105 protein-coding genes and 1 pseudogene (2 of these 106 only partly in view) are annotated in these 115,343 nt (G+C 47.0%); 45 read left to right on the top strand and 61 right to left on the bottom strand.

The annotated features are described in order from the left end of the window. The 4 genes and pseudogenes from ACHZCY_RS06230 to ACHZCY_RS06215 form a co-directional block, all read right to left on the bottom strand. Positions 1-31, bottom strand: partial view of an efflux RND transporter periplasmic adaptor subunit gene (locus tag ACHZCY_RS06230; protein ID WP_205224901.1) — the 5' end (the start) only. 1,124 nt of this gene lie to the left of the window's left edge; 31 of the gene's 1,155 nt are visible here — the first part of the coding sequence; the start codon lies at positions 29-31; its stop codon lies off the left edge, out of view. A 445-nt stretch (positions 32-476) separates the two neighbouring features. Further along, complete coding sequence (locus ACHZCY_RS06225; RefSeq protein WP_319548206.1) at positions 477-1,475, bottom strand: hypothetical protein; 999 nt, start codon at positions 1,473-1,475, stop codon at positions 477-479. Between the two features lie 84 nt (positions 1,476-1,559). Then, positions 1,560-2,946: pseudogene (locus ACHZCY_RS06220) on the bottom strand (IS4 family transposase). 317 nt (positions 2,947-3,263) lie between these two features. Beyond that, positions 3,264-3,806 carry an ester cyclase gene (locus tag ACHZCY_RS06215; RefSeq protein ID WP_205224903.1) on the bottom strand — a complete coding sequence of 181 codons (543 nt, stop codon included), beginning with the start codon at positions 3,804-3,806 and terminating at the stop codon, positions 3,264-3,266. Positions 3,807-4,959: 1,153 nt separating this feature from the next. Here ACHZCY_RS06215 and ACHZCY_RS06210 point away from each other — a divergent pair. Beyond that, positions 4,960-6,630, top strand: a complete 1,671-nt coding sequence (locus ACHZCY_RS06210; protein WP_205224941.1) for a hypothetical protein — start codon at positions 4,960-4,962, stop codon at positions 6,628-6,630. Between the two features lie 242 nt (positions 6,631-6,872). On the opposite strand, the gene ACHZCY_RS06205 is transcribed toward ACHZCY_RS06210, so the two are convergent. The 6 genes from ACHZCY_RS06205 to ACHZCY_RS06180 all read right to left on the bottom strand — a co-directional run bounded on the left by ACHZCY_RS06205 (position 6,873) and on the right by ACHZCY_RS06180 (position 12,093). Then, a complete protein-coding gene (locus tag ACHZCY_RS06205; RefSeq protein WP_319548205.1) occupies positions 6,873-7,469 on the bottom strand; it encodes a DNA-3-methyladenine glycosylase I in 597 nt (198 codons plus the stop codon). Positions 7,470-7,878: 409 nt separating this feature from the next. Further along, entirely contained in the window at positions 7,879-8,220 is a 342-nt protein-coding gene (locus ACHZCY_RS06200; RefSeq protein ID WP_319548204.1) for a hypothetical protein, read from the bottom strand. A gap of 329 nt (positions 8,221-8,549) precedes the next feature. Continuing rightward, complete coding sequence (locus ACHZCY_RS06195) at positions 8,550-9,218, bottom strand: hypothetical protein (RefSeq protein ID WP_205224944.1); 669 nt, start codon at positions 9,216-9,218, stop codon at positions 8,550-8,552. A 382-nt stretch (positions 9,219-9,600) separates the two neighbouring features. Further along, positions 9,601-10,179 carry a peroxidase-related enzyme gene (locus tag ACHZCY_RS06190; RefSeq protein WP_205224945.1) on the bottom strand — a complete coding sequence of 193 codons (579 nt, stop codon included), beginning with the start codon at positions 10,177-10,179 and terminating at the stop codon, positions 9,601-9,603. A 210-nt stretch (positions 10,180-10,389) separates the two neighbouring features. Beyond that, positions 10,390-11,265, bottom strand: a complete 876-nt coding sequence (locus ACHZCY_RS06185) for a radical SAM protein (RefSeq protein WP_319548203.1) — start codon at positions 11,263-11,265, stop codon at positions 10,390-10,392. An 18-nt stretch (positions 11,266-11,283) separates the two neighbouring features. Next, positions 11,284-12,093, bottom strand: a complete 810-nt coding sequence (locus tag ACHZCY_RS06180; RefSeq protein WP_319548202.1) for an SDR family NAD(P)-dependent oxidoreductase — start codon at positions 12,091-12,093, stop codon at positions 11,284-11,286. 314 nt (positions 12,094-12,407) lie between these two features. Between ACHZCY_RS06180 and ACHZCY_RS06175 the strand changes: the two genes are divergently transcribed. From ACHZCY_RS06175 to ACHZCY_RS06160, 4 genes are all read left to right on the top strand, one after another. After that, a complete protein-coding gene (locus ACHZCY_RS06175; protein ID WP_394713367.1) occupies positions 12,408-13,319 on the top strand; it encodes a LysR family transcriptional regulator in 912 nt (303 codons plus the stop codon). 206 nt (positions 13,320-13,525) lie between these two features. Then, the gene (locus tag ACHZCY_RS06170) at positions 13,526-14,404 is read left to right on the top strand and encodes an ATP-grasp domain-containing protein (protein WP_319548200.1); all 879 of its coding nucleotides are present in this window, start codon (positions 13,526-13,528) and stop codon (positions 14,402-14,404) included. Between the two features lie 10 nt (positions 14,405-14,414). Then, positions 14,415-15,326, top strand: a complete 912-nt coding sequence (locus ACHZCY_RS06165; protein ID WP_319548199.1) for an ABC transporter ATP-binding protein — start codon at positions 14,415-14,417, stop codon at positions 15,324-15,326. Next, positions 15,323-16,090, top strand: a complete 768-nt coding sequence (locus tag ACHZCY_RS06160) for an ABC transporter permease (RefSeq protein WP_205224080.1) — start codon at positions 15,323-15,325, stop codon at positions 16,088-16,090. The genes ACHZCY_RS06165 and ACHZCY_RS06160 overlap by 4 nt, the downstream gene beginning before the upstream one ends. 168 nt (positions 16,091-16,258) lie before the next feature. Here ACHZCY_RS06160 and dbpA read toward each other — a convergent pair whose 3' ends face one another. Beyond that, positions 16,259-17,635 (bottom strand): ATP-dependent RNA helicase DbpA, encoded by a 1,377-nt coding sequence (dbpA, locus tag ACHZCY_RS06155; protein ID WP_319548198.1) that lies wholly within the window; start codon positions 17,633-17,635, stop codon positions 16,259-16,261. A 348-nt stretch (positions 17,636-17,983) separates the two neighbouring features. Between dbpA and ACHZCY_RS06150 the strand changes: the two genes are divergently transcribed. Beyond that, positions 17,984-18,154: a hypothetical protein gene (locus ACHZCY_RS06150; protein ID WP_319548197.1), complete on the top strand. Its 171-nt coding sequence runs from the start codon at positions 17,984-17,986 to the stop codon at positions 18,152-18,154. Positions 18,155-18,518: 364 nt separating this feature from the next. Here ACHZCY_RS06150 and ACHZCY_RS06145 read toward each other — a convergent pair whose 3' ends face one another. Next, positions 18,519-19,625 carry a glycerol dehydrogenase gene (locus tag ACHZCY_RS06145; protein ID WP_319548196.1) on the bottom strand — a complete coding sequence of 369 codons (1,107 nt, stop codon included), beginning with the start codon at positions 19,623-19,625 and terminating at the stop codon, positions 18,519-18,521. A 390-nt stretch (positions 19,626-20,015) separates the two neighbouring features. Continuing rightward, on the bottom strand, positions 20,016-22,295 hold the full coding sequence (locus tag ACHZCY_RS06140) for an ATP-dependent helicase (RefSeq protein WP_319548195.1): 2,280 nt from the start codon (positions 22,293-22,295) through the stop codon (positions 20,016-20,018). Between the two features lie 513 nt (positions 22,296-22,808). Between ACHZCY_RS06140 and ACHZCY_RS06135 the strand changes: the two genes are divergently transcribed. The 4 genes from ACHZCY_RS06135 to ACHZCY_RS06120 all read left to right on the top strand — a co-directional run bounded on the left by ACHZCY_RS06135 (position 22,809) and on the right by ACHZCY_RS06120 (position 26,041). Beyond that, positions 22,809-23,078: a hypothetical protein gene (locus ACHZCY_RS06135; protein WP_319548194.1), complete on the top strand. Its 270-nt coding sequence runs from the start codon at positions 22,809-22,811 to the stop codon at positions 23,076-23,078. A gap of 354 nt (positions 23,079-23,432) precedes the next feature. After that, positions 23,433-23,648 carry a 4Fe-4S dicluster domain-containing protein gene (locus ACHZCY_RS06130; protein ID WP_205224076.1) on the top strand — a complete coding sequence of 72 codons (216 nt, stop codon included), beginning with the start codon at positions 23,433-23,435 and terminating at the stop codon, positions 23,646-23,648. An 80-nt stretch (positions 23,649-23,728) separates the two neighbouring features. Continuing rightward, positions 23,729-24,286, top strand: coding sequence for a ferric reductase-like transmembrane domain-containing protein (locus tag ACHZCY_RS06125; protein WP_319548325.1), 558 nt, complete (start codon positions 23,729-23,731; stop codon positions 24,284-24,286). Continuing rightward, the gene (locus ACHZCY_RS06120) at positions 24,287-26,041 is read left to right on the top strand and encodes an FAD-binding protein (protein ID WP_319548193.1); all 1,755 of its coding nucleotides are present in this window, start codon (positions 24,287-24,289) and stop codon (positions 26,039-26,041) included. It abuts the gene before it with no gap. Between the two features lie 57 nt (positions 26,042-26,098). On the opposite strand, the gene ACHZCY_RS06115 is transcribed toward ACHZCY_RS06120, so the two are convergent. Beyond that, positions 26,099-27,079 carry a YheT family hydrolase gene (locus ACHZCY_RS06115; RefSeq protein ID WP_319548192.1) on the bottom strand — a complete coding sequence of 327 codons (981 nt, stop codon included), beginning with the start codon at positions 27,077-27,079 and terminating at the stop codon, positions 26,099-26,101. Positions 27,080-27,684: 605 nt separating this feature from the next. Here ACHZCY_RS06115 and ACHZCY_RS06110 point away from each other — a divergent pair. Then, positions 27,685-29,070, top strand: a complete 1,386-nt coding sequence (locus ACHZCY_RS06110) for a sigma-54 interaction domain-containing protein (protein WP_205224073.1) — start codon at positions 27,685-27,687, stop codon at positions 29,068-29,070. Positions 29,071-29,148: 78 nt separating this feature from the next. Here the strand turns inward: ACHZCY_RS06110 and ACHZCY_RS06105 are convergent, their stop codons facing one another. After that, on the bottom strand, positions 29,149-29,583 hold the full coding sequence (locus ACHZCY_RS06105) for a hypothetical protein (protein ID WP_205224072.1): 435 nt from the start codon (positions 29,581-29,583) through the stop codon (positions 29,149-29,151). Between the two features lie 482 nt (positions 29,584-30,065). On the opposite strand from ACHZCY_RS06105, the gene ACHZCY_RS06100 reads away from it, so the two are divergent. The 8 genes from ACHZCY_RS06100 (at position 30,066) to ACHZCY_RS06065 (ending at position 34,568) form a co-directional block, all read left to right on the top strand. Then, the gene (locus ACHZCY_RS06100; protein ID WP_319548191.1) at positions 30,066-30,497 is read left to right on the top strand and encodes a NifB/NifX family molybdenum-iron cluster-binding protein; all 432 of its coding nucleotides are present in this window, start codon (positions 30,066-30,068) and stop codon (positions 30,495-30,497) included. Between the two features lie 23 nt (positions 30,498-30,520). Then, entirely contained in the window at positions 30,521-30,823 is a 303-nt protein-coding gene (locus tag ACHZCY_RS06095) for a hypothetical protein (RefSeq protein WP_319548190.1), read from the top strand. Between the two features lie 166 nt (positions 30,824-30,989). After that, a complete protein-coding gene (locus ACHZCY_RS06090) occupies positions 30,990-31,361 on the top strand; it encodes a hypothetical protein (protein ID WP_319548189.1) in 372 nt (123 codons plus the stop codon). Positions 31,362-31,379: 18 nt separating this feature from the next. Then, positions 31,380-32,219: an ATP-binding protein gene (locus tag ACHZCY_RS06085; protein WP_205224069.1), complete on the top strand. Its 840-nt coding sequence runs from the start codon at positions 31,380-31,382 to the stop codon at positions 32,217-32,219. Between the two features lie 14 nt (positions 32,220-32,233). Beyond that, complete coding sequence (locus ACHZCY_RS06080; RefSeq protein ID WP_319548188.1) at positions 32,234-33,139, top strand: ATP-binding protein; 906 nt, start codon at positions 32,234-32,236, stop codon at positions 33,137-33,139. A 32-nt stretch (positions 33,140-33,171) separates the two neighbouring features. Further along, on the top strand, positions 33,172-33,546 hold the full coding sequence (locus tag ACHZCY_RS06075; RefSeq protein WP_319548187.1) for a NifB/NifX family molybdenum-iron cluster-binding protein: 375 nt from the start codon (positions 33,172-33,174) through the stop codon (positions 33,544-33,546). A gap of 134 nt (positions 33,547-33,680) precedes the next feature. Beyond that, the gene (locus tag ACHZCY_RS06070; RefSeq protein WP_205224066.1) at positions 33,681-34,040 is read left to right on the top strand and encodes a NifB/NifX family molybdenum-iron cluster-binding protein; all 360 of its coding nucleotides are present in this window, start codon (positions 33,681-33,683) and stop codon (positions 34,038-34,040) included. A gap of 84 nt (positions 34,041-34,124) precedes the next feature. Continuing rightward, positions 34,125-34,568: an iron-sulfur cluster assembly scaffold protein gene (locus ACHZCY_RS06065; RefSeq protein WP_205224065.1), complete on the top strand. Its 444-nt coding sequence runs from the start codon at positions 34,125-34,127 to the stop codon at positions 34,566-34,568. A gap of 362 nt (positions 34,569-34,930) precedes the next feature. Here the strand turns inward: ACHZCY_RS06065 and ACHZCY_RS06060 are convergent, their stop codons facing one another. The 3 genes from ACHZCY_RS06060 to ACHZCY_RS06050 all read right to left on the bottom strand — a co-directional run bounded on the left by ACHZCY_RS06060 (position 34,931) and on the right by ACHZCY_RS06050 (position 39,527). Then, positions 34,931-36,856, bottom strand: coding sequence for a molybdopterin biosynthesis protein (locus ACHZCY_RS06060; protein ID WP_205224064.1), 1,926 nt, complete (start codon positions 36,854-36,856; stop codon positions 34,931-34,933). Between the two features lie 258 nt (positions 36,857-37,114). Next, entirely contained in the window at positions 37,115-38,353 is a 1,239-nt protein-coding gene (locus ACHZCY_RS06055; protein ID WP_205224063.1) for a molybdopterin molybdotransferase MoeA, read from the bottom strand. 472 nt (positions 38,354-38,825) lie between these two features. Further along, positions 38,826-39,527, bottom strand: a complete 702-nt coding sequence (locus ACHZCY_RS06050; RefSeq protein ID WP_319548186.1) for a HesA/MoeB/ThiF family protein — start codon at positions 39,525-39,527, stop codon at positions 38,826-38,828. 275 nt (positions 39,528-39,802) lie between these two features. On the opposite strand from ACHZCY_RS06050, the gene ACHZCY_RS06045 reads away from it, so the two are divergent. From ACHZCY_RS06045 to ACHZCY_RS06020, 6 genes are all read left to right on the top strand, one after another. Beyond that, on the top strand, positions 39,803-40,714 hold the full coding sequence (locus ACHZCY_RS06045) for a helix-turn-helix transcriptional regulator (protein WP_205224061.1): 912 nt from the start codon (positions 39,803-39,805) through the stop codon (positions 40,712-40,714). Between the two features lie 46 nt (positions 40,715-40,760). Next, positions 40,761-41,651: an ABC transporter substrate-binding protein gene (locus tag ACHZCY_RS06040; RefSeq protein ID WP_205224060.1), complete on the top strand. Its 891-nt coding sequence runs from the start codon at positions 40,761-40,763 to the stop codon at positions 41,649-41,651. A gap of 275 nt (positions 41,652-41,926) precedes the next feature. Further along, positions 41,927-42,622 carry an ABC transporter permease gene (locus ACHZCY_RS06035; RefSeq protein ID WP_205224059.1) on the top strand — a complete coding sequence of 232 codons (696 nt, stop codon included), beginning with the start codon at positions 41,927-41,929 and terminating at the stop codon, positions 42,620-42,622. After that, on the top strand, positions 42,619-43,644 hold the full coding sequence (locus ACHZCY_RS06030; RefSeq protein ID WP_205224058.1) for an energy-coupling factor ABC transporter ATP-binding protein: 1,026 nt from the start codon (positions 42,619-42,621) through the stop codon (positions 43,642-43,644). Before ACHZCY_RS06035 ends, ACHZCY_RS06030 begins: the two co-directional genes overlap by 4 nt. Positions 43,645-44,692: 1,048 nt before the next feature. Continuing rightward, complete coding sequence (locus ACHZCY_RS06025; RefSeq protein WP_319548185.1) at positions 44,693-46,078, top strand: leukocidin family pore-forming toxin; 1,386 nt, start codon at positions 44,693-44,695, stop codon at positions 46,076-46,078. Positions 46,079-46,708: 630 nt separating this feature from the next. Next, complete coding sequence (locus ACHZCY_RS06020) at positions 46,709-47,311, top strand: DUF2284 domain-containing protein (protein WP_319548184.1); 603 nt, start codon at positions 46,709-46,711, stop codon at positions 47,309-47,311. Between the two features lie 58 nt (positions 47,312-47,369). Here ACHZCY_RS06020 and hypB read toward each other — a convergent pair whose 3' ends face one another. The 16 genes from hypB to ACHZCY_RS05940 all read right to left on the bottom strand — a co-directional run bounded on the left by hypB (position 47,370) and on the right by ACHZCY_RS05940 (position 65,092). Beyond that, entirely contained in the window at positions 47,370-48,080 is a 711-nt protein-coding gene (gene hypB / locus ACHZCY_RS06015) for a hydrogenase nickel incorporation protein HypB (protein ID WP_319548183.1), read from the bottom strand. 5 nt (positions 48,081-48,085) lie between these two features. Continuing rightward, on the bottom strand, positions 48,086-48,472 hold the full coding sequence (locus ACHZCY_RS06010) for a hydrogenase maturation nickel metallochaperone HypA/HybF (protein ID WP_205224054.1): 387 nt from the start codon (positions 48,470-48,472) through the stop codon (positions 48,086-48,088). Between the two features lie 33 nt (positions 48,473-48,505). Further along, entirely contained in the window at positions 48,506-49,525 is a 1,020-nt protein-coding gene (gene hypE, locus ACHZCY_RS06005) for a hydrogenase expression/formation protein HypE (protein WP_205224053.1), read from the bottom strand. A gap of 19 nt (positions 49,526-49,544) precedes the next feature. Beyond that, positions 49,545-50,633, bottom strand: a complete 1,089-nt coding sequence (hypD, locus tag ACHZCY_RS06000) for a hydrogenase formation protein HypD (RefSeq protein WP_205224052.1) — start codon at positions 50,631-50,633, stop codon at positions 49,545-49,547. Then, complete coding sequence (locus ACHZCY_RS05995) at positions 50,630-50,908, bottom strand: HypC/HybG/HupF family hydrogenase formation chaperone (RefSeq protein WP_205224051.1); 279 nt, start codon at positions 50,906-50,908, stop codon at positions 50,630-50,632. Before ACHZCY_RS05995 ends, hypD begins: the two co-directional genes overlap by 4 nt. A gap of 119 nt (positions 50,909-51,027) precedes the next feature. After that, entirely contained in the window at positions 51,028-53,349 is a 2,322-nt protein-coding gene (gene hypF, locus ACHZCY_RS05990) for a carbamoyltransferase HypF (RefSeq protein WP_319548182.1), read from the bottom strand. Between the two features lie 82 nt (positions 53,350-53,431). Further along, complete coding sequence (locus ACHZCY_RS05985) at positions 53,432-53,689, bottom strand: hypothetical protein (protein WP_205224049.1); 258 nt, start codon at positions 53,687-53,689, stop codon at positions 53,432-53,434. Between the two features lie 202 nt (positions 53,690-53,891). Beyond that, the gene (locus ACHZCY_RS05980; RefSeq protein WP_205224048.1) at positions 53,892-54,296 is read right to left on the bottom strand and encodes a hydrogenase iron-sulfur subunit; all 405 of its coding nucleotides are present in this window, start codon (positions 54,294-54,296) and stop codon (positions 53,892-53,894) included. Further along, positions 54,289-57,396, bottom strand: a complete 3,108-nt coding sequence (locus ACHZCY_RS05975; RefSeq protein ID WP_319548181.1) for an FAD-dependent oxidoreductase — start codon at positions 57,394-57,396, stop codon at positions 54,289-54,291. The genes ACHZCY_RS05980 and ACHZCY_RS05975 overlap by 8 nt, the downstream gene beginning before the upstream one ends. Positions 57,397-57,484: 88 nt before the next feature. After that, positions 57,485-58,942 carry a 4Fe-4S dicluster domain-containing protein gene (locus ACHZCY_RS05970; protein ID WP_319548180.1) on the bottom strand — a complete coding sequence of 486 codons (1,458 nt, stop codon included), beginning with the start codon at positions 58,940-58,942 and terminating at the stop codon, positions 57,485-57,487. Between the two features lie 377 nt (positions 58,943-59,319). Further along, on the bottom strand, positions 59,320-60,600 hold the full coding sequence (locus ACHZCY_RS05965; protein ID WP_205224045.1) for a TRAP transporter large permease: 1,281 nt from the start codon (positions 60,598-60,600) through the stop codon (positions 59,320-59,322). Continuing rightward, positions 60,597-61,067: a TRAP transporter small permease gene (locus ACHZCY_RS05960; protein ID WP_205224044.1), complete on the bottom strand. Its 471-nt coding sequence runs from the start codon at positions 61,065-61,067 to the stop codon at positions 60,597-60,599. Before ACHZCY_RS05960 ends, ACHZCY_RS05965 begins: the two co-directional genes overlap by 4 nt. Positions 61,068-61,164: 97 nt before the next feature. Next, on the bottom strand, positions 61,165-62,142 hold the full coding sequence (locus ACHZCY_RS05955) for a TRAP transporter substrate-binding protein (protein WP_205224043.1): 978 nt from the start codon (positions 62,140-62,142) through the stop codon (positions 61,165-61,167). Positions 62,143-62,211: 69 nt separating this feature from the next. Then, the gene (locus tag ACHZCY_RS05950; protein WP_205224042.1) at positions 62,212-62,436 is read right to left on the bottom strand and encodes a MoaD/ThiS family protein; all 225 of its coding nucleotides are present in this window, start codon (positions 62,434-62,436) and stop codon (positions 62,212-62,214) included. A 367-nt stretch (positions 62,437-62,803) separates the two neighbouring features. Continuing rightward, the gene (locus ACHZCY_RS05945; protein WP_319548179.1) at positions 62,804-64,531 is read right to left on the bottom strand and encodes an aldehyde ferredoxin oxidoreductase family protein; all 1,728 of its coding nucleotides are present in this window, start codon (positions 64,529-64,531) and stop codon (positions 62,804-62,806) included. Positions 64,532-64,750: 219 nt separating this feature from the next. Beyond that, positions 64,751-65,092, bottom strand: a complete 342-nt coding sequence (locus ACHZCY_RS05940) for a hypothetical protein (protein ID WP_205222863.1) — start codon at positions 65,090-65,092, stop codon at positions 64,751-64,753. Between the two features lie 303 nt (positions 65,093-65,395). On the opposite strand from ACHZCY_RS05940, the gene ACHZCY_RS05935 reads away from it, so the two are divergent. The 6 genes from ACHZCY_RS05935 to secA all read left to right on the top strand — a co-directional run bounded on the left by ACHZCY_RS05935 (position 65,396) and on the right by secA (position 72,775). Continuing rightward, on the top strand, positions 65,396-65,581 hold the full coding sequence (locus tag ACHZCY_RS05935; RefSeq protein ID WP_205222864.1) for an ATP-binding protein: 186 nt from the start codon (positions 65,396-65,398) through the stop codon (positions 65,579-65,581). A 264-nt stretch (positions 65,582-65,845) separates the two neighbouring features. Then, a complete protein-coding gene (locus ACHZCY_RS05930; RefSeq protein WP_232371060.1) occupies positions 65,846-66,262 on the top strand; it encodes a hypothetical protein in 417 nt (138 codons plus the stop codon). Next, positions 66,262-67,386: an alanine racemase gene (alr, locus tag ACHZCY_RS05925; RefSeq protein ID WP_319548178.1), complete on the top strand. Its 1,125-nt coding sequence runs from the start codon at positions 66,262-66,264 to the stop codon at positions 67,384-67,386. The genes ACHZCY_RS05930 and alr overlap by 1 nt, the downstream gene beginning before the upstream one ends. A gap of 250 nt (positions 67,387-67,636) precedes the next feature. Next, a complete protein-coding gene (argS, locus tag ACHZCY_RS05920; RefSeq protein ID WP_205222867.1) occupies positions 67,637-69,292 on the top strand; it encodes an arginine--tRNA ligase in 1,656 nt (551 codons plus the stop codon). Positions 69,293-69,304: 12 nt separating this feature from the next. Then, positions 69,305-69,583: a hypothetical protein gene (locus ACHZCY_RS05915; RefSeq protein ID WP_205222868.1), complete on the top strand. Its 279-nt coding sequence runs from the start codon at positions 69,305-69,307 to the stop codon at positions 69,581-69,583. A gap of 642 nt (positions 69,584-70,225) precedes the next feature. After that, positions 70,226-72,775: a preprotein translocase subunit SecA gene (gene secA / locus ACHZCY_RS05910; protein WP_205222869.1), complete on the top strand. Its 2,550-nt coding sequence runs from the start codon at positions 70,226-70,228 to the stop codon at positions 72,773-72,775. A 198-nt stretch (positions 72,776-72,973) separates the two neighbouring features. Here secA and ppk2 read toward each other — a convergent pair whose 3' ends face one another. Next, the gene (gene ppk2 / locus ACHZCY_RS05905) at positions 72,974-73,879 is read right to left on the bottom strand and encodes a polyphosphate kinase 2 (RefSeq protein ID WP_205222870.1); all 906 of its coding nucleotides are present in this window, start codon (positions 73,877-73,879) and stop codon (positions 72,974-72,976) included. Positions 73,880-74,132: 253 nt separating this feature from the next. Here ppk2 and ACHZCY_RS05900 point away from each other — a divergent pair, with 253 nt between their 5' ends. Beyond that, complete coding sequence (locus tag ACHZCY_RS05900; RefSeq protein ID WP_319548177.1) at positions 74,133-74,546, top strand: hypothetical protein; 414 nt, start codon at positions 74,133-74,135, stop codon at positions 74,544-74,546. A gap of 23 nt (positions 74,547-74,569) precedes the next feature. Here ACHZCY_RS05900 and ACHZCY_RS05895 read toward each other — a convergent pair whose 3' ends face one another. Beyond that, positions 74,570-75,286, bottom strand: coding sequence for a metallophosphoesterase family protein (locus ACHZCY_RS05895; protein WP_319548176.1), 717 nt, complete (start codon positions 75,284-75,286; stop codon positions 74,570-74,572). A gap of 367 nt (positions 75,287-75,653) precedes the next feature. After that, a complete protein-coding gene (gene cls, locus ACHZCY_RS05890) occupies positions 75,654-77,114 on the bottom strand; it encodes a cardiolipin synthase (protein ID WP_394713359.1) in 1,461 nt (486 codons plus the stop codon). 167 nt (positions 77,115-77,281) lie between these two features. On the opposite strand from cls, the gene argJ reads away from it, so the two are divergent. From argJ to ACHZCY_RS05825, 13 genes are all read left to right on the top strand, one after another. Continuing rightward, the gene (gene argJ / locus ACHZCY_RS05885) at positions 77,282-78,466 is read left to right on the top strand and encodes a bifunctional glutamate N-acetyltransferase/amino-acid acetyltransferase ArgJ (protein ID WP_205222873.1); all 1,185 of its coding nucleotides are present in this window, start codon (positions 77,282-77,284) and stop codon (positions 78,464-78,466) included. 12 nt (positions 78,467-78,478) lie between these two features. Further along, positions 78,479-80,032 (top strand): CHAD domain-containing protein, encoded by a 1,554-nt coding sequence (locus tag ACHZCY_RS05880; protein ID WP_319548175.1) that lies wholly within the window; start codon positions 78,479-78,481, stop codon positions 80,030-80,032. After that, positions 80,029-80,769 (top strand): ParA family protein, encoded by a 741-nt coding sequence (locus ACHZCY_RS05875; RefSeq protein WP_319548174.1) that lies wholly within the window; start codon positions 80,029-80,031, stop codon positions 80,767-80,769. The genes ACHZCY_RS05880 and ACHZCY_RS05875 overlap by 4 nt, the downstream gene beginning before the upstream one ends. Before the next feature lie 3 nt (positions 80,770-80,772). Further along, on the top strand, positions 80,773-81,273 hold the full coding sequence (locus tag ACHZCY_RS05870) for a SixA phosphatase family protein (RefSeq protein WP_319548173.1): 501 nt from the start codon (positions 80,773-80,775) through the stop codon (positions 81,271-81,273). Between the two features lie 13 nt (positions 81,274-81,286). Then, positions 81,287-83,380: a chloride channel protein gene (locus ACHZCY_RS05865; RefSeq protein WP_319548172.1), complete on the top strand. Its 2,094-nt coding sequence runs from the start codon at positions 81,287-81,289 to the stop codon at positions 83,378-83,380. A gap of 514 nt (positions 83,381-83,894) precedes the next feature. Next, entirely contained in the window at positions 83,895-85,151 is a 1,257-nt protein-coding gene (locus ACHZCY_RS05860) for a valine--pyruvate transaminase (protein WP_205222878.1), read from the top strand. Positions 85,152-85,176: 25 nt separating this feature from the next. After that, positions 85,177-86,844 carry an MORN repeat-containing protein gene (locus tag ACHZCY_RS05855; protein ID WP_319548171.1) on the top strand — a complete coding sequence of 556 codons (1,668 nt, stop codon included), beginning with the start codon at positions 85,177-85,179 and terminating at the stop codon, positions 86,842-86,844. Positions 86,845-87,277: 433 nt separating this feature from the next. Further along, the gene (locus tag ACHZCY_RS05850) at positions 87,278-87,664 is read left to right on the top strand and encodes a DUF4177 domain-containing protein (protein WP_319548170.1); all 387 of its coding nucleotides are present in this window, start codon (positions 87,278-87,280) and stop codon (positions 87,662-87,664) included. Between the two features lie 37 nt (positions 87,665-87,701). Beyond that, positions 87,702-88,883: a M20 metallopeptidase family protein gene (locus ACHZCY_RS05845; protein WP_319548169.1), complete on the top strand. Its 1,182-nt coding sequence runs from the start codon at positions 87,702-87,704 to the stop codon at positions 88,881-88,883. Positions 88,884-88,930: 47 nt separating this feature from the next. Beyond that, positions 88,931-90,046, top strand: a complete 1,116-nt coding sequence (locus ACHZCY_RS05840; RefSeq protein WP_319548168.1) for a carboxylate-amine ligase — start codon at positions 88,931-88,933, stop codon at positions 90,044-90,046. Continuing rightward, positions 90,043-91,578, top strand: a complete 1,536-nt coding sequence (locus tag ACHZCY_RS05835) for a gamma-glutamyltransferase (RefSeq protein WP_319548167.1) — start codon at positions 90,043-90,045, stop codon at positions 91,576-91,578. Before ACHZCY_RS05840 ends, ACHZCY_RS05835 begins: the two co-directional genes overlap by 4 nt. After that, positions 91,575-92,621, top strand: coding sequence for a microcin C ABC transporter permease YejB (locus ACHZCY_RS05830; protein WP_319548166.1), 1,047 nt, complete (start codon positions 91,575-91,577; stop codon positions 92,619-92,621). Before ACHZCY_RS05835 ends, ACHZCY_RS05830 begins: the two co-directional genes overlap by 4 nt. Before the next feature lies 1 nt (position 92,622). After that, the gene (locus ACHZCY_RS05825) at positions 92,623-93,660 is read left to right on the top strand and encodes an ABC transporter permease (RefSeq protein WP_205222885.1); all 1,038 of its coding nucleotides are present in this window, start codon (positions 92,623-92,625) and stop codon (positions 93,658-93,660) included. 102 nt (positions 93,661-93,762) lie between these two features. Here the strand turns inward: ACHZCY_RS05825 and ACHZCY_RS05820 are convergent, their stop codons facing one another. The 24 genes from ACHZCY_RS05820 to ACHZCY_RS05705 form a co-directional block, all read right to left on the bottom strand. Beyond that, positions 93,763-96,324: a hypothetical protein gene (locus ACHZCY_RS05820; protein ID WP_319548165.1), complete on the bottom strand. Its 2,562-nt coding sequence runs from the start codon at positions 96,322-96,324 to the stop codon at positions 93,763-93,765. 195 nt (positions 96,325-96,519) lie between these two features. Next, positions 96,520-97,125 (bottom strand): GTP-binding protein, encoded by a 606-nt coding sequence (locus tag ACHZCY_RS05815; RefSeq protein WP_205222887.1) that lies wholly within the window; start codon positions 97,123-97,125, stop codon positions 96,520-96,522. A gap of 87 nt (positions 97,126-97,212) precedes the next feature. Further along, positions 97,213-97,605: a roadblock/LC7 domain-containing protein gene (locus tag ACHZCY_RS05810; RefSeq protein ID WP_205222888.1), complete on the bottom strand. Its 393-nt coding sequence runs from the start codon at positions 97,603-97,605 to the stop codon at positions 97,213-97,215. A gap of 248 nt (positions 97,606-97,853) precedes the next feature. After that, positions 97,854-98,168, bottom strand: coding sequence for an EscU/YscU/HrcU family type III secretion system export apparatus switch protein (locus tag ACHZCY_RS05805; RefSeq protein WP_319548164.1), 315 nt, complete (start codon positions 98,166-98,168; stop codon positions 97,854-97,856). Between the two features lie 142 nt (positions 98,169-98,310). Then, on the bottom strand, positions 98,311-99,780 hold the full coding sequence (locus ACHZCY_RS05800) for a hypothetical protein (RefSeq protein ID WP_319548163.1): 1,470 nt from the start codon (positions 99,778-99,780) through the stop codon (positions 98,311-98,313). A 282-nt stretch (positions 99,781-100,062) separates the two neighbouring features. Continuing rightward, complete coding sequence (locus tag ACHZCY_RS05795) at positions 100,063-100,740, bottom strand: PilZ domain-containing protein (protein WP_319548162.1); 678 nt, start codon at positions 100,738-100,740, stop codon at positions 100,063-100,065. Between the two features lie 129 nt (positions 100,741-100,869). Further along, positions 100,870-101,559, bottom strand: coding sequence for a flagellar brake protein (locus ACHZCY_RS05790; protein ID WP_319548161.1), 690 nt, complete (start codon positions 101,557-101,559; stop codon positions 100,870-100,872). 146 nt (positions 101,560-101,705) lie between these two features. Further along, positions 101,706-102,095, bottom strand: a complete 390-nt coding sequence (locus ACHZCY_RS05785; RefSeq protein ID WP_319548160.1) for a hypothetical protein — start codon at positions 102,093-102,095, stop codon at positions 101,706-101,708. Positions 102,096-102,103: 8 nt separating this feature from the next. Continuing rightward, positions 102,104-102,565, bottom strand: coding sequence for a flagellar export chaperone FliS (fliS, locus tag ACHZCY_RS05780; protein ID WP_319548159.1), 462 nt, complete (start codon positions 102,563-102,565; stop codon positions 102,104-102,106). A gap of 8 nt (positions 102,566-102,573) precedes the next feature. Further along, positions 102,574-103,971: a flagellar filament capping protein FliD gene (gene fliD / locus ACHZCY_RS05775; RefSeq protein ID WP_319548158.1), complete on the bottom strand. Its 1,398-nt coding sequence runs from the start codon at positions 103,969-103,971 to the stop codon at positions 102,574-102,576. A gap of 23 nt (positions 103,972-103,994) precedes the next feature. Next, positions 103,995-104,339 (bottom strand): flagellar protein FlaG, encoded by a 345-nt coding sequence (locus ACHZCY_RS05770; protein ID WP_319548157.1) that lies wholly within the window; start codon positions 104,337-104,339, stop codon positions 103,995-103,997. Between the two features lie 76 nt (positions 104,340-104,415). Then, positions 104,416-105,840: a flagellin N-terminal helical domain-containing protein gene (locus tag ACHZCY_RS05765; RefSeq protein WP_319548156.1), complete on the bottom strand. Its 1,425-nt coding sequence runs from the start codon at positions 105,838-105,840 to the stop codon at positions 104,416-104,418. A gap of 237 nt (positions 105,841-106,077) precedes the next feature. Further along, positions 106,078-106,284: a hypothetical protein gene (locus ACHZCY_RS05760; RefSeq protein WP_319548155.1), complete on the bottom strand. Its 207-nt coding sequence runs from the start codon at positions 106,282-106,284 to the stop codon at positions 106,078-106,080. An 88-nt stretch (positions 106,285-106,372) separates the two neighbouring features. Next, positions 106,373-107,803: a flagellin N-terminal helical domain-containing protein gene (locus ACHZCY_RS05755; RefSeq protein ID WP_319548154.1), complete on the bottom strand. Its 1,431-nt coding sequence runs from the start codon at positions 107,801-107,803 to the stop codon at positions 106,373-106,375. A 266-nt stretch (positions 107,804-108,069) separates the two neighbouring features. Then, positions 108,070-108,504, bottom strand: a complete 435-nt coding sequence (locus tag ACHZCY_RS05750; protein WP_319548153.1) for a flagellar assembly protein FliW — start codon at positions 108,502-108,504, stop codon at positions 108,070-108,072. Beyond that, a complete protein-coding gene (csrA, locus tag ACHZCY_RS05745; RefSeq protein WP_319548152.1) occupies positions 108,501-108,743 on the bottom strand; it encodes a carbon storage regulator CsrA in 243 nt (80 codons plus the stop codon). The genes ACHZCY_RS05750 and csrA overlap by 4 nt, the downstream gene beginning before the upstream one ends. A gap of 447 nt (positions 108,744-109,190) precedes the next feature. Further along, complete coding sequence (gene flgL / locus ACHZCY_RS05740) at positions 109,191-110,168, bottom strand: flagellar hook-associated protein FlgL (protein ID WP_319548151.1); 978 nt, start codon at positions 110,166-110,168, stop codon at positions 109,191-109,193. Then, entirely contained in the window at positions 110,168-111,580 is a 1,413-nt protein-coding gene (gene flgK / locus ACHZCY_RS05735) for a flagellar hook-associated protein FlgK (RefSeq protein ID WP_319548150.1), read from the bottom strand. The genes flgL and flgK overlap by 1 nt, the downstream gene beginning before the upstream one ends. Positions 111,581-111,907: 327 nt before the next feature. Further along, the gene (locus ACHZCY_RS05730; protein ID WP_205222903.1) at positions 111,908-112,261 is read right to left on the bottom strand and encodes a flagellar protein FlgN; all 354 of its coding nucleotides are present in this window, start codon (positions 112,259-112,261) and stop codon (positions 111,908-111,910) included. Further along, entirely contained in the window at positions 112,261-112,551 is a 291-nt protein-coding gene (gene flgM / locus ACHZCY_RS05725) for a flagellar biosynthesis anti-sigma factor FlgM (protein WP_319548149.1), read from the bottom strand. Before flgM ends, ACHZCY_RS05730 begins: the two co-directional genes overlap by 1 nt. A 15-nt stretch (positions 112,552-112,566) precedes the next feature. After that, entirely contained in the window at positions 112,567-113,139 is a 573-nt protein-coding gene (locus ACHZCY_RS05720; RefSeq protein WP_319548148.1) for a hypothetical protein, read from the bottom strand. 253 nt (positions 113,140-113,392) lie between these two features. Then, positions 113,393-113,716 carry a rod-binding protein gene (locus ACHZCY_RS05715; protein WP_205222906.1) on the bottom strand — a complete coding sequence of 108 codons (324 nt, stop codon included), beginning with the start codon at positions 113,714-113,716 and terminating at the stop codon, positions 113,393-113,395. A 14-nt stretch (positions 113,717-113,730) separates the two neighbouring features. Continuing rightward, positions 113,731-114,846 carry a flagellar basal body P-ring protein FlgI gene (locus ACHZCY_RS05710; protein WP_319548147.1) on the bottom strand — a complete coding sequence of 372 codons (1,116 nt, stop codon included), beginning with the start codon at positions 114,844-114,846 and terminating at the stop codon, positions 113,731-113,733. Positions 114,847-114,858: 12 nt separating this feature from the next. Beyond that, positions 114,859-115,343 carry the 3' portion of a flagellar basal body L-ring protein FlgH gene (locus tag ACHZCY_RS05705; RefSeq protein ID WP_205222908.1) on the bottom strand. 238 nt of this gene lie beyond the right edge of the window, so 485 of the gene's 723 nt are visible here — the last part of the coding sequence; its start codon lies off the right edge, out of view — the gene reads right to left on this strand; its stop codon occupies positions 114,859-114,861.

Genomic DNA, 115,343 nt, shown 5'->3' with positions numbered 1-115,343 from the left:
TCGAAATGCTGAGCAAATAGGCTTTTTTCATGAGTTTGAGATGGTGCTTTCCTCTTGAATTCTGGCAATGGCGAGGGCCTTTTAATGGGGGACCCTTTTTTTCTTTTTGTTATTTGCCCTTCACCTCCATTTAGATAAGTAGTGGATAAACCTCAAAGGTTTAATGTAATTATAAATCCTACAATTACCCACAATTTTAATGCCATTACATTTAATATGTTGTGATTTTTTTCGTCTAATCGCGGTGCTGACCCGCGCCGTGGGCAGCGCAAGCAAGTGTAGCTTGGTTGTGATGTTTACTATGTCGGGTCCAGTTTTTTGTGTACGCCCGGCATGGGCGTGAACTTATGGGGTGCAAATTCCCTGTATGTAAGCCCTGTTACTGCCGCGATGCCAGGAACTTAAATACTAGTCGAAAGCAAGGTTGAGCTTATAAGAAAATATACCTGTCCCCTTTTTGCTCGTTCGACTGTGTCCTATTGCAAAGTCCGCAAATCATTAAAGTTGAACGTCCATTTTGGCTTTTCCGGCGAGCGGGTTAAAGTGTCATTCTGTTTTGCGGGGAATCCCTCTAAAATAGAATAATCCGGAAAGGTGGCTCGCTGTTTCACAAGGGTTCCTGCCTTAACAATGGAATGTTTACCAACCTTGCTGGAATCACAAACGATGCTTCCAGGTTCTACCACCGTGCACTCTCCAATTTCACAACCATGAATCATACAACCGGGACCAATAATGACATGGTCCTCAAGAATCAATTGATTATCAGGTAAAAGATGTAGAACGGTATTTTCTAAAATTTGAACGTGATTGCCTATTCGAACGGGACCATGAGAATCCCCAATGATTTTCACCCCTGCTCCAATAACGCAATGTTCTCCAATAATCACATCGCCGGTGATCTCTGAAGAATCAAAAAGGAATGTTGTGTCTGCGATTTGAGGTGATTTGTTTTTATACGAATATACTTTTCCCATAGGTTTTCCTTCCGTTAATACCAACTGAACAATTTGGTCCGCTCTCTCGGACAAGGAAATATCGCCTCCTCGCATTCGCGAGATCATGGCCTGGTCCTCCTCTGTTAACGACCGAATGATTCGCCCGGGTCGCCCCACCACCACTGAATGCTCAGGAACGACCATGCCCTCTGGAATAAGAGTTCCCTCGCCCAAGATACAACAACTTCCAAGGGTGGAACCTGGCATCAAAACACAACCATTGCCAATTTCACACAAATCGCCAACCGTAGCGCCAATGATAAGGGTTCGGTGTCCAAAAACGACTTTGCGGCCCACCGCTGTTTTCAATTCAGGGTGTCCCACAAGGACACAATTTTCCAATACAGCACTGTTATGGCCAATAGCGATCCCTTCAGCCACTGATCGTAGGATTGCTCCTTGAGCAAGGTACGTTTGATGTCCCAAATGAACAGAGCCATATAGGGATGCTGAGTCTGCTTTTGTAAAATTGTTCATTTTTTAATTTCAAAAATGGCTTATGGACTATTTTATCAAGTCGTGACAGGTTGTATCTTTATAAACTCAACTTTCGGGGTTGCCTCATTTTGCTGTTTTACCATTTAAAACAGCGGTGCACGCCTGGTGTGAATTCAGGATATCAACAGCCGTCCCCATGATTACATCGATCATTGATGAAATTATTTGCTCCGAGAATTCTCCTGTAGATCGTATTGCATCCATGACCAGGGCCAACAGGCGCTTCATCGATTCCAGCAGGCTGATATCGGCCACCTCATCACAACAGGCATGGAACAGGCTGCCTAGCGTCCGCGGGTCGTCATAATGCCTCTGTTCAAAAGCCAGGAAAATATATCGAGTCATGACAATGGTTGTATGTCCAATGAGGCCATCGTAGTCACGGAGTTGGACCTCACGCTCAAGGTTCAGGTGCTGCTTCGCCATTTTAAAAAACACTTCTATGTCCCAGCGTTTTCCGTATATCCTGACTATTTCCTCATCGGTAAGCTCGAGGTCAGTGCTGAGCAAGGCCAGCCATTTCCTTGTATTGCGATGACGAACAAAAACGACCTTAACCGCTGTTCCCCCTTTCATTTCTACTACAGTGCTGGCAAGGACTTTTGCCAGTCCCGGTTTTTTACGCAAACGCTTGTATAGTTCACTCAGCCGGACATGGACATTTTTGTGACAATAAAGAACGCTTTTGAGATCCTTAGCCATGCAGATTACCGGTATGTCTTTGCTCAGTCTGGCAATCAAGCCGGAAAAGCAGAACCAGCTGTCCAGCAGGAGGTAATCAGCTCGTACTCCTCTAGCCAGAACACGCTTGACCATTTCTTCCAGCAGCGCTGGTGTTTTTGTCGTAGCTTCCTTCCGGCGCTTGGAGCCACAGCATCTTTTGTCTAGCTCTTTGGTGGATTCTTGAAGCCGGTTCTTTTTTGCCACTGAGGAGCGAAGGGCGAAATCCAACGGGACAAAGCTCGCTCCATCCGACCAGCCTAACTGCAAGAGTTTAAACCCATTAAGGTAGCGCCTGCTGTTATGGTCAAAAATTCTTGCCAGGAGTTCCACCTTTTTGGAACGGCCGCGATCGTAGACGCTGTCATCAGCAATCAGAACTTTTACCCGGTCATCATTAGTCAATGCATCGTAATATCGACAAACCAATGCACTTAATTTGAGCATGAAGGCTCGCCAATTGTACTTGGGTGATGCCAACAGCTCATAGGCAGCGTCTTTGCCAAAACCAACATTATCATTGAGCACGATCCCTCGATAAAAGTTTGCTCCTTGGAAAGGAAGCATGAAGATCGCTTGAAAAATTACTAACGGTGTCGTGCCTTTGAGTTTGCGTATTCCGCTGGTATTGAGCAAAGTGCCGATCGTGAAGGTGTCAAAGAACGATGCAATTCGAGATTGCAGCTGTTTTTGCCTCTTGTTGTGCTTCGAAATAACTGGTAGTTTCCATAAAAGCTCTTTCTTCCTGGTATTGTTGGTTTTTTCGCAGATTTCAATATACCAGAAAGCGAAGGGCTTTTCTATTTTTTATCCTATTTTCAGGTGGTTGCTATATATTTTCTGTCATGCGCTTCCAACCCCGAAAGTTGAGTTTATAAAAATTGCTTTGTCGCTGCAATTGTCGAACGGTTTGGATAACCGGCGGCGACGAGACTTTTGCGACCCGCCGAGCTATTCGAAGATTTGCGGAGCTATTTTCCGTCCGCGTAAATTAGTTTGTTAGCGCATTTTTAGAATCCGGAATCGAATTTAAGAATGTCCATCATTCTACCAGCGAGAAGTTTTAAGTTGGAGCTTACCAACTTGCATAAGCATTCCAAGCTCATCACGAGATACCCATTCTTCAGCAATTTTCCCGTTTTCAAGGCGAAAAATTACCATTGCATCCCAATGTATTGTTTTTCCGCGGACATCAAATTTACCAATTCTGCTGCGCAAGAGAGCTTTAACAGAAGAATGAGTCATCTGGTGGCTTAATCTCACAAAAACGCGATCGCCGGATGCAAAAATGTCATGGATTGTTGTCTTGAAGGTATGGGGTGAGAGCGCTGATTGAAACAACGGTTGAATTTTACTAAGATTGGATAGTACGCCTTCAGGTCTGTGCATCATAATATCTGTAGTAAACAATTCGTTCATAATATCAAACTGTTTTCCGTCAAGGACATCCTGAAAATATCGTTGCACAACCGATTTATTGTGCTCTTCAACAGAAGAGGAGTGGCTTTTCTGTTCTGCCTGACACGGACTTCCACTAAACATGAATACACTAAATAGGGTAATAGATATAACCAGTCCTACATTTTTCATAATTGTTTCCTATGATGTTCAGCTATCAAGTTATCCTGTTTCCTGCTCTATATCATGACAACCTTCCTGGATATAAAGTTAACAGGATAATATTCATGTTACAAATCCCTGCACCAATTACCCAGCCTGCTCCAATTTGACATTATCCACTGTACAGCTGCAGCCAAAGATACTTCAAAAAAAATGCTTAACAAAAATTATCTCAATCAAAGTCAATATCTTTCCACTAAATGGCAACTTTCTGATAATCGTACAAGATGTCGGCCACGTTCAGTTTTATGCAGTTGGTTTTGTGTATAAACCAAAAATGTGAAATGTACCACTAGTCACTAAGAAATACAAAGTGATATAAATACAAAAGGTAATTGATATTGTTAAGAATTGTTGTGAGCAAATAGTATTTTGTTAAAGACCTGAGGATTTTTAAGTAACGCGGTGAGATAAACTGAAAGTTGCGAAAGAGAGAAAGGCTTGCGGAAGCCCAAACTCATTTCTTTAATTGGTTTATCGAGAAATTCTTCTATTGCTGAAATGTGCAGAGGTCGTTGGAGGCGAACAGGGGCTGGCTTGGTTCCTGGTGGATATGCACCACCAGTTTTGGTTCATATAGACCAAAAATACATGTTTTTTCTAGAAAGAGTTTTTTGCCTCGGCCGGTGATTCCGCGAACACGTAACATTAAAGGGCTTTACAGCGTTAACGGTATAGCGTTTGCTTGATTTTAGAATAATAGCAACCGTTTGAATGTAATTGTTAGTCATAAATTGAAGAGAAGCAGGCAAATAACAGCCGAAAATGTAAGTATGGCATATGTTGTTTCAAGAAGAGGGGGTACTGAACTCAAGTAACCGTTTAACGGCGCTACATCTGACAAGGTGGATAAGCGATATTCCATCCACTAATACAAGGCATCGTGTTCCGCGTGGACGCGCTGCGCTTATCAACTTTACGTACTGGATGGCTTGCCGAAGGCAATGGTGGGAGCGGTGAATGGCTACGAAATCAAAACGCAAGGTTTTCTTTGTTTTGGTAAAAATGAAGGTTAACGAAAGAACTTACTGACACGTTAACCAAATGTATGCTGAGTGTATTTCTGAGTTTGGTCAGATAAGGAGAAACTGTTTACCAACCTGTTAGACAAGAGGGCGCCATAATGACTAATAACAAAGGTATTTCTTGGCTAAAAACGAGATGGGAGGCACCAAGCACCAGAATTGTACTCACCGTTGTTGTTTTTGTGGCAGTGTTCTGTGGTCTATGGTGGATAGTTGACGCATTCAATTTATGGCCAAAGATCGAGTTACTGCCTCGATTGCTGCCTTTGCTGTTTGGTTCTTTATTCCTCTTCCTGCTTATTTTGATCGTCTGGCAATTCACCAAGCCGCTACCAGGTGTCGAGAAAGGTACCTCTGCTGACAGTAGTATCGCCGATCCTTGGCTGAACCAAGAAAATGTTCGGGCTAGGCGCTACTGGATGACCCTTTCCTACAGCTTCATGATCCTTGCCTTAGCCGCGGCTGTTGTCCCGTTTTCTATCGATCTAAGAAAAGATCCAGGAGACCCCGGCTGGGATAAGCAGCATTATGCGCGGACAGATAGTCCGATCAGTGTTTTCAGGGGTTGCGTTGCAGATAACAATTACCGTGATGCGACTTTGCGTTGTTATGGCGACGAAGACCAAGATTCGAAAACTGCCGCTATTCCACGTTTGAGTTGGATTGTGCAGGTCGGAGGCTATGTCACACCTTTTCCGATCGAGTCGGAATCAATCGAGTTTGTAAATCAATTTGTTCAAAAGAAACAAAAACTAGAGCAGATAGTTATAAACAATGAAAAAGCGCGTCAGCAAGTTTTGGGTGCAATAACCTACAAGCAGCTGCAAGATAGCAAAAAGAAAACACAAGCAGCACTCGCTAAACAGAAAAAGGAGATAGAGCAAACCGAGCAGGAGCTTGCACAGCTGAAGAAAAATACTGCGCCGACTGAGCACAACCAAGCCCCTGCAAGTACCAATGAGATTGCCGCGCTGGAAAAAGAACTCAGCAGTGCACTGGCTACGCTGAAAACGATGCGCGACAAAGAGACCGAAATTGTACAATTGGAGCAGTCCGTAGCTGAAAATACGACCGCGATCGAAGAGGCACAGAGCGAACTGGAATGGCTGCTTTATATTCGAGATCGCCATGCTCGAGGTGACAGCGGATATTTGGTCCAAGGGGGATTGGTGATCCCCTTTTACTTGATCATCTTGTCATTGATCGGCGGTGGCGTGAGTTTGACTCGTCGTATACCTGAGTATCAAAAACAATCTACTCGGGGGTACGTAGGCACACAAAGCGCTCCTCTGCTCACACCAGCACAACTGCGCGAATACCTGGTCTTTCAGATTATCCAGTTCATTTCGGCTCCTTTCATTGCAACGGTTGCCTACTATGTAATTGCCCCCTCTACTACGGCCGCAACCGTGGGGCTGGCCTTTGCCGCTGGCTTCGCCTCCGAAACTGTATTGCTCTGGGTCCGTGCGGTGGTGGTAAAGCTCCGTCCGGAGGGTGCAAAAGACAAACCTACTGGATCTTTAACCGGGGTCATTTCATCTTTGACGGGATCGGTATCAGAGGAGGCGACTAAAAATGGTGCTACGGTCTCTATAATCGGCCATGGTGAGCTGGTACCGATTTACTCATCCCACGGACAGTTCGCGGTCAACGGCATACCGGAAGGCGAATACGCGCTGGAAATCAAGCTGGCAAACAGCCAGACCTGCACGCAACGGGTCCATATACAAGCCGGACAGACAGTACCTGTCTGGGTGGAATGTGCTTAAATGGTGGAAGAAAGTCTTTTCGGAGAAGCAAGGTTCGTGACATTTTGATGTTACATCAGAGCGTGGGGGGGAAGGGGCACTTCTGGATTTTCGAAAATGTCAGGAGGAATCTCATAATGTGACATGGCAGTAACTTCCCCCCACCCAGAGAGTTAACCATGAATATACTCGAGAAAGGTTTTATTTTAGATACAGGCATAGGATATTTTCCAGAGTCCAGAGGTTGCTCACTGCGATTCCGGCTACTGCGTTTCAGATGTATCTGGTTGGGTAAGCTGCATGACTTGTTTATAGCGAAAGCAGTCCGTTGTGTGGTCGTTTACCATGCCGACCGCTTGCATGAATGCATAGCAGATGGTCGAACCGACAAAGTTGAAGCCTCTCTTCTTTAAATCTTTGCTCATCGCATCGGATAGTTTTGTGTTTGCTGGAATATCTGCCATGGATTTCCATGCATTTTGTTTGGGAACCCCATCCACATAGCGCCAGAGGTAAGCATCCAGCGATCCGTACTGTTCCTGGATGTCAAGAACGCCTTGCGCGTTTTTGATGGCTGAGCCGATCTTCAGGCGATTACGGACGATACCGGCATCGGCAAGGAGGCGATTTACATCTTTGTCTGCGTAGTGGGCGATACGATTATAATCAAAGCCGTGAAACGCCTTTCGGTAATTCTCTCTTTTTCTCAGGATTGTCAGCCAGCTAAGTCCGGCTTGCGCTCCTTCTAAAACCAGGAATTCGAACAGAAGTCGGTCATCGTGAACAGGGACGCCCCATTCATTGTCATGGTACGCCATGTATAAAGGATCATTTCCACACCAGGTGCATCTGTTTTTCATATTACGTATATCGTCAAGCGGTTGATAGAGTTATGCAACATTGGTTGCAAGCCGGCAAAGCGAGGTCACATGCAACTGGAAACTGACGCCTGAACAGAGGAAAAATCAGGCGTATTGGTTTAGCGCTCTTTCAAATTGTATCGCTTTAACAGCTCCTGCTTTTCCTCCTCGGAAAGATCTTTGAAATATTTTTTCCACCCAGGACAAAAGCCGATATGCCAGTGCCAAACCCTTCCCAAAAAGGAGTTTGGTTTACGGTCGTATATTGCTCGGAACTTACAGGTTTCACATGAGCTCATCATTGTTCTCCCAGTGTAAATGTTTGGAAGTATTTAGCTTGGTCCGCGCTTGTAAGCAGCGCTTTTACTGCTACCAACGCATTGCAACCCTTTTCGGGTTGTCAATCCTGCTAATTATCGTCTTGCTGTCCCTTGCTCTCACTTTTTAAATCTTCATCAATATAACGCTGGATATATCGTTGGCCGTTGATGGTAGAACTGGCAATCCAAACGGTCATAAAAAGCGCAAGACTTACGGTTACCGGTAAAGCTTTTGGCAGCACTACGGTCACTAAAAGGAGCGCGGCAACTCCAATGCATATGTATTGGAGTGCACGTTTTTTTGACTGCCTGATAACTTCCCAAGCCTCTTTAGGTGTAGTGATGCCACTTTTCTGCATTGCATCGCGCATTGATTCGTAACCAAGCTGATGCCTGCTTTCCATACGACCGAAGGGGTCATTGAGTTTCATAGAAAAATCTCTTTTGAAAAACTTTGATAAAACATTTTGTTATTTGAACATACGGTTATGCATGTTTAGCGAGAAAAAATCTACCGTGATCCGATTAGCTGCCTAGCGATGAGCAAACATGACGATGGTCGACGCTTTTTTATTCGAGTCACCCACAATAATCAAGGGTTGTACAAACAATGCAGAGGTATTGAAAGAGGTATTACCTTGAGTTGTTTTCATTATTTTCAGGAAAAGAAATAGTAGGACACAATTCGGAAAGGAGAAGGCTGGAGGAAACAGGTTATATGGAATGCAAATATTCGGGGTCGGAGGGTACCAATACGCTATCAAAAATATACATCTCTCTTCGCATCGTTTTCCGCCTGCTCTGCCACCTCGATCAAAAAATCGACAACTTTTCGCTTGTCCGTGCCGCTATGAAATAGATCACGGAGTGCATAATATGCATTGAACCCATCAGGTAGTACGGCATCGTAGAAATCCATGGCCAGCTTTGAAAAAGCATCAAGGTCTTCCTGTTGCTCACAGGCGTGGGAATAGTATTTGATGAGTAAGCTTAATTGGTTGTGAAAACCATGAAAAAAGGCCAGGTCGGATAATAGCTCTTCTGAAAGATGGTCACGCTCCAATCCATCTATAATCAGGGAGAGAAGATAAGGATTTGCAGATTTGAAATACTTGCGCAGTAAGGGGAAATTGGCTGTGGCGCTGTTTCGTTCTTCAAGAAAGATGGCAATGGATTTATCAGAGAGAGCTATCTTTCCATCAAAATAACTGACCAGGTATTCTTGGTTTGTATTTTGCGGTGTTGCCAAGGACTCTTCAAGTTCTTCATGGTCTATTTCGTCATCACAATATTCAAAGCCCAGTTTTTCGAGCTCAGAGATATAATCATGAGGGTTTTCCTTGAAGATGCGCGTTACCTCGTCACGAATAATCTCGCATTCGTAGTCGCCCGAGTCGGAATCGTCTATATCGTTGTTATTTTTTTTCATACGTAATTTTATATTGCGAGGCTTGTAAAGGTCAAGGTCAATACAAAAATTATATACAAAGCGGAAAAAGTAAAAAATGTAATTTTAGAAAGCATCTGGTGGCAAATTGAACAGTTATGATGCATTCCTGTAGAGAAATAGGGGCGTTCCCCAAGGGAAGTTGATGGGAAAAAGACCACCTTTGATGTGATCAGGTATCTACTCTATATGGATATACATTTTGGGCTAGAGCAAGAGGGGGCTTTAATAATATCGTGATTATCGATCATTCTATACAATCGTAGCGGTCTCAAAAAAATCATTGTTTTGATGATGAGGCGTAAACAGCCTCATCATCTCGTTTACCGCGATTTGCTTGTCAGGCCGCGCTTTACTTCAAAGATCAGTGACGTCCCAGCATGTAGAATTCGTCATCAGGTCGAATCGCAGCAAAGTTCATCATCCGGTTGGAAAGGTTGAAGAAAGCGGTGATACCCGCAATATCCCAGATATCTTCATCGGATAACCCGTGGGTGCGCAGGGTTGCAAAGTCGCTTTCATTGATAGAACGTGAATCTGTTGTCACCTTCATTGCAAAATCAATCATTGCTTTCTGGCGGGGTGTGATATCCGCTTCATGGTAGTTCACCGCTACTTGGTCGGCAATGGTTGGGTTTTCCGTCGCAAGCCTGAGGGCTGCACCATGGGATTGAACACAGTATGAGCAACCATTGTGGTTGGAGTGCGCTATAATGATCATTTCCTTATCGGCTGGGGTCAATCCGCTTTCTTTATTCATCAGGGCGTTGTTGTAGGCCAGGAAAGCACGGAATTCATCCGGGCGGTGGGCCAGGGCAACTAAAACATTTGGGATAAAACCTAATTTTTCTTTAAACCCAAGGCACGCTTCCTTTATGTCCTCGGGCATATCGTCAATGGTTGGAACAGGGTATCTGCTGATGTTTGTCTTGGTTGCAGTCATGATTAACTCCTATTTTTATTGTTAGATAGGGTTGATGTTGTTTAATTATTTGTAATCGTAAGCATTGTTTTGCAGCTGCTTAGCGGTTCAGCAACCGTCCAGGGTAGATGCGCTACGCTTATCTACCCTGTAGTGGACGAAGGATTGCATATTCCTCACAAGAAATGCACGTGTCGGAATATTTTCTACGTGCTGAGAGATGCATTCTTGTTACCATGCAAATGTTTTGAGCGTTTCCTCCTTGCATACCGGATGGGTAGCAATTGCCTGATTAACTCTGTTTAGAAACACCTCCTGCAACTCCGGTAGTGGCCCTTTCATCGGAACAATATTGTTGCCGTGATCGCCCCAATAAAAGGTAGCAAAGCCTGTCATGTTTTGCAGAAGGTATTGTTCTTCTTCAAGGATTTGCAACGGGGTAGGGAGGACGAATTTTCCGTCTTCAACCTCCTTCTCCAATTCTGTACCAGGCTGGATTGCCAAGGCCATGGGAGCTAGTTCTTCCGGCTGCATAACGTTGAGGAGCCGTGTGGTTGCTTGAATATGTTCTTGCGAACGTTCTTTTCCACCTATTCCGAAAATAATGGAAAGAAGTACCTCGATCCCAGCGGCCTTAGCCTTTGCCATTCCTTGTTCGGCTTGTTGCGGGCTTAACCCTTTTTTGATCCGCTCAAGGGTTACGCCGTCGCCGGACTCTAAACCGGTATAGGCCATGGTTAGACCTGCCTGTTTGAGTTCTCTGAGTTCTTCAACCGATTTACGTCTCAGGTCATTTAACCCGGCATACAGGGAAATTTTTGCGCATTCCGGAAAGGTTGCAGTGATTTTTTCAAGAATCTTTACGAGAAACGGGGTTTTTAAGGCCAGTACGTTTCCATCGATAAGAAAGATTGATTCGACCCGGTGCATCGTGCTCCCGGCTTCATCGATATCCTTGAAAATGTCCTCGATATCTCTGATGCGAAATCTTTTTTCCCTGAACATGTCGCAGAACGTACATTTGTTATGGGTACAGCCCAAGGTCGTCTGAATCAGTAAACTGTTGGCCTCAGGCCATGGACGGTATATTTTTCCTTGGTATTGCATATCTCTGTCCTTTGTGTATTATCGCGCACTTTGCGTTAATATCTCCTCAATAACACCAACAATTTCTTCACATTTTTGAGGATTGAGTGCATCGGGGTGCGGCGAGGCAAATTGTCCAATATCGTTATCAAAATACTGTCCGGAAACACCTTCGAATTCATCGGACAAGGTCGCGCGGGTGAGTATTTCCGCACCAATGCGCAGGTCGCCGCCGGCCACGCCGTAGGCCTGTTTCACCATCTTGGTGCCCAGCATTGATTTGGGATTGACCGCAATAATGGAAGGGCCGGCATTTTTGAGCGAAAGCGCCATATGCCGAGACCACATCGTCAGTGCCAGTTTGCTTTCAGCATAGGCCGCACCGTCGGACAGCTCCGCCTTGCCGGCCAGGGCTGCTGGATCGACCGGGAACTGGGCAGCAGAAGACAGATTGATGACTCGTCCGGATGCATCAAGCAGTGGTAAAAGCTTTTTGGTCAGCAGGTAGGGTGCAATCGTATTCACCACAAAGCGGACGTCAAGCCCGTCCTTGGTTAGCGGGGTGGACGTGCTATAAACACCGGCATTATTGATGAGCACATCAAGTTTTTTGTGCTTTTCTGTCACAGCTTTTGCCATTGTTTCTACGCCTGTCATGTCGGATAAATCAGCTACGTAGCTTTCAACAACTCCACCATCGGGCAGCGTCGAGAGCATAGTTTCTACGTTGGCGAGTTTCTCTGGGTTGCGGCCATGCAATAAGACTGTGTGGCCTAAAGCAACTAACATCCTGGCTGTTTCCAACCCGATTCCGTCGGTGGCCCCTGTAATAAGAATTGTTTTTTTCATACTCTTGTCTCCTGGCTTTGTTGCATGTAGGCATGCATTTGCTTATTTCCATAAAGTATAACAATGCTTTTGTTTGTTGATAATAGAGCCAATAAGCGAATTAGTTTTTAGAATTTGTTGATAATCGAAGCTAATGCTCAGTGTTGATTGCTTGATGTGCGGTAGTCTTGGTATTCCATCTTCCAATCCTTGCTCATTTTTTTGATGAGCAAATGGTTCTTTTTGATTGCATGAAGGGACTATAATTGCCATTTTATAAAATGATAATTAGTTAAATTAGAGAATCAGTTTATAGATTTTGTTGATAATTAATGATGAATATTGAACACCTCAAACTCTTTGTCCGGTTAGCCATAACCAGCAATATCAGCTCCGCCGGGCGCGAGTTAGGGTTGTCGCCAGCAGTAGCAAGTGCGCATATAAGCAAACTGGAAGAAGAGCTTGGTGTACGCCTGCTCCACCGAACCACCAGAAAAGTGTCATTGACCGAAGAGGGGGTGGCCTTTCTCCCGCACGCAGAAGAGGTGCTGGCAAGTATTGAAGCCGCTCGAGCCTCTGTCGGTGCCGGAGACGTTTTGCCAAAAGGAACCTTAAGGGTTACAGCTCCTTCGTCTTTTGGCCGAATGCATCTTATGCCCGCATTAAAGGGTTTTTTAACGCGCTACCCAGACCTCTCTATAGACTTGCGGTTGACAGATACAATAGTTGATTTGGTTGAAGGTGGATTTGATATTGCCATTCGCAATGCCGATTTGAAAAGTTCAACCCTGATTGCCCGCAAACTGGCACCTGACAAGAGGATTATTTGCGCATCCCCGGATTACCTGGCAGAGTTTGGTGAGCCCCTTTCACCGCAAGATTTGCGTAATCATCAATGTATTCATTTAGTGGGCCTTGAAAGCTGGGTATTTGATACCCCGGAGGGCCAGGTGAGTATCAAAACAAAGGGACGCTTTCGCACCGATCATGGAGAAGCAGTCCGGGATGCTTGTGTAGATGGGTTGGGGCTAGCGATGAACGCTACATGGAGCGTCTATCAGCATCTCAAAAGGGGGGATCTGGTGCAGGTTTTGAAAAATTATCCGCTGGTGACCGAGGCCGCCATTTGGGCTGTTTATCCAAGCTCGCGCTTGCTGGCTCCAAAAGTACGAGTTTTTATCGACTATTTTGGCGAATGTTATGGTAACCCGCCATATTGGGATCAGAAATATGAAAGTTTTACCTAATGATAATCGCTTAAAAAATACAGTTTTTTGAAACGGGTAATTTTATGATTTTCGCTGAACAGTAACGTCTGGTGAACAATGCTCCTCCGTGAAAAGGGCGATAGATATCGTTGTAATTTTTTGACAAAGAGATCACCCGTTCTTACCACTGTTGTTTTCCTGTGCAGACAACGATCATTCAAATGCAGCATAAAAGGATATACACTATGCAATGGCTCGTCATACTCGATCCGATAGAGGGACTTTTCGAAGCAACAGATACCTCGCTTGCCCTTATCAGGCAGGCACGGCTCCAGGGAATTGAGGTCGAAACAGCCACCATGGACTTGCTTCACTTTTCCGGTCAACCATTGGTGATTGGGACGGCCGAAGACGGGACCGAGCACTGCAGGGGGTTGGACGAATATGACCTTATTTTTATGAGAAAGGAGCCGCCCTATGATCTTGCCTTTCATTATGCCACCCAGCTGCTCTCCCTCTCCGATACTCCGGTGATAAACAGTCCGGAAGCCCTGCGTAATTTTAATGAGAAGCTGATTGCTCTGCCGTTTTCCTCCCATATGCCTCCTACCTTGGTCAGTGCAAGCCCGAAATTGATAAAGAAATTTATCGATCAACACGGAAGCTGTGTGATCAAGTCCCTGGATAGCTTCCAGGGGAAGTCGGTTCGCCGGATAGAGCCGGGGGAGGATGAACCAATCGAGGATTTCACCGATGGTGGGCGCTCTCCAATTATGGTGCAGCAATTTCTCGAGCGGGTGTATGAGGGAGACAAACGTGTGATCATGCTCGGCGATCGAGTGTTGGGGGCGGCAATGAGAAAGCCAAGGAGCGGCTATCATGCTAATTTTGCCAGTAGCGATGCCCTGAAAACACGGCTCACGCCCCGCGAGCAAAAAATTGTTGACGACGTTGGGCCATGGATGGTCGAACAGGGCATCCATTTTTCCGGCCTCGACTTTATAGGAGAATACTTGACCGAGATTAATATTACCTGTCCCACTGGAATCATGCAGATATCCAAACTGGACGAAACAGATCTGCCCCGGCAAATTGTTGATTATTTTATTGAAATGACGAGGTAATACACTCCTGATGAATGCCCTTTCTATCACGAATCTCCAAAAGACCTATGCAAGTGGATTTCAAGCGCTAAAAGGGGTTGACCTGGAGGTTCCCAAAGGCGATTTTTTCGGTCTGCTTGGTCCAAATGGAGCAGGGAAGACCACCACCATCGGCATCATAACGTCCCTTGTTACAAAGAGTGACGGCAAGGTGGAGATTTTCGGGGTCGACATAGACCAGGATTTCCCCCGGGCCAAGAAACTTATCGGTGTTGTTCCACAGGAATACAATTTTTCCATTTTTGAAAAAGTACAGGATATCGTCACCCAGCAGGCAGGCTATTACGGTATCCCACGGGATGCAGCTCTAGCCAATTCAGAGCGCTATCTCAGGCAACTGGGGCTTTGGCAGAAACGTGACAGCCCTGCCAGGGAACTTTCCGGAGGCATGAAACGAAGGCTCATGATTGCAAGGGGACTTATCCATGAACCGGAACTGTTGATCCTTGATGAGCCAACGGCCGGGGTGGATGTCGAGCTGCGGCGCGGCATGTGGGACTTCCTGCTGGATCTCAACAGCAAGGGCAAAACCATCATCCTCACCACCCATTACCTGGAAGAGGCGGAACAACTTTGTAATACTATTGCCATCATCAGCGAAGGCTGGATAATCGAAAATACAGACAAGAAAACGCTGCTCAGGAAATTGGACCATGAGACGTTTGTGTTTGAAGTCAGCCCATTGGCTGGTAGGGAGATTCCTCTGCTTGCGGGGACAAACTTTACCCCGGTTGACGAGACAACCCTGGAAGTAACCAAGACAAAAGAGCAGTCTATGAATGCAATTTTCGATCATCTCTCCTCATGCAGCATCGTGGTCGAATCCATGCGCAATAAGTCCAACAGGCTGGAAGAGCTGTTTATGGAGCTGGTAAACAAATGAAGGAAAATTTGATATCATTAGGCGCAATCGCCAGAAAAGAAATCATCCGGATTTTTCGTATCTGGATACAGACACTGGTACCTCCGGTTATCACATTAAGCCTTTATTTTATTATTTTCGGTAGTTTCATCGGTTCCCAGTTGCGAGAGATTGAAGGGTACAGCTACATGGCATTTATCGCTCCGGGGCTGATTATGATGTCGATTATCACCAACTCCTACACCAACACTGTTTCCTCGTTTTTCAGTGCCAAATTTCAACGCAACATCGAGGAACTCCTGGTAAGCCCAACCCCCAACTGGGTGATCATACTCGGCTACGCATCCGGCGGAATGGTGCGGGGACTAAGTGTAGGTTTTCTGGTTTCCTTAGTCAGTCTTCTTTTTGTCAGGCTGCCCATTCACAGCCTTTTCTACACTGTGCTTTTCGCTTTGTTGACCAGCTTCGTGTTTTCGCTGGCAGGAATTATCAACGGCGTATTTGCCAGGAAATTCGACGATGTCTCCATCATCCCCACCTTTGTTATCACTCCACTTACGTACCTGGGCGGTGTCTTCTACTCGTTGAGCCTGCTTCCCGGTTTCTGGCAAGGGGTATCCAAAGCCAACCCCATAGTCTACATGATCAACGGGTTTCGCTACGGCTTTTTGGGCATCTCCGATATCAGCATTTTCATAGGCTTGTCCATGCTGGTTTTTTTTTCGGTGGCACTTTTTTCAGCCAATATCTATTTTTTGAAAAAAGGAGTGGGGATAAGAACCTGAAAAATTACAATACATATTTAGCTCCGATTTCCCATCAGTTCAGGCTGTGCCGGATTCAAAGTATGTAGGGTGGACCGATCGTGTACAAAAATGAGGTGCGGTGAACGATTACCATTTTTTGAAATGGACGATTGACCACCTTCCTTTTTTAGGGAGGATTAATCTCCGTTAATCATGTCTGCGGACAATAAAATGCCGCCCTTTGATCTTGTTTTTGGAGAGCGCTTTCTCGGCTTTATCGGCCATGGTGCGCTCGATGGCAACGTAGGAATAAAGCGCAAAGCAATTAATCTTGCCCACGCAACTTCCAGGGATTCCCGCATCCTTGGTCAGGGCACCGAGGATATCTCCCGGCCGAAGCTTGGTCTTACGTCCACCATTTATGGAGAAGGTTACCATGGGAGGGGTAGCGCTCTCTTCGGTTGATGGTTCAAGCGTTTCGATATCAGTCACCTCAAAAGCAGTGCCCATCAGGGTGTTTATCTCTTCCAGCCTGAAGCGCTCCGTGGGCTCCATAAGGGAAAAAGCCATTCCCTCTTTCCCGGCCCTGCCTGTCCGGCCAATGCGGTGGATATATACCTCCGGCTCAAAGGGGAGGTCAAAGTTGATTACCGCACTGAGCCCTGAGATATCAAGGCCCCTGGCTGCCACGTCCGTGGCAACCAGAATGGGAGTGCTGCCGTTGGAAAAGCGCACCAATGTTTGGGTTCTGTCCTTCTGCTCAAGGTCACCGTGAATGGCTAGAGATGAAAAACCTTTTTCATTAAGGAATGTAGAAAGAGACTTGCACTGCAGTTTGGTGTTGCAGAAAATCAGTGCTGATGCCGGCTTATACGCCTCTAAAACCTGAGCTGCGACAGCGGGCTTACTGTCCAACTCGGCTTCGTAGAAATATTGCCGGATAACGTTTTCTTCGTGCTCGGCATCCACCACCACCCGGTGCGCGTTTTTCTGAAAACGCGTGCTCAGTTCAAGGATCGGCTTTGGAAATGTAGCGGAAAAAAGAAGGGTCTGGCGATGCTTTGGAACATACCCCATGATGACTTCAATACTGTCGGCAAAGCCGATATCCAGCATTCGGTCGGCCTCATCCAGGACAAGGGTGGTGACATTATCAAGGTTCATTGTTCCGCGTTTTAAATGCTGTTCAATGCGTCCGGGAGTCCCCACTACAATATGTGCCTGATGCTCCAGGGAAATTTGCTGGGGCAGGAAAGGAACTCCACCGCAGATAGTTACAATCTTGATATTGTGTTTAAACCGGGCTATGCGCCTCAGCTCAACGGCCACCTGCTCTGCCAGTTCGCGGGTGGGACACATAACCAGGGCCTGCACCCTGAAGCGCTTCACATTCAAATTATGCAGCAAGCCGATGCCAAAAGCTGCGGTCTTCCCGCTTCCTGTTTTGGCCTGTGCCAGCAGGTCCTCACCTTTCAGCACATGGGGCAAACTCTCTGCCTGGACCGGAGTCATCTGTTGGTATCCCATGGTCTCCAGGTTTTCGATCATTGGCTTGGTTAATGGTAAAGCGGTAAAAGCACTCATGAAACCCTTTTTTATTGAATTCAGGCCTGCAAGGCCGTTTATATTTTTTTCACACTCAGCAGTGTCTGACTTACACATGAGTCTGTTGATTTACTAGGGCTTTCGTTCAAGGTCAGGTAAGCAAAGACTCCGAGGCATGCTTAAAAGATAACCACAGGCATATAGTTGATATCGGAGTCTTCGCTTACCTCCGAGGATTGTTTTTTTAGCATAACCAAGAGATTGGGCGAAAAGACAGTAAATCAACTGGCTCATACATATAGCAAGCGAATTATTGATATACAATACAAGTCATTATTGGTCGATCCAACCTTCCGGTTTCAAAACAGCCTTCCAAAAGGCAGGCATATGACCGTTCAAAGTGATTCGCCTACCGCTTCTGCGGCTTATTCCAGGTTATCCGGCGACCTGTTTCATGCGTTTAGACGGCGACTCAAGATTACCTGTAAGGTAAATAACAAGGTGCAGATGATTGGTCATCAGGAAATAAGCGTAAATCCTGCACCAATTTTTTTGTGAAATGGATGAGATGGTCCCGACAAGAGTTGCAGTTTTTGCTCCCAACAAAAACGGTCTGTCGATTGTGACCGCGTTGGGCAATATGATGAGGTGTGTTTCAAAGAAGAATTCGTAATGGTCGAGGCAGGTTAAATATCCTATTAAACCGCCAACGGTATGAACGTAATAATGTAGTGATGCCACAGCAGTGAAAGGGTGGATAAGTGCAGCGCTTATCCACCTGCTTGCTGGACCAGTTGCCGGCGAAAATGGGGTGATAGTTGCCTTTTCGCTCAACCTTGAACAATAAATCTAATTATTCAAGAGACGCTCTTGTTTAACGATTGCCCTTTTAGGTAGTTTTCCATCCGCCTGTCGAGAGAAATTACGACTTATTTAGGAAGTCTTCCCCTAAGGCATCCGCTGTCCATATGGCTGCCTCAACAGCGGCCGCTGTTACAGGGAACCATGTTGAATGTATCGTTTCCCCTTCAGCTGTTGTGGCTTCAGCAACCGCTTTAATGTCAGCCTTGCTCGGATTGCTTAACCCTAACTCTTTAAGAGATACAGGCAGTCCAATACTGACACAAAATGACATCACTTCATTGATCTGTTCTTGCGGTCTCCCTTCAAGTACCAACTGGGTTAAGGTACCAAAAGCAACTTTTTCGCCGTGAAGTTTCCCATGGGATGCTTCCAGTACAGTAAAACCATTATGGATTGAATGGGCTCCAGCTAACCCACCACTCTCAAAGCCAATTCCGGAAAGAAGCGTATTTGCTTCTACTACTGCTTCAACACTCGACGTAACAACATTTCGCTTAACTGCAAGTTTGGCTGCATGTCCGTGTTCAAGTAAAGTATCATAACAAAGCCTTGCCAGCGCCTGTGCAGATAAAGTAGGCGGCGTTGCCCCTGTCAAAGCATTTGGCGCACAACTTTTAGCACAGGTGTCTGCTTCCCAATAAGTGGCTAAAGCGTCACCCATTCCGGAAACCAAGAATGATTCAGGTGCTTGTGCCACTATCAATGTGTCGACAAGTACACAATCAGGGTTCTTGGGCAAGACAAGATACCGTTCGAATACCCCATCATCAGTGTAAATAACTGAAAGAGCAGAGCAAGGTGCATCTGTTGCCGCAATTGTTGGAACAACGACAACGGGAACACTCATCTCATGGGCAACAGCCTTGCCTGTATCAATTACCTTGCCTCCACCAACAGCAATCACCACTTTACATTCGTTTGTTGTGGCTATGGAAACAAGTCGTTGTATTTCCTTATTCGAGCATTCTCCCGCAAATGTTTCTTGATAAAAGGCAAGTCCTTTTTCAGTCAAACTCTCTTTAAGTTGTTCTCCACATGTTTCTAAAGCAGTTTTCCCACCGGTAATCAGTGCTTTGGAACCCATGCTTATTACATGCTCGCCGATCTCACTTATCGCTCCTGCTCCTTGAACATAACGGTTAGGCGCCAGTAACATTCTACTCATAGCCGGTATTCCTCCATGTGATTGATTAATGGTTGGGAATTGCACAATGTTTATTTCTAAACTGAAACAAGAGCTAGAGCTATCCCGCAAAAGTGGGGATTATTCCCCCTCAAAAGGGTGAGGGAGAGTGAGGTGGGTTGAGTGGGAATGAAAAGGGGGCGCGTCTTTGCTTGACTCACTTAAAAAAGGGGCAAGTGGTTTTTGACTTTTGTGGCACGTAACGGTCTTGACATAAGTCATGTTTAGGCCGTTACGGATAGGAGGCCCCTGTATCCTCCCTTCTGCAAGCTTTTTTCTCCGTACCCTAGGGGCTCCTTTTCCGGGGTGTAGCAATTGAAATAGCCATGAAGAATTTCTAAATCGCCACGATGACAATGTGGGCACAGGAGGTTAGACCGCTAAAGCTTCTAGCTTCGCGTAAGCCGCAAGTAACACCTTTTCCCCATGGTCGTCAAAGAGCACGGTGAGACGACCCTGCTTCTTGTCCGTAATCGCAGTGACAGTCCCTGCACCAAAGGTGGGATGGAAGACCATCAGACCTTCACAGACGTCTGTTATCGTGAGAAATGTGGACTGTTTTGTGGTGGAACTGGTTGTTGCCTTCTTCTGAATTAGCTTCCTTTTCACTCCAAGAGCCTGAAGGTAACGCTCAGCTATAAGCACTTCATCAGCTGCAAGGTCCTTATCGCTAGACTTTTCAGACAATGACCTGCCAAGGGCGCTTGAAAGACCTATATTTGCCTCATACAAGAACCTGCTGGCCCGAAGACTTCCTGTAGGTAGCTTACTATGATACTGAGCGATGTTTCGTTTCAGTTTCGCGTCAGGTGGATGAATACATGCGACCTTTTCAATTCCCCGGGTTAGAGCCACATAAAACAGCCGCCGCTCGTCCTCAAGGTCCCCCTCCTGTTCCAGCTCCCTGTACAATGGAAAACTCCCATTTTCAAGCCCTGGCAGAATAACGAGAGGCCACTCCAGCCCTTTTGCTCTGTGGATGGAAGTAAGCAACAGGCTCTCTTCATGTTGACCATTTGTTTCTTGCTGCAACGCATTTATCTTCTCAATCAAACCCACCATTGTCAGATTATGAATGGTGGCAAAGTTGATAAAGGCTTTGCAGGTTTTGACTCTGTTTTCGGCAGTTGCAGCGCGGGCGGAAAAAGAATGATAAAACTCATACAGTTTGAGTTTTTGCACAAGCTTTTTAAGAAAAGGTCCTGCCGGCCCTGAGTGACTGCGGAGCTGGAGCCATTTCCAGGTTTCAGCAGCCTCAGTAAAACGCTTTTTTATAAATGGTGGAACCTCGCCGTCACACCATTGTTTGAGTATTCCTTCACCCTTGCCAAGATCCAGGCTAATGGTAGTCGCAAGCGTCGTAATTTCTTCTCTGCGGACCCCAAGATGGGGCTGGGAAAACATCGCTTCCAATTGCTTGTGGCGATCTTCAGAAGAATCGTCAGCAAGGGATCCACACCCGAGTTTGAGGTACCCCATTAAGGCAGTAATTTCCTTACAGGCAAATACATCAGCACCGCCCTCAAGGCGATAGGCAATACCTGCCTCCAGCAGAGCAAGCTCCACCGGAACCGTCTGTGCAAACAGGCGAACCAGAACCGTTGCTTCGGCGAGGGATCTACCATTCTCCTTCCAGGCAACAATCTCCTGCAACACTCCTTTTCCACTTTCTTCTTCAATGCAGGAAAGTTCGGTATGGCTGGTTGATTGGTGGGAAACGCATATTTTTTTATCCCGCTTCCTATTGTGTACGATCAAGTGATTTGCAGCAAGCGAGACCTGGTGACCATAGCGAAAGGTATAAGAGAGCTGGTAATTCGTAGGATTTTTAAAGTCGATTGCAAACCGTTTGGTTATATATTCCGGCTGGGCCCCTCTCCACTCATAAATACACTGATCGACATCACCTACGACCATAACTTTGGCACGCGTGCCTGCTACGGTCTTAATGAGTTGCTGCTGACATTCATTTATATCCTGGTACTCATCAATAATAATGTGCTCGACCCTGTTGGCCACCCACCTCGCGAGGTCATCGCTATCAAGCATTGCCAGCAACGGTTCATATATTAGATCGGAGAAGAAGCGGATTTGCTCTTTTTTTCTGGCTTCCTCAAATCGTCTAAATGCTTCAGGGAAAAAATGAAGCCGGGAAGGAAAATCCAGCTCGCGAAAGATCTTTTCAGGTCCTCGAACTGTAGATTTTACCTGGTCAATGAAATTGAGAAACTCTTCAATGTCTTCTCCCATGAGAAAACCGTCTTCTTCTCCTGCATCACGGTAGGCTTCATTTGCTACTTTTTTGGCAATTCGTTCCTGGATGTACTCTTCGGTTACAAGTCGGTATTGGGGCAAGGCGCCCCTTTTGCAGAAACTGTTTACCAATCGTAGGCCAAAGGAATGGAAGGTGCGAACTTCAGGGAGAGGTTTATTCAGATGAGCAAGGTGTTTTTCCATTGCCTCTTGAAAGGCATCACGCGCAGAACGGTTAAACATAAGGATCAGGATGTTTTCGGCCACAGCGCCAGACTCCAGTAGATGACCAATCCTTGCTACCATTGTCGTGGTTTTACCTGAACCTGCTACAGCACTAACACGGGCATGCCCGCCGCTATGTTCTACTATACGTAATTGCTCGCGGGTCAGGTTCATCAGGGTCTAGACATAATGTTTGTGAGTTGGATGGAGTGAAGAAGAGACCCTTAACCCTTGTCAACGTGGGTTGAAATGAACGTATATACAGTCACCCCTGAGCCATAACCAAGGAGGCAGGTCATGAAAGAGAATAACATAAAGCATACAGGATTGGATACCCATAAAACAGTATCGTAATAGCTGTTAGAGATGAACATCGTGCGTGAAATACGCATTTATGGACCCAGCCCCAATACACTTGAGACGGTAGATAAATTCCTTTGTAAACAGGTATCTCGACAAAACGAAGGTGGTTGCGTTTACCAAGCCTAACCCACAGGATTTGGTCGCTGCCGCTATTAGCCCGAATTCTGATGAGAAAAACGGGCTGGATTATAATAAATCCAACTCTCCCCCCATTTTTATTCAATTTCCTTATTTCCTACAAATTTCTTGCATAATGCAGCTGTATCTTCTCAAGCAACAAAATAACAAAAACATTCGGTTGGTTAACCGGAAAGGAGACAAAAAATGATGACACAAAAAGTAAAAAGTCTGGTGATACTGTTCATGTTCCTTGCTGTTATTCCTGCAACAGGGTGCACAGCAGGTAATGATAATAGGCGGCAACAGGGTCCCCCGCCTGAAGCTATCGCAGCATGTAAAGATAAAGCTGTTGGCGATACGGTTCAATTTTCAGGACGACGGGGAGAAACAATAGAGGCCACCTGTCAGGAGATAGAAGGTCAGATAGTGGCTGTTCCTGAAGGTATGGAAGGCGGAAGGCCTCCGCGAGATTAAAGGCCACTTTGAAAAATAGCTATTACGTTCAGTCTTCCTGAGTCTTGGCAATACCTTGTTATGCTTAAAAAAATTATCCTCGGAATATCAGTTATATGCCTGTGGTAATTGGTTCGCATGCCTCGGTGGTCATGGCTTGCCTGACCTTGAACGTAATAGCTGATTTTTCCAAGACATCCCAAAAAAGATTGATGCCGGCTTCCATTAAAATTCCTCTTGAGCATTTTGTATCTCGTTGATTCTGATTGTATGTATTTGAAATTGCATGTTTTAGAAAATGAGCAAGATGCTCAAGAGAAATTTGGGCCAATTGGTTTGGTGACAGTATCATCGAAAAATACATGAGACCTGTAAATGAGTATTGAACATATAAAAGGGTGTATTGGCTGTGGCATTTGCGTCCAAACCTGTCCGACTGATGTTCTCCGTCAGGACGTGAAAACAAAGAAGGCTTTCATTAAATATCCGGCTGACTGCCAGATATGCCATCTTTGCAGGATGTATTGCCCGGTTGATGCCATAACTATTTCTCCGGAAAAATCCATTCCGGTTGTTGTTTCCTGGGGGTAAAGTTGATAGCAAATACAGAGAAAAAGAACGTATGGCAATCAGTTATCATTTTTACAGGACTACCTTTGTTTATTTGGGCAATGAGTACTTTTCCTGAGCGTTCGCTATTGAAAGAATCGCTGTCCGTCGTCACTATTCTGGCTTTTTTTCAGATGGTGGGACAGTTTTTTTGGACACGAGCCAATAAATCTGCGGTTGCACAGCTTACGATGAGCAAAATAATAAAATATCATAAAATCATCGGCTATATAGTGGTCATGATTTTATTGATCCATCCGTTTTTACTGGTACTACCAAGACTTTTTGAGTCAGGCGTTGCCCCTGTCGATGCTTTTGTCACCATCATCACTACCCTGCACCGGGGAGTGGTACTTGGACTCATCGCGTGGTCGTTAATGCTTGCATTGGCAGTGATGTCTCTTGTCCGTAAAAGACTGCCCATGCAATACAAGACCTGGCGGGTTGTTCACGGCATGCTTGCAATGGTGTTTGCCATAATTGCTGCGTGGCATGTTATTAACCTTGGTCGTCATTCTACCCTTGTCATGTCTCTGTTTATCAGCATGCTGACAGGTGGCGGGGTTTTGTTCCTTTTGAAAACGTACATGTTGAAAAAAAAGAAAACCAGCGAGGCATAAATGAAAAGTTCTCAGCCTAAACCGGACATGTCCCGTCGAAAATTTATGGCACTTGCGGGTGGGACCGCAGGGCTTGCCGCAATGGCAGCTATGGGCTTGTCTCCGGAGCAAGGGGAGTGCAGCCCCAATATTCCTGCAATTGATGTTGATAAAATGACATATGCGGAAAATGAGGCGGATGTGCTGGTTATCGGTGGCGGAATGGCCGGGTTATTTGCAGCTGTCAAGGCGCATGATGCAGGATCTAAGGTTATGCTTGTTTCCAAGGGACGTTTGGGGGCATCGGGGCAAACTCCTTTTGCAAAGGGAATATTTGCATTTGATTCCAGTTCTGAAAAAATGACGCTGGATGAATTTGTAGCTACGGTCACGCGCTCAGCACTGGGCACCAATAATCAGGTATATACCCGGCAAATGGCAGAGCATTCGCTTGCCCGTATCAACGAGCTGCGGGAATGGGGATTTTTTGAATCACCTCTGTACAACAAGAGTTTTACCAAACCGATTAAAGAGAGAAACATTGCTCTCAAAGAGAGAATTGTCATAACTCATCTCATCAAAGAAAATGGCAGCGTTGCAGGTGCGGCCGGGTTCAGTCAGGATGAAGAAAAAATATTAATTTTTAAAGCCAAAAGCGTAATTTTGTGCACCGGGGCCGGTGGTTTCAAGCCAAATGGCTTTCCCATTTGCGACCTCACCCACGATGGTACGGTTATGGCCTATAATATTGGCGCGAAAGTGACCGGCAAGGAGTGGAACGACGGGCATCCAGGGCGAGCGAAAAATGCGGCAGCCTGCTTTGACGGGTGGCATGGCATGTTTGAGCGAAAACCAGGTATAACAGGGGTTGAAGTGCACCATGATCTAGGGGTGGATTTAAACTACAAAGTCTATGCAACAGGAAATGCAGTAAAAATGGGTCCTCCGGGGGCGGGAGGGCGCGAAGTGGTAGCGGGCGGACCGTATGTTCCTGAAGAATTTAAACGACGAAATGGACCTCCCCAGGGTGAAAAGGGGCCCCGAGGTGGTAGACCGCCCGAAAGGGAAGGAGGAGCACCCCCTCCAGGTATGGGAGAGGAACCTGTGGGAGGTTCGTCGGCAGGTATGGCCATTCATAAGTCGGAGGGTCTGGTACCCATTAATGATAAGTGTGAATCAAACATTCCAGGGTTATATGCTGCCGGTGATGCATTAGGCTCTTACATGGCTGGGGCGATCTATACCCAGATTGGCTCTTCGTTGGCCGGTTCTGCTGTACAGGGCGCTGTTGCCGGGCAGGCCGCTTCCGAGTATTGCCGGGGCGTAGAAATGCCTGCAATTTCAAAAGCAAAAATGGATGAAGTCCGTGAAGAAATCCTTGCCCCTTTAAAAAGAGAGTCTGGGTATAGCCCTGCCTGGGTAACGCAGACCCTGCAAGGTATTATGATTCCCAATTTCATCATATACATCAAAAAAGAAAGGCTTCTTAAGGCTGCACTGGCATATGTTGAAGAGTTGAGAGAACATCACCTGCCAATGCTGCGCGCTGCGGATTTGCATGAATTACGGCTGGCTTTTGAAACTGCCAACATGATTATAAGTGCAGAAATGAAGCTCAAAGCATCATTGATGCGCACAGAGAGTCGCTGCAGCCACTTTCGGCTTGATTATCCTGAAATGGATACTGAAAATTGGAATGCCTGGATCAATATCTATAAAGGCAGTGACGGCTCTATGCAATTTGAAAAGCAGCCTTTTGATAGTTGGCCGACATGAGTTGGCAATGCTGGGCTCCGATTGTTCCTCATTTGAAAGTGAAAATGATCGTAACCGTTATATAGTTGCTGCCTGGAAAATCTCTACCAGGCGCTGATCAGCCCAGCTGGTAAGGCGGAAGTCCTGAAGAAAGCCGCAATGCCCGCCAAAATTTACCTGCTCAATGTCCACGATTGGTGAAAGGGTAGAGAGATCGCCGCCAGGCATTGCCGTTATTGGGTCATCAGTGGAACAGATAATGTGGGTTGGTATCTCAAGTGATGCCAACTGCTGCCTACTGAGTTTGTAGGCCGAAAGATAGGCATGGGTTGTCGGGTGGTCTGTGTGTCTGGGAACAAAGTAATCGTGCATCTGGGTAAGGGAGTGCAAGCGGAGCAGGGTTTGCTGGTCGTCGATATCCGGGTAAAGTTGTATTTTTATACGGAGAGATTGCTTCCATTTGCGCACAAAGTATCGGTGGTATACAGGATGTTTTTCTTCCAGGTTGATGGTCGCTGCAACGGGGTCGATCAGGGGACTGACTGTGGCTATTTTTGTCAGGTGCAGTGCTGCCGATGCTGCGCGGAGACCGACGCGCAATGCAAAGTTGCCGCCCAGTGAAAAACCGGTCAGGAAGTGGTGGTCATGAGGGAATAAGCGCTGAATTTCAGCCACTGCCTGAACAACTTCATCCAGTCTGGTGGAGTTGAACAGTGCCTTGTTGAGATGATGACTTTTACCGTGATCCCTGAGGTTGAGCCGGAAAACATTAAAACCCTGCTCATAGAGGACACCGGCTGCTGAAAGGAGATAAGCGGAATCTATGCTGCCCTCCCATCCATGGATGAGGGTAACCAGCCCTTTGCTGTTTTTTTTGTTCCGGCTGATTGCTCCAAGGAGCCGAATCCCGTTGCCGCAGTTGAGGATATATTCTTTACTGTCCTTGCGCAGTTTGGAGGCGCGGATGGTGGCTGCAACTTTTCTTGGGGCAAGGCTAGCCAGTATGGTTTGTACGTGCGGGTTTTGCAGAGGGCGTGGTGGAGTAAATGTTGCGACCATGGTTGCTGTTGCCTCTGTTATTTTGATTGAACAATCAGGGGGCTATACCGAGAAGAACCGATTAGCCTGATCCTCCAAAATAAGACAAATAGAAAGAAAAAGAAAGACTGTAAAACGGCCGAACCTTAGCCCATGAATGTGCCTCCAGGAAAGGCAGCGGGATAGGTACTGTCCTTTTATCTTTTAGGAGGATATGGTCAGGCCGGTACACCACCTTCAATCACTTTGACATTGCTAGGCCGTGCGGTAGGTTCCCGCCACGGTGATGCCGTTGCCCTGTATGACATTTTTACCTGTTTTCTGCCTGCCGGGTTTGCCTGGTTGTCCATTGGGGAAAAGCATTTTCCCAGGTCATTTAAATTATTGATTTCGACACAATCGCCGTTAGCATATAGTAAATAAGCGCTGCTCACACACAAAATGCACAGGCTGGACCACTCTTTTTCCCAGGTAAGGAGCGTTTGTTTGTAAAAATTTATTTCGTGTTTAAATTATCCTTTTTGGTTTTCGTTAGTTACTGATAAATAATTCCTGAAGGAAAAAAGAAGCCTTGGATTGTTCGTGAAGTAAACGTTGCAGCCCATGCGTGTGAAACGGTTATTTACATGAAAAAAGAGAACAATGTGTCGGGAAATGTCACAGAAACGATTTTGGAGAGTATTTCTGATGGCGTTTTTACTGTGAATCATGAATGGCGAATTATGTCCTTTAACCGGGCCGCCGAAGAAATAACCGGTATATCCCGTGAAGAGGCAATTGGGCGCTATTGCTGGGAGGTATTTCGTTCCAATATGTGTGAGGGCGATTGCGCGCTTAAGCGGACCATGAAAGAGGGAAAAGCTTTTGTCAGTACCTCTACCTATATTATTAACAGTGAGAAAAAACGGATCCCTATCGGTGTTTCCACAGCTCTTTTGAGAGACGAGCAGGGTAAGACCCTTGGTGGTGTGGAAACTTTTCGAGACAACACCTTGGTTGAAGAGCTCCGTAAAGAGTTGAGCGGCAATTTTAAACTGGGTGATATGGTCAGTTCCAGTGCATTGATGAAAAAGATCTTTGCAACGCTACCATTGATTGCCGAAAGTGATAGTACGGTTTTAATCGAGGGCGAAACCGGAACCGGTAAGGAAATGATGGCCAGGGCACTGCATGAGTACTCGCTCAGGCGAGAGAAACCATATTTGGCGATCAATTGCGGAGCACTGCCGGATACCCTGCTTGAATCGGAATTGTTTGGCTATAAGGCAGGGGCATTTACCCATGCCGTTAAAGATAAAGAGGGTATTTTTTCCGCTGCAGCAGGGGGAACAATTCTTTTAGACGAATTAGGAGAGACAAGCCCGGCCTTTCAAGTCAAACTATTGCGGGTGCTGGAAGAAAAGGCCTTTCAGCCACTTGGCAGTGTGAAAAAGCAGCCTGCTGATGTTCGTATTTTGGCTGCAACCAACCGGGACCTTACAGAACTGGTGAAAACCGGCGCTTTTCGTCAGGATCTTTTTTACCGGGTCAATATTGTCCGGATCGCTCTGCCGCCATTACGAAAGCGAAAGGAGGATATCCCACTTCTTGCGCAGTGCTTTGTAGACAAGATGAACCGTCTGCGAAGCAAGGCTGTTTCCGGATTGAGTGAGCAGGCCCTTGAATTGCTCATGTATCACGATTTTCCAGGAAATATTAGAGAGTTGGAGAATATAATCGAACATGCCCTGATTCTTTGTTCCCAAGGGGCGGTTGAGCGGGAGCACCTGCCTGCTTATTTATTACAGGGAAAAAATCCTACGTCCCAAACAGATGCAGATGCGTCTTCCATGCAGTCGGCTGTTGCTACAACAGAACTTGAGTTGATCGAGGCTGCACTCAAGCGAAACAATTATAATCGAACCGCTGCGGCCAAAGAACTGGGGATGCACAAGAGTACTTTGTTCCGTAAAGTGAAAAAGCTTGGCCTTGAACTGCCCCAGGTTGATGGACGATATGCGCGCAAAAGCTGAACAAGAAACGGGATCTGCAAAACAGGTCCCTTGCTCTTGGGGACGTCATATCGGGATCGGTATCGTCTGTTTGACGTGTTACCGAGGGAGATGCTTTTTTATTGTTGGGTAATGGGTGACGGTATCGCAGACCAGCGAACGTGCCTGGTGGTAATCAAGCAGATTATCCTGAACAGCATTTTGTAACTGCAAAAACAGCTGATGAAAGAACTCGTTATTTTTCTTCGCTAATCGCAGGAGTACCTTTTTGCTGCTTTTGGGTGGCGGAGTCAGGTGAAACAACTGTGCATGTGCAATGGCTGGAAGCCTGATGCCAAATTTTGCAGCAAGAAATTCTGTTATTTTTTGTGCTTCAGCATGGGAAAATTTTTTTTGTTTAAGATTACTTGCTACAGCATTCGTAATGTTCCAGGCTTGCTCTTGCCGGTTTTTATGAATGTAATAATCCCTTAATTCCGTTTCGACTTTTTTCTTATCTTTTTCAAACGCTGGTTTTCTTATATCATAAATCATGGTCACCTCTTCGGCCATTCGTTACTTTTTTACTCTATCAATCACCCTCACAAGAAGAAACAATCCTTCAGGGTATTCTACTTATTTAATCACTATCTCTTTAAATAACCTGTAAAAGTTGATGATGACCTGTTGCAGAATTAATGATGAACAGAGCAAAAGGCTTTTTTGAAAGGTGTTTTTTCTGTTGGTTACCCGCAATTGTATGTTTGCAAACATGCGACGGTGTAGGGTCGCATGGGGGTGTATGGTTGCATCTGTAGGGTAGCTTGTTCTCCGCTCAACTGTGCTGATTTTCTGCGTATAATTTTTTATATGATAAATAATATATTTTTTCTGTGTATCAGTTTTTTGGTTATTGTTCAAGATATCAAATGGTTATATGTTTTTAATGGAGGCCGGTTAAGGCTGTTCCCATATGGCATGGGCCTGTTTTGTTAAGCGAAAAAAAGTATTGGCATAATGCTTGCTTTGTTAAAGCCATGGAAACACAAGCCCCACGATCTAGAGTTGCCATCACGGTATGGGAAGACCGGGTTTCACCTGTCTTTGATGCAGCTAATACGCTGTTGATTGTAGACATAGTCGATGCCCAGGTCATAGCTACCCGCTACCACCGGTTTGACCCAACATTGATATCCCAACTGATCCATATACTAAACGATCAAGGGGTCATGCTGCTCATTTGCGGAGCTGTTTCTGAGGGACCGGCTAAGTTATTGGAAGCCGCCGGTTTGGAACTTATCCCTTTTATAGCCGGCAATATAGCCGAAGTACTTGCCATGCTGGTGCTGGAAAATCCGGTTTGGAGAGAGTTGAAGATGCCTGGCTGCGGTCGAGATATTTGTTGTCGTGGAAAAATACGACATGGCAGAGAAATTAAAGTAACGCATCCGGACAGCATCTTTAAATAATCGTTGAGGAGAGGAACAATACCATGGCTGAGAACAAAGGTGCCTTGGTCACAAAATCTGATGTTGAAGTACAGACTAGACAAACAACATCACCCTTGCCTGGCCGGATCGGGAATGTTGAGCCGAATTTTCGGCCCCCGGTGCCGTCTTCCGGCCGTATACTTAGCGCCTTGTCTTCTCTGGTATTGAGTGTTGCCCGGTGGATAGATGCAAGCTCTGGGAAAACAGATGTGAGCTCGAGGAGAAATACTGGGCAAAGTTTGGAGCGACGAGGCAATTGCGGCAGAGGTCGCGGACAGGGAAGAGGACGTTGTTTTAGAAATTAATTAGCGTCCCCCAAAAAAATTATTTCAGGTCGATAGCGGCGTTATGCTGAAAAAATTTTCGTATGGCTTAAAGACGGTCGTGACCCTGCTTTCAACCGAAGACCTCATTTTGGGAAAGACACTAATAGGTTTTAAATATACATAGTTTGCTAAGGAGTTATTAGGCGTGAGGATATTGTTGGTATATACAGAAGATACGGACTTACAATCGTTTAAGGACATATTGGAGCAGCATGCTGATATTGAGTTAGTGGAAAACCATGATACCTCTTCTGCTTTGCAGATGATTAAGGACGCAAAGGTTGATGCGGTTGCGGTGGGCGAACAATTGGCTGATATGAGTGGTATCGAGTTTGTCGAGGCCTTGGTCAAGGTGAATCCTTTTGTAAACACTGCTCTTTCAAGTGCGCTCCCACCTCGTGATTACCATGAGGCGACCGAAGGCCAGGGGGTGCTGGTGCAGTTAGCAGTACAACCTGGCAAAAGTGATGCGGAGCTGTTTGTCGAAAAGTTAAAGAAAGTGGCAAGTCTGCTATAGCTGTAAGAGAGAATGACCATGATAATTAGTGTAGCCAGCGGAAAAGGCGGGACAGGAAAAACAACGGTTTCTACCAACATGGCTTTGGCGATTGACCGTGATGTGAATTTTCTTGATTGTGACGTCGAGGAACCCAATGCTCACCTTTTCCTGAATCCTGAAATAGAAAAAAGTGAATTGGTGGACACCCCGGTACCGAAAGTAAACCTGGAACTTTGCAACCAATGTCGTAAGTGTATGGATATCTGTAGGTTTAATGCCATCACAGTGGTTGGTGAAAAGGTGCTGGTGTTTTCAGAACTGTGTCATAGTTGCGGAGGATGCATGTTGGTTTGCCCGGAAGGGGCGATCACGGAAATTGGTCGCGAGCTTGGAACAATAGAATATGGCAAAACCGATCATATTACCTTTACCCATGGCAAAATGCGTATCGGAGAGGCAATGTCACCGCCATTGATCAAAGAAGTGAGAAAGAGTGTTAACCCTGAAGATCTCACTATCATTGATGCGCCTCCCGGCACCTCATGTCCCGTAATAGCGGCCATTAATGGAGTTGACTTTGTCCTTATGGTGACCGAACCGACTCCTTTTGGACTGCATGACTTGAAATTGGCGGTTGAAGCTGTCAAGCTGCTGGGGATACCGAGTGGTTTGGTTATTAATCGGTCTGATCTTGGTACACGAGACGTGTACGACTACGCTCAGGAACAGAATATACCTGTTTTGTTGGAGATCCCTTTTGATCGTAAAATAGCGGAAACATATTCCCGCGGAAAGACTATTGTTGAAGCAATGCCTGAGTGGACGGATAAATTTCAGAAGCTTTTTTACGATATAGAGCAAATTGTTGAATCATAACTAAGAGAAGTTTGATGCGTGAACTTGTGATTTTAAGTGGAAAGGGTGGAACTGGTAAAACGAGTCTTACTGCTGCCTTTGCCTCTCTGGCGCAAAATAATGTGATATGTGACGCCGATGTGGATGCGGCCGATCTTCACTTGCTTGCCCAACCAGAGGTAAAAACGACAACAGATTTTATGGGTGGCGGAATTGCGGAGATTGTTACCGACTCTTGCATCGAGTGCGGCACCTGTCGCGAAGTCTGCCGCTTTGACGCCATTGACGAGAGTTTTACCGTTAATCCAATCAGTTGTGAAGGGTGTGGTGTGTGTGTTGATATGTGTCCTGAAGGTGCTATCGACTTTCCGCCCCAGAAATGCGGGGAATGGTTCATTTCAGATTCACGTTTTGGGCCTATGGTGCATGCACGGCTTGGCATTGCTGAAGAAAATTCAGGCAAACTTGTCAGTCTGATCCGTAAGGAGGCCAGAGAGCTCGCAGAACAAAAAGGACACGACCTTTTGATCACTGATGGCCCTCCAGGTATCGGATGCCCTGTTATTGCTTCAATAAGTGGGGCTACTGCTTTGGTTATTGTCGTTGAACCTACTGTTTCCGGTATTCATGATATGTTGCGGGTGGCTGAGCTGGCTAAACATTTTCAGATACCAGGTATGGTTTTGGTAAATAAATTTGATTTAAATCAAGAGCTAACTGCGTCAATTGAGCAGGAAGCGGCCAAGCTGAATATGAAGGTACTTGGTAGGGTACCGTTTGATACGATTTTTGTAAAATCAATGGTCAAGGGCGTTAACATTTTTGAATATGAAGAAGATTCTCCGACCCTGCAGGCTGTAAGGGGTATTTGGGAGAAAATAGTGAATGCACCGGTGCTCAACAATATGGGTGTGGTGGACTTAAAGGCAACAATTCAATAATAATAAAAAAAGTAAAAGGAAAAAAAATGGTGATGATGAGAGTAGCAATTCCCTCGAATGGTGATGGCGGTTTAGATGGCACCCGTGCCGGTCACTTTGGCCATTGCGATGTCTTTACCTTTGTTGATGTCGAAAACGGGGAAATAAAAGAAGTCTCAACTCTTCCTAATAAGGAGCATGTTCAAGGCGGATGTATGGTCCCGGTTAACCTGCTGGCAGATAATAACGTTAATGCTCTTGTTGTAGGTGGTATAGGCATGCGTCCATTGGCAGGATTTCGTCAGGTTGGAATTGAAGTGTATCATGATGCTGTTCGAGCGGAGATCAAACCCGTAGTTGACGATTTCTTAGCGGGCAAGCTTCCCAAGATTACCGACAACGATGTTTGCGGTGGTGGTGGTCAATAATTTGCTTTGACCCGTCCGGTAAATAAAATGCTTTTGTATTAATTTCAGGGTTTCTCCTACCTCGAAACGCTTGTTTCTTTTCTGAATGTACTGACATTTTACCGGACGGGTCATTTTTTTTTGGAGATAATAAAATGAAGATAGCAATAACTGCAAAAGGTGATACTTTGGACAGCGAAGTGGATCCTCGATTCGGCAGAGCACGTTATATTATGATTGTTGATACTGATTCAATGGCTTTTGAAGCAGTAGATAACACCGTCAATATTAATGCTTTTAAGGGTGCTGGGATTCAGGCTGCAAGCATGGTGAGCGATAAGGGAGCGGAAGTGCTGCTTACCGGCTATTGCGGCCCTAAAGCCTTTCAGACCATTAGTGCGGCAGGGGTTAAGGTTGTCAGCGATATTTCTGGTACCGTTGCCCAGGCTGTTGAGAAAATGAAAAGCGGCGATGTGACCTACACGGATAGTCCCAATGCCGATGGCCATTGGTAAGCAATGCCTGTTGGACTCGAGTAACGGTAACAATGGGTACCGTAGTTTATTGTACCGTCGTGATTGAAGAGGAATGTGTAGTACATGAATGACGAACAGTTTAACGCTATGGTTGATTCAATCCAGGAACAAGTGTTTGAGGATGCCAAAGATGCGTATGGTGTAGTTGGATTTGATCGCTGGCGTAACCCACGTTTTCACGGAAGAATGGAAGATGCCGATGTTCAAGGGCGTATTACCGGAAGCTGTGGGGATACGATGGAAATGTTTTTGAAAATTGAAGAAGATCGTGTCACCGACGCCTCGTATGCCACAGATGGTTGCGGATCAAGTAATGTCTGCGGTTCCTTTGCCGCGGAAATCGCTATCGGTAAGACCGTGGAAGAAATTTTTGACTTGACCGGTGAGGATGTACTCAACAAGATCGGTCAATTTCCTGAGCAGGAAGAGCATTGCGCCTATCTGGCAATAAAGACGGTTCAGGATGCCGTTAATAACTATATGGTCAAGAAGGTACAGTCTAGCTGATTACCCCGACCATGCAGGGAGAAGCAACTTTAAGATTGTTGCTGCTTCTTACGGCTGTCTTGCATAATTGTCAGCCCGTATTTCGCACGAACACTTTGTCATTTTTGAAAAGTTGATTTTTAATCCTCCACCGACCGGTAAACTCACTGTCGCGGCAGCCGGCTGTCTCTAGCAGCGTAGGGCCGGTGGAGATGTCTGCTCACCAGGGCATGAGGCCGGCAAAGGCACAACGGAAACATCCGCAAACGGGGAACACTCTCTTTTATCGTAAAGAAAAGGTGTGTTATACCCCTTTTCTTTTTTATTGTATTCCCTCTTTTGATCAAGCAATTTTATCGCCTTGCCGCACCCGTCAACATTGTTTAAATCTGTACCAATTGGCCGGTTTCCCTGGTCGAATATCCGCCCATGGATTCCAGTGTTTGTTGAAAGGGTTCGGAATTGATGATGGCAAGCAAGGTTTGAATCATCGGTAACTCCAAATAGGCCTCATCAATGAGCAGATCATATCGTTCCTCAGTCACTGGAATAAAGTCGAGTTCCAGGGCTTTGGCAGCACTCATTATTCCCAGTCCCATATCTGCTTTTCCTGAAAGAACGGCTACAGCCACCGCCATGTGCGTATATTCATCATGGTCGTACCCCTGGATATCGTCGGAATCGATGTCGTTTTTGTCGAGTTCGTAATCCAACAGGACTCTGGTGCCGGAACCCGCCTGCCGGTTGATAAAGGTAACATCATCACGAACTAGGTCCGAAATGGTCTGGATAGCTTTAGGATTGCCTTTTTTGATGATAAATCCCTGTTGTCGATGAGCCAGGGTGAAGAGTGAGATTTTACGATCTGCGAGATATTTGTTAATAAAGGCAGTATTATACGTTCCGCTTTCCGGATCGAGTAGATGTGATCCTGCGATATGGGTCATGGATTTCTGCATTGCCATGATGCCGCCCAGCGACCCTACATGGGTGGAGGCCAGGTAATAGGCTGGATTGTGTTGTTGGAGCGAATCTCTGAGTAGATCAAGGCTTAAATCATGGCTACCTGTGCTGAGTATGGTCCGCTCGATTGCTTGTTTGGGTTGGAGCAGCTCAAGCTCAGCCAGACTGCCGCGGGATTCACCCTCTGAGGCTGCATCGATGTGGAGCATGGCATTGGCCCGAGTGAGAGTGGTTATGGCGCCGGACCCTTTTTTCAGGGGAACGGCCACGTAACTGTCCCCAATTTTCCCTGTTATCATGCGCCTGAACTCTTCGATGCCGCTTTGCGAGGGAATATCCTTGGCAAGGATGGCGGGAACGCAAACCGGTTCCGGCAGCGTTATTCCCTGCATCTGTGCAAGCAGTGGCATCACAAATTGCTCAAAGGCAATGATGGCCGAAACCGGGTAACCGGGAATCCCAACAACCGGCTTGTTGGTGACTGTGGCCAGGATGGTCGGTTTGCCGGGCATAATGGTTACGCCGTGAACCAGTATTTCTCCAAGATCATCTATGATTTGGGCGGTATAGTCGGCGCTGCCCGCTGATGAACCGGCATTGACCACCAGCATGTCGGTATCTGTTTCCAGAAGGCTTTGAATGTGGTTTTTTAAGGTTTCGTAGTCATCGGCTACAATGTCAGTGACCCGGACGGTAGCTCCGGCCTTTTCCGCAAGGCCGGCGAGTACCGCCGAGTTAGATTCAATGGTTTTACCTGGTGGAGGGGTCTGGACTGAATCTGTGAGTGGGATAAGTTCCGAACCTGTTGGGATAATCGTAATCACCGGCTTTCTGCGTACTTCTACAGTGGTGCAGCCGGCGGTGATCATGGCTGCTATGTCGGCAGGTTGAATTTGGTGGCCGGTGGGGAAAAGCAGCTCCGTGGCAACAATATCTTCCCCTACTTTACGTACGTGTTGCCAGGGAAATACAGGTTCTCGGATGACTGCTGTGGTGTTGTCGCTGTCCAGAAGGATGTTTTCCACCATGATCACTGCGTTTTTATCAGGTGGCAGAGGGTGCCCTGTATTGATCAAGGCTGCCTGTCCGCCGGCTATATCAAGAGAAACCGGGTTGTCATCGGCAGCGATAAAGGTGTCGGCAGCAACCACTGCGATACCGTCCATGGCGGCAGAATGAAAAGAGGGGGCTGATAGCCTGGCAATGATCGGAGCAGCTGTTATGCGACCGCAGCTATCTTTGACAGGAATGGTTTCCGTATGTGTTGTTAAGCTGGTAAAGTGAGACCAGAAAATGTTCTGTGCGTTTTTTCTGGATTGCATATTCAGGTAAATATTTCGTTTCATGACAGCTCCGGCTGTTGTGATAGTGTTTCTTGGGAAGAGGTAGCCTGCGTTTTTGATTGTTGGTGAAAGGGATGCAGGTGCTCTTCAGTTGGTGCATTAATGGCTATCTTGAATAATTGCTAATTCGTCCAACTTCTTTGTTCCATCCAAAATTTTATCCTCGGAATATGGGTATATGCCTGTGGTAAAATTTTAGATGCGCCTCGAATTTGAACGAATTTTCTAATTATTCAAGACACCCTAATGCCGTATCGCCAATTAAGGAAAAAGCAGTATCGTTGCCTCTACTCCTTTGTCTAACCCTTCAACATCACGGCCAATGGTCAACAGGCCATCAGCCTGTACCAAGGGTTTAAGCAGGCCGGATTTACCATAAATAGGCGTGGCAAGGGGAGGTGCATCCTCGGGTTGGGGAGTTAATTGCACCCTAACGTACTCTTCTCGGCCAATGGTTGATGGAATTTGCTGGCCCGTGATTGCCCGGATTGCCTGGAGCCCCATTGTACAGGGCCGTCCTTGGAACTTATGCAGCAGAGGACGGACAAACAGGTAGAAAACAACCATTGCTGAGGCCACATGGCCTGGTAGGCCAAACAAGGCTTGGTTCCCCAGACTGGCAAGAATAGTGGGCTTTCCCGGCCGAATGGATACTCCGTGAGCCAGTACCCTGGTCTGCGGTATTTGTTCTAGGACCTGTAAGGTGAAATCTCTTCGGCCCACGGAACTGCCACCGGAAAGGAGGAGCACATCCGCCTCTTCAAGTGCTTTTATGCAGGCTTCTTTCATGGTGTTGAGGTCGTCGCCGATGATACCAAGAGGGAGAGGTATACCACCCGCCTCTGTAACAAGTGCAGCCAGGGTGGTTGAATTGATATCGCGTATCTGTCCCGGACCAGGCTGCCGGTTAGGTTGTACAAGCTCGTCACCGGTTGATATGATGGCCACCCGTGGTTGGCGGTACACCGGAATCGATGTAATTCCAAGCCCGGCAAGAACACCAAGGTCTGCTGGACGAAGTTTTCTTCCCTGTTGCAGAACAGCGGCTCCTTCCTGATAATCTTCCCCGGCGCGAATGGTATTTTGTCCCGGAGCTACCGGACGAAAAATTTCTACGGTTTGCTCGTCAAGCTGGTGGGTATATTCCACCATAACCACACCATCACCTTTTTGGGGTAGCTCACCGCCCGTCCAGATACGAAGAGCCTGGCCGGGGCGAAGGGTGTATTGTCTGCCGGAACTGCCCATGGCTATTTCGCCTATCACATTCAGCAGTGCCGGCTCTGACTCAGAGCAGCCAAAGGTATCCTTGGCTCTTACCGCATATCCATCCATGGTGGACCTGGAAAAGGGTGGCAGGTTGTCTCCAGCCAGGATGTCAGTGCCCAGGACACGTTGGTGACCATCTGCGAGCGTTACTTTTTCTGTTGCAATGGGAAGAAATTGTTCAAAAAGCCCGGTGAATTCACTGGAGCTGATAAGCTTGAAAAAACCTTTCATAAGTATATTGATTGCTGTTGTTTTTTGAGGAAAAACGGGCTTGAGCCGTGAAAACTGCCAGGGCGCTGTTTACATTTTACCTGCAGATTGTTGCAGGGTCTTAGTGGTCGCGTTATGCCGGTTACAAATATGATGGGGTATGTGGTTACATCTTTTGAACGTCGTTTTTGCATTAAAAGGGATAAGCCATAAACAGTTCTTCTTTTTTACTGAGAGGAATCGTTTTTTGCAACCATTTCCAATGAATCCGATTAGCCGGGATTGCTCATCAGTTCAGAGGGAATCAGGAGCAAAGTTTTTAGCAATCTATGGTAGATGTTTCTATTCATTGCCAAAATACTGAAGAAAATGATGCGAATCAGCTGACCGTTAGCGAACAGGGAAAAAATATGCAATTCCACCTGAGGGCGCATCACATAATGAAACGGTAGGCAGGTGAGTAAGGCAACCAGCTGTTCAGGAGGATTTCGGTTTAGGGGTGAGTAGCCGGCATATAGTCAAAAGTGTTGTGTTTGAGATCAATCTGGGCCCAGTTGTTGTGCAGTGGTGAAGGGATGCCAAGTAACAGTTTGACAGCTTCGCATGCCTGAAGACTGGCGATGGTTGCTACTGTAAAGGAGAGGACAGAGGGGGGACTTTGCTCAGCAGATTGGTTTGTTTTAGCAGGGAAGATGGCTGCTGCAAGGTTGAACCCGGGAAGCTGGACTCCGAGTTGTCCGTACCAGCTTGTCACGGCTCCATGGACGAGGGGAATGGCAAGCGTGTTGCAGAGATCTGAGAGATGAAATCGGGTTTCTATGCTGTCCAAACAATCGATAACCACACCTATGTCGTGTTTCTTTTTCGGTAAGTGATCTCTATAGTCAAAAGGAATCGCTTTTGGTATACACCCTGTGCCCATATCCAGAATACGTTGCGCAGCCACTTCTGCTTTGTTTTTGCCTTGCGTGGAGTTAAGAGCGTTAATCTGGCGGTTGCAGTTGCTGGGACTGAATGTGTCGGGGTCGTAAATGGTCAGCCAGCCAATGCCGATACGGGCAAGTTCTTCTATAACATAGCCGCCAAGTCCGCCGCATCCGATAACAGCGATATGGCTGCTTGTGAGTATTTGCTGTTGTGCTGCCGTGAGAGCTTCACTGTTTCTTGAAAGTGTTTTCGGAAAAATGCTCGCCATGTCTTTCTCTGGTTATAATTTTATATCCTCCACATATTACTCAATTTAACCAAACTAAAAGTAATATGTAAGGGTGTCAAGCAAATGGTGGGCATAGCGTTTTTCGCGATGAGAGAGTTGCGAGAGCTGTTACCTGTGCAGAAGAGTGTTGCTTATGGTCATTTATGGTTGTTTTTAAAGAAAAAAAGTTAGTTGTTGCTTTTTGGTATTGACTTGTGGGCAATGGAATGACCAATATATGACAGCAATTATATCGAAACAGGCTGGGAGAAACAATGAGTAAGTTGATGACAACCAGAGAAGTGGCGGCATTTCTCAATGTTAATGAAAAAATGATTTATACTTTGGTGGCAGACAAGGAACTACCTGCGACTAAAGTGACTGGAAAATGGCTCTTTCCTCAACATTTGGTTGAGCAGTGGGTGGACAATAATACCACCAATTTTCCCAAGCAGGCTGGACAGCTGCCTGCAGGCAAAGGAGTCATAATCCTTGCTGGTAGTAATGATTTATTGCTGGACCAGGTTATTGCCATGTTTAACGCCTCAATGAAAGGGTGTTTGGCCGTATTTGCAAATGTCGGCAGTATGGGGGGGATCCATGCCTTGCGCCAGGGGCTGTGTCATATTGCTTCCAGCCATCTGGTGCAGGATGACGATAGTGATTACAATTTTCAATTTGCTTTTGAAGAGTTAAAGGCAATGCCGGTGGTTGTTAATTTTTGTAAACGGCAACAGGGGTTGCTTTTTAAAAAGGACAATCCGCTGGGTATTCATGAAGTCGCAGATTTGGGCCGAAAAGGTGTGCGTCTTGTTAATCGTCCTCTTGGGACTGGAACGCGTCTTCTTCTTGATAACGAATTGAAAAAGAGGAATATGGCCGGGGAAAAAATTTCCGGCTACGATTACGAAGTTGCCAAGCACCTCGATGTAGGTTTGGAAATTTTAGCAGGGCGTGCAGACGTCGGCCCTGGGATAGAAGCTGTCGCCGGTGCACTGGATCTCGGTTTTTTGCCGCTGCGCTGGGAACGATTTGATTTTTTAATTTCCCGTCATCTTTTTTTTGAAAAACCCATCCAGCACTTCCTCGGACTTTTGGAGCAGGATGAATTTCAAAAAGCGGTCACGCAAAAGGTGGGCTACGATATAAATCTATCTGGAAAAATGGTATTTCAAGTTGATGGGTGATAATGCTCATTTGTTCATTGGTATATAATTAAAAATAGGAGAAAGAATGAAAAAAATAACAGGGATTATTGCGGCAATGTTGTCAGGCCTCTTGATCAGCCAAATGGCGGTGGCCGAGGAAAAGGTACTGAAAATGTCTACCACTACCAGTACCCAGGCCTCAGGCTTGCTTGATGTCCTGCTGCCGGTTTTGGAAAAAGATACCGGTATCAAAGTTAAGGTTATTGCCAAGGGAACCGGTGCTGCCATCAGAGATGGAAAAGACGGCAACGTAGACGTGATATTTGTTCATGCAAAAGGACGCGAGGAACAATTTGTTGCTGAAGGATACGGTACCAAGCGATACGCAGTCATGCATAATGATTTTGTCATTCTTGGTCCTCAGAGCGATCAGGCAAAGATACATGGTACCAAAGACGCTGCAGCAGCGTTGAAAAAAGTTGCCGAGGCCGGTGCGCCGTTTATCTCCCGTGGTGATGATTCAGGAACCCATACCAAGGAGCAGGCTCTGTGGCAGGCGACAGGTTTACCTATGGAAACAGTGACTGCGGAGATTGTGAAAAAAGGGAAAAAAGTTGAAGTTACCTCTGCCCATCCTGCCGGATCGGGTGAATGGTATTTTTCTGTTGGCCAGGGAATGGGCAAGACCTTGACCATTGCTGATGAAAAGCAGGCTTATACGCTTGCCGACCGCGGTACCTATATCAAATATAAATTCGGCCGCGAAGTACCCATTGATCTCGACGTACAGTGTGAAGGCGATCCGTTGCTGGCAAACCCTTATGGGGTTATCCCGGTAAATCCGAAAAAGCATCCCCATGTTAAGTATGAATTGGCAAAAGAATTTGCCCAGTGGATTACCTCGGAAAAAGGACAGAATGTAATCGGCAGTTATCGTTTGCTGGATAAGCAGCTCTTTTACCCGGACGCACTGTAAGTAACAGGGGAGCGGTGCTGACCGTACTCGCCATAGACTATTGAAAGCGCGCATCCTGGAAAAGGGTGCGCGTTTTGTGTTTGTATCTTTGGTGGAAGTATCACTATGCCATCACGAGCTCCTACAATGACTGCCTCAAAAAGAGGTACGTAACAGAGTTTTTTCAGGTGTACAGGCTTGTGCGTGTTCGGTGCTGCGAAAAAGTATGGAACACCGTAGATTGAAGTTTTTACAGCACAGTCTTCCTCTATTGAGAGTATACAATTTAACCTCTTATGTCTTTTTTTATAGATAGTTTCCTTTCCGCAATCAGCCTGGTGGTAACCCTGGATCCTGAGCTCTTTCAGGTGGTAAGGGTCTCGCTTCGGGTGAGTTGCATCTCAACCCTTGTGGCGGCAGTGGGCGGCATACCATTGGGATTTTTTATTGCCTATGGCAATATTAAAGGCAAAAGAATGGTTATTACCTTGCTTAACACCATGCTCGCCATGCCCACCGTTGTTATTGGGTTGTTTGTTTATGCTTTTATATCCAGGCGAGGTGTGTTTGGTGTATTTGATTTACTGTATACCCAGAACGCCATCATAGTCGGTCAGGTTTTTCTCATTACTCCGTTAATCGCTGCCTTAACCATTGCTGCTGTCAGCCGCATTGATGAGCGGTATTCCAAGACTGCCAAAACCTTGGGCGCCAATTCCCTGCAAACCGTACTTGTTATTTTGCGGGAAGCACAGTTCGGTATCTGCGCAGCTGTTATTTCGGCTTTTGGAAGGGTTGTCTCCGAGATAGGGATTTCCATGATGTTGGGTGGGAACATAAAGGGATTTACGCGAACCATGACCACTGCAATGGCCCTGGAGTATGATAAAGGGTCTTTTACTCTGGCCGTCGCTCTTGGTTTGGTGCTGATGAGTATAAGTCTTATCATGAATGTCTTGTTTAATTTTGTTCAGGGAAGAGGTCGTCTTTGATACAGTATGAGCTTCAGCAGGTAACGCAGCAGTATAATGGCAAGACCGTCTTAAATATCAAGAAACTGGAGATTGAATCCGGGAAAATATATGGTCTGCTCGGCGCCAATGGTGCTGGAAAAACAACCCTGTTTAACATCCTCTCCTTTCTTGAAGCTCCAGCTTCAGGCCAGGTTGTGTTTGCTGGTCAGTCTGTTTTTTTTGGACGGACGGAACTGCATAAGCTGCGCAGGCGGGTGGTGATGGTTGACCAGTACCCGATAATGTTCACGACTACGGTGTTTAAGAATATTGAGTTTGGTCTCAAAATTCGAGGGATGACAAAAGAGCGTCGGCAGGCGGTAATTGATGAAGCCCTTGATATGGTCGATCTGGCTGCCTACAGGGGTGCATCTGCTGCCGAGCTATCTGGTGGAGAAACACAAAGGTTGGCGCTTGCCAGGGCGCTGGCTCTCTCTCCGGAGGTGATGTTGTGCGATGAACCGACAGCAAACGTTGATGTCGAAAATCAGGCAGTTATTCGCGCCCTGCTGACCAGGGTCAACCTGGAGACACGATGCACTATTCTCTTTACCTCCCATGATCGCCTGCAGGCAGCAGGGCTTGCCGATGAAACAGTTGTCCTTGAAAAAGGAGAACTGGTTGATACGAGCTATGAAAATATTTTTTCCTGTTCCTTGGAAAGTAAAGGGAAAGGGCAAAAGATTTGTCTGTTGCAGCAAAAAATTCCTTTTAGTTTGCCTGGTTTTGTTCCAGAGGCAGAGGGGCGTGACTATAGGGTTTATTTAAATCCTGACAAGATTAAACTCGTTCAGGGAGGGCAACAGGTCCAACAAAGGCGAGGTGTGCTTTTCGGCACTATCAATCTGATGATGGCGGAAGGGGAGAAAGTACGCTTGATTGTGAATGCCGGGGTGATGGTTACCGTACTTTTGCCGGTTGATGAATACGCGCAATTACGGCTGGCCATAGGTGATGCGGTAACCCTTAAATTAAAACCGGATGCAGTGGAATGGTTGTGACACAGGAAGGCCGCACAAGGCATTGGGTATTTTTAAAGGCTATTCTGAAAAATTGCTCATCCATTTACATTTTCGTTACATCCTAAAAAACTATGCTCGGCGGTAGGCCGGACTCCGATATCAAGTATATGCTGTGGTACAATTTCCGCCACGCCTCTGCGTCATGCTTTACCTGCCCTTGAAAAAAAGTCCCTTTTTAAGCTATCCTTTTTTTCACGGTACTCTTGAATGATAACCAACGGACCGCCCTTGTTGCTGGACAGTACAAACGTCGCCCCGGGCAGCCTGGCACATTGATGGTTTCCGATTAATATGCAACCTCAATGTAGATGCATATGCACTTGGTTCTTTATTTTCTAGATTATTTCTCCGACCTTCAGCTGTTTCTGTTGCTTGTATACCTCCTATTGTGAGCATTCGGTGATTTTTGTAAAACTCGGCCGCAGTGTTTGCGCACCGTTTTGCCCGAATTTCTCATGAATTTTTTGACTTTAAACTCAACTGATTGATATTATTTCTTAAAAATTAATTGCCCAATTAACAGTATGTTTTTCGTTTTCAATCAAAAAGTACCCCCTTCGGATCAATAGATTTTTCCGCAGGGTCTGCGTTACAAACCACTTGCGGTAGTTTACTATCGGAGTCTGCGCTTACCTGCTGCGCGGCCTGTGCCTTGCCCTGCGAAAAACTTTATTGATGAGAAATCCGAGTTAGGGGAAAGAATCTTTTCCGCAAGGCGCTCTTTATAGATATTGTCAGTTCGAATGGAGATAGAAGGGCGTTGTCTTCATGGAAATTGAACATACAGTATACAGGGAAAGGGACTGTCATGGTTGGTTTCTGCTGGTAAATATGACCTAACTGTTCAGCCGCACCCCAACTTTTCACGATCGGCCCGTGCAGCATACCGATGTGTCGAAGTCGGGGCTTATCTGCTAAATCGTTCAGCTTTCGAACATTTGGAGCACTGTTGGACAGTTACAGTTCCGGATAGATAGACAGCTTTCAGATCTTCGTTGAATAGTTGTAAAATGAGAGGAGATTGAACATGATAATTAATTTGGGAAAAGACGATAACTTCGCTCGAGAACTTGCCAAAAAAATGGATCTCACAATTGCGTCGGAAGTGACACCAAAACACGCCGGAGAGGAGTCGGTAATTGTTGCAGATCTCAGTGAGGAAATATCGAAGGAATATAGGGAGGTCATTGGCACTGGAATCAATAATCAGGCCTCTGTTGTGTTCAGGAATACGAAGAGCGAGACAATGGCTGAGTTTGCTTTGTTCGGTGTCGATGGGGTGACAGCCGTTTTAAAAGCCAGGGATGCGGGGCGCGCGCAGGACATTATCGTTTTTGGCGAACAGGACGGGCCAATGCCTGAGCCTGAGCCGGATATGATCGATACCGGTGTGTCGCCGAGTCAAGCTCTCGCAATGGCAAGCGGGCAGCGACCGGAGCCGGAGGAACCGGAGGCAGATCAGCGGGAGGATCGTGAAGAAATTGTGGAGGAGCGGCTTTCAGAATCTCAGATGGTTGCCAAGGCAATTGATGGGCTCAATTTCCGTACCAGCTTAGCGCGTGAGGAGCACGTTCAAGTGAGCAATATCAATGCATCACAGGCTAGCGGCACGGTTATTTTTGCCCAAAAAACGTGGCACCCGGCGAGTAACCCTAAGGGTACCAATACAATTTTCGGTGCTTTCGATATCGAGTTGGCAGCGGTTGTGGAGCCGGTAAGGTCAAAAATAATTAAGATTACGTCTCGTGGCACGGCAGTTGGTGTGACCAAAATGGCAGCCGACCGGATTCAAAACAGAGCCTATTTCACAGCACATGGCTTGGTGATGCTTTATCCCGGAGGGTCATATACCTGGGATATCAATTCGATCACTCTACCCAATGGCTGGACCCGAAGAGCGATATCACCAGAGACGCCCAACAATACTTCTACCTACACCAAGACAACCGGGTGGAGTATCGGCGGTAAAGTGGGAGGCAAGGTCGCGAAGACCCCTGAGATGACGGCTGAACTATCCGCCTCGTACTCTGAGTCGAACAGCATTTCAACCGAAATAGCAGATTTTCGCGTAAAGAATGAGTCCAACGCTGCAGTCAGCAAGTGGAAGTATGAATACTCGAAACTTACGGATGATTGGAAGTCTTTGTTCTATCAGCCCTTTTTTAAGCAGGGGCGCGTGGAGAACGTTGTCCCGTTATCCAAATCCACGATGTTCTTACAGAACGAGTCGGTGTATCAGGCGCCGGCTGATGCTGTTGGGTCTCAGCGCTTTATTTTTTATATAGGGCAGGGTACCGCACAGCTCTATGAATCCGCCCACAGTATCTGGAAATATAGTAATCATGTTCGATATCAAGCTGACGGCATGTGGCAATTTATGGATCTAAACCTGGGAATGGTGCGGCATCCATAGCACACGCGACCCATGACCAATGTCGGCAAGGTCTGCGTTATCTATTTTTGCTACCAAAACACTAAAGAAGATGGCACCGCCTGGACTGGCCTTGGGTGAGCATTTAGTTCATTGTATATCTGATTCCTTTTAACAGCATCGATATGAATTACGAATTTTTTCGGGAAATGACAAGGTGCTCAAGGGACATTAGTATTAATATTGGCTGAATGTTTTCTTGTCAGGTAAGATTGGCGTAATTTAGAGGGATTATGAGGTCGAGCTTGAAGCGCAAGGAAGCAGGTCGGATAAAAATCGGTTAACTACCAGAGCAGGAAAAGGGGTGTAAGGAGTTTTGAGTGATATTTCTGGAAAGAGCGTCACAGGTATACAACAGCTGTAATCCAAAAGGTATCGTCCTGCTCTGGTAACTAAGCCGAATTTCATACGCTATCGATTGTAAATGGGAGTTACAGGAAGAATATCGATGTGTGCGTCTGTTGATTATTTATTTAGCATACTATGCACAGTTTGCATAGTTAAATTTGCCTCTTTTGTTCTTTTTGTGTGATGAGCAGACGGTGCAGGTCTGAGTAGAATGCCTGGGGTTGTCTGCTAGGTACCAGTATTTATTGGTAATGTGGGGTGAAGGTGAAGGTGCTTCAAGCGGTAAACCAAAGACAGAAACTGTTGGATTTTTCGATTGAACGTGGGGCAAGCAGGGCCCTCTGGCTGCCTTCGTCCAAAGTGGTTGTGGAGGAACGATTTGCTTCCATGTGTCAATCGTCCCCCCGTTGTCCAAGTTATGGCCGTGCACCTGGATGCCCGCCGCATGTTATGTCGCCGAGTAGTTTTCGCTCAGTCCTTAATAGATATGAATGGGTATTGGTTTTTACCAGGGATGTGGCTGCTGATATGCTTGCAGGCAACGGTCGAGTGGAGGTGGCGAAAGATATTCATGAGATTGCAGCTGCAACAGAGTTAGCTGCAGTTTCCTTTGGTTTTTCTCAGGCACAGGGGATAGCCGCAGGGTCGTGCAAGGAACTGTTTTGTCCTGATGACCAAGCATGCAGGGTGTTGCAGGCCGATCAGCCTTGTCGGTTTCCAGACAGGGCAAGGTCTTCGGTTTCCGGATTAGGGGTTAATGTGAGCGCCCTATGTACGACACTTGGCTGGGAACTCTGTTGGCAGAGCTATGAAGGGGGAAGGGATGTTGAGATGGCATTGATGCTGGGAATGGTCTTGACAAGATAAACAGATGGTCGAGGATCGGGGAGATTCTCTGCGACCATCTGTTGAAGCGAGGATACTGCTATGCAGAAAGCAGGTTTTTCAGGTAAGTAATCCATTGGTCAAAACCTTCGCCGGTTGTCGAAGAAAAACAAAGTATGTCCAGGTCCGGCTGAATTTTTAAGGCTTCGCTTTTCGCCTCCTCAACGTCAAAATCAAAATGTTGAAGCAGGTCGGTCTTGGTGATCATAAAGAGGTCTGCTCCTTTAAACGTAGTCGGGTATTTAACCGGCTTGTCTGATCCTTCGGGGACAGAGAGAAGAATGGCTCGGTGGTGTTCGCCCAGGTCAAAGGTGGCCGGGCAGACCAGGTTACCCACATTTTCAATAAAAATAATGTCAAATCCCTTTCCTTTGCCAAAATGTTCCAGAACGTGGAGGCCGCCGTGTACCATGGGGGCGTCCAGATGACAGGCACCACCGGTGGTTAACTGAACGGCAGGGACACCTTTAGCCCGAATTCTGTCAGCATCGCGCTCTGTTTCAATGTCACCCTCGATTACACCTATTTTCACACTGTCACCCAGCTCATCAATGGTACGTTCCAGCAGGGTCGTTTTCCCTGACCCGGGGCTGGAAATAAGGTTGATAGCTATGGCGCCCATTTTTTCAATGTGGGTTTTATTGGATGCTGCCTGCTTTTGGTTTGCTTCCAACAGGCTTTGGTTGACTTCAACAATTTTACTGTCGGAATGATGGTGGTCATGTAGTTGGCAGCCGCATACATCGCACATCGTAATTACTCCATTTCAAGTTGTTTTAATATAAGCTCGGTGCCTCCACTGGGCGAAAGACGGGATGATCCGCATGCAGAGCAGAGCTTGTCGTTGATGGTTTCGTAAACTGCTTTTGGGTGTTCATTGGTCGTTCCTGCATCGCCGGTGTTAATGGTATTGCAGTCAAGACAAATATATTCAGGTGCAGGTGTCTCCAGTATGAGATCTGCAGTAGCCGTAGGTGGGTGATCCTGTTTTATGGCATTAAAGCCAAAGGCAAAGGATTCTACCACAATGCCTGAAAAGGGACCGATGATGACTGTTGCCTTGGTTACGATTTTCGCATCATGCTGCTTCGACAGCTGCAGCAGCTGGTCAAGCAGATTTTGGGCAAGAGAAAGTTCATGCATGGTGTGGTGATTGGTGTCTGTTAAAAGCTAAAATCAGCATATTCGTGGAAGTGGCTCGCCGGTAAGGGGTTCAAGCAGTCGTTTGCCGCCTATGGTGGTGGTCAGGGTTACTCTACCTTGTTCAGCTTTGCCGGTAACAGACCCTATGATCGCAGCTTCTCTGCCTTGTGGGAATTGGCGCATAGTCTGCAGTATTTTCTCTGCTTGAGCAGAATCGCAAATGACCAGGCATTTCCCTTCATTGGCCAGATAGAGAGGATCTAGGCCGATGAGCTCACATGCCGCGTTGACCGATGCCTTGATCGGGAGCTGATCTTGCTCAAGAGTGATTTCCACTTTTGATGCAGACGCTATCTCGCACAGGGTTGTGGCAACCCCGCCCCTCGTCGGGTCGCGCATCACGTGGGTCGCGCATGGTGCCTCTTCAAGGATTGCTGCAACTAGATCGTGGAGCGATTGGGTATCACTTTTAATATCGCCGCCGATTGCTATCCCGGCCTGGCTGCTCATTATAGTAATACCATGATCGGCAATGGATCCGGAAATGATAACGGTATCCCCCCATTTGGCCTGGGTGCCTGAAATATTGCAGCGATGGGAGACGATTCCCACACCGCTGGTGTTAATGAATATTCCATCAGCTTTGCCTTTAGGAACCACTTTTGTGTCTCCGGTCACGACGGCTACATTTGCAGCATTGGAAGCTTCGGCAACAGATTGGATGATCTGCTCCAGGCTTTCCATGGAAAAACCTTCTTCAATGATCAAGCCCAGGCTCAGTGCTACAGGACGCGCCCCGCGCATTGCCAGGTCGTTTATGGTGCCGTTGATTGCCAGCTCGCCAATGTTGCCCCCAGGGAAAAAAAGCGGGTCAACTACATAGCTGTCTGTGGTCATGGCGATCTTGCCATGATGCTCATCAAGAACAGCACAGTCCTCAAGTTCATGCAGGGCCGGGCTTGTAAGGTACTTCAGGAACAGGTTGCTGATCAGGTTCTGGCTGGCAAGGCCTCCGCTTCCGTGGTCAAGGCTTACTGTTGTTTTTGTTCGCATAGATTTCGTTTTGCTCGGGTTACCTTTTTTCACTGTATCGATGATAAGCTGCACAGGTTCCTTCGTTGGAGACCATGCAGGGACCAACAGGATGAAGAGGAGTGCAACGTTTCCCATAGAGAGGGCAGTCGGGCGGCAATATCAGTCCCTTCAGGATATCTCCACATTTGCAGCCTTTAGGATCTTCTGTCGCTTCAATGGGGATGGCGAGTTCCTTGAGTGCATCGAATCCGGCAAATTCTTCTTGTAATTTCAAGCCACTTCCCGGAATAAGACCCAGGCCGCGCCACTCGCTGTCCTCAGGGGTAAAAACCCTGTTGATGAGTCCCTGGGCTTTGATGTTTCCCTGATCGGATACAACGCGGGTGTAACAGTTATCAACCTGCGGTTGGCCATTCTCTATTTGCTTGATGATACTGAGGAGCCCGGCGAGTATGTCGGCCGGTTCAAAACCGGCTACTGCGCAGCTTAAGCTATATTTTTCTGCAAGCGGCAGGTATGCATTGGCGCCGATGATCGCGCTGACGTGGCCGGGACAAAGGAGTCCATCAACTTCCAGTTCCGGATCCGACATGAGCAGTTCCAAGGGCTGAGGCATGGTTTTGCCGGCACTGATAATAAAAAAGTTATCTATTTGCTGTTGTTCTGCCGCCAGGATTGTCGCCGCTATGGTTGGAACTGTGGTTTCAAACCCGATCGCCGGAAAAACTATTTTTTTGTTGTTTTCTTTGCGAGCCAGTTCTAGGGCATCCATGGGAGAATACACTATCTCGACTCTGGCGCCTTCTGCACGCGCAGCAGCAAGAGAATTTTTACTTCCCGGGACCCTTATAAGGTCGCCAAAAGTGGCAACTATCACATCCGGTAGCTCTGCAGCCCGAATAAAGGCGTCAATATGGCTTGCCGGGGTGACACAGACCGGACATCCCGGACCGGAAAGCAAGGTGATCCCTTCGGGCAGCAGAGAGCGAATGCCGTGCCTGAAAATCGACATGGTGTGAGTGCCGCACACCTCCATAATTCTTACTGGCCTGGACAGGCAGTTGTTGAGTTCTGCAAGCAGTGGCCCTGTTATATCCCGGCTTCTGAACTCGTCAGCGCATTTCATGAGGCTGGTCCGGGAAGTCGTCCTTCTCTCTCAAGGCCTTCTGCCATCTGGCGCATCAGGTCGAGATTGACCTGTGCCTCTTGTTCGGTGAGGGTATGGATAGCGAATCCGGCATGGATGATCACATATTCACCTATCTTTGGTGGGCGATCAGCCATTTCCAGGCGGATCTCTTTTTGAATGCCATCTGCATTCACCAGGGCCACAAGGGGATCGAGAAAATCATCCTCTTTCCCTTTGAGTTCTACGACTTGCATCGGTATAGCTAGGCACATTGTTTTTACTCCTTCCTCATGGTTTTTAATCGTTCCGTCTGCGTTGGACTGTCTAGCCCGGGTTTCTCATGAGCAATTCGGGCAGAGAGCGGCAATGCCGGTTTCGCAAGCTTTTCTGCTCAAGGGGCACCGGCAATGTATGCCTGGCCAAGGGCTATGCCGCCGTCGTTGACAGGAATCTTTTCACCGCTGTAGACCGTAAATTCTTTTTCACGCAAGGTCGTGTCGAGCCCTTCAAGCAATATTTTATTTTGCATGGAGCCTCCGCAAAGGACGATTGTATTTATTTTATACTTTTTGCGAACTTTTTCAACCAGCATACCGATGCCGTCGATAAGCCACCAGTGGAAGCGATAAGCTATTTCTTGCGGAGAAACTTTCTGGTTGAGATCATCCAGTATCCATTGTGCCAGCGGAAGGCTGTCAAGTATCACCATGTCTTGAGCGTTTGCCGGGACCGGGCTGTAGCCGGTGCCCGGCTCCCTGTTTTGCGCTCTCTGCTCGGTAGCAAATAATTGTGCCTGTTGTTCAAGCAGCATCGCCGCCTCGCCCTCGTAGGTTGCTTCCAGGCAGGTGCCTGTCAATGCCGCAACAGCATCAAAGAGTCGCCCGCAGCTCGAAGTGAGGGGGCTGTTGATGCCTTTTTCAAGCATTTGGCCGATGGTTTCGCGTTTATATGTACTCACTGTTTGCAGCCAGTGGGGCAAGGTCTGCTGGTTGAGCCCCTGTCGGCCGAAATGCTGAAACAGCAGGGCAAGTGCCATCCGCCAAGGCTCCTGGGCGGCTTTATCTCCACCAGGTAACGGCAGATGGGAAAGACGTCCTTTTCGTTGGTATCCTTTTCTGTCTGCGATGTAGATCTCTCCTCCGAAAATGGTACTATCATCACCAAATCCGGTGCCGTCAAGGATTACACTCAATACCGGCTGCTCAATTCCATGTTCTGCCATTACAGCGCCGGTATGGGCGTGGTGGTGCTGGACAGGGGTGCAGTTCACTTGGAGTCGATTAGCATAGCGAGTGCTGGGGTAATCAGGATGGAGATCGCAGGCAACTTTCTGGGGGGTGCATTCGAGGATGGTCTGTAGATGGCTGATGCTTTCCGTGTAAAAATCAAAACATTCAAGATGGGAAAGCTCCCCTATGTGTTGACTGAGGTAGGCTTCATTGTTGCGAATGATGCAGAAGGTATTTTTCATTTCCGCACCACAGGCAAGCATGTCGGATGTTTGTGCAACCGCAACAGGTACCGGGGTGTAGCCACGTCCACGACGTAAAAGGCGCGCCTTGCCTCCTATTACTCTGGCTATAGAGTCATCGACCCTGGTGACAATATTTCGGTTATGGAGCAGGAAGTAATCAGCAAAGTTCTGCAGTCGGTGGAGGGCTTCCTGGTTTTGGGTACAAATCGGTTCATCTGTGGCATTACCGCTTGTCATTACCAATGCATCGGGTGCTGCGGGGTGGTCAAGGAGTAATGCATGGAGTGGCGTGTAGGCAAGCATAACCCCCAGCATGCCTAGACCGTCGGCGAGGTTGTCAGCAAGGTGATGATTGCTTTTTTTGTCTAGAAGCACGATTGGGTGCTGAGGAGAAGTGAGCAGGTTGCTTTCCTTGTCTGATATGGAGCAGAAAAGCCGTGCTTTTTCCTGATTCCTAACCATTATGGCAAAAGGTTTTGCAGGCCTCTTTTTTCTTAAACGCAAAAGGACTACAGCTTCATTTGATGTTGCGTCGGCAGCCAGGTGAAAGCCACCTAATCCTTTTATGGCAACAATCCTGCCCTCTGCAAGGGACTGTGCGGCAGAGCCGATGCAGTCTTCAGTCGTTATCTCCAGGCCGTTTCGGTCGTGCCAGCTGAGTTGCGGCCCGCAGGTCGGGCAGGCATTAGGTTGCGCGTGGAAGCGGCGGTCAAGAGGATCATTGTACTCTTGCTCGCATTGGGCGCACATGGGAAAATGGCGCATGGAAGTGTATGGGCGATCATAAGGGATTTTTTCAATAATGGTAAAGCGTGGACCACAGTTGGTACAGTTTGTAAAAGGATAACCCCAGCGGCGATTTTCAGGATCGCTTATTTCCTGGAGACAGTCACTGCAGATGGCAATGTCCGGGGTTATCGGGACCGTGGCCGCACTCTGGTGCCGGCTGTCAATAATGATAAATTGATTGTGGTCACAGGGTGCTGTTAGCTCCTCGGTCGCAATCGAGCTGATGTCAGCCATGGGAGGTGCTTCCAGCTGCACTCTTTGGGTGAAATCAAGTAGGCTGGAGGTGCTCCCCGTTGCTATGATATGCACACCATCTCCAGCGTTGGAAACAGTGCCCGCCAGCTTTAGTGAGGTGGCCAGTTTGTAGACAAAAGGGCGAAATCCTACACCTTGAACAATACCGTTGATGTGAATGGCAAGGGTTTGGGTGCTTTTATCAGCTGTCTGCATGAGCCATTCTTTCAGATCTGGTTATTTTGTAATGTTGGGAAGCAGGATCAAAACCGGTGCAGGGAAAAACAAGCAGCGGCGGTTATCGGGCGGCCTCAGCTTCATTTATGATTTCCTGATAACGTGGTGAGTCAACCACCCGTTGCTGCTCCAACTCTTCTATCTCTTCCCGGCTTAAATGGATGAGGCCGCATGCCGGGCATGCCAGGTCCACATCATCATGGGCTGCTCTTTCTTTCAGCTCGTCGGCAGTCATGTGCCCCACATAGCCGCAAGCACAGCCTGGGCATTCCGCTCTAATTGGTTTGCGGGCCTTTTTTTTTCTTTTTCTTTCAGCCATTATGGTTCTCCAGCATTGTGCACTCTGCTTTCCGGTCTTCTTTCACCGGGCGGCGGCATTCTTTCTCTGTTGATTTAGATCCACCTTGATACATTGCTTTTTTTGCCACGTCTCCCAGAGTCTTGCGCTTATTTGGTCTTGTTTAATGGGCTCTTGGATGAGGAACAATGTAGTCAGGCTTGCCTGATTTTGAACGAAATATCTATTTTCCCACGGTGCCCTTAAGTTCAAGTAATCGTTCATTCATGTCGTACACCGCATCAACAAGCATATTGGGTTCATTGGCTGAGAGCCATGTTGTTTGCAGTTGTTCTTTTTGGTATCCGAGATCGGCGAGTATTTCTTCTAAAATTTCCATGCGGGCAAGAGCTTTGTAATTACCATCCTGGTAATGACATTCCCCGAGGTGGCAGCCGATAAGCATGACTCCGTCTGCCCCTTGATTAAGGGCGTGAAGAATCATGTCCGGATGCACCATGCCTGAACACATCACTCGGATAATGCGCACAGAACATGGATATTGGATACGGGATATCCCTGCCAGATCAGCTGCAGCATAGGAGCACCAGTTGCAGCAGAAAGCAATGATTTTAACGTCACTATCCATGTTCTTGCTCGTTTTTTAGGATTTCAGCAGGATTTTGTTCAATGGGTGCCAGGGCTGCGTCAACTTGAGCTAAAAGCTGATCATAGGTGTAACCGGTGATGTATACCCCCCGTTTGGGACAAGCACCCTGGCAAATGCCGCACCCTTTGCAAAGGGATGGATCTATTTCGATAATTTTACCGGCAGTGCCGTCTGGCTCTGCGTGGTCGACAAGTCGTATGGCATGGTAAGGGCAAGCATCAATGCAGATGGCACATCCGTCGCAGTGGGCCGGGTCAACATGGGCGACGATAGCATCCAGTTCCACGCTCTCTTGCGCAAGGAGCGCAGTAGCCTTAGAGGCGGCAGCCAGGGCTTGTGATATGGATTCTTCCAATGGCTTTGGGTAATGGGCAAGGCCCGCTACAAAAACACCATTGGTGTTAAATTCAACCGGTCGGAGTTTGGCGTGTGCCTCTTGAAAGAAACCATCGCTGTTTAGGGGAAGTTTAAACAACTGGGCAAGATCCTTGCTTTCAGGGTTGGCAAGTGTTGCCGAGGCGAGTACGACCATGTCGGTTTCTATCTCCATCGGCCTGTGAAGAATATGGTCACGGGTGGTCACTATAAGGCCGTTTTCACCCTCGGAAATGACCGGTGGGCCTTGGAGATCATAGTTGATAAAGATGATCCCCATCTCCCTTGCCTGGTTGTATATTCTTTCCCGCTGGCCATAGGTTCTGATCTCCCTGTAAAGGATATATATCCGCCTGGAAGGCATTTCCTGCTTAAGCTTGATGGCGCTTTGGATGGAGTGAGTGCAGCAGGATTTTGAGCAGTAGGGGCGCAACTTGTTACGGGAACCGACACACTGGATGAATACAAAGGATTTGCCATGGGCAACCCGCATTTCATTGTGCATGTGGAGTTTGTCGAATTCGATGGAGGCAACCACGTTTGGTATTTTGCCGTATCCGAATTCGTTGGGAATGTAACGTTTGCCTCCCGTGGTTAAAATGACGGCTCCGTGTTCGATGATTTTTTTACGGCCCGTAGCGGTTTTGATACTGGTCTTAAAGTGGCCGGCCTGACCTGATGAATCCGTTACCGTGGATTTGAGATGAACGGTAATTTTATCCTGATCATAGATTTGTTCCTGCAGCTTTTTCAGGTAACGGGGAACCTGCTCGCCGTTCCACGTCTGAAAGAGATGAAGTGCGTTTCCACCCAGCAGGTTTGATTTTTCGATGAGATGAACTGGAAAACCTTGGTTTGCAAGGTTAAGGGCAGCCGTCATTCCGGAAACACCGCCTCCTATTATCAGTGCTTCGGGGACAACCGGTATGCTGACGGGGTACAATGGTTTTTGCAGAGCGACTTTGGCAACTGCCATTCTGACCAGGTCTAATGCCTTGTCAGTTGCCTTTTCCGGTTCATGTCGATGGACCCAGGAGTCCTGATTTCGGATGTTGGCCATTTCGACCAGGTACTCGTTTATGCCTGCGGAGCGCAGCGTTTTCCGGAACAGTTGCTCATGGGTTTGTGGGCTGCAGGCGGCGATAACGATCCTGTTGAGTTCTTTTTCCCTGATTTGTTGAGCAATGTATTGCTGGTTATCCTGGGCACAGGCAAAAAGATTCTGGTCAACATATATTACACCAGGTAACGATTTGGCATATTCTGCAACTCGATTTACGTCAATCACGTCGGCAATGTTGGAACCACAGTGACATATGAATACCCCTGTACGTGGTTTGTTCTGGTCTTTTTTTGTTTCCACTGCCGACGTGGGGCGGTGCGTAAGTGAGTGCCGGGCGGTGGTCAGCATCATTGAAGCACATGCAGCGGCTGCAGACCCACCTATTACTGATTGAGGGATGTCCCTGGGGCCGTTAAACGCACCGCAGGCAAAAATACCCTTTTTAGATGATGCAACAGGCATAAAGGAAGATATGGAGGCAAACCTGTCCGGGGTGATATGCACGCCCATTTTTTCTGCAAGCCTGATGGCCGAATCGGGTGTTTCCATTCCTATGGAAAGAACTACAAGATCAACTGATCGGTTAACTTGCCGTCCTTCCTCGTTGGCATAATGGATACGTAAGGTTCCCTTTTTGTCTTTTGGCTGTACGGCGTTGACTTTCGCCCGTATGAAATGAATGTTGTGTTCATTTTTTGCCTGGATAAAAAAGCGGTCAAAATCTTTACCGTGGGTACGGACATCGCTGTGGTAAATTGTTATTTCCGTATCCGGCAGTTGTTCCTTGATAATCACTGCCTCTTTGATAGCACTCATGCAGCATACAGAGGAGCAGTACTCGTTGTTACAGCGGTTTTTGTCGCGGCTGCCCACACATTGTAAAAATGCCACTTTTTTTACCGGTTTATTATCTGACGGCCGGGTCAGGACGCCGCCGGTAGGGCCGGTGGATGCCAGTATTCGTTCAAGTTGAAGCGAGGTGACTACATTGGGATAGTGACCAAACCCCAGTATATGGTTTTTGTTTGGATCAAAAGCCTGAAAACCAGGAGCAAGTATAATGGCACCGACATGCAGGGAGTGTTTTTTTTCACGGTCGTCGAAATTCACAGCATCGGCTGGACAGACCTGTGCGCAGGCCCCGCATCGACCTGGGCCATTGAGTTGAATGCAGGCCTGCTGGTCTATTTGGTATTTTAGGGGGACAGCCTGGGGGTATTTGATATAGATGGCCTTGCGGATGGTCATCCCCTCGTTGAAGGGATCGTCAACTTTTATCGGACATACATCTGTACACAGACCGCAAGCGATGCATTTTTGTTGGTCAATATAGCGCGGGTATTCTTTTACCCTCACCGTAAAGTCTCCGGCTACCCCTTCAACATCCAGAACCTTGCTCAGGGTCATGATTTGAATGTCTGGGTGGCGACCGCATTCAACGAGTTTAGGCGCAATGATGCACATGGAGCAATCATTGGTGGGAAAAGTCTTGTCGAGTTGAGGCATGGTGCCACCGATAGCACCGGTTTGTTCTATGAGGTAAACAAAATAGCCTGATTCGGCTAGGTCGAGGGCTGCCTGCATTCCGGAGACACCGCCGCCAACAACCATAACTGCACCTGTATTTTCAGTCGCTGACATAACTATTATACCTTGTGTATGACCTTAAAACCGATTTAACCTGTCGCATAACATGACGCTGATTGTTGAAGCCTTGCAGCTGATCGTTTCATGTACTTTCAGGGAGAACCAGTGCCTGCGACACCAGCTCCCAGATATACTTGACTTCAATGTTCAGGTTAAATTCTCGGGCAAGGGTTTTTTCAAGTTGGTCTTTACAGCTGTGACAAGAGACAACAACAATCTCTGCCTCTGCCTGCTGAATTTGTCGAGCCTTTTCTCTGCCGAAATAGGTACGTTCGGCGGCATAGGGGGTTGCCCAGGCTCCTCCTCCGGCACCACAGCAGTAGTTGTCCAGCTTGTTGGGGATAAGTTCGATAAAGTTCCGGCAACATTTTTTGACGATTGTACGTCCCTCATCGAAATAGCCGTGACCAAAGGCCTTGAGTGATTTTCTGCCGTAGTTGCAGGAGTCATGGAGTGTTGTCAGCTGGTTATGTACCGCATGGTCAAGAGTTATTTTGTTTTCTGTAATATATTCAAGTAATAGGTCAAAAACAGAATAAATTTTGAATTTTTGTAGTGATTCCGGGAACCATTTTTCCAAACCATATCGGGTCGCATAATAGGCATGACCACACTCAGGAAGGAGCAGGGCCTGACAGTTAAGCCGTTCCATATTGTCGACGATACGTTCAACAATTGTTTTCATCGCATTGTCATCGCCGGTATAGAGTCCCCAATTGACGCCCTCCCAGTTTTCAGAGGAGATGGTCCACGATTCGTCAGCAGCATAAAATATACGCCACCACCACGTCATATCGTCGGGCTGGGCAAATGGTTCTTTAGAGTTGATCGTTACTAGCAGCCGTGCACCCCGGACATCGATGGGGGGGGCAAAACCAGGGCAACTGGTTTCAGCAAGTTCTACTCCCAGATCATTGACAAGCTCCAGAAAATCATCTTTTGGGATACCCAGATTGTTTCCTTTTTCCAGGCAGGTTGTAACTCCTTTTTGGAGAGGGTGGGGGACTTTGTGACGTTGCCTGTGTGCACGGAGAGTGCGCATGAGTGTCACTATCTTAATGTTCATCGGGCAGGATTCTTCGCACCTGCCGCAGAGAGTACATTTCCAGGGCCATTCGATGTCTATCAGTTCCTTGCCTATGCCGAGCGCTGCCATGCGCACTATTTTTCGAGGGTCAAGGCCGTCTACTCCAGAGAGAGGGCAGGCGCTGGCGCAGCTGCCGCATGTGGTGCAGATGCCGGCAAAATCAACGGCATCTTTCAATTCCGAAGTTTTCAGGTTGAGATGGATGGGCGGGGTCGTTGACTCTTTGGTTTGATCTTTTTGAAATTCGTTTTCTATTCGTCGTTTGGGGAGGTCGACTTTTGGCTTGCGGCCGAATTTTTCGCACAGCTTAAGGTAGTCTTCCTGCTGGATGACATATCGGCGCCCAGGTGCTTTCTGGGCGGGGAGAGATCCTGAGTTGATCCAGTTTCTGATCGTATTGCGATGAACACCGAATTCTTCGGCTAGTTCATTGACTTTAACTTCATAAACCATGCTTTATAACTAGGTTAAGACCTTAAACAGTTGTTTTTTGGGGGGTGTGGCTATTTGTGCAAGATGTGCAATGTTTAATATCGCATGGTTTGTTTGTTTTCTGCAACCCTAAAGTAACAAAAGGCTGGAAATAAAGAGAGGCGGATAACGTATTTTCCAAGATAATCGTCGGTTTTCGGCAGAAAGTGAATTTTGGGGGTGTCTTGAGTAATGAGATTTTACAATCAAGACCGGGGAAGTATCGACCAATCCGAAGCATGCGAGAATTTTACTACGGGCAGATACGGAGTATCGGAGTCTTCTTTTTCTCCGAGGAAAAATTGTAGCATTGCCCCTGATATTACTGGAAAAAGTATTGTTTTTGGTCCCCTTAAAAACTAGTTTCCTATAAATCCAGCCAGCCACATGGTTAGGGGGGGGTAAAAGGTTATCAGGAGAAGGTCGATCAGGAGGATAAGCAGAAACGGGATAATACGCCTGCTTACTGCTCCTATGGAATCACCGGAAATGGATGCGGAAACAATCAGGCAAATACCCATGGGTGGAGTCAGCATGCCGATAGCCAAGTTGGTGACGACTATCACGCCGAGCTGGACAATGTCAATGCCGAGCATAGGCAGCATCGAGATGATAGTGGGGACCAGGAGGATCAGGGCTGCGGTTGTTTCAACAAAAGTACCGGCAATGAGAAGAATAAGATTGATCAGCAGCAAGAGTATGGTCGGGTTGCTGGTCATGCTGAGTAAGGATTGAGCCAGTTGTTCCGGGATATTTTCAATGGCAGCGATCCAGCTGAAAATAGAAGCCATAGCAATAATAAACATGACTATGGAGGAGGTAACAGCAGCATCGCGAAAAAGGGGAAAAAGACTTTTTATGGTCAGTTGCCTATAGATAACCATTCCAACGAGCAGGGCATAAATAACAGCCATGGCAGCCGATTCCGTTGCAGTGAAAACGCCGCTGAGGATGCCGCCGAGGATAATGATCGGGGCTCCAAGAGCTAAGAGTGACTGTTTAAACGTATGCCAAACATGTTTTGCTGAAAAAGGGGTGGTCGCCGAATATCGATAACGAAGCGAGATGAGAGTAGAAACTGCTATCAGTGAAATCCCGATGAGCAGGCCGGGGAGAATGCCAGCGGCAAAAAGTTGTCCAATGGAGGCGCCGGTAAGAAAACCGAAGATAATCATAGGGATGGAAGGAGGAATGATGACCCCGATAGATCCTCCTGAAGCCTGTACTGCAGCGGCAAAGTCTGAAGAATAACCTGACTTTTTCATTGCCGGAATAAGGATAGCGCCCACTGCCGCGGCGTCGGCGGCAGCAGATCCTGAAATGCCGGCAAAAAACATGGCTGAAACGATGGTGACAGCTGCAAGTCCACCCGGCAGCCAACCTACCAATGCATTGGCAAAGTCAATAATGCGTTTGCTTATCCCTCCCGCATCCATCAAAACACCGGCAAACATGAAAAGTGGAACGGCCATGAGGTGGAATGAATCAGTTCCGGAAAAAAGGCGCTGGGCAATCATCATGATCGGAAAATCGCCTTGAATGACGATGGCCAGTACTGAGGCAGCACCGATACTGATGGCTATGGGAACATTGAGCGCAAAAAGTGCGAGAAGGGAGATAAGCAGTATTTCGCTGGTCATGACCAGTCTCCCCTTGCCGTGCAGGCGAGTGCCGTCAGTGCGTATCCGATGAGAATAATCCCACTGATCGGAATAACAGCCAGGATTACCCATTTTTCAATTCCTAAAGCCGGTGAAATCTGGTGGCGGACAAAATAAGCAAATTGAAAGCCTGCAACAGTGATCGTCGTGAAAAGAGAAATGGAAACCAGGTGCACAACTATTGCTGTCCACCTTCGCTGAGTTGCTGAAAGGCGAGAGACGATAAAGTCCACACCGGGATGAAGGCCCTTGTAGTAGGCTGTCGTTGCGCCGAGAAAACTGATCCAGACAAGCATGTACCTTGCCAGTTCCTCAGACCAGAAAAGCGAATTGTTTAAAACATAGCGGTAAAAAACCTGAGCAGCAACAAGCAGGGCCATGGAAAAACCAATGGTAAAGAGAAGGTACTCGATGCAAGCGTTCAGTCGCCGACAGCAGGTTTGCATGGATCGAATCACAGCAAGGCCGATAAGTAAAGAGGGCAGACCTTGCGATCTGCCCCCGTAATTTTTAAAAGAAGGTGTTGGCCGGGTAAACTGAAAATTACTTGGTGGCTTCCAGCATCTTCAGCAGCAACGCCTGAACTTTAGGTTCTTGATAGATGTCCATGTTTTTCAAGGTTGCGACCTTATCACGGAAGCTTGCGATGTCAGGTTGTTCTTCGATAACCATTCCTTTTTCCTTGAGCAGGGCTAAACGGGCTCCGTCTTTGTCGCGATTATCTTTTCGTTGGAAACGGGAGGCTTCAACCATTGCCTGTGTGATCATCTTGCGGTCTTCAGGGGTAAGGGTCTGCCACCACATGAGCGAGGCCACATCAATGTGGGCGGAATATACGTGGCGTGACATGGTCATGTATTTCTGTACTTCGTAAAACTTGTACACCTCCATAACCCAAAGAGGGTTTTCCTGTCCGTCAATAACTCCCTGCTCGAGCTCTGAGTAAATCGGCCAAGGCATAGGGGTTGGGTTGGCACCAAGGGCCTGCCATATGGATTTGTGCAGAGGGGAAGCCATAACCCTTATTTTGAGTCCTTTGACATCGGCGGCTGTTTTTACGGGCCGTTTGTTGTTGGTTAGATTCCTGAAACCATTTTCGGAAAATGCTAATCCTTTGAAGCCGACTTTTTCAAGATCACTGAGTATTTCGTCGCCCAATGGGCCGTCAAGAATGAGATCTGCCTGTTGATTGTCCTTAAAAAGGAAGGGATAGTTGATGACACGGACTAGGGGAGCAAAAGTGTCAAACGGGCCAACTGTAATAACACCCATTTGTACTGTGCCCATCTGGATCTGTTGAAGTATTTCGGTCTCGTTACCGAGAGATTTGGAGTGGTAGACTTTAACCGTATATTTTCCGTCGGAAACTTTTTCCAGGATTTCCTTGAATTTGCCGGCAACGATGTTTTGTGCCGATCCGGGTTTAGTGACAACTCCAAGCTTTATTTCCTGGGCTGCTTGAGAGGGTTGGCTGATGAAGAAAGAAAGGAGACAAGAAAACAGTAAGAGGATGTGTTTCATGCGGGAAGCCTGTCTGGTTGAAGTGAGAGCTATGAGCAGCTGTACAGACGCAACAGGAAAAAGTGTTGATCATCCTCCGCCAATAGCAGGAAAAATAGCAACTTGATCACCCGCCTGTATTTCCTGATCGAACTGACAATGGCGAGAATTAATCATGGTTACCCCTATTTCTTCAATATCAATTTCCAAAGAATTGATAATGTCGCGGACAGTCGTTCCGGGCGGGAGATCTTGCTCCTGCTTTATGAAGCGATTGTCACGAAAATACGCAAAAAGTTTTACTGTAATTTTCATAGGTGTCAATAAAAAGTTGTATGAGGCCCGGCTCTAGGGAGTCAGGCCTCAATGTTCAACAAAAAACGGTAGAAAAGTATAATACCTAAATCCTGCAATTGCCAAGTTTGCCGAAGGTGCGAGGCTGCGTACACGCAGACGTACTGTAGTACTTCAAGTGTGCGCAAACAAAGCAGATTCGGTAAAATCGGCAATCCCGAAGGGTGGCAAGCATGAAAAAAATGCTCTTAAACCTAACTCACATTAAAAGTGAACTGATTTCTTGTTGATAAAACCGATAACAGTCTGGAAAAACATAACTAAAAGCGTTTTTGTCATGTTTGACATGCAAGATTTAGGTAATAATACTTTTCTACTTACAGCTTTATTAGAAATTCCAGAAAGTATCGATTTCCTCTCCAGACATATCCCAGACCACGTTGTGCGGAGCAATGGGTTCTTCAGCAAAAAATTCAGGCAGGCGATCATCCAGGTTGGTAAATCCGGCTGCCTGGTTAAAGGCTCTTTCTGTTTTCAGGATATACTGACCAAGGCTCACAACGTCATCTGCGGTCAAGGCAATACCAAAACGAGCATTGAGCATATCAATCAAAGACGGCAGACAGGTAGCATCGTCAAGAGCGGCAAAGGCGATGAACAGGCACATGCCGGTGGAGTCGATGGCAGCGGTCGCAATCTGCAGATTACGGGAAAGCTCTACCTGGCCCTCATGGGTCAATGGATCAACCGACCCACCGACACCAAGGATATTGGTTGCAATGGTGTAGCCCATGGTATGGTCGGCACCCTGGGTTGAAGTCGCATAGGTGATGCCGATACCTTTGATGGCACGTGGGTCATAGGCGGGAATTGCCTGATTTTTGACCACTGGTACCCGGGTAACGCCAAACGCTCTGCCCACAGAACCTGCGCCATTACCAATGATTCTGCCGAGCGGGGTGCCCTTGGCAACGTCTTCCTTGAGCATACGGCAGATACCTGCTCCATCACCAAACTCAAGCACGCCGGCTTCCATGGCCACACCAAAGGCCACCGGAATCTCAATGGAATCCACACCGATGTCGTCCATCAGGTTGTCTGCTTCGGCAACGTAATCCAGATCATCCACGCAGCAGTCTGCACCCAAAGCCCAGATGGACTCGTATTCAAAACCAGAGGTGCGATATTGCTTGTCAGGACCATTGAACACCTGGGAGCATTTAATTACGCAACCTGGGTGACAGTTATGGGAAGGCTTGCCGCCACGCGCGACAATGGTGTCGTGCATGGTCTCACCGGAGATCTTTTCGTGCCCTTCAAATTGGCCGGTTGTAAAGTTTTTGGTCGGCAGTGCACCTGCTTCGTTAATAATGTTGACCAGTACGTTGGTACCGTACTGTCCCAGAGCCTGGCTGATAGGATTGTCGATCAAAGCTTTGGCAAAGGCGCGGTTAGCTGTCTTGAAAGCCTCCGGCTCGGCAATTTCGACTTTACGGGTTGTTTCGGCAACGGAAATGAACTTAATTTTTTTAGAGCCCATAACTGCGCCCAAGCCGCCACGGCCATTGGAACGCATTTTGGAATCGGGATCTTTTACAGAGATATTGGCTGCAGCCAATTTCATCTCACCGGCAGGGCCGATGGTAATGACGCCTGTTTTTTTGGTAAACCGGTTTTCCACGGCCTCGGCCACTGCAAAGTTACCTTTGCCGATCAGCTCGGTTTCTTCATTGATGGTGATGCTGTCTTCACTGAGGTGCAGGTTGTACCAGGTGTCACCTTCAGGCATGCCTTCAATAATAATCGCTTTAACGCCGAGTCGTGCCAGCATCTGAGCAGAAGTTCCACCGGCATTGGCTTCTTTGATGGTACCGGTGAGCGGACTTTTAGCACCACAGGAAAGTCGACCGGAGTTGGCTGCAGTTGTTCCGGAAAGCAGCCCAGGGGCAAAGACCAGTTTGTTGTTTTTTCCCAGTGGATGACAGGTAGGCTCGACTTCGGCTGCAACGATGGTGGAGGTCAGGCCCCTGCCGCCATGTCCCGCCCAGTCTGCAGGCACATCTTCAATAGAAGTGCTCAAGTCGGTCATGTTAACGCGAAAAATTTTGTCTGCCATTGTAATTCTCCTGATGATTTGATTGGTTTTGCTGCATATTGTTTGGAAATCATATTCCACGCACCACGGATCATGATGCAATTACACGGTGTGGAGTCGTAGAGCTTGCCCCGGCGATTTTATTGTTTAAAGGAAATAGTTGTTGTACATCCTGAACTGTGTTTTTGAATGGGGTCTTGTCGTTTGCCGGCGGTCTGTGAAGGAAAGGCGGTAATAAAATTAAGACTCACTGCCGAGCACTTTGTTGATGATCATCTGTTTCGTATGAGTATCCGGTTCCGGATTCTGCCAACTGATGAATTGTTTTTTTACTCGCATGAAGTCACCGTTATCTGCTTTGCACTGTTCGCAAATTGATTCGGCATTATCTCTATACATAATTACTTTGCTGGCTGGATCGCCGGCAGGATTGACTGCAGCCATTTTTATGCAACCGCAATCAAGGCGGATGACTGCAACACCTATTCCTTCCGGGCTACCTTCAAGTATTGCTTCAATCATTGCCTGTTCGCCTTTGTTAGCCTGCAACAGGTCGTTTTGTTTGTTAATTCTTTTGGCCATTGTAATTGGTGTTCCTGTTTGGATGGGTAATTGTGAGTTATTCTATTCACTAATAGCTGGTTGAGCAATAAGAAAAAGAAGAGTTGAACATAAGAATAGCCGCCATCGTGGACTTATCGATGCGAGCTTGCTTTTTGTGATAATTAAAAAGAGTATAATACCTGATATGTTTAATCTTGACAAAGTATTGCCGGTCAGGTAGAGGGGAAGCACTTTTTTTAAGTTTTAAATCTTGCTCCAGCAAGGTTGAAAGTATCAATGTGATGTGACGTAGTATCTTAATTTTTTTTGGAGGTTTTTATCATGTGGGAAATAGTAGTCGACAAAGATAAATGTTCTGGTGATGAAGAGTGTGTAGCAGCTTGTCCGGCTCAGGTGTTTGAGATGGTAGACGGTAAAGCTGAGCCTGTAGAAGCTGATGAATGCCTGGGTTGCGAAACCTGTGTTGAAGTTTGCCCTGAAGATGCTATCACTGTAACCGAAGTGTAAGTTACTTTTTCGATAGTTTGCTTTATGATAAGCCCATCCCTGACGGGATGGGCTTATCCTGTTTTTAGAGGGACTTACAGTGAGTTAACTGCAAGTCCCTTTACTGCGTCTAGGAGACTGCCCGAAAATGTCCTTTTTCCCCATGTCAGCGTTATTTTCTAAAAATAATGCTCTCAATATTGTTTATATGGCTGCGCTTATTTTTATAAAATGCCTCGATCTGAGAAAAAATTGCTATTCTCGGACAATATCCTAGAGAGACCTTTGTTTAAGCCTGGCGTTCATCGATCGGTTCATCTCTTTGCCGCCCCTTTTTTGTGGACAACTATTGGGGGGATGCTTATTTATCGTGGCTATGGGTGGATAGACCCGAACAATCGTATTTTTTTCCTGTTGCTGGCTTTTTTTGTCGGTTCGCTTAAATCGTTTTTGATTCTCGATAAGGTTGCTGCAAAGACCATCAGTCGGATTGACACTTTTCAGGATAATACCTGCCTCGGTGCCGTGTTTTCATGGAAGACGTGGCTGCTTGTAGGGTTGATGATGTCTTGCGGGGTGTTGTTGCGAACATTTTTTACCCCTGGAACCATATTGGGCGCCGGATATTGTGCCATCGGATGGGCTCTTTTGTTCTCCAGCCGTCAGGGCTGGTTTGCATGGTTTCGAATAGGTATGCTGTAATGGAATCGCTGAATAAAATAACCATTAGTGCCGGGGCTCTCAGGCACAATTTTGCCGTCTGTCGTCATCATGCAGGTGATGCCGGTATTCTTGCCATGGTTAAGGCCGATGCCTATGGACACGGTATGATTGAATGTGCCGGTATATTTGTAGAAGAGGGCGCAGTTGCCCTTGGCGTTGCTGAAGTCGTTGAAGGGATAAAACTACGTAAAGCAGGTTTTACTGTGCCTGTTTTTATTCTCGCCGGTATTATTAACCAAACATCGCAAGCGGCAGTTGAAAATAATCTAACCCCTGTTGTCGTCGATAACTCGGCGCTTGGAGAGCTCAATAAGTACGCCCGAAGGGCAGGTAAAGAAATCGATATCCATGTCAAATTGGACGCGGGAATGGGAAGGCAGGGGACCTTGCCTGAAGGGATCGTTGCTTTAGTCAAAGAGATTGATGCGTATCCATGCTTGAATACCAAGGGTGTTCTTGCCCACTTTCCCATGGCTGATGACCGCCAATCGTCTAATTCTGATGATGTCCTGGAAACGTTTTCCAGTACTGCCAGGCTAATTGAAAAAGAAATTCCGCATCATTGTATGTATCATATAGCCAATTCGGGAGGCCTGTTTTATGTGCGCGGAGCACAGTTTGATATGGTGCGACCCGGGATTTCCCTTTACGGTTGTTATCCTGATGGAGAAACCGGCAGACAGGCAGCTACGAAAAACCTGCTTAAGCCTGCCATGTGTTTCACCACCAGCGTCATTCAGGTGCGAAATGTAGACAAAGGTGTTGGGGTGGGCTATGGGCACAGTTTCTTTACCGGCAGGCCTACTACTGTAGCAGTTATACCAGTAGGGTATGAAGACGGGTATTTAAGAAAATTATCCAATACTGCTCAGGTACTTATCAATGGACACCGGGCACCCGTCATCGGTAGAATATCAATGAATTTAACCTTGATTGATGCTACAGACGTGGGGCCTGTCAACGTTGGCGACCAAGTCGTTTTACTCGGACCGCAGGGAAGCGAAGAGATAACAGCCGATGAGATCGCCGGATGGATGGATACTATAAATTACGAAGTACTTTGCCTTTTCGGACACATGAACGATCGGGTATTTATCGACTGATTAGCCGACTGTAAAGATACTTTCGCAGCATATCGGTGCGAATTTTTCAGGAGCATTTTACCATTTTTTGAAAACGTACCTATTTATTATAAACAATTTTGAACCTGCCACCGCCTGAGGTGATGATAAATTCGGGTTGGCTGCATGGTTAGCTTTTTTCACTAACATTTGTACCTGCATATTCCCTGTCTGCGCTTTTGCAAGTTACAGTACATCAAAAAAAAACCAGCTATTTCTTCAATATATTAAGATGATAAAGTCACAAGTTAAAGCCGTTGTTGACCGTTGTTTTGAAAAGGGACTCAGCCTCTCTCTGTGGAGTGAAAAGCTGCGTGATCGATACACCGTCGAGGTGCCAAAGCATGAAGGGCAGGGTGATTTTGCTACTAATTTTGCCATGGTTGCCGCTGGGATTGACAAGCAGAATCCCCGGCAGATTGCAGCCCAGTTTGCAGAGTTGGCCGCAGAAGAAGCGAGTATTGTCGATCGTTGGGAAATCGCAGGGCCCGGCTTTATTAATATTTTTCTCAAACAAGATGTTTGGACATCTGTTCTACCTGTTATTGAAGAGCAAGGGGAACGGTTTGGCTTATGTGAAGATGGAAAAGGAAAAAAAGTTCTGGTTGAATTTGTCAGCGCCAACCCAACCGGTCCGCTTTCCGTAGGTCATGGCCGCAATGCCATTATCGGTGATTCTGTAGCACGCCTTCTCGAAGCAACCGGATTTAACGTCCAGCGCGAATATTATTTTAATGATGCCGGACGACAGATGCGAGTTCTTGGCGAGTCAACCCAGGCAAGATATTTTGAACGTCTGGGCATGGAAAACAATTTTCCGGAAGACGGATACCAGGGGAGCTACATTTATGATATTGCCCAGGCGATGATTGATAAGGGTGGCGACACATTTAAAGATGCTGAGGTTGAGGTGTTTAAAGAACATGCCAAAAATGCCATTTTTAAAGAGATTGATGCTACACTTAAACGAATTGGTATCCGTTTTGACAGCTATTACAATGAACATACCCTCTATGAAGAAGGGATGATTGACGATGTTGTCAACACCTTTAAAGAAAAAGACCTGGTTTACGAGAAAGACCAGGCATTATGGTTTAAGACCAGTGAATTTGGGCAAGAGCAAGACAGGGTGATTATCAAGAGTAGTGGTGAACCCACCTACAGGCTACCGGATATCGCCTACCACCGGGAAAAGTTCAGACGTGGCTTTGACTGGATGATTAATGTGTTTGGTGCAGATCATATAGCGACGGTTCCTGATGTGCTTGCCGGTGTTCGTGCCCTTGGTTACGACGATGAGCTGATTACCGTGATCCTCTATCAATTTGTCACTTTGCTGCGTGGTGGCAAACAAGTTAAGATGTCGACCCGTAAGGCTACTTTTGTCACCATTGATGAGCTGGTGGATGAAGTCGGAACGGATGCGCTGCGTTTTTTCTTTTTGATGCGGAAGGCAGACAGCCAGCTTGAATTTGATTTAGACCTGGCTACAAAGCAGAGTCAGGAAAATCCGGTTTATTATGTACAGTATGCCCACGCCCGTCTATGCAGCATAGAGAGGCAGGCACGGGAGCTGGGGGTAGAATGTCCTGCCGGTGAGGCCGTTGATTTGAGTATGCTGCAAGAGGCCGAAGAGTACGGCTTGCTGAAAACAATGGCTGATTACCCGCAGCTTGTTGCCGGAGCGGCCATGGACCTTGCACCGCACAGACTTATTTTTTATTTGATGGAATTGGCTGGACAGTTCCATAGCTTTTATAATAAACATAAAGTGTTAACCGATAATGTGGACCGCAGTCAGGCCAGGCTGTATCTGTGCCGGTGCCTGAAAACCGTGTTGCATAACGGGCTTACGCTGGCCGGTCTCAGCGCCCCGGAGCGTATGTAGTTTTTTACATTTATGGCTGCAAAGAAACAACCACGATCAAGGAAAAAACCTGTTCGCAGATTTCAGTTTCAACTGAGTTGGTCAGGACTCTTCGGGGTAATTATTGTTGCCTTTTGCCTCTTTCTTTGGATGTTTATGCTGGGCGTGTGGGCTGGGCAAACTATTCTTTTACCACATGTTGGCACGAAGCCGGTTGTTGCCTTAAAAAAGGGCCACCAGTCTACTCACATGTCGCCGGCTTTGCCGGAAATTCATCCATTGAGCAAGAAAAGGCAACTGGGTAATCAGTAAAGCATAGTTGCCATTCAGCAGCACGCCACGGAGTCTGCGCTTACCTCTCTCCACGATCTGCCCGGTCGGCATACTAATGGGTAGCTGATTGGTCAGCTTATGAATATTTGGAGCACTGCTGAATGGCTATAGTATGGGGTCGGTTGACAGTTTGTAGCTCGTCCCTGATAGTTACAAGCAATGAAGGGTTTACTGCACCGGCAGTCAATCAGTGCGCTGTATGACTACCTTCGAGATTTTATAGTGTATGAGGAAACCGGCGAAATATAAGGAATCTGCTCTCTTCACATTTGTTGGGATGATCCGGCGAAGATACGTTCCTTGGCTGTGATGGATAAAAAGCAGGGGGTGCGGTATTGGGAGAGAATTGGTTCAGTGTTGTCTTGACGAGGCAAAGAGTCTGGAAATATCACAGGTTTTCGTACTCACCTATCAGGCTGATTTTTTAAAGGCTCTGGCTTTATAGACAAGAATAAACAGGAATTTCCCAACAAGATTTGGAGTGACTGTATCCATTGTACCACGTTTCCGGATTGCGATGAGGATGCACTGATTCACATAAGCTCACCCCACCTCTATTAAATGTAATTTCTACCATTTTTTTGATCTCTCGGAGCTTGGGCTTCGAAATTGGAGAATTTTATGCTCGGAAAAGCACTTACCAAGGTTTTTGGCAGTAAAAATGATCGTATCATTAAACAGCTTCGTAAAACTATCAACACTATCAATGAGTTGGAAGCTTCTATTGAACCTCTTAGTGATGAAGAAATCGCAGCCAAGACCGTGGAGTTTCGTCAACGCCTCGAACAAGGAGAAACCCTTGACCAGTTGCTCCCGGAAGCCTTTGCTGTGGTGCGAGAAGCTGCCAGGCGGGTACTTGGAGAGCGACACTACGATGTACAGCTTATCGGTGGCATAGTGCTGCATAGCGGCAGAATTGCCGAGATGAAAACCGGTGAGGGAAAAACACTCACCTCGACTGCACCTGTGTATCTCAATGCCCTCACCGGGAAGGGGGTCCATGTGGTTACGGTCAACGATTATCTTGCAAAACGTGACGTGGAGTGGATGGACAAGGTTTACAGTTTCCTTGGCCTGACCACAGCATGTATTATCCATGAAATGGATGATGCCGAGCGCCGGGAAGCGTATAATGCCGACGTAACGTACGGTACCAACAATGAGTTTGGCTTTGATTATCTGCGCGATAATATGAAGTTTGATATTGCCGACTATTGCCAGCGTGGTTTTCATTTTGCCATTGTCGACGAAGTGGATTCTATCCTTATTGATGAGGCTCGTACGCCGCTTATTATTTCCGGGCCGGCTGAGCAGACCACTGATATGTATGTGAAAGTCGACAAGTTGATGCCTCATTTTAAAGAAGAAGAGCATTATACCAAAGAGGAAAAATCTCGTCAGATCATGCTTACCGATGACGGGGTCGCCCTGGCAGAAGAATTGCTTGGCATTGATAATCTTTACGATCCATCTAATATCAATCAGTTACACCATATTAATCAGGCTCTGAAAGCCCATTTTGTCTTCCAGTGCGATGTCGATTACATAGTCAAGAACGGTCAGGTGGTTATTGTTGACGAGTTTACCGGCCGGACGATGGAAGGCCGCCGCTATTCGGATGGCCTTCACCAGGCCCTTGAAGCAAAGGAAAAGGTGACGATCGAAAAGGAAAACCAGACCCTGGCCTCTGTTACTTTTCAGAATTACTTCCGTATGTATGATAAACTGGCAGGAATGACAGGGACCGCTGATACGGAAGCTCCTGAGTTTAAAAAGATCTATGGCTTGGATGTGGTTGTTATTCCAACCCACAAGAACATGATTCGCAAAGATTATCCCGATCTTATTTATAAGAACCAGCAGGCTAAATACCGCAATATTGTTAATGAGATAAAAGAGCTTAATCAAAAAGGTCAACCCATTCTGGTAGGAACTATCTCCATTGATATTTCAGAGAAAATATCGAAGATGTTGACCAAGGAAGGAATACCGCACGATGTGTTGAATGCCAAACAGCATGACCGGGAAGCGGAAATTATTGCAGAAGCCGGGCATGCAGGCCGGGTAACCATTGCCACCAATATGGCTGGTCGTGGTACCGATATCAAGCTTGGCGAAGGGGTTCGCGAACTTGGCGGGCTGCATATTCTTGGTACCAGCCGACACGAGAGCCGCCGTATCGACAACCAACTGCGTGGTCGCTCCGGTAGGCAGGGTGACCCCGGCTCATCACGTTTTTTTCTCTCCCTTGAAGATGATTTGCTGCGTATTTTCGGCTCCGGACGTCTTGGCGGTATCATGGACAAACTCGGCATGGAGGACGACGAGCCCATAGAACACTCTATGGTGTCGAAGGCCATCGAAAATGCCCAGCGTAAAGTGGAAGGGCACAACTTTGATATTCGTAAACACCTGCTTGAGTATGATGATGTGATGAACAAGCAGCGTGAGATCATATACAAGCAGCGTCGAGAAGTGCTGGAAAGTGAAAATGTCCAGCCCATTGTCGAGGATATGATAGCAGAGTTGGTCGATGAGATATGCGGACATATTGCAGTCGAACGAACACCTTCGGAAGACTGGAATTGGGACGAGTTTAACGAACGGGTAGCGCAGCTTTTCAATAACAAGGTAGAGTGGGCGCCTGAAGAGCTTGTTGACTTGGATTTGCAACTGCTTGTTGAAAAGTTAAACGATGCTGTCAAAGAGTGGTACAGCGGGCAGGAAGAAAAAAATGGTGTTGAGCAGATGCGCCAGCTTGAGCGGATGGTGCTGCTGCAGATGGTGGATACTCTATGGAAAGAGCATCTCCTGCAAATGGATCATTTGAAAGAAGGGATTGGTTTGCGTGGCTACGGTCAGAAAAATCCGCTTAACGAGTATAAGCGCGAGGGCTTTAATCTGTTCATGAGCATGATCGAGGCTGTGAAGCTCCAGACCGTATCAACGTTGATGCGAGTGCAGATTGTGCAAGATGATGAACTTGAACGGCTGGAAGAGGAAAGGCGGATACAGCGGGCGAAGGAGCTGGAAGAGGCGAAAAAAGCAACCAGGCCCCAGGCAGATGATCGACAGCCACAACAACGCAAGGAAGAGAAAATAGGTCGTAACGCGCCCTGTCCATGCGGTTCAGGCAAAAAATATAAAAAATGCTGTGGTGCGGCCAACTGAGAAGAGAAGTATTCCTTACTAAAAAAAGTTATCGCCGAAACACACATCTTTCATGAGAAATCCGGGTTGATATGTTTCAGGGCACAGTGGGGGATCTCTGTGCCCTGTTTGTTTTTCAGGATATTTTTCAAAGTACCTTCAGCTTGGCAACGAATATTCACGCGGCGAGCTGAAGCGGAGCACTTGATGGAGTGTGAGTCAGCCCCTGAGATCGCTGGGGTTGAAAAGATTTTGTTCCATATGCTTGATCTCATCAATCCCGGATATGACAATATTTGGATCCGGCTCAAGTTCTTTTAAGTCTATTCTCTTTTCATACTCAATATTAGAGAGCAGGTGTTTCATGCAGTTGATACGTGCTTTCTTTTTCACGTCGGACTTAATGATGGTCCACGGAGCAAGGGTCCGGTTTGATTCGTTGAGCATTTGAAATTTTTTTATGCTGTATTTATCCCAGAGCTTTTGGGCAAGGTTGTCCACCGGAGACAGCTTGTATTGTTTGAGAATATCAGTTTTTCTTGCCTCAAATCTTTTTTTCTGTTCGTTTTTTGAAACGGAAAAGTAGAATTTAAACAGGTATATTCCATCTTTGACCAGCAGTTCTTCAAATAAAGATACATCCTTTAAAAAGCGTTTGTGCTGCTCGTCGGTACAAAAGCCCATAACCGGCTCAACCATAGCCCTGTTGTACCAGGAACGATCAAACAGAACCAACTCTCCGCCAGCCGGCAGCTTTGATACATATCGTTGAAAATACCACTGACTGACCTCTTTGTCACTGGGAGCAGCTAAGGCGACCACCCTTGCGTTGCGGGGGTTAAGGAAGGCCGTTATTCGTTTGATGGTTCCACCCTTGCCTGCAGCGTCGCGGCCTTCAAAGATGGCTAGTACCCGCATGTTTGTTTTTTTTATATGCAGCTGCAGCTTCATCAGTTCAATTTGCAGCTTCTTGAGTTCGGCTTCGTATTCCAGATGGGCCTTTTTGATCCATACCGAACATCGTTTATCATCCTGTTTGGCTTGCTTGTTCTTAAGGGCAGTCCCCTCCAGGAGTTTGGTATCGATCGGACAGGATGGATTGTTTTCCTTTTTTTTCTCTCCCATGTCATTCTCCTTGTGCCGACTCCGGCTATGAAGGGTATTACCCTTGGTAAATATACATTGAGCTATTGGTTGGAACAGGGCTACTGTTCGATAGATTCCGAAGAAAATTTGCAAGAAAATAAGAAAAGATAATGCAATTTAACTGTTTGGTATTAAACATATTGTATTGAATGAATACCGATGAAACAAGAGGAGTCTACTGGAGTTAGTAATTTTTCTCAAATAAAAACTATCAAACAGCGGGGTAGCAGATATGCAGCAGTATCAGCAGGAGGTTGCAGCCTTTCTTCAAGATTGGGTCGAAACCAAAGAGAACAATAAGCAGGGGTTTGAGCGGTTTTACAAACAGTTGCAGGACAAAGAAAAGGGCAGTGTTGAGTTCCATCCACGACCAGGGGTGACTTATTCCCTTCGCGGTATGACAGCCGGAAAAGAAGCTCCGGTTCTCTATGTTATGGTTGACGTAATTGAAGATGAACCACGGTGGTTATCAGTCTGTTTTTACGGTGCCATGATTACGGATCCGGAGGAAAAAGGAGCGTTTGTACCAGGTGGACTTCTGGGGGAAGATGCGATCTGTTTTGACCTCGAAGAGTATAACCAGCTGGAATATGCTTATGTGGAAGCTCGGATTGAAGAGGCGTATGCCTCTGCTGTCAATCAATAAACAGGTCGGAGTGGGGCATTCTGTCAGTTGAGTTTCTTCCCGGTCCGAAACATTTCTTTGTAGATGGAGGGGAGATGGAGGCTGGTGATACGTTCGGCAACCGCTTCTATATCATAGGTACAACGAAAATGAGTAACCTGTACCGAGCGGTGCTGTAACTGCAAGACTGCATAACAAGCCTGCGGGTTACCATCAAACATCCTCCCGGCAGACCCCGGATTGATAAAATGTACGCCCTCGATATGTTTGTGATAGGGGGAATGAGAGTGCCCTGTAACAACGATGGTACAGGATGTGACGGCAGCAAGTTCTCTAAATCGTTTGTCCGGGGTGGTTTGAAAAAGGAATTCTTCGTGGTCTTCAGGGCTACCATGAAAAAGACACAATCTGTGTACACCATGCTTGCATGTGTATTTTTTTTTCAGGGTGCAAAGATACTGCCGATTGCTCGGGCTGAGAGCCTCAACCGTGCTGGTGTACATGATACGTTTTTCCGGCTTGCGCGGTTTTTTAAAAGTTTTCCCCTTGAGGAGTTTTATAACCTTGTCATCTGTGTTGCCCCGAATGGATTGAACGTGATACTTGCGAAGCCAGCTGAGTACTTCATCCGGATAGGGGCAATAGACCGTTGAATCTCCACTGTTGCAGATGAGATCGAATTGGTCCAAGGGATGTTGTTGCGCGATGGCCTCAAGAGCAGGGAAATTCCCGTGGATATCGCTGAGTAAAAGAATTTTCATGGGTATTTTCCCGTTCCGTGATGTTGAGTAGCCCAGATTTCTCATCAATACAGTTTTTCACAGGGTAAGGCACAAGCCGCGCTGCAGGGAAGCGTAGACTCCGGTAGTAAACTACCGCAAGTGGTTTGTAACGTAGATCCTGCAGAAAAATCTGTTGACCCGGAGGGGCAACTTTTTGATTGAAACCTAAATCTTGCCACCCTTCGGGATTGTCCGATTTTACCGAATCTGCCTTGTTTGCGCACACTTGAAGTACTACAGTACGTCTGCGTGTACGCAGCCTCGCACCTTCGGCAAACTTGGCAATTGCAGGATTTAGGTATCAATTTATTGAGTTTATAATCAAAAAGTTCATGAGAAATTGTGGTTAAAGAAGAGGACCGACCAGAAGCGCTACATTTTCCATGAATCTTTCCCGGAAAGGACGTCGGGTGAAGAGCTCACAGTCTATTTTTCTCGCACTTTGCACATAGCTCTGTTGCAGCTCCCTCACCCTGGCGGTGAATTCCTTGTTGTAAATAAAAAGGGTCATCTCAAAGTTGAGCCAGAAGCTTCGCATATCAAGATTTACAGAACCAAACAGGCAGAAGTCGTCGTCAATGGTAATGGTTTTGGTGTGGAGCAGGCCACCGGAGAAGCCCATTATTTTTACCCCGGCTTTGGTCAGAACCTCATATCGAGCCCTGCTGGCATAATGAACCAGTCGAGAATCATTTTTTTCAGGGACAATAATGGTTACATCCACCCCCCGTTGTGCTGCAGATTTGAGGGCTGCCAGGATGGCGTTGTCCGGGACAAAATAAGGGGTGGTAAGGATGAGTTTTTTCCGCGCGGCATAAATGGTTGTGAGTAACAGGTTGTGGATGGCTCCTTCTTCCAGGTTCGGACCTGAAGGGACAAGCTGTACCAATGCGTTTCCCGATGAATCGACCGGGTGAATGTCTGAACTAGGGTACAAATCCTCTAAAGGAATGTGGTTTTCCATCATCCAGTCATAGGTAAAAGCTGCTGTCATGACTTCGACCACCGGCCCGCGGATGCGGACCATGGCATCTATCCATTTACCCACCCCTTGGTCCTGTTTGAAAAAGCTTGGGTCAACCAGGTTCTGGCTGCCGGTATAGGCTATGGTGCCGTCAATGATGGCTACCTTGCGGTGATTTCTCAGATCTATGCGAACAAAAAGTGCTCGGATGAGTCCTGCAGGTAATGCTTCCGCTATCTCTATGCCGACGGAGCGCATTTTTTCAGCCGGCGCACTGCTTAAAAAGGGTTTGCTGCCGATGGAATCAACCAGGACGCGACAGGTTACACCTCGTTTTTTTGCCTCAATCAAGGCATCGGTAACATTATCAGCCAAACCACCTTCGTTCCATATGTAAAATTGAAGAAAGCAGCTGGATTTTGCCCTGCGGATATCTGTGATGAGTTTGCGTAAAAAAGTGGTGGGTTCGCTGATGAGCTCCAAACAGTTATCCGGCATTGTGGGGATACGGACCATTGCATCTATTTGCCGGTTGATGGGGATGCATTCAGGATTAATTTGTTTCCAGTCAACTGAAACACGCTTGTAAAGTGCCTGGGTCCATTGACTTATAACAGGTTGTTCAGAAAGTATTTTTGAGGCCCTTCTCTCACCAAGTCTTACCTCTCCGAACAAAAGATACATGATGGCTCCGAAAAAGGGCAGCAGCAAGATAATGATCAACCATGCAAGTGATACACTGGCAGCTCTTTTGCGCATAATGACTCGCAAAGACAGGCCTATGCGAATGGCAAGATCGGTAATGAAAATGGATGTGGTGAGTATCCAGTAAATTTTATCCATAATTATTTACGAAGGCCGTTCTAAATAACGGCACATGTTGAGGGGGGATAGGTAGAGATGAACAAAAATGACCAATATAAATTATGTTCATCCTTTTTTTTTGTAGGTTATCTGTTAGATTACAACTAATTCTCTTTCTATTAAACTAAATATTATACAGGGCTTGTATGCAGGTTAAAGGATTTAGTGCTGCCGCCGTAAAGGCAGGCATTCGATATCAGGATCGTTTTGATTTGGGGCTTATTTATTCTCACACTCCGGCTGTTACTGCCGGTGTTTTTACCACCAATTCGGTGAAGGCGGCCCCCGTGCTGATCGATATGGATCGTTTACGGCAAGGAAGCGTACAGGCAGTACTGGTAAACAGCGGTAATGCTAATGCCTGTACCGGGGAAGCCGGCATGGAAACCGCACTGGCGATCAGTTCCTTGGTAGCCGAGCAACTTGCCATAAAAGAAGAGCTTATTCAACTTGCCAGTACAGGTGTCATTGGCGAGCCTATACCTTTTGCACCTTTTGAAAAGAATATACAAGAGTTGGTTGATACACTCTCACCTGACGGTTTTGATGATCTGGCACAGGCCATGATGACCACCGACACTTATCCCAAGACAGCCTTTACCACTGTTGACCTTGATGGGAAAACTGTTTCCATCCTCGGCGTTGCCAAGGGATCGGGCATGATCATGCCTGATATGGCAACTATGCTCTGTTTTGTGGTTACCGATGCTCAGATAGTCTTTCCGGTGTTAAATAGCATGGTTAGGGAGGGGGTGGATAAAAGTTTCAATCGGATTACGGTTGACGGTGATACCTCGACCAACGATATGGTGCTGGTAATGGCCAACGGTGCGGCCGGCAATTCGTGGATTGATGAAGAAAGTCCAGCGACTGCACAGCTGTTTGAAACTGCACTGCATGGAGTGCTCCATGATCTGGCCTTGCAGATTGTCAAAGATGGCGAAGGTGCAACTAAGGTCGTCACCATTCGAATTGAGGGCGCAAGAGAGCAGGAGGAGGCTATGAGTGCTGCCCAGACCATTGCCAACTCTGCTCTGGTGAAAACCGCTTTTTTTGGAGAAGATGCTAATTGGGGCAGAATTATCGCAGCACTGGGTCGTTCAGACAGCGTTTTTGATCAAAACAAGGTGTCCATAGCCTTTGATGAGGTGCTGCTGGTTGAAAATGGACTTGCCCTGGGCGCGGAGGCAGAAAAATCAGCGAGTGAAGTGTTGAAAAACAAAGAATTTACGGTCACTGTCGACCTCCATGAAGGCCTGGAGTCAACAGAGGTGTATACCTGCGATTTTTCATATGATTATGTGAAAATTAATGCCGATTATCGAAGCTAGGAGTACAGCGTCATGGAACATCAAGTAGTTGATAACTGGTACCTTCCCGAGACTATGGAACCGACAGCCATGTTCAAACGGTTGAAGCGTAAGTTCGGCCTGGTTCACGAACCGGAAGTGCACCACAAAATTACCTACTGCGATTCCTTTGACTGGCGGCTTTTTGCAAACGATTACCTGTTGTCCTGTGTCGGAACGGCGTGGAGGCTGCACGATCTCCATACCGGTGAAATCATTATGGAGGAGAGCGGACCCAAGGTAAATAAGGCGTGCTTTGCCAAGGCGTTTCAAGTCGGTGGGCTGCAACAGCAGTTAACAGATATTTTGGAAATGCGTTGCGTCTCACCAATAGCCTCCGGCGAAGTTACGGTGCAGGAGTGCCGGCTTGTTAACAAGGATGAGAAAACGGTGGTGCGTCTTTTTCTGGAGCAGCACCAGATGACAGGTGCTGACGATAGACTGCGGGCGGTGAGGCTGGAACCGGTCCGGGGATATATAGACGAACTTGAAGCAGTACGCAGCATATTGAAACAGTTTGAGCCTGTAAACAGGCCGCCTGCCTACATCGCTATGGAGCAGGGGTGCACCTGTTTGGGAAGAACACCTGGTGATTATTCTTCAAAAATGGTGCTCCATCTTGATCCTGATCAGACTGCTCGTTCAGCTGTAGGCATTATCTATAAGCAGCTGCTTGAGGCAATGCATGTCAATATTCCAGGGGTTCTGGCAGACCTGGATTCCGAGTTTCTCCACGATTTTCGAGTAGCAGTAAGAAGGACCCGGTCAGGGCTTTCCTTGATTAAGGGCGTTCTTCCGCCTGCGGTAGTAGAGAAATATAAAGAGGATTTCGCGTATCTCGGGCAGGTTACCGGTCCCACCCGCGACCTGGATGTCTATTTGCTGTATGAGGATGAATATAAATCCCGCCTGCCGGAAACACTGCAAGACGGGTTGCACAGCTTTTTTGAGAATCTTGCGGCATTAAGGGCTCAGGAACAGCGAGCGCTGGTCAGGGAGCTGAAGGGTCCCCGGGTCGAGGAAATCCTTTGCTCATGGCAGGCATACCTTGACAATGAAGATACCCAGTCAGCTAAGTTTGCCGACTCGCCGGTGATTGATATTGCCACAAAAATTATTTATCGTCGCTATAAAAGAGTTCTTAAGGACGGGTTGGCCATAACCGACAAAACACCCGACCGAGAAATCCACCGTCTTCGAATCCAGGGAAAGAAATTGCGCTATGCAATCGAATTTTTTGCCTCTCTTTTTCCGGCACAAGATATTGCTACAGCCATAAAGCGTCTCAAGAAATTACAAAATTATCTTGGTGATTTTAATGATCTTTCCGTGCAGCAGGATGTGTTGCGCAACCATTTACAGGGGATTCGACCTGGATCGCGGAAGAATCTCGAGCTTGGAGCGGCTTTAGGGGCTTTGATGAGCAATCTGCACCGGGAGCAGGTGAAAGCACGCGGAGATTTTGCTGCTATTTTCGGCAAGTTTAGCAGTGCTCGCAACATTGCGCTTTTTGAAAAGCTTTTCACCTGTAAAAAGGAGGCAATATGAGCATTTTAGCGGTTTATAATATCAAAGGTGGCGTCGGAAAAACAGCAACATCCGTCAACCTTGCTTATCTCTCAGCCTCTCAAGGGGAAAAAACATTGCTCTGTGATCTGGACCCACAGGGATCAGCATCCTATTATTTTCGTATACGGTCCCCCAAAAAATTGAATACCAAAAAACTGCTCAAGGGCGGCGAGCATATTGAAAAAAATATCCGTGGCACCGATTACCTCGGACTTGATCTGCTACCGGCTGATTTTTCGTATCGAAATATCGATATTGCCCTCGACGAGTTGAAGAAATCGACCGTCAGATTAAATAACGTTCTTCGTCCATTGCTTGCCGAGTATGATCGGATTATCCTTGACTGTCCGCCTAATCTGACTCTGCTTGCAGAGAATATTTTTTATGCTGCAGATACAATACTGGTACCGATCATTCCCACTACCCTGTCGCTGATGTCCCTGAAACAACTGTTTAAATTTATGGAGAAAATAGGGCAGAAAAGGACCAAAGCGCTGGTGATGTTTTCCATGGTGGAAAAACGGAAAAAGATGCATATGGAACTTATGGGTGCCATGCGAAAAAGAAAGGGTGTCCTTCAGGAGCCTATTCCTTTTTTAGCCGATATCGAGCGCATGGGAATATATCGTCAACCTGTAACTGCAGCCTTACCCAATTCAAGGGCCTCACAAGCGTACAAGGCCCTGTGGGCGGAAGTCTGCCGAAATTTAGGCTAAGTTATGAAAAGACTGTTGATCTGTCGTCATGCCAAGTCCAGTTGGAAGAACCTCTCTTTGAAAGATAGAGACCGACCGCTCAATAAACGGGGTAAACGCGACGCTCCTATGATGGGCAAACGGTTGCACCGGAGGGGGATATCCCCTGATGCGGTTATCACTTCACCTGCCCGGCGTGCTGCAAAAACCGCCGGACATTTGGCGAAAGCAGTGCACTTTTCGACTACGCACATTCAGGTTGTTGACTCATTGTACGGTGCTTCGCCAAGCTCAATTATTGAGTTATTGCGCACTGTGGACGACTCTCTTGCAACCGTTATGGTGGTTGGGCACAATCCGGAATGCACCATGCTGGCAAATTTTCTGGGTGGATTGCATATAGACAATGTGCCGACCTGTGGTGTTGTTGCGCTTGATTTCCATATTACACACTGGCAGCACGTGAAAAAAGGTGAAGGAAAGCTTGTCTTTTATGACTATCCCAAAAAGGACCCAGCCCCTTAATACGAGGTAGAGCGTGAAAAGAAATCCGCTGGGTCTTTTTCTTGATCGTATTTCTCCCCCGCAAGGTCTTCTGCTGATATTGCTGGCCATTCTTGTCGGCAGTGTCACCGGGCTGGCCGCCGTGTTGTTCATCAACCTGATTGCCGCTATCCAGAAGATGCTTTATGCTCTTTTCCATGCTGTAATGCCGTATGTCGGAATATGGAGCTACCTGCTTGTTCCTGTGAGTGGCGCATTACTTGCCGGTCCTTTGATTGCCTGGTTTGCCCGTGAAGCCAAAGGACATGGCGTGCCTGAGGTGATGCAGGCTTTAATCCTCCGTGGTGGCAGGATAAGAGCTCGAGTCGCTATTGCCAAAATCATTGCTTCTGCTCTGTGTATTGGTTCCGGAGGGTCTGCAGGTCGTGAGGGGCCGATTGTTCAAGTGGGGTCGGCGTTCGGCTCTGTTACCGGGCAACTGCTTCATCTCTCGGATGAGCGTATCAAAAATTTGGTTGCCTGTGGTGCCGCTGCCGGGATTGCAGCAACCTTTAACGCTCCCATAGCAGGGGTAGCGTTTGCCATTGAAGTGCTCATGAGCGAACTGCAGGTTCGTATGTTCGGCAATGTGGTTATTGCGGCGGTTTCAGCTTCTATCGTCAGCCAGGTTTTTCTTGGTGATCAGCCCGCCTTTCTGGTCCCGGCATATTCCATGTCTTCACCTTTTGAAATTTTACTCTATCTTTTCCTGGGACTGGCTGCGGCCTTGGTTGGTATTTTTTTTATTCGTTGCCTGGATTACTCAGAACAGATTTTTGATGGCTGGAAATTTCCCCTGGCATTGAAACCTGCCGTTGGAGCAGTCCTGCTGGGCGTGGTTGGGATGAGTTATATTGCCTTTACCGGAGCGTCACCTGCAACGCTTGTTGGTTTTTCAGCTGAACAGCTTGCCGAACATAAACCGCATGTTTACGGATCGGGTTTTGCGTTTATTGAACGAACCTTACGCGGAGATGCCGCTTTCCTTCCCTTTTTGCTGCTTGTTTTTCTTAAACCGATAGCTACCTCATGCACCCTCGGGTCCGGTAATTCGGGCGGTGTTTTTGCGCCGTCTCTTTTTACTGGAGCGATGTTGGGAGGGAGCTTGGGCGCTTTGTTTTCCACCCTGTTGCCAGAACTGTCAGGGCCGATCGGTGCCTATGCTCTGGTTGGGATGGCTGCAGTGTTTGCCGCCTGTGCCCATGCGCCGTTAACAGCTATTCTGATAGTATTTGAAATGAGCAGTGATTATGGCCTTATTCTGCCTTTGATGATTGCGGCTGTGACGGCTTCCAATGTGGCACAGTATCTGTTTCATGATTCCATGTACACAACCAAGCTTACCCGTCGCGGTATACGGTTTGATCAAGGTCGGGATCTGGATATCATGCAGGGGGTAATGGTGCGTGAGGTAATGAATACGGAACCGGTGGTTGTTGAAAAAAACGCCCCTCTTGCAAAGCTTTATCAGATGTTTCAGGAAACCAATTATCTGGGTTTTCCGGTGGTTGACGAAAAAGGGCTGCTGTGGGGTATCGTTACCCTCCAGGATTTGGAAAAGGTACTGGGTGCCGACAATGAGCCTATTCGCGATCTGAAAGTGGTTGATGTCGCCATTGTGGACCCGGTTACGGTTTTTCCTGATGAGCCTATCTGGACAGCGATTCAGAAAATGGCCCCGCGTGATTTAGCCCGTTTGCCGGTTGTCAGCAGAAGTAGTGAGACAACCCTTATCGGTTTGATCAGCAGGAGCGATATTCTTCGAGCTTATGATGTTGGTATTGTACGTAAACAGCGGGGACAGCTTTTAGAAGACAACATGCTGTTACGAAAAGAGGAACAAAATGTGTTTGTCGAAGTTCGATTGGATGCCGGTCAGCAGGCGGTCGGTGTTCGTCTGAAAGATCTGGGTTTGACCGAGGCTGTGAATGTGGTTTCCATAGAAAGAGGTGGGGTCTTACATATCCCCAAGGGAGACAGCCGTTTTGCAGCAGGTGATATTGTCACCCTGTTTGCAAAAAAAGAAGCAGTTGAGCTTGCAAAGCAACAATTTGATAATGGGCCGGACAAGAAAGAGAATGGAGAATGATAAACCACGGTCACAACGACCAAATTGCTTGAAATGTAAACATTTTTATGTGACTTATGAACCCCGTCACCCACGAGGATGTCGGGCATATGGATTTAAGAGTCGTGAACTGCCTGCAGCGGTTGTTTTTGCTAATTCGGGAGTTCATTGTCGTCTTTTTCAAAAAAGGTAGTGACTGTTCAGCAGCACACCACGGAGTCTGCGCTTACCTCTACGTACAAACAGGCAGGAAAACATAGCATTACTATAGTTATCCTGTCTGCTTGTACGCATCTGGAGCACTGCTGAACAGCTACAAAAGATAAACCTAACATTCAGCAGCACACCACGGAGTCTGCCCTTTCCTCTGCGCACGATCAGGCGGCAAAACAGACCATTACGCAAGTTATCGAGCCTGTTTGTCCACATTTGGAGCATTACTAAATGGGTACAGGTTAGGTTCAGGTAAAAACAATAGTACAGGGTTACAAAGGATTAAGTTGCAGCCACGAAGCTGCACAAGAACAAGGACCACATGAAATTATCAAAATTTGGAGAAAAATTTTCAGGAGATGCCGGCATCCTTTCATTAATGGATGATTTGGGCAATGCGATGGCCGAAGGTGGTATGATTATGATGGGAGGAGGAAATCCCGGCTCCATTCCTGAAATTGAACGTGTTATGCGTAAGCAACTGCAAAGACTGATTGATGACGATCAGGCCCTGCGTAAGCTTATTGGGATATATGATCCGCCACAGGGGAAAAAAGAATTTCTTAAGGCGCTGGCATCTCTTTTACGCAAAGAGTTTGGTTGGGATGTATCTTCTGCAAATATCTGTCTTACCAACGGCAGCCAGGCGGCTTTTTTTCTCATGTTCAATATGTTTGCCGGGGAGTGTGAAGACGGGACAAAAAGAAAAATCCTGCTGCCCATGGCCCCCGAGTATATTGGGTATGCCGACCTTGGCCTGAGTGACGATTTTTTTGTTTCTGTTCGTCCACGTATCGAATGTGTCGGTGAAAATCTTTTTAAGTATCGGGTTGATTTTGATAATATTTCAATTACCGAAGAAATTGGTGCTATCTGTGTTTCCCGGCCAACCAACCCGACAGGTAACGTTCTCACCGATGATGAGATCAATGGGCTCGCTCAATTGGCCGAAAAACATGACATCCCGCTGATAGTTGATTCCGCTTATGGGGTACCGTTTCCCTGTATGATATATACTGAGGTGCAACCGATTTGGACTGAAAATCTTATCGTTTCCATGAGTCTTTCCAAGTTCGGTCTCCCTGCTGCCCGTACAGGCATTATCATTGCCGGGAAAAAATATGTAGATGCACTGTCGAGTATTAATTCCGTTGTTAATCTCGCTCCGGGAAGCTTTGGCGCGATGTTGACCACACCCTTGATAGAATCGGGAGAGATCTTACGGCTCAGCAAAGATGTGATCAGACCTTTTTATAAACAAAAAATGGAAAAAGTGATGGAGGTTGTCAAGGATGCGTTTGCCGGTTGCAAGTACAAGGTGCATATTCCGGAAGGTTCCATGTTTCTCTGGTTTTGGTTCCCTGATCTGCCGATAACCAGCCGTGAATTGTACCAGCGCCTGAAGCAGCGTAAGGTTTTAGTGGTTTCCGGAGATTACTTTTTTCCAGGTCTAGAACCAGGCTGGCAGCATACTAATGAATGCATAAGGGTCAATTATTCGCAGGATGAAGGAGAAGTGCACAAAGGGATTCGTTTAATCGCTGAGGAAATACGCTTAATTTACAGGGAAGGGAACTGATATGCTGTTGAGGGGGAGATTGTTTTTGCTGGTTTTGCCCGCATGGTTGTTGCTCTGCATTGGCACTTCCGGGTTTGCTGTTTGTCTGGAAGGGGATTGCAAGGATGGCAAAGGACATTACATCAGCGCTGACGGCCGTGAATATGTGGGTGAATTCAAGCACGGTTTTCTCTGGGGACAGGGAAAATTGGTCCTCCCCGATGGTTCGGTGTATGAAGGCGGTTTTTCTAAAGGACGTTTTAACGGTAAAGGAACATTGATCAGCGCTGACGGGAGACGCTTTAGCGGAACGTTTAAAGAAGGGGTTGTTGATGGCAACGGCAGCCTTACCTATGCTGACGGTCTGCAATATATGGGTGAGTTTAGCCTTGGCCGTTATCATGGTCGGGGCAGTTTGTTTTATCCTGACGGGCAAGAGTATACAGGTGATTTTCGTAACAATACTATCCATGGTCAGGGCAAATTGACCTATGAAGATGGCTCCACCTATGAAGGATGGTTTAAAGATGGCAAACCTGACGGGAAAGGCCTGCGTCGATACCTTGACGGAGCTCGTTACGAGGGAGAGTACAAGGATATTTATCGCGAGGGTAACGGTCGATTAACACTTCCTGATGGTACTGTTTATGAAGGGCAATTTCAAAAAGATCTTTACAATGGTCAGGGCCAACTTAAAACCCCTGACGGTATTGTTTATACAGGGACCTTTCTGCAAGGGCAGATGACAGGGAATGGTACAATGACCTGGCCTGATGGGCGCGAGTATACCGGTTTGTTTGTTAAAGGCATTCCCGACGGGCAGGGGATGATGGAGTACAGTGATGGCAGCCGGTACGAAGGAATGTTTAAAAATGGCCTGCGGGAAGGCGAAGGCGTTTTGGTTTACGCTGACGGTAGTCGTTATAAGGGCAGCTTTGCTGCCAATACACTTCATGGGCAAGGCACTCTGCAAAAAGCTGACGGCACCTCTTTTAAAGGGGAGTTTCGAAATGGCTCGCCGGTAGAGCCACTACCATCTTCTGTTGCCCAAAATGAGCAAGAGGCTGTTGCGACAACCAAAGCAGACCGCGGGGAAGAGGCCGGAGAACAGTATGGTTCTTTGACCATTGTGGCTCGTGTTCCGGAAAACAGCGAGGTAGCCGAGGGAATCTATTTGATCAACGGATATGTGTATACGGATACGCAGCAACGGAACAAGTTTAGTGGCACCACCAAACTGACCTTTGCAGATAATAGTGAATACCAAGGAACCTTTGCCGCAGGACTGATGGAAGGGCAGGGCACTCTCACCTATGCAGATGGTCGAAAATATACGGGAGAATTCAGCAAAGGTAAAAAACAGGGAAAGGGCAGGCTCTCCTATCCGGACAATTCTCTGTATGAGGGAATGTTTGCAGACGACGTGTTTGATGGCGAGGGAATATATATCTTTCCCGATGGCAGCAGATACAAGGGAGAATTTAAGCAGGGCGCTTTTTGGGGGTTGGGTAAACTGGACTATAAGGATGGAAAAGAATATGTGGGTACCTTTAAAAACGATCTCCCCGATGGATATGGTACGCTGCATTCCCCGGATGGTAGTGTGTATGAAGGGGGGTTTAGAAACGGACGGCGTAACGGGAAAGGGAAATTGATTTTTAAAGATGGCCGGGTTGCGGAGGGTGTCTTTAAAGACGATCAGCTTGTTCCTTAGCCTGGCTTGCCTATAACCTAACTCCAGGGGAGGTTGTTGTCCGTAAAAAAAACATGCGATTAACCCGGAGGCGCCAAAATTATTACAAAGTAGGCTGGAATGTTACGTTGCCTGCCGGGAGCAAATGTCATACCTGAACACTAACCCGGATTTCTCATCAATAAAGTTTTTCGCAGGGCAAGGCACAAGCCGCGCAGCTGTAGTAAACTACCGCAAGTGGCTTGTAACGCAGATCCTGCGGAAAATCTATTGACCTGAAGGGGGAACTTTTTGATTGAAAACGAAAAACAGACTGTTAATTGTACAATTACTTTTTAAACAATAATATCAATTAATTGAGTTTGAAATCAAAAAGTTCATGAGAAATTCGGGCTAACTTTGCAAACGCCGACTGTAGGCTTTTGTTGGCCGGGAAAACGGAGATTACATTATTATGATGTGGCAATACCGTACCATTGTTTTTGAATTTGCCAAAGACGGTCTCTTGGGAGAGCGTTATATTGATGATGAAGAAATGGAAAACACCCTAAACGAACAGGGAAGTATGGGGTGGGAACTGGTGAGTGCGGTGATGGTGCAAGACGGTGTACTCGCAGTCTTGAAACGAGCCGGCACTAAAGTGGCCGCCCAAAAGTCCCACACCACTGCTGTACAAGAGCCGCATGAGGTCGGCACCATTTCAGCCGTCCAGCAACAGGCTATTACCACAGAGCAAGTACGAGAACAGGAGCTGGAACATCTTCAATCTCTGGGGGAGCGTCAGGACAAGCAATCTGAAGAGCAAGGGTATAACCATGTCGGTGATATAAAGATATCGTGACGTTTTTGTACTGCTATACCACCAGGGAAACGTAAGCATGCCACTCACTCAAACGCTCTTAGCCCGCGTAATTGAATTGCGTAGAACTATACACAGGTTTCCTGAACTCAGTTATAAAGAGGAGAGTACATCAGCACTTATTCGCCGGGAACTTGAGACGCTCAATATTCCATACCGGCAATTGGCTACCACCGGCATACGGGCTGAAATCAAAGGGCAGCAGGAGGGCAGCAGTATAAAAAACGCAACCATAGCCTTGCGGGCCGATATGGATGCGCTGCCCATTGAGGAAAAAACCGGGTTGCTTTTTGCCTCGGAAAATCCCGGTGTCATGCATGCCTGTGGACATGACGGTCATGTGGCCATGCTGCTTGGTGCTGCTCATCTTTTGCATCGAGGTGATTTTTCCGGTCGGGTCATCCTTCTTTTTCAACCGGCTGAGGAGGCTGGTAATGGGGCGGCACAAGTTGTAACAGAAGGGGGGCTTGATCAGGTGGATATGATTTTCGGAGGTCATATAGACACCCATTTTGCTCCCGGTCATTTTACGGTGGATGCAGGGCTTATATGTTCCTATGCTGATCCGTTTATCATCCGTATTCATGGGCGTGGAGGTCACGCAGCCAGGCCCCATGAAGCGATAGATTCTGTAGTCCTTGCGGCTAATCTGGTTATGAATATGCAAACGCTTGTCTCCCGCCAGATAAATCCCTCGCATGCTGCCGTGGTTACTGTCGGCAAACTTCGCGCCGGAACCGTGCTTAATGCCATTGCTGAAGAGGCAGTGCTTGAGGGCACTATCCGTAGCGCTCATCCTGAGACCCGTAATTGTCTGATAGCTGCACTGCAGCGACTTATCCAAGGGGTGCAGGATATGAGTAATGCAGAAATCGAGTTGGAATTTCTTGATGGCATGCCTGCGGTAATAAATGATACACAGGCAGCAGGTCTGGCAAGGAAAGCAGCAGTGGAGCTGGTGGGCAGAGAACAGGTAGGAAATCAAGAGGCTCCCAGTCTTGGCGGGGAAGATTTTGCTTTTTACCAGCAGCAGGTCCCAGGTTGTTTGGTACGTTTTGGTGCGCAGGTTGCTGGAGATACTCGGGGCCCTGCACATTCCGGACGCTATGATTTTGATGAAAAGGTATTAACCTATGGTACCCAGTGGCTTGCTTTGGTAGCTCGGAGAGCGCTTGATCATTTGTCTGGTAATTGCCTATAGATAGGTTTTCCAGGACCAGCTGAGAAAAACGTGCGAGGGAAAAAATAATGACACCAATCGAATTTGCTGGAAGTCGCTTTTTTACCCTTGGGGTGGAACTGGAGTTCCAGCTTATTGACCGGGAATCATTTAACCTTGTTCCTGTGGCACCTACCATTATCGATCACGTACCAGATGCACTTCAGTCCAGAGTCGTGCAGGAGTTTCTGCAGTCGATTGTTGAGATTCGTACTGTGGTCTGTGATACTGTGGATGACGCAAAAGAGGATTTGCAGGCGACGATTCTCGCTGTGCAAAAGGTCGCTGAGGCGCATAACTGTCTTCTTTCTTCCAGTAGTCTGCATCCCTTTGCCTGTCCTGAAGATCAGGTGCTCAGTTTTGGTGAACGGTATGCACGGATCATGAAAGAGCTGCAGTATGTCGGCCGGCAATTTATATGTCAGGGATTGCATGTGCATGTTGGTATGCCTGATGGTGAAACTGCCATCAAGGTATGTGATACCATCCAGGCGTATTTACCGCTGCTGCTGGCACCGAGTTGTTCCTCTCCTTTTTTTAGAGGCGAGGATACAGGGTTTAGCTCGTACCGAACAAAACTTTTTGAAGCCTTGCCCCTGGCGGGACTGACCGGTTTTCATCAAACGTGGAAAGGGTTTGAACGGGAAGTACAGATGTTGCGCGATAACCATGTTATTGCTGATTTTCGTGATCTTTGGTGGGATGTTCGTCCGAGCCCTTTTTTAGGCACTGTTGAAATTCGTATCTTTGATTTACCGCTGCGTTTTGCCCACGTGCTTGGTCTGGTTGCCCTGGCACAGGGACTGGTAGCAGGTTTGACACGAAATATGGCTGAACATCAACCGATCAGTCATCAGGTGCTCAGTCGCAATAAATGGCAGGCAGCACGGCATGGGCTGGGTGGTATTTTTGTTGATCCGCTTGGCCTGCTAGGGCATGGGAGTATGCCCATGGTGGATGCTCTTTCCAGACTCATTACGGTTGTCCAGCCAATGCTGGTCAGTTTCGGCAGCCAGGCATACGTGGCTGCCATAGGAGAACTTTGTCACACAATGAACGGTGCCGATAAACAGCGTCAGCTGATTGCAGAAGGCAGGAATTTTCCTGAAATGCTCCAACAACTTCATAATGAATACTGGTCATGAGTCTCTATTCACGTTCAATTGTCGCTACCGGGCACCATCTGGTGAGTAAGGCAGCTGCCACCGTCCTTGAGGGTGGTGGTAATGCCTTTGATGCAGCAGTTGCGGCTGGTTTTGCTGGGGCCGTAGTGGAGCCGTGCCTGACCAGTCTTGGCGGCGGTGGTTTTCTTTTAGCTCGAACCAGCGGGAAGCACCGGCCGCTACAGGAAATTTTCTTTGATTTTTTTGTTGATACCCCAGGCAGAGGGTTGTGCGAAATTCCCGAGCCCCATTTTTTTCCGGTAACCGTTGCCTTTGGGGGGTCTGATCAGGATTTTAACATCGGCCTTGGCTCCGTGGCTGTGCCCGGAATACTGAAAGGGCTGCTGCATGTACATGACCGACTCGGCTATATGGACTTACGAGATGTCCTGCAGCCTGCACTGCATTTGGCAAAAGGGCACGTACTCAATGATTTTCAAAGTGTTTTTATGCAGCTCCTGTATCCGATCTTGACCCTGAGCGAAACCGGAAAAAGGTTGTACGAACCGGAGGGCACGTATCTCACAGAAGGTGACACCCTGCTAAATGCTGAACTGGCTGGATTCCTTGAACAGGTCGGAGAAGATCAGGGACGCAGCTTTTACGAAGGTGACATTGCCCAAGCAATTGTCCGCGACATGCGGGAAGGGGAAGGACTGCTGACCCTGAAAGATCTTGCAGCCTATAAGGTGATCGAGCGAAAACCACTGCAGGTCGGATATGGTAAGCACACTCTGCTTACAAGCCCTCCTCCTTCATTTGGGGGCACACTGATTGCCCTTTCCCTTGCTCTGCATCAACAAGTAGAGGAGAAGTACCCTTTTGGGTCGAGTCACTATCTTTTGCAGACAACAGCCATCATGCAGGAAGTGGAACGGCTCAGAGAACAGGGGTGGATAACGGCGCATAAACTCGAACAATTAATGGACTCAGCGCAGCTCGAACAGGCTGCCCGCAGTGTGCGGCTTTTTTCCCGTGGAACAACCCATGTCAGTATTGCCGACAGAGATGGTAATGTAGCCTCGATGACCTGCTCCAACGGAGAGGGCTCTGGCTATTTTGCGCCTGGAACAGGGATTATGCTCAATAATATGATGGGGGAGGACGACCTCCATCCGGATGGGTTTCATGCCGCTCCCCCCGGTGAAAGGGTAGGGTCGATGATGTCGCCATCGCTTTTGTTGGATGCGGAAGGAGCGGTCAAGTTGGTTATGGGCAGTGGAGGTTCAAAACGGATCCGGACAGCCATCACCCAGGTTCTGACCCAGATCGTTGATCATGAGCGCGAAGTTCAACAGGCGGTAGAAGCTCCTCGTTTATACTGGGATGGCGAGTTACTCCAGGTGGAGCCTGGTTTTGCAGCTGATGTTATTGACGCAGTCGGCAAACAGGTAAAGGTTAATTGCTGGAAAGAACAGAGTGTTTATTTTGGAGGTGTACATACGGTGGTGCCTGGAAAAACAGGTGTTGGTGATCCTCGTCGAGGCGGTGTAGCCATAGTGGTGGAAAAATGAGCTGGTATATTTTTAAACGAGTGTTGCTTATGATTCCCACCTTGTTTGGGGTCATGCTGATCACCTTTACTGTGACGCAGTTTGTACCCGGTGGTCCGGTGGAACGGATGATGGCCGAACTTGAAGGGCAGGGCAATGGAGGCGAAGTAAAAACCGGTGTCGGTTTATACCAGGGAGATCGAGGCCTGGACCAAGACAGGGTAGAACAGCTAAAACAGTTGTATGGTTTTAATAAACCGCCGGTCGAGCGTTTTTGGGAAATGATGAAAAATTATCTGGTGTTTGATTTCGGCCAATCCTATTATCATCACCAAAGTGTGGTCCAGCTGGTTGTATCCAAATTACCTGTGTCCATGTCGTTAGGCTTGTGGTCTTTTTTCCTGGTTTACTCCATCTGTATCCCTTTAGGAATCAGTAAGGCTGTTCGCGACGGTTCATCCTTTGATGTAATCACCAGCTCCGTTATTCTTGTCGGCTACGCAATTCCCGGCTTTGTGCTTGGTATTGTCTTGATTGTGTTATTTGGCGGCGGCAGTTTCTGGAGTATCTTTCCGTTGCGTGGTCTTGTTTCAGATAATTGGCAGGAGTTGTCTGTGATGGCGAAAATTCTTGATTATCTCTGGCACATGGTGCTGCCGATTATCGCCTCGACTGTAGGCAGCCTTGCCGTGATGACACTGTTGACAAAAAATTCTTTTCTGGAAGAAATCAGGAAACAATATGTGATGACAGCCTGGGCCAAGGGACTTTCAGAGAATCAGGTACTGTATAAGCATGTTTTTCGTAATGCCATCATTCCTATAATTACCGGCTTTCCCGGATCCTTTATTACTGCTTTTTTTACCGGGAGCCTCTTGATCGAAACTATTTTTTCCCTGGACGGCATGGGACTGCTGGCCTACGAATCTGTGTTAAACAGGGATTACCCCGTAGTACTGGGGACCCTTTATTTTTTTACGATTATTGGTCTGCTCTCCAGGTTGCTTTCAGATTTGAGTTATGTGCTGGTGGATCCTCGTATCAGCTTTGATAGGATGTCGTAGCATGGACTCGTTCAAACGGAAAAGAAATAGCCTGGCAAGTCGGCGGTGGCGATTATTTCGCAAAAACAAACGGGGATATTATTCTTTGATTCTGTTTTTGCTGCTTTTTGTCGCCAGTCTCTTTGCCGAGGTGTTGAGCAATGATAAGCCTCTTCTGGTTCATTATGAGGAGCAGTGGTATTTTCCTTTGTGGCAATATTATCCTGAAACCGTTTTCGGAGGTGATTTTGAAACGGAAACCGACTACAAAGACCCTTACATACTTGAAAAATTGACAGCGAAAGGTAACCAGGTTTTTTTTCCACCTAATCCCCACAGTTATAATTCCATCAATCTTACGCTTAACCGTCCCGTTCCTTCGCCACCGACAAAGCAAAACCTTTTAGGTACCGACGACAGGGGGCGTGATGTACTGGCACGGCTGATTTACGGCTTCAGGCTCAGTGTGCTCTTTGGGCTGGCATTGACAACTATCGGGACTTTACTCGGTATTTTTGCAGGAGCGATGCAAGGGTATTTTGGCGGCAGGCTGGATCTGTTCTTTCAGCGTTTTATAGAAATATGGGGTTCTATGCCTGAGCTCTATCTGTTAATTATCTTTGCCTCCATCTTTAAGCCCAGCGTTGCTCTGCTTCTCATATTGCTCTCCCTTTTTGGCTGGATGGGGCTTTCTGATTATGTGCGGGCAGAGTTTCTCAAAGGACGAAATATGGAATATGTAAAGGCTGCCAAAGCTTTGGGGGTCGGCAATATAACCATTATGTATCGCCACCTGTTACCAAACGGCATGACACCGGTCATTACCTTTCTCCCTTTTCGAATGTCCGGCGCTATTTTAGCCCTTACCAGTTTGGACTTTTTAGGACTTGGAGTGCCGCCTTCCACGCCAAGTCTCGGCGAACTTTTAGCCCAAGGCAAGGCAAACATTGATGCATGGTGGTTGTCGCTTTCCACTTTTGTGGTGCTGGTAGGCACGCTTATTTTGCTGATTTTTATCGGCGAAGCCCTTCGAGAGGCCTTTGATCCGAGAAAACAATAACAAGGGCGGAGGAAAATAAGGCGGAAGTACTACAAAAAAAAAGGAGACGGCTAACATGCCATCTCCTTTTGTATTAAAGGCCGAATTGATTTTTATGGAAAATCAGCCCGCAGGTGGAACTTTTTTCAGCTCATCCCGCAATTGATTAAACTCGTCCTGGATCATGTCTTTAATCAGACGTAGCTCGGATTGAGCGGAAAGAGAGGGTGTCACTTTTTCGCTTACAGGTTGTGGCGTAGGCGTAGCCGTGGGGAGAACAAGCCCTGGTTGTGCAGATTGGGCAATCGCTGCCACGGCTTCGGTCTGCCACCCCAGATACTGTTCCATGGCGTTGGTCATATCTTCGCTGGAGAGAGATGGGCGACTCAGCTGTTCAAAAAGAACATTGACCACTTTCTCTGTCGCTGCAAGATCGATAAACCTGCTGTGTACCAGTTGGTCAATAATCCCGCCCATGAGTCGTACAAGGACTTTTTCTTCAGTTCCTTGTTCAACATCTTTGAGTTCTGTTATAAGCTTTGCTGCCTCTGCAATCCCTTCATCTGTTGGTGCTCGCACCGTACTTGGAAGAACTGCCCCCAATGCTGCCAGGTATACTTCTTTTTCTTCTTTAACCGGAGCAGGGGCTGTCTCTTCTTGTTCGGCGGGCTGAGTTTCAGAGAAGGCAGGTAGAGGAGAGGTGAGTTCCAAGCCAGGTTCCTCTTCATCATCTTCACTTGCATCAAAAAAGAAATCGAGCTGTTCTTCGAGTTCATTCTCTTGATCAGCGTTTTGTTGGGCAGCGAGGTTTGTTGGGGCCGTGGCTGCATTTAGTGCTGAATCAAGCAGCTCTTTTTCTTTATCTTCTTGTTCAAAGAAATCCAGTGTATCTTCGAAATTTTCCTCTGTATCGCCGACGGTGGTGGCTGGTAAGAAGCCTTCATCGTCGTCTTCATCAAAAAAGAAATCGAGTTTTTCCTCAATATCGCCTAGAGGCGACTGGGATAATGATTCCATGGATTTATCTATGGAAAAGCCCTGTTCATCAGAGCTGTCAGCAAGGGCCGGGATTATACCACTCTCTGGTTCATCAATATGAAGTGGTGGTTCCGTCTCAGCATCCGCATCGCTGTCTTTTTCGGAGAAAAAACTGTCCAATTCACTTTCAATGTCAAGGTCAAGCTCTTCCTCTTTCTCTCCAGGTTCAGCAGCTCCTTCGGCATCAGTTGAAAAATTAAAATTTGCAAGGGCAACATCAAGGGGTTCTTCATCAGCAAGAGCCGGAACCGGTTCGTTATCAGAGGCTGTTACTGTTTCTTGTTCAGCATCATCGCCGAAGATGTCCTTATCAAAGAGTTTGTCGAGTTGATCATTGAGGTCGCTTTGCGCTGGAATATCGAGCGGCTCTGTGTCTTCGTTAAAACCAAATATTTCATCTGATTCAGATAACGCGGGGGCAAGGTCCCGTTTGGATCGTAGTTCAGTTTCAATATATTCGTCGGCAACATTATTGCTGATTGGATGAATTGCATCAGGGGATAAAATTTCGTCGGGATACTTTGTGTCGGAAGTTTCCATTGCCGGGGAATGTTCCACAGGAAAAAGCTCATCAAGCTCAGCTTCTATATCCCCTGGATAGTCTTCAGCGGCCTCTGTTGTTTGTTCTGCGGTAAATTCCTGCAGAGATTGAACCGGGGACACATCTGGCGAAGGTTCAGGTGCTGGTTCGGTAGGGGCCATTTCCTCGACAAGGCCATCAACAATTTGTTCAGATGGGGGCGACGGCTGTTCGACAATAAGAGCTTTTAGAGCGTTGAGGCGGCCTATGCGGTCAACCAGCAAGGCTTGCAACTGATGTTTATCTCGTTTGTCTGCATCAACATAAAGTACCTGCTCAAGCCCTTCGGCAAAGGCATGGAGAAGCGTAAACGATTCAGGATGGGCAGCAGCCCCGGATTCACTGATATATTCACCCAGTGCACGTAACCCCTGAACAAGTACCATTGCCGGTTTGTCGTCTGCCAGTGCTTGGTGAAAGTGATCCAATTGTAGGGAAAATTGCTGCAGACTTTCTTCCGTTACTTCCCAGTCCAGGCTTAAAATACTTGCCTTGAGCAGTTTCAGGTGGTCCTTTTCCGTATGATTGATGACCTGTTTTTCTTCAGCATCAGCCTGGAGGAGGACCGGTTCTTCCATAGCAGTTACAACAGGTGCGCTTTCGTCTCCCTGATTCACCTGATACTGCAGAATACGGAACTTACGGACATCACCCTTTAAGAGTAATGCAATCTCCTCTTGGGTAATATTTTCAGAAGAGGTGATTTTTTCGAAGTTATAATAAAAGGTAAGGAGCAGCTTAATAGCATTTGGGTGGGCGTAAGCGCCTTTGCTACCAATATAACGGCCTATCTTGTCTAATCCTTGCAAGTAAACTTCGGCAACTTTATCATCTTGCCACTGTTCCTGGAGCAGCTGTACCTCATCGGTGAGTTCCTGAAGAATTTCATCGTTGATTTCCCAGTCAAGGGAAAGGATAATGGATTTCAGGCGGGTCAGTATCGAGTCGTCTTCACTGGAAAACTCGAAAAGGTCCACATCTCCGGTATCAAAGGATTCATCAGCAAAAAGCGTCAGATCCTCATATTCATCAAAGCTGTTATTGTGTTTTTCCTGGGAATTTTTCATAACCTGACCGATGTTTGAGTATCACGTATCCCCTGTTTAGGCTCCAAGCAAAAATACCTTACGCATCCAGCTTGACTCTTTATCCGTTTTCTTCGTTGTGTCAAGGCTTACATAGCTCGTTATGCACGCCTTAACCCGCCTTGATGGCGAATAAAAAAGAGGCGCAATTTCAATAACTTGCTTTTACCTGTTGCCTCACTGCAACTTTTTCTGGATTGATACGACGGTTGAAGATATTATTTTTTTTAGTGTTTCCGCTACATTGTAGCCAGTCAGCGCGCTGCCTTCAAATGAGGGAACCTTGAGTTTTGAGTTAAGATCCTTTTCCAATATAGAAATAGGTAGAATAGGAATTCCCTGATTTCGCAGGTCTACCTTATTATATTGTAGAACAAGCGGTATCCGGAAGATAGATTCTTTATAGTCCCGCAGGTTTTCATGGAGTTGGTTAAGGGAACGAATATTTTTTTCCCGCATCTGTTCCTGGGCATCTGCGACAAAAACAATCCCATCCACGCCCTTTAAAACCAGTTTTCGGGTGGCATTATATTTTACCTGCCCTGGTACGGTATAAAGCTGAATTTTCAATTCATACCCTTTAATCTGTCCCATATTAAAAGGGAGGAAATCAAAAAAAAGGGTACGATCTCCATGGGTCTTTAGGCTGACCATCTCAGACTGGATTTGCTTGGAAAATTTTCGATTAATGTATTCCAGGTTGGTTGTCTTGCCCCCACGGCCGGGGCCATAGTATACAATTTTGACCTGGACAATTTTTTCTCTGAGGTTTATGAAGCTCAAAATTATCTCCTGCAGCCAGTTGGTACGAACATAAGTAAGAGGCAATGCATGATATGGATACTTTCAGGACTAAAGTACTGCCTTTGATTAACCCCAGAGTTTCTGGATACGTTCAATAGTCTCTACAACGTTGAGGCGCAGAAAACCAAGGGATATATTTTTACCGAACATGGTAATTAAAAGGAGTTCGTCGTCAATTTTTGAGAAATGAATATTGCAGTCCGTGCCCTTATGAAAAAGGAGTGAGAATTCCTGCTCACCTACCAGCTTCGCCATGGCATCAACTGTTGCAAAGTTACCTGCAGCAAGGGCTGCAAAGGAGTACACATCATACTTTGAAGTGCCATTATCCTTGGCAGTGATGATGTTGCCTGCCATATCTATAATAATGACACAATCGACACCGATCTTGATGAGTTTTTCGGTCAGGATTGCGTCTATTTTTTCAAGCTGTTCCTGGCTAACAACTCCATAATTCATATTGCTACCTCGTGCACGTCAAAGCTATTTATAATAAAGTGTGAAAAATAGTAGTGTTACAATTACAACGAGTATACGCTAGAAAAAAAGATATATGAAGCGGTTTTTGCTGATTCTTCTTTTTTCTCACCCGTGGGAACCAATTTTTATGGTAGGCCTTTTTAAGGCTGTAAAAAGGGGCAGGGCGAGAATCTGTTTTTTTTTTGAGATGGGCACCGGAAAAACACTTTTTAGAGGAGGTAACACCCTTATTTTTTTACCTTATTTTCAGGGGAAAGTGGCTCGAGCTTTTGCTTGAATTTTGTATTCACCGAGTAGACAAAGGCAAGCACTTCCGCCACTGTTTGATATAATTCAGGCGGGAGCTCTTCGCCAACGGGTACCTTGGCCAGGAGTTCAACCAGGTCTGGATCTTTTTTTATATATATGCCTGCTTTTTCTGCAGATTCTATGATATTGCGCGCGACAACACCTTTCCCTGACGCCACCACCTCAGGAGCTGAACCTTTCTGTTCGTCGTAGCGCAAGGCTACGGCTTTTTCACGTTTGTCTGAAGTTGTCATGGATTTTTTTTGCGAAAATATTAAGTAGGATGGATGAGCGTAGCGCTTATCCACCGATGTTACCGTTCAGAATCAGCGTGGATGCGCTGCGCTTAGCCACCCTACGTCCGACGTACTGAGCAGCCCGCGGTCGAAAAAAACGTCAAGCCTTGGTGTTAATAACCCCAGCACCGTCAGCAGTACTTTTTTGGAGCAGGGTTTTTGCCGGATCTTCTGCTCCAGAAAAAAATTGGGCTGACCCTACCTCGACTGCTGTCACCCATTTGTCGAGCTCCTCCTTATGTTCATGCATAAATGCCATTTTGTCCCGATCTTCAGCAAAAAAACGCAGGTCGAGCTGGTCCTCGGTTTGTTGCATCTCAATTCGCACGTTTCCCAGCCCTTCGAGTTGCAGGTGCAGCGTGTATCGTAAGGCGTTTTCTTTGGTTGCGTCGCGGGTTTCATCATCATTTTGCGGTTGATCATCAACAAGGAGATACCCTTGATTCAGAAAAGGCAACGGCAGGGGGAGAAAGAAAAGAAATTCACCGGCCATGCGGAGCTGCAGCATTTGGTAAAGCTCAATTGTTTGTAATAGCTGCCCTGTCTGCTCGCCTGCAGGTGTATTTGTTCCTGTCAGTTGCTGCCCAAGTTCAAGCAAGGCAAATTTCAAGGTTTGAGCGGCTTCCTGGCCTCTATTTTGTGCGAACAGCTGCTCCATATTGAGGCCCATGCGCTCTATCACTTGTTGCAGTTGCCCACCGTCGGGTGGCGTTGTTGTGGTTTGCGTAGTTGACGGTAGGGAAAGGGCCAGCGAAACAATGGCTTGTAGTTCTTTGCTTGGCTGGAGGGATTGATTGGTATTGAAAAGAGCAACAAGCTGCAGGGCAAGTTGCTGGGTTTGTTGAGGTGCTTGCAGGGCAGAGCTTACGGTTTGTTCAAGCAGAGCCAGGGGAATCGACTGTTCTTTACCTGATACAGCCAGAGCGAGCGACGTTGCTCCGGAAAGCTTGTCGAGTAACTGGAGGGTCTGGTTTGCCGCAGTTGTTTCTTGTGGTAAAGCTGGTAATACATTTTGCAGCAGCCCTTCCAGGGTACGTGATGCCTGTGGTGTAGTTGCCGGGTTGGTCTGTAGCGACTGGATCACTGTATTCAGGAGGGCGTTGCTGATCGGCGTTGAAGCTTGCTGGGCAGATGGATTCAGTTGCACAGCCGATTGCGAAAAAAAAGAAAGGGTTTGTTTGGCTGCTTCGCTGAGATTTGTCGTGTTGCCGGTCTGGTTGAGTTGTACAAGGTTCTGCAGCAGCGTTTTTTGACCATCCAGTGCGTGGAAAGAGGCGCCGATTTGTCTGGGCAGCGTGTCGCCCACAACCTGGAGTTCAACGCCCGGTGAAACTGCCGCAACCTGCAGGTTCAGTTTCTGCCCTACCTGCAGCAGCGCACTGGACTGCGCTTGCAATTGTTTTCCTCCTATATCTAGCTGATAGATATTGTTGCCACTTTTACCGGTAATGGTCCCTTGCAGCATTTGCCCCTGGGAAAATGGAAGGGGAGTGTTTCCCTGCCTGCTGTCCTGCCGGCGGTACAGTTGTTGGATATTGAGTGTTGAGGCGGGAGAAACCGGAAAATCCATGGTGTGCCTCATCTAACCAGGCCCAAGACTGCTCTTGGGGGTTGAGTGAAAAGTTGTTCTAACCCGAATTTCTCATGAACATTGTGTCAACTTAACAAATTACACATAATTTCTGTATGTTATGTAAATTCAAATAGATTTGGTATTTTTTTCACAATGTTCACCAAAGGTCAGTCCATCCAGCATCATTTTCTTCAGTATTTTGGCAATGAATATAGGAGACTATAACTCATTGTCAAAAACTTTGAACCTGACGCCGCCTGAACTGATGAAAAATCCGGGCTAATATTTTACTTCGATATTTTCCCTGAGCTGGCGACGTTGTTCCTGGAGGCAGAAGGCAATAAGTCGGTCGCGAATATCCTGGCTAACACTCTCAAAGTGGAGGGCGACCTGGTAGCGATTTTTTCTCATCCGGTATGTTCGGACCACATGGCCGAAGCAGGATATACTATTTTGGCTGGCAGGATCAGTTATGCTGATCTGGATTCTGCTGCTTGATTCGGGTTTTTCGGCAAACAGTCCAAGCACCCCGGAGGCACTGAGATCGACTGTTGTTCCAACCATATTCCACTTTTTTAATTTTACTTCTTTGGGGCTGGGAAGGTAGCCTATCTCGATAGGAGTATTAATGGAAACCCGAAAGTATTCCCTTAATGCCTCTGGCTTGATGGGTTCACGGGCGATAAAGCCCAAGCGCCTGTCATTGATGACGGTGTCAAGCTCGGCAATAATGTTGACGGCCGCGCCTTTGTGTTTGACTGTTAATTGGTAATTCTTCCCCAGCAGCAGCTCTTCACTGTTCCAGGACTTTGGGGGGAAAAACAGCTCAAAACAGGGAGATTCGGCCTTGGAAAAAAGGGCATTATGCCGGTGCTCTTCTTTATTTTTATAACAAAGATCCACAAGGGCTTCTGCGCCGTCCTGGAGCTTTTCTATGATTTCTTCTATTTTTGTCACACAGTATTCTTCAGCTATATTGAAAGGGAGTCGTATAATAAGCTATATGTAACGAAGTTGTAACAGGTTTTTCGCCTATTTCAATGGAGAAAGTGTAAAATGTGCAGCTTGTTACGCCGAATTTCTCCTCTACAAGGAATTTTTAACCTGTACCTTCATACGCAGGTGTTTTCGCTGTAATTCAAAACAGCTCGCCATTATTTTATCCCTGTCCTCACTGGCAAGTATATCGAAATGAAACCCGACATGGTACATTGCCTCTTCAATTTTTTCACAGCGTACTACATGGCCTATGCTCTCTACCGTATGCATAAGGCCTGTGGGAAGGGTCAGGTTTATGCGTACTTTTTTCCCTTGCTCCAGTGGCTGAGAAAAGACGCAGAGCACGCCGCTGCCGCTCAAGTCGATCGTCTCACCTTCGAGATGCCAACTATCCTGTTCGGCAACGTTTTTGAGCGGATTTACCGGCGTGGCTATGATTGGCGTATGCGCATCAACTCGAAAGTAGTTTCGAGCCTGTTCGTGACTGATAACCTGTACCGCTTCGAGCTGAAGGGTTTGCTCGTCTGTGACTGCCGTAATATTTGCTGTAACAGATCTTGCCTGGCCACCAAGATCAACGGTAACCAGACAGCTTTTGCTGTCGTCCAGGGTGGGGGGGAGCACGCCTTCCTGGAAAAACAGAAAAAAAGCAGGCGGCGTTGCTGCACCATAGATGCAGTGAATTCTCTCCTGCGGCACACCGTTAGACAGAGGAAGTGTGACTCGAACTGCTTTGTGATCTTCTACCTGTGAAAAAAAATCCTCTAGTTGCTGCAATAGTAACCTCAAATATTGATGATTATTGTTCTACGTTTAGACTGCCACAGGAAGGATGAGAAGCAAAGCAATTTTTTATGTATCCAAAGCTGTCTGGGGAAAAGACGTGGGGTAATACGGACAGCCGATGGAGAAAGTTCAGCAGCTTATCCTGAACTGGAGAGCAGCTTTCCGGTCTGTCTGGTGTGGGAGTGGTAACGGCGCATCATGCTGCTGCCCTGCTTGAGCTTGTTCAGTTCGCTCTTATACACTGCCATTATTCCTTGAATTCGTGGCATCAGGCGATGATTCGTTGTCTGGATTTTCTGCATCAGATCAAGCAGGTCGAGGATCTTGGTACTGCGCGTTGGGTCGTTAACATTCGGCAGGAGCTTCAGAATCTCCTGATCCAGCTCCTTTGCTTGATGCTGACTGTCCATCATCTGCTGGTATTTTTCCAACATTGCCTCCGTATCGTGGCTGGAGAGCAGTTGCTCGATTTCAGTCAGCTGGGCCAGGATGGTACGGTATGTTGCCAACGCTTGTTCAATGATCATGTCTCTTCCTACATTGCCACTGCAAATGATTTAGGGGGTGCTGTCGGTGATGCATCGGTGCCGGCCGCAGCATACCCGTTGTTCATTGCTTTACTGTCCTGCTTGTTAAGGTCTATGGCCTGGGCCCAGGTTGTACGCAGGTCAGCGAGCATGGTTTTTACCTCTTCAAGCGGTTCGGTGTCATTTTTCAGGTTGCCGTCCAAAAGCCTGGTAAGCATATAACTGTACAGTGCATCAAGATTTTCAGCGAGACCTGCATCCTGAGAATGGTCAAGGGTGGCCGCAAATTCCGATATAATTGCCGAGGCTTTATTAATATTGTAAGCACGTTTGTCTATCTGCTTGTTGTCAATGGCCTGAACAGCGAGATTGAGAAACCGGATGGCTCCATCATAGAGCATGAGCATGAGCTGTTCCGGTGTTGCGGAATTGACGGTATTGGCGAAATATTGATTTGTGTAGCCGTTCATAGCTTTCCTTAATTATCGTAGTTCATCATGTTGGAGATATTTGCCATCTGCTGGGTTAAGTAGGACGAGGTTGAATTCATGCTACTCATGAGTTGTTCCATGGCTGAAAATTTCGATTCAAGGGAGGCCTGTCGTTTGTCCAAACGCATCTCCATGGTTTCTATACGGCTGTCCATCCTGTCAATACTTGAGTTGATAGATTCCTTACGGCCGGCTAGCATCCCTGTAGTGGAGCTGGTCATGGACTCAAGGTATTCGGTAAACATGCTTGCTATGCCATTTTCACCATCATCACCATTCAGCAGACTAACAACACTGTCAAGGTTTTCAGTGATGGCATCATCAAGGGTGTCGTCATTTAACGCCAATGTGCCATCGGTCTGGGTCTCAAAACCAAGTTGGGAAAGCGTACTGAATACCCCGGAGTTCTCGACACTGGTGGTGAGCATGGATTGGAGATGCCGTTTGATGGAGTTAACACCGGAATCGCCTGAGAGCAACCCACCACCTTCTCCATCTATCACTGATTGGCCGGTAATAAAACTGACAACAGTATTGTAACCTTCAACAAAGGAACTGATATTTGATTTGATTGCGTCTTTATCCAGATCAATGGAAAGCTGTGTGGTCTCACCCTCCTCAGCCTGGAGAAGGTCGAGAGTAACCCCTGGAATTGCTTCTGTCAGGGTGTTGGAGTCGGAATAAATATCAATGGTGTCCACCCTGATGTGGGCCTGGGTAGCGGCTGTGACAGGTGGGTTGGTGGTACCGGTTTCATCTTCGATCACACCAAGGGCATTGGTGCCACCGGTCAGCCCGGAATCATCAATGGAAAAGGATTTACCCACATCATCACCTGCGAGCATAAGTCGATACGGCTCGGTAGAATCTCCACCAACATTGATTATGCCGGCGGAGATGCCGATATCCGCATCGTTAATGGCATTCATGATGCCTTCAAGGGAATTGTTTTCCTCGGTAATTTCAATACTATGACTGGTGCCATCCACGGTAACACTCAGGGTACCTGTTCCAAAGGTAGAACTCGCCTTGTCCGCATATCCGCCTGCAGTAACGGATTTTTGGGGACGGGCAAGGGACACGACCTCTATCTCATAGCTTGTTCCAGCCAGCGCTTCGCTGGAAGCAGAGGTGGAAAGGTACTCATCAGAGCTTGTTTGGGCAGTACGCTGCATCAGCGTATCAGCATTACCAAGGTCTTCTATATACTCTTTGAAAAAATTGAGTCTGCCATCCAATTCAGTGAATGCGGCAAGCCGGTTGTTCATCCAGGTCTTGTCAGATTCCATACTGGTAATGGGCTGGCGCTCAATTTCCATCAACTGTTCAACGATAGAACCCGTGTCCAGTCCTGATGCCAGTCCGCTAAATTGAATAGTGCTCATGGTGTTGCTCCTTACAGGGGTGGTTAGCTTACAGTGTTAACCAGGTTACCACTGAGATCCTGTAAATGTTTACTGAGATTAAGAAGCTCTTCTGAAGGTATCTGTCTAATTATCTCATCGGTCTCATGGTCAACAATCTTTACCACAAGTTCATTGGCCGTATCATCCCGTTCAAAACGGACAGAGTATACGCCATCTTCAGTGAGAGATTTGATCTGGTTGATTAATTCTTCTTGCTGAATATTGGAATCACTGGAATCTGCTTGGGGTTGTTCTTTTACTTGCTGTTGTTCCTGTTCCACTTTTTGAACAGGCTCATTTGCGCGGGGTGGGGATACGGTGGTTGCACCGACTGCTTCGATCATCATGATATGTACCTCCTTGTACTTCTATCATAACAAAATCTGAAGGAACCCCAAAGGGCTCCTTCAGAAAAGGTTAAAATTAACCGAGCAGGCTCAGAGCCAACTGAGGCGCCTGGTTTGCCTGGGCAAGGATGGATACACCAGCCTGCTGCAGGATGTTCTGCTGTGTCATATTGGAGGTTTCCGCTGCGATGTCAGCGTCCAGGATTCGGGAACGGGCTGCAGAAACATTTTCAGAGATGTTTTGCAGGTTTGCGATGGTGGATTCAAAACGATTTTGGATCGCACCAAGATCACCACGGTTGGAATCTATGTCTGCAATGGCAGCATCAATTTTCTGCATTGCGGTATTTGCTCCAGCACGAGTGCTAATATCAACATTATTAATGCCAGAGGTAGTGTTTACTGCAATTTCATTAGTTGATGAGGTGAAACCTATTGTTGCGTAAGTTCCTCCAACCTCGATATTTTCTGTAGCACTTAACGTAATGGTTCCTTTTGCGGTGATATCATCACTAGAGAATCCGCCTGCAGTTCCTGTTTCCTCAATTTGGATATCTCTTCCGTCCGTTGCAGTAAATACAAGGTTGCTTCCATCTACTTCTGCAGTAACTCCAGTATCAGAGGAGTTTGAGTTGATTGCGGTTGCGATATCTGCTATTGCGATATCTGTGTCATCTGCAATTGCAGCACCAGAAGAGTAGACCTCTGTGCCGTTTATTTCTAATGTGTATGTTTCGCCAGTGTCTATAATATCTGTACCACTGAACGCTTGGGTTGACTCATTAGTAGCACTAGCTGTCAGACCTGAGATTCCTGATCCATTCAGAGCAGCAGCTTTTGCATATGCCGAACTTGCTCCGCGATATGTGTCACCAGATACTGCGTAGTCTGCACTGCTGTCAACATACTGGGCATCACCATCACCCATGGTAATAGTGATATCATCTGCAGTATCTGAGTTAACTGCTACACTTGTGGCAGTTGCAATATGTCCAATATCGTTGGATTTTACACTGTTGATACCGAAGTCAATGGTTTCACCAGCCTGCGCACCGACTTGAAACGAGGCAGATGTAAAAGAACCATCAAGCAGCTTTTGGTTATTAAAGGTCGTGGTGCTGGAGATTCTGTCGAGTTCGTCAATAAGCTGACTAACCTCAGCTTGGAGAGATTCACGATCACTGGCAGTGTTGGTATCGTTGGCAGACTGAACCGCCAACTCACGCATGCGCTGCAGGATGTTGGTACTTTCCTGCATCGCACCTTCAGCGGTCTGCGCAAGAGAGATACCATCGTTGGCGTTACGGGCAGCCTGATCCAGGCCGCGGATTTGGGAGGTCATGCGATCAGAAATGGCAAGACCCGCTGCATCGTCCTTGGCGGAGTTGATCCGAAGACCAGAGGAGAGACGCTCCATGGACGTGTTAAGGTTACTTTGGCTTGTGCCTAAGTTACGTTGTGCGTTGAGAGAAGCTACGTTTGTGTTAATTGTAATGGCCATGATATTCCTCCATGAATATGTGTAGGCTAAAAATCTACTGAAAGTGGCATCCTTGCCGGTTATTACGTTTTTGTACTGCTTATCTCCTGTTGAGCTTTAATCTTCGCTGATTAGCGCCTCCCGGTTTGTTTGTCTTCGTATATTTTCTTTCTTGTTTAGTTAGATTTCAGGAAAATCCTTTTCCCTTACTTACCTTATCGGTGAGCACCATTTTTTCTTTAGTTCTTTTTTTTTTTTTTATTGCCATGAGCTGAGAATAATGAATTCCTGTTTTCCAATCTTTTGAATTCGTTGAACATTTTTCTGGTTGGATGCATCCTTTAAAAAATCTTTTTCTTTTCTGAGCGTTGCCAGCGGATGAAGAGGAAGGGGCACCCCATCCAGGTTTTTTGGTTCACGGATGGCTGAATTAAATTTCTGATGGCGGAAATAAACTATTTGCATTGTAGAAACCTTGGTATTGAAAACACTCTGGAGAGAGAGCTCCCCAGAGTGAGCTGTAAAAGAAATAACTTTAACAAAAACAGGCAAATTATCCCTGGAGCAACTGCAACGCCAGCTGCGGGGTCTGGTTGGCCTGGGTGAGGATAGACACTCCTGCCTGCTGCAAGATGTTATTTTTGGTCATTTCAGAGGTTTCGGCCGCAATGTCCGCATCACGAATCCGTGAGCGGGCTGCCGTCAGGTTTTCAGATACGTTCTGGAGGTTAGAGATGGTGGATTCAAATCGATTTTGGATCGCGCCGAGTTTACCACGGCTTGCATCTACAGCGCTTAATGCTGCATCCACTCTAAGCATTGCTTCGTTAGCACCTTCAAGGGTGGTTATATCTATAACGTCAATACCCTGCGTAGAATCGACATCCCAAGTTGTAGTGGTAAACCCAATATTTGCTGCTGTACCACCAATATCAATGGATTCGGTTGCTGATAGGGTAATCTCCCCCCTGGTTATATCGTTGGTAATAACGCCTGACGGAGCTGCATCGGAAATTTCTATATTTCGACCGTCGTCGGCGGTCAATGTGAGGAGTCCACTTGTTGAGTCATACGTCGCAGTTATTCCTGTTTCAGAAGCACTGCCGTTAATACCAGAAACCATGTCTGCAAAGTCTATAGCTACAGGGGCAGCTGTTGTATTTGGCTGGCTATAAACAACTTCACCATTTAAAGTAAGAGAATATGTTGCCGAAGCTGCAACATTTGTTGCTGAAAGTGTTTCTGTAACAGTGGTTTCAGCATCTACTGTTAACCCGAAAATAGAGGCATCACTTATAGCTTCAGCCTTTGCATATGCAGAATCTCCACCTCGGTAGCTATCCCCGGTGATTGCAAAATCAGCACTGCTTGGGATGGCATTAGCATCACCATCAGAACCTAAGGTGATGATGATATCGTTAGCCACTTGGTCATTGACCCCGGTTCCGCTATCACTGGTGGCTGTGGCTATGTGGCCGATTTCGTCTGCTTCAATGCCGTCAATATCAAATTTAATACCATCACCAGGATTAGGACCGACCTGGAACTGCTCGCCAACATACGAACCATCTAGGATTTTTAAACCGTTGAAGGTGGTTGTTTTTGCGATACGGTCTAGCTCTGAGATAAGCTGATCGACTTCCTGCTGCAGCGATTCTCTATCCGAGGCAGAGTTGGTGGCATTGGCCGCTTGTACGGAAAGTTCACGGATACGCTGGAGCAGGTTGGTTGATTCCTGCATGGCACCTTCAGCGGTTTGCGCTAAGGAAATACCATCGTTGGCATTACGCGCTGCCTGGTTAAGACCTCTGATTTGAGAGGTCATGCGGTCTGAAATGGCAAGACCTGCAGCATCGTCTTTTGCGGAATTGATGCGAAGACCTGAAGAGAGCCTCTGCATGGAAGTATTCAGGTCGAGTTGGGATTGTGACAGGTTTCGTTGAGCATTTAAAGATGCTACGTTCGTATTGATCGTTAAAGCCATGGTTATCCTCCATGAAATTGTCTAGCCATCGGTCGTCCACTGACTGATCCTTCGGCTAACGATACAAACGTAACTGCTCTCTCAATGCGTTTAACTGTCTCTCAATATACTCTTCGGCTTTGCAGTGAAAAACTTAAGGAAAATTGCAAGAAAAAAATAAAAAAAGCCGTTGTTTCAAAAATGAAACAACGGCTCTGGCAGACTAGTGAAACTGATTGAACGGTTACTGATCTGGATTATGTGGTTACCTACTACGCTTCGGTGAACTATTCCTTATTTTTTACCTCAGGAAGCGGGGTCTTGGTGCTATAGGTGGTGTCTTCCAAAATAACTTGCAGTGCTCGATGTGTCTCGGGAGAATAGAGTATGGGCCCTGACAGGTTAAGGGTTATTTTTTTATCCTCTCCCACACTAACAATGCTTAAAACAAAGCAGTCATCTTTTTCTCCGATCTGTAATTTTTTCCTTTCCTCGGCATCAGGAGCAATGGCATAATCAAGGAAAAAATTGGTTGGGTCTGTTACAGGGAAGGCAAAGGCAGGGTCATCAACAGACTGTATCCAAAACAGCGGTCCCTGTTTCTCGTTGGGGATGACCAGAAAATCCTTGAGATTATCAAGCCCAATGAGTCCTTCTGGAAAATGAATAACTTTTGCAGGATCAAATTCTATTTCTCCAAATCGAGTCTGTATTTTTTTCATTTTTTCACTTTCCTGCTTGCAAGCTCGTCACTAAGGATATCCAGATCAGACATGTCCCACCTGGCTGCTTCTATATTTTCCTGACGGATACGGTCATACACTTCCTGACGGTATATTTTGGTCTCCCGGGGAGCATCTATACCTATGCGGACACCACCGCTTTTCATTTCAATGATCTTAATGGTTATATTATCGCCAATGACAATACCTTCACCGGCTTTTCTGGTCAGCACCAGCATAGTAACACCTGTTGTTTATCCGGCATAAGATCCGGAGGAATGTACGCAGTACAGAAGGAGGGTACGTGTTTTGCCTAGTATGAAAACTGGAGAAGATAATGGGTCCCAGTCAAACGCATGTTTACCCTTTTCAACATAATACGAATACCCAGGCTAAAAAAGCAAGTGTTTTTAGCCTGTTCTGCCTGTATTAATGATATTCTCAAGAATGTTGCGTTAAATTGTCTGGTAACACACAAGGAGTCTGTGATGAGTAATGTCGCAGGGAGTTACATGTTGCTGTGATGTGAACCAAAGGTGATAAAGATCCGTAAGCGTTCACCGGTACCTATTTTCATCCGCGATCCGTCCAGTAGGTAGCCACGCGGATTCCGAGACCTGCCACATTGGTGGATGCGCTGCGCTCATCCACCCTGCATGGCTGATATACGGTTATGAATATTGGTGCTAGATGAAATCGAGGATGGAAAGTTTGGACACTTGTGAAGTGATGCTCAGCGCCGCCTGAAAGGCTGTTTCCTGCTGAATAATATCGTTAAAGACCTCGATTGCGTCTGCATCTTCATAGCGGGATAACACCTGTGCGAGGTCAATACGTACATTCTCCTGGTAGAGCATGGAAGCTTCCACCCGACTGGCCCGGTTGCCAAGTTGTGAACGAAGTCTGCGGTTTTGCTCGGCAGCACCTTCCAGATCTTCGAGGCTGGTCTGCATGGCGGCCTGGTCATTGGTGCGAATGGCTTCTTCCGCCTGGGTAATTTCTGCGAAGAGGTCATATCTCCCGGCATCAGTACTATTGAGTGTGCTGTCGGTTGGGTCCCAACTTGTTGATCCTAAAAAGAGGTTGTTGCCTGTCAGGTTGGCCTGCAGTTGTTCTCCAGGGCTGATCTCAATAAAGGTAACATTTTCGTCGCCATTGTATAACACTGGCCAGGTTGAGCTATCGTTTGCGAGATATCCGGCCTCTGTGTAAGCTGTGTTGATGGTAAACGGCTTAGTGTCTTCCCGGTAACCGCTAAAAATGTATTTGCCGTCAATATTACCGTTGGCAGTGTCAAGCATTTCTTGCTTAAGTTGTACCAGCTCATCAGCCAGTACCGTTCGGTCTTCGTCACTTAGGCTTCCATTGACAGCGTTGACCATTATTTCCTTGGCCCGTTGCATGATGTTTTCCACATGCTCCAGATGACCGTCGGTAGCCTCCATTATATCCCCTGTCTTGCCCATGGTTTCCAGGTAACGGTCTACATTACTGATCTGTTTTCTGGTATTAAGGACCGGTCGAATAGCTGCCGGGTCATCGGAAGGTTTGTTCAGTTTTTTCCCGGTAGCCCCCATGTTTCTTAGATTCTCAAGTTCAAGGGCTACATTATTGAGCCTGGAGCCGAGCATGTTATAGGTCGTGCCTTGGGTTGCTTTCATCATTACCCCTTGAGCTGCAGCAGCGAATTCATCATTTCATCAACAGTGGAAAGAAACTTGGCCGACGATTGAAAACCACGTTGATATTGAATAAGGTCAATCATTTCTTCTTCAAGAGAAACCCCGGAAAAACCATCCCGCAGGTTTTGCAATTGGACTGTGGCATCCTCTGCGCCTTTGAGCGCGAGATCGTTTCTGCTGGCTTCAATGCCGACTGTGGAGACCATTTGGCTGAAGAAGGCATCATAATTGTCATCGGTGCCTGTTACGTTATGGCTTGTTTCCAATGCTGCGATTTTGAGTGCGTTCTCGTTGTCACCAGGGGCAGCCGTGTCCTGGCCGGCAGCAGCAATATAGCGACTGTCTGTAAAGGCAGTGGTAATTGACCTGCTGGCGCGAACGTCTGACGGCAGCGCTGTGATATCGGTGAAAAAGAGTTGACCGGTGGTGACGATATCCGTCGTAGGATTAATGAAGTACCCATCATCATGGATATCGTTAACCGAAGAGGTGATGTCAATGGCAAGGGTATCAAGATCATCGTGCAATCCTTCCACAAAAACATCCCGCATTTCGTATATGCCGCGAAACTCCCCACCCAGTTCCTCGCGGCTGATATCTTTGGTGGTTCCGGCTATTTCGACCTGGAGTTCGACATTGGTGCCGGTGGTAACCGTTTGAATGGTCATGGCCGTATTGCCCTGGACCAGAGGTGTGCCCCCTGGTAGAACCACTGCGAGCATGCCAAGGTTATCACTGTATGTCTTCACGCCAAGGGTTTGCGAGAGGTCCTGAACCAGCAGATCCCGCTGGTCCCTGGCCGCATTGGCCTGCTGGCCGCCGATTTCTGTCTGCCTGATTCTGTCGTTGAGCTTTGCAATCTCAGAGATCTTTTCATTGAGCTGTTCCACCTCGCCGATAATTTCGGTGTTGAGGTTTTGGGTAATGGTGTTGAGCTCATCACTGACCTGACGAAAGGCATCACCCAGGAGTTGTCCCCGCTGGAGCACCACGTCTCGTTCCACAGCTCCGCTTGGGTTGGTCGTCAGCTCTTGCCAGGCATCAAAAAAGCCGTCAATTTCAGAGGCAAGATTGTCGTCCGATACATTGAAAATCCGTTCCAGTTCCGATAGGGTGTTGGACCTGCCGGTTTCTTCACCAAAGGCAATATTACTTTCCTGGAGCTGGCGGCTGATAAAGGAACTGTAGTCGCGACTGACGTCGGATACGGTTACCCCCTGGCCGATGAAGAAATCACCGAAATTGACCGCCGGGATCTGCATCAATTCGGCTCGTTGACGCGAATAGCCTTCGGTGTTGACGTTGGCAACGTTATTGCCGACAATCTCGATGGATTTCTGGTTGGTGCTCAGGCTTGTTTTACCGGCATTCAGAGCGTCAAGGAGTCCTGCCATGTTCGTATTCCTGGATATTGAGTAGTGTGAGTCAGTCCGTTGACGTGGTAAAATGATCCTCTATTTATAGTATCGGCACAAACCGAGAAAGAGTTTAGCTGAGAGCGTATGGTCTTTCTTTTTCAGCTGGGTGACAGGTGGACGGATCGCGGGTGAGTGAGGTTGGCATACCATAAAGAGTTTGCGTGCACTTTAACACCCGGTTTCTGAGCAAACCGAGTGCAAAGAAGAGGGCGGAGCAGCGGTAAAAGCCTGGGTGAGTTAGAAAGAGCTACAACAGGGAAGGGCGATTAGCCCAGGAGTGACAGGAAGAAGGGGGGAAGCGGCTTAAATCCTACCGGAAAGCAGGCGACCGTTCATGGCGGTGTTGTTGGTTGCACCGGTCTGGCCGTAGGTTGTAGGGACTGTTTTACGACCAAAAAATTCCATGGTCTCTTGGATCCAATTCAGTGTTGCCCGGAAAAGGAAGGCATTGCGTCTGTTTTCATCGCTGATCTCACGGGCAAGAGCCTGATCGTCCGGATGCAGTTTTTCGACAACCTGCAAGGTTTGCAGAATTGCTTGTTTTTGTGCCATGTCATGGGCCATGGCCTGCATATCAAGCTGTTTTGCATGTTCTCGTTCGTTGTGGATAGTTTCTCGCAACTGCATGAGCAACTCTCGAACCGATTCGCGGGTCATTATCGTCCCTCAACTAAGAATTTAAGCAGGCTGGAAGCGACTTTGTCCAGTTCAGGCTCGTAAGTACCATTTGCTACCTGAGCTTTGAGTTCTTCAACACGGGCGGCCCGTTCGCTTTTGGAAACATCACTGGTGCTGGTTGCTTCACTCGCTCCCTTGAGAGCAGAAGAAAACGATGCGCCTTGTGCGTTGTCAGCTTTGCCGGCTTTTTGCGTTTCACCGGTGCGATTGGTTTTGTTGACACCGCCTATTTGTGCCATACCTCTGACTCCAAAAAATTCCACTGTCATCACGTTCACCTGATGTTATTGTTCAACCACAGTTTTGGACTCAGCTACCCAGCTGTCGAGCTTTTCCATAACCGCATCGTAAGTTTCATAGGAGATGTCAGGGAGCCATCCACCAAACGCTTCAAGCGCTTGGTCAAATCCGTTATTAATGCCTTCCTTTATGGCATCGATTCGGGATGGATCTCCGCCGGCAACTCCAACTGCGAACTGGAAAATTCGATCTGAGGTTTTTTCTACACCAAAATACCCGTCATCCGCAACCAATTCTTCGGCTGCTTCAGGGGTGATGGTGGCGATGTCAATCTCAATATCGCCGGCCAATACCTTGGTGTTAATGCCTTGTTCTTTCAGCAGGTTGGCTACCAGGTTTTGCAGCAAACCAAACTTGTCTCCTACTCCGTTATCGACTCTCATGTCGGTAGAGTAAGTGATTGCCGACAAGGATTCACTCTCAATGGATACCGCGTCCATCGAGCCGGACTGCTTGCCGCTTACGTCGCTTTGCTTGGTAGAGCTAGCTTCCATGCGGTAATTCCGGTGAGTGTGAATCGCACTGTGCAATTGTTTGTGGCTTACACTGTCTATCATTTCCCTGCCTCCCTGCAGTTTGTTGCGACTCGTCCTTGGCCGCAGTACAGATTTTTTCTTTTCTGTACTCTTCTTTTCGGTGGGAAATTGTGAGAACTTTAGTTTTTTTACTGATTTTCTGGGAAAAAAGATGAAAAAAATAAAGTAAGGATAATGGATTGTAATTCCAGATAAATACGTATGCTATGCAATTTGCTGGTGGTGAGGAGAATATCCTTGATGGTGTTGAAAAGATAAAAAAGAGTGAATGCAGCTATTTATTTTCCTGGTTTAGTTTACTTTGCATCTGTTCGTAAATTTGTTTGGCAAGACCGAGGCTCTGTTTTTGTGAGACTTGGGTTGCAATTTCCAGGTCGAGCATTTCTTCATAGATTTTTTCGGCATTGGATTTTGGAAACAGCTTTCCTTCGGGTACGCTTTTCCGCATGGCTTTGAACATGGATTGCACCATGATGGCCTCAAACTCGGCAGCTGCTTTTTTAATGGCTTTGTCATCTTTATTTGTAGAACTGACAGTTTCCTGTTGTTGTACATGCTGCGCCGCTGCAAATGTGAGTTTCGGGTCAATGGGATTCATATGTGTATTTCCGATTAAAGGACAACCAGTTCACCTTGAAGGGCGCCTGCCGCTTTGATAGCTTGAAAAATAGCGATTAAATCGCGAGGAGTGGCACCAATAGCATTGAGAGCTTTTGCTATATCACCGATATTGACACCCATCTCCAGGACCACCAGGTTGCCGTCCTCTTCGATGGTTTCAATGGTCGTCTGCGGTGCGGCCACCGTTTCACCGGCAGCCAGTGGGTTTGGTTGGGATACTTCGATGGATTCGGAAATGACCAGGTTCAGGTTGCCATGGGACACTGCTACGGTAGATATGCGTACATCCTGCCCCATAACAATAGTGCCGGTTCGTTCATTGACCACAATCCTGGCGGGTGTATCCGGAGAGATACTGATGTTCTCGATTTCTGAAATAAAAGAAACCAATCCACCAGGGTAATCGTCAGGTTGTATAACCTGGATGGATGTTCCGTCGAGAGACTGGGCTGTGGCGTCACCGAATTGATCGTTGATGGCCTCGGTCATTCTGGTAGCAGTGGTGAAATCTGTTTCTTTAAGCTGAAACAGAAGATTACCGTCTGTGGGCAGGGCAAAATTAACAGTTCGCTCAATAATAGCACCACCGGCAATACGACCCGCGGTTGGAAAGTTTTTTTGCACCTGAGCTGCTTTGCCGCCAAAAGAAATGCCACCAACGGCAAGGGGACCTTGGGCAACGGCGTAGGTTTTGCCGTCAGGCCCTTTGAGCGGTGTCATGAGCAGGTTGCCGCCTGCAAGGCTCGAGGAATCGCCAATGGAGGCCACGTGGATGTCGATCGTTGACCCTGCTCGTGCAAAAGGAGGCAGTTTGGCGGTGACCATGACCGCTGCCACGTTTTTGGTTTTCATTTGGCTAAAGACATCCGGTGTGATGGCCATGCCCATTCTTTTGATCATATTGATCATAGCCTGGCGGGTGAAAACCGATTTTTTGATGTCGTCTCCGGTTCCGTTGAGCCCTATGACCAGCCCGTAACCCATGAGTTGATTTTCACGGACCCCCTCTATGTTTGCGAGATCTTTTATGCGTGCTGCTGAAACGGTTTGCACCCATACAGGCAGCAGAATAAAAAGAAGTGTGTATAGTATATATTTTCTTTGCATGGGAGAGCCTCTCTAGAAAGGCCAGGTGTTATCCAGAATACGCATCAGCCAGCCTGGTTTCTGTTTGTCTGAAATAGCACCTTTACCGGTATAGGCAATTTGCGCATTAAGAATATTGCCGGAATCTATGGTGTTGGCGGCAGTTATATCAAATGACCTGACAATACCTGTAAGATAAATAATCTGGTTTTCATTGTTCACCGTAACCGATTTGCCGCCGCGGATTTTCATGTTTCCGTTAGGGTAGACCTCAATCACCTGGGTGGTAAGGGTTGCAACCAGATCCTCGCTTCTGGTCGTTTTTCCACCCCCCTTAAATTCATTGCTCAGGTTGGCTTCCACAAGAGAAGACATATTCAAATTAGGGTTGTTCTCTTCAAACACCTTTTCATAGCCAAACAGAGTGGGAATCCCGGCAGTCATACTTGATTCCCGGTCAGTCTCTGTGGTTGCTTCTTTGGATGCACTGGCCTCTTCCTGAATGATCACTGTAACAA

Origin of the sequence: Desulfogranum marinum (assembly GCF_963675105.2) — a bacterium.
Classification (GTDB): domain Bacteria; phylum Desulfobacterota; class Desulfobulbia; order Desulfobulbales; family Desulfobulbaceae; genus Desulfogranum; species Desulfogranum marinum.
The sequence above is the reverse complement of the archived record's forward strand: the minus strand, read 5'-3'. Positions and strand labels throughout refer to the sequence as shown.

Bases quoted from the DNA above. Each gene is read 5' to 3' on its own strand.
- ACHZCY_RS05875 (WP_319548174.1), top strand. From the start codon at position 80,029: ATGAGCATTTTAGCGGTTTATAATATCAAAGGTGGCGTCGGAAAAACA.
- ACHZCY_RS05820 (WP_319548165.1), bottom strand. From the start codon at position 96,324: ATGAAAAATTCCCAGGAAAAACACAATAACAGCTTTGATGAATATGAG.
- ACHZCY_RS06050 (WP_319548186.1), bottom strand. From the start codon at position 39,527: ATGGCGAGCATTTTTCCGAAAACACTTTCAAGAAACAGTGAAGCTCTC.
- ACHZCY_RS06045 (WP_205224061.1), top strand. From the start codon at position 39,803: ATGAGTAAGTTGATGACAACCAGAGAAGTGGCGGCATTTCTCAATGTT.
- ACHZCY_RS05750 (WP_319548153.1), bottom strand. From the start codon at position 108,504: ATGAAAAAAATACAGACTCGATTTGGAGAAATAGAATTTGATCCTGCA.
- ACHZCY_RS05935 (WP_205222864.1), top strand. From the start codon at position 65,396: ATGTGGGAAATAGTAGTCGACAAAGATAAATGTTCTGGTGATGAAGAG.
- argJ (WP_205222873.1), top strand. From the start codon at position 77,282: ATGCAGGTTAAAGGATTTAGTGCTGCCGCCGTAAAGGCAGGCATTCGA.
- ACHZCY_RS06175 (WP_394713367.1), top strand. From the start codon at position 12,408: ATGAATATTGAACACCTCAAACTCTTTGTCCGGTTAGCCATAACCAGC.
- ACHZCY_RS05715 (WP_205222906.1), bottom strand. From the start codon at position 113,716: ATGAATCCCATTGACCCGAAACTCACATTTGCAGCGGCGCAGCATGTA.
- ACHZCY_RS05895 (WP_319548176.1), bottom strand. From the start codon at position 75,286: ATGAAAATTCTTTTACTCAGCGATATCCACGGGAATTTCCCTGCTCTT.
- ACHZCY_RS06110 (WP_205224073.1), top strand. From the start codon at position 27,685: ATGAAAAAAGAGAACAATGTGTCGGGAAATGTCACAGAAACGATTTTG.
- fliD (WP_319548158.1), bottom strand. From the start codon at position 103,971: ATGAGCACTATTCAATTTAGCGGACTGGCATCAGGACTGGACACGGGT.
- ACHZCY_RS06145 (WP_319548196.1), bottom strand. From the start codon at position 19,625: ATGAGTAGAATGTTACTGGCGCCTAACCGTTATGTTCAAGGAGCAGGA.
- ACHZCY_RS06055 (WP_205224063.1), bottom strand. From the start codon at position 38,353: ATGAAAGGTTTTTTCAAGCTTATCAGCTCCAGTGAATTCACCGGGCTT.
- ACHZCY_RS05785 (WP_319548160.1), bottom strand. From the start codon at position 102,095: ATGATCATTGAACAAGCGTTGGCAACATACCGTACCATCCTGGCCCAG.
- ACHZCY_RS05870 (WP_319548173.1), top strand. From the start codon at position 80,773: ATGAAAAGACTGTTGATCTGTCGTCATGCCAAGTCCAGTTGGAAGAAC.
- ACHZCY_RS05950 (WP_205224042.1), bottom strand. From the start codon at position 62,436: ATGAAAATTACAGTAAAACTTTTTGCGTATTTTCGTGACAATCGCTTC.
- ACHZCY_RS06080 (WP_319548188.1), top strand. From the start codon at position 32,234: ATGCGTGAACTTGTGATTTTAAGTGGAAAGGGTGGAACTGGTAAAACG.
- ACHZCY_RS05960 (WP_205224044.1), bottom strand. From the start codon at position 61,067: ATGCAAACCTGCTGTCGGCGACTGAACGCTTGCATCGAGTACCTTCTC.
- ACHZCY_RS05730 (WP_205222903.1), bottom strand. From the start codon at position 112,261: ATGACCCGCGAATCGGTTCGAGAGTTGCTCATGCAGTTGCGAGAAACT.
- ACHZCY_RS06025 (WP_319548185.1), top strand. From the start codon at position 44,693: ATGATAATTAATTTGGGAAAAGACGATAACTTCGCTCGAGAACTTGCC.
- cls (WP_394713359.1), bottom strand. From the start codon at position 77,114: ATGGATAAAATTTACTGGATACTCACCACATCCATTTTCATTACCGAT.
- ACHZCY_RS06010 (WP_205224054.1), bottom strand. From the start codon at position 48,472: ATGCATGAACTTTCTCTTGCCCAAAATCTGCTTGACCAGCTGCTGCAG.
- ACHZCY_RS06125 (WP_319548325.1), top strand. From the start codon at position 23,729: ATGAGTACTTTTCCTGAGCGTTCGCTATTGAAAGAATCGCTGTCCGTC.
- ACHZCY_RS06075 (WP_319548187.1), top strand. From the start codon at position 33,172: ATGATGAGAGTAGCAATTCCCTCGAATGGTGATGGCGGTTTAGATGGC.
- ACHZCY_RS05860 (WP_205222878.1), top strand. From the start codon at position 83,895: ATGAAATTATCAAAATTTGGAGAAAAATTTTCAGGAGATGCCGGCATC.
- ACHZCY_RS05710 (WP_319548147.1), bottom strand. From the start codon at position 114,846: ATGCAAAGAAAATATATACTATACACACTTCTTTTTATTCTGCTGCCT.
- ACHZCY_RS05840 (WP_319548168.1), top strand. From the start codon at position 88,931: ATGACACCAATCGAATTTGCTGGAAGTCGCTTTTTTACCCTTGGGGTG.
- ACHZCY_RS06200 (WP_319548204.1), bottom strand. From the start codon at position 8,220: ATGAAACTCAATGACCCCTTCGGTCGTATGGAAAGCAGGCATCAGCTT.
- ACHZCY_RS05975 (WP_319548181.1), bottom strand. From the start codon at position 57,396: ATGTCAGCGACTGAAAATACAGGTGCAGTTATGGTTGTTGGCGGCGGT.
- ACHZCY_RS06115 (WP_319548192.1), bottom strand. From the start codon at position 27,079: ATGGTCGCAACATTTACTCCACCACGCCCTCTGCAAAACCCGCACGTA.
- ACHZCY_RS05760 (WP_319548155.1), bottom strand. From the start codon at position 106,284: ATGCAAATAGTTTATTTCCGCCATCAGAAATTTAATTCAGCCATCCGT.
- ACHZCY_RS05955 (WP_205224043.1), bottom strand. From the start codon at position 62,142: ATGAAACACATCCTCTTACTGTTTTCTTGTCTCCTTTCTTTCTTCATC.
- ppk2 (WP_205222870.1), bottom strand. From the start codon at position 73,879: ATGGGAGAGAAAAAAAAGGAAAACAATCCATCCTGTCCGATCGATACC.
- ACHZCY_RS06130 (WP_205224076.1), top strand. From the start codon at position 23,433: ATGAGTATTGAACATATAAAAGGGTGTATTGGCTGTGGCATTTGCGTC.
- ACHZCY_RS06225 (WP_319548206.1), bottom strand. From the start codon at position 1,475: ATGAACAATTTTACAAAAGCAGACTCAGCATCCCTATATGGCTCTGTT.
- ACHZCY_RS06180 (WP_319548202.1), bottom strand. From the start codon at position 12,093: ATGAAAAAAACAATTCTTATTACAGGGGCCACCGACGGAATCGGGTTG.
- flgM (WP_319548149.1), bottom strand. From the start codon at position 112,551: ATGACAGTGGAATTTTTTGGAGTCAGAGGTATGGCACAAATAGGCGGT.
- ACHZCY_RS05835 (WP_319548167.1), top strand. From the start codon at position 90,043: ATGAGTCTCTATTCACGTTCAATTGTCGCTACCGGGCACCATCTGGTG.
- ACHZCY_RS05880 (WP_319548175.1), top strand. From the start codon at position 78,479: ATGGAACATCAAGTAGTTGATAACTGGTACCTTCCCGAGACTATGGAA.
- ACHZCY_RS06040 (WP_205224060.1), top strand. From the start codon at position 40,761: ATGAAAAAAATAACAGGGATTATTGCGGCAATGTTGTCAGGCCTCTTG.
- ACHZCY_RS05770 (WP_319548157.1), bottom strand. From the start codon at position 104,339: ATGATGATCGAAGCAGTCGGTGCAACCACCGTATCCCCACCCCGCGCA.
- ACHZCY_RS05985 (WP_205224049.1), bottom strand. From the start codon at position 53,689: ATGGCTGAAAGAAAAAGAAAAAAAAAGGCCCGCAAACCAATTAGAGCG.
- ACHZCY_RS06205 (WP_319548205.1), bottom strand. From the start codon at position 7,469: ATGAAAAACAGATGCACCTGGTGTGGAAATGATCCTTTATACATGGCG.
- secA (WP_205222869.1), top strand. From the start codon at position 70,226: ATGCTCGGAAAAGCACTTACCAAGGTTTTTGGCAGTAAAAATGATCGT.
- ACHZCY_RS06135 (WP_319548194.1), top strand. From the start codon at position 22,809: ATGATGACACAAAAAGTAAAAAGTCTGGTGATACTGTTCATGTTCCTT.
- ACHZCY_RS06165 (WP_319548199.1), top strand. From the start codon at position 14,415: ATGAATGCCCTTTCTATCACGAATCTCCAAAAGACCTATGCAAGTGGA.
- fliS (WP_319548159.1), bottom strand. From the start codon at position 102,565: ATGAACGGCTACACAAATCAATATTTCGCCAATACCGTCAATTCCGCA.
- ACHZCY_RS05945 (WP_319548179.1), bottom strand. From the start codon at position 64,531: ATGGCAGACAAAATTTTTCGCGTTAACATGACCGACTTGAGCACTTCT.
- ACHZCY_RS06060 (WP_205224064.1), bottom strand. From the start codon at position 36,856: ATGAAACGAAATATTTACCTGAATATGCAATCCAGAAAAAACGCACAG.
- hypD (WP_205224052.1), bottom strand. From the start codon at position 50,633: ATGAAATGCGCTGACGAGTTCAGAAGCCGGGATATAACAGGGCCACTG.
- ACHZCY_RS05830 (WP_319548166.1), top strand. From the start codon at position 91,575: ATGAGCTGGTATATTTTTAAACGAGTGTTGCTTATGATTCCCACCTTG.
- dbpA (WP_319548198.1), bottom strand. From the start codon at position 17,635: ATGAGTGCTTTTACCGCTTTACCATTAACCAAGCCAATGATCGAAAAC.
- ACHZCY_RS05845 (WP_319548169.1), top strand. From the start codon at position 87,702: ATGCCACTCACTCAAACGCTCTTAGCCCGCGTAATTGAATTGCGTAGA.
- ACHZCY_RS05720 (WP_319548148.1), bottom strand. From the start codon at position 113,139: ATGATAGACAGTGTAAGCCACAAACAATTGCACAGTGCGATTCACACT.
- ACHZCY_RS06150 (WP_319548197.1), top strand. From the start codon at position 17,984: ATGACCGTTCAAAGTGATTCGCCTACCGCTTCTGCGGCTTATTCCAGG.
- ACHZCY_RS06185 (WP_319548203.1), bottom strand. From the start codon at position 11,265: ATGCAATACCAAGGAAAAATATACCGTCCATGGCCTGAGGCCAACAGT.
- argS (WP_205222867.1), top strand. From the start codon at position 67,637: ATGATAAAGTCACAAGTTAAAGCCGTTGTTGACCGTTGTTTTGAAAAG.
- alr (WP_319548178.1), top strand. From the start codon at position 66,262: ATGGAATCGCTGAATAAAATAACCATTAGTGCCGGGGCTCTCAGGCAC.
- hypF (WP_319548182.1), bottom strand. From the start codon at position 53,349: ATGCAGACAGCTGATAAAAGCACCCAAACCCTTGCCATTCACATCAAC.
- ACHZCY_RS05800 (WP_319548163.1), bottom strand. From the start codon at position 99,780: ATGGATTTTCCGGTTTCTCCCGCCTCAACACTCAATATCCAACAACTG.
- ACHZCY_RS05755 (WP_319548154.1), bottom strand. From the start codon at position 107,803: ATGGCTTTAACGATCAATACGAACGTAGCATCTTTAAATGCTCAACGA.
- flgK (WP_319548150.1), bottom strand. From the start codon at position 111,580: ATGGCAGGACTCCTTGACGCTCTGAATGCCGGTAAAACAAGCCTGAGC.
- ACHZCY_RS05810 (WP_205222888.1), bottom strand. From the start codon at position 97,605: ATGAATTATGGAGTTGTTAGCCAGGAACAGCTTGAAAAAATAGACGCA.
- csrA (WP_319548152.1), bottom strand. From the start codon at position 108,743: ATGCTGGTGCTGACCAGAAAAGCCGGTGAAGGTATTGTCATTGGCGAT.
- ACHZCY_RS06070 (WP_205224066.1), top strand. From the start codon at position 33,681: ATGAAGATAGCAATAACTGCAAAAGGTGATACTTTGGACAGCGAAGTG.
- ACHZCY_RS06210 (WP_205224941.1), top strand. From the start codon at position 4,960: ATGACTAATAACAAAGGTATTTCTTGGCTAAAAACGAGATGGGAGGCA.
- ACHZCY_RS06035 (WP_205224059.1), top strand. From the start codon at position 41,927: ATGTCTTTTTTTATAGATAGTTTCCTTTCCGCAATCAGCCTGGTGGTA.
- ACHZCY_RS05805 (WP_319548164.1), bottom strand. From the start codon at position 98,168: ATGACAACTTCAGACAAACGTGAAAAAGCCGTAGCCTTGCGCTACGAC.
- ACHZCY_RS06085 (WP_205224069.1), top strand. From the start codon at position 31,380: ATGATAATTAGTGTAGCCAGCGGAAAAGGCGGGACAGGAAAAACAACG.
- ACHZCY_RS06105 (WP_205224072.1), bottom strand. From the start codon at position 29,583: ATGATTTATGATATAAGAAAACCAGCGTTTGAAAAAGATAAGAAAAAA.
- ACHZCY_RS05825 (WP_205222885.1), top strand. From the start codon at position 92,623: ATGGACTCGTTCAAACGGAAAAGAAATAGCCTGGCAAGTCGGCGGTGG.
- ACHZCY_RS05915 (WP_205222868.1), top strand. From the start codon at position 69,305: ATGGCTGCAAAGAAACAACCACGATCAAGGAAAAAACCTGTTCGCAGA.
- ACHZCY_RS06065 (WP_205224065.1), top strand. From the start codon at position 34,125: ATGAATGACGAACAGTTTAACGCTATGGTTGATTCAATCCAGGAACAA.
- ACHZCY_RS06190 (WP_205224945.1), bottom strand. From the start codon at position 10,179: ATGACTGCAACCAAGACAAACATCAGCAGATACCCTGTTCCAACCATT.
- ACHZCY_RS06160 (WP_205224080.1), top strand. From the start codon at position 15,323: ATGAAGGAAAATTTGATATCATTAGGCGCAATCGCCAGAAAAGAAATC.
- ACHZCY_RS06095 (WP_319548190.1), top strand. From the start codon at position 30,521: ATGGCTGAGAACAAAGGTGCCTTGGTCACAAAATCTGATGTTGAAGTA.
- hypE (WP_205224053.1), bottom strand. From the start codon at position 49,525: ATGCGAACAAAAACAACAGTAAGCCTTGACCACGGAAGCGGAGGCCTT.
- ACHZCY_RS05850 (WP_319548170.1), top strand. From the start codon at position 87,278: ATGATGTGGCAATACCGTACCATTGTTTTTGAATTTGCCAAAGACGGT.
- hypB (WP_319548183.1), bottom strand. From the start codon at position 48,080: ATGTGCGATGTATGCGGCTGCCAACTACATGACCACCATCATTCCGAC.
- ACHZCY_RS05970 (WP_319548180.1), bottom strand. From the start codon at position 58,942: ATGGTTTATGAAGTTAAAGTCAATGAACTAGCCGAAGAATTCGGTGTT.
- ACHZCY_RS05940 (WP_205222863.1), bottom strand. From the start codon at position 65,092: ATGGCCAAAAGAATTAACAAACAAAACGACCTGTTGCAGGCTAACAAA.
- ACHZCY_RS05980 (WP_205224048.1), bottom strand. From the start codon at position 54,296: ATGGATAGTGACGTTAAAATCATTGCTTTCTGCTGCAACTGGTGCTCC.
- ACHZCY_RS05995 (WP_205224051.1), bottom strand. From the start codon at position 50,908: ATGTGCCTAGCTATACCGATGCAAGTCGTAGAACTCAAAGGGAAAGAG.
- ACHZCY_RS06170 (WP_319548200.1), top strand. From the start codon at position 13,526: ATGCAATGGCTCGTCATACTCGATCCGATAGAGGGACTTTTCGAAGCA.
- ACHZCY_RS05765 (WP_319548156.1), bottom strand. From the start codon at position 105,840: ATGGCCATTACAATTAACACAAACGTAGCTTCTCTCAACGCACAACGT.
- ACHZCY_RS06140 (WP_319548195.1), bottom strand. From the start codon at position 22,295: ATGAACCTGACCCGCGAGCAATTACGTATAGTAGAACATAGCGGCGGG.
- ACHZCY_RS06100 (WP_319548191.1), top strand. From the start codon at position 30,066: ATGGAAACACAAGCCCCACGATCTAGAGTTGCCATCACGGTATGGGAA.
- ACHZCY_RS06195 (WP_205224944.1), bottom strand. From the start codon at position 9,218: ATGAAAAAAAATAACAACGATATAGACGATTCCGACTCGGGCGACTAC.
- ACHZCY_RS06120 (WP_319548193.1), top strand. From the start codon at position 24,287: ATGAAAAGTTCTCAGCCTAAACCGGACATGTCCCGTCGAAAATTTATG.
- ACHZCY_RS05965 (WP_205224045.1), bottom strand. From the start codon at position 60,600: ATGACCAGCGAAATACTGCTTATCTCCCTTCTCGCACTTTTTGCGCTC.
- ACHZCY_RS06215 (WP_205224903.1), bottom strand. From the start codon at position 3,806: ATGAAAAATGTAGGACTGGTTATATCTATTACCCTATTTAGTGTATTC.
- ACHZCY_RS05900 (WP_319548177.1), top strand. From the start codon at position 74,133: ATGCAGCAGTATCAGCAGGAGGTTGCAGCCTTTCTTCAAGATTGGGTC.
- flgL (WP_319548151.1), bottom strand. From the start codon at position 110,168: ATGATGAAAGCAACCCAAGGCACGACCTATAACATGCTCGGCTCCAGG.